The 115,343-nt window shown below is 31.5% G+C and carries 101 protein-coding genes, 14 tRNA genes and 3 rRNA genes (2 of these 118 only partly in view); 29 read left to right on the forward strand and 89 right to left on the reverse strand.

Annotation, left to right across the window (positions count from 1 at the left end):
• The 4 genes from FVE77_RS10565 to FVE77_RS10580 form a co-directional block, all read left to right on the forward strand.
• A protein-coding gene (locus tag FVE77_RS10565) for a tetratricopeptide repeat protein (RefSeq protein ID WP_006806048.1) crosses the window boundary here: on the forward strand, window positions 1-716 show its 3' portion. The gene continues 325 nt to the left of window position 1, outside the view; the window shows 716 of its 1,041 coding nt (coding positions 326-1,041); its start codon lies beyond the left edge, outside the window; its stop codon occupies window positions 714-716.
• Between the two features lie 38 nt (window positions 717-754).
• Window positions 755-1,687: a dihydroorotate oxidase gene (locus tag FVE77_RS10570; RefSeq protein ID WP_026746754.1), complete on the forward strand. Its 933-nt coding sequence runs from the start codon at window positions 755-757 to the stop codon at window positions 1,685-1,687.
• 87 nt (window positions 1,688-1,774) lie between these two features.
• The gene (locus FVE77_RS10575) at window positions 1,775-2,509 is read left to right on the forward strand and encodes an NAD-dependent protein deacylase (protein WP_026746753.1); all 735 of its coding nucleotides are present in this window, start codon (window positions 1,775-1,777) and stop codon (window positions 2,507-2,509) included.
• 32 nt (window positions 2,510-2,541) lie between these two features.
• On the forward strand, window positions 2,542-3,021 hold the full coding sequence (locus FVE77_RS10580) for a low molecular weight protein-tyrosine-phosphatase (protein WP_026746752.1): 480 nt from the start codon (window positions 2,542-2,544) through the stop codon (window positions 3,019-3,021).
• Window positions 3,022-3,366: 345 nt separating this feature from the next.
• Here FVE77_RS10580 and cobK read toward each other — a convergent pair whose 3' ends face one another.
• From cobK to recG, 18 genes are all read right to left on the reverse strand, one after another.
• Window positions 3,367-4,176, reverse strand: coding sequence for a precorrin-6A reductase (gene cobK, locus FVE77_RS10585; protein WP_026746751.1), 810 nt, complete (start codon window positions 4,174-4,176; stop codon window positions 3,367-3,369).
• 401 nt (window positions 4,177-4,577) lie between these two features.
• Window positions 4,578-5,204 carry a histidine phosphatase family protein gene (locus FVE77_RS10590; protein ID WP_026746750.1) on the reverse strand — a complete coding sequence of 209 codons (627 nt, stop codon included), beginning with the start codon at window positions 5,202-5,204 and terminating at the stop codon, window positions 4,578-4,580.
• Between the two features lie 703 nt (window positions 5,205-5,907).
• A tRNA-Asn gene (locus FVE77_RS10595) sits at window positions 5,908-5,984 on the reverse strand.
• A gap of 15 nt (window positions 5,985-5,999) precedes the next feature.
• Window positions 6,000-6,112: ribosomal RNA gene (gene rrf, locus FVE77_RS10600) — 5S ribosomal RNA — on the reverse strand.
• 61 nt (window positions 6,113-6,173) lie between these two features.
• Window positions 6,174-9,084: ribosomal RNA gene (locus tag FVE77_RS10605) — 23S ribosomal RNA — on the reverse strand.
• A 76-nt stretch (window positions 9,085-9,160) separates the two neighbouring features.
• Window positions 9,161-9,236, reverse strand: a tRNA-Ala gene (locus FVE77_RS10610).
• 11 nt (window positions 9,237-9,247) lie between these two features.
• Window positions 9,248-9,324, reverse strand: a tRNA-Ile gene (locus FVE77_RS10615).
• Window positions 9,325-9,366: 42 nt separating this feature from the next.
• Window positions 9,367-10,878, reverse strand: a 16S ribosomal RNA gene (locus FVE77_RS10620).
• The 16S, 23S and 5S rRNA genes sit together here with 3 tRNA genes alongside, the layout of an rRNA operon.
• Window positions 10,879-11,559: 681 nt before the next feature.
• The gene (locus FVE77_RS10625) at window positions 11,560-12,090 is read right to left on the reverse strand and encodes an adenine phosphoribosyltransferase (protein WP_026745778.1); all 531 of its coding nucleotides are present in this window, start codon (window positions 12,088-12,090) and stop codon (window positions 11,560-11,562) included.
• 176 nt (window positions 12,091-12,266) lie between these two features.
• Complete coding sequence (locus FVE77_RS10630) at window positions 12,267-12,719, reverse strand: NUDIX domain-containing protein (RefSeq protein WP_026745777.1); 453 nt, start codon at window positions 12,717-12,719, stop codon at window positions 12,267-12,269.
• Window positions 12,720-12,728: 9 nt separating this feature from the next.
• A complete protein-coding gene (locus FVE77_RS10635; protein ID WP_026745776.1) occupies window positions 12,729-14,018 on the reverse strand; it encodes a hemolysin family protein in 1,290 nt (429 codons plus the stop codon).
• A gap of 54 nt (window positions 14,019-14,072) precedes the next feature.
• Entirely contained in the window at window positions 14,073-14,546 is a 474-nt protein-coding gene (accB, locus tag FVE77_RS10640) for an acetyl-CoA carboxylase biotin carboxyl carrier protein (protein ID WP_026745775.1), read from the reverse strand.
• Window positions 14,547-14,582: 36 nt separating this feature from the next.
• Window positions 14,583-15,476, reverse strand: a complete 894-nt coding sequence (gene folD, locus FVE77_RS10645; protein ID WP_408610380.1) for a bifunctional methylenetetrahydrofolate dehydrogenase/methenyltetrahydrofolate cyclohydrolase FolD — start codon at window positions 15,474-15,476, stop codon at window positions 14,583-14,585.
• 11 nt (window positions 15,477-15,487) lie between these two features.
• Window positions 15,488-16,144 carry a redox-sensing transcriptional repressor Rex gene (locus tag FVE77_RS10650; RefSeq protein WP_026745773.1) on the reverse strand — a complete coding sequence of 219 codons (657 nt, stop codon included), beginning with the start codon at window positions 16,142-16,144 and terminating at the stop codon, window positions 15,488-15,490.
• A 40-nt stretch (window positions 16,145-16,184) separates the two neighbouring features.
• Window positions 16,185-17,150 carry a methionyl-tRNA formyltransferase gene (fmt, locus tag FVE77_RS10655; protein WP_026745772.1) on the reverse strand — a complete coding sequence of 322 codons (966 nt, stop codon included), beginning with the start codon at window positions 17,148-17,150 and terminating at the stop codon, window positions 16,185-16,187.
• A 25-nt stretch (window positions 17,151-17,175) separates the two neighbouring features.
• Window positions 17,176-17,691, reverse strand: a complete 516-nt coding sequence (gene def, locus FVE77_RS10660; protein ID WP_026745771.1) for a peptide deformylase — start codon at window positions 17,689-17,691, stop codon at window positions 17,176-17,178.
• 100 nt (window positions 17,692-17,791) lie between these two features.
• Window positions 17,792-18,676, reverse strand: a complete 885-nt coding sequence (locus tag FVE77_RS10665) for a DMT family transporter (RefSeq protein ID WP_026745770.1) — start codon at window positions 18,674-18,676, stop codon at window positions 17,792-17,794.
• A gap of 694 nt (window positions 18,677-19,370) precedes the next feature.
• A complete protein-coding gene (recG, locus tag FVE77_RS10670) occupies window positions 19,371-21,440 on the reverse strand; it encodes an ATP-dependent DNA helicase RecG (RefSeq protein ID WP_026745769.1) in 2,070 nt (689 codons plus the stop codon).
• 419 nt (window positions 21,441-21,859) lie between these two features.
• Between recG and FVE77_RS10675 the strand changes: the two genes are divergently transcribed.
• Window positions 21,860-22,732: a hypothetical protein gene (locus FVE77_RS10675; protein ID WP_026745768.1), complete on the forward strand. Its 873-nt coding sequence runs from the start codon at window positions 21,860-21,862 to the stop codon at window positions 22,730-22,732.
• 328 nt (window positions 22,733-23,060) lie between these two features.
• Here FVE77_RS10675 and FVE77_RS10680 read toward each other — a convergent pair whose 3' ends face one another.
• The 11 genes from FVE77_RS10680 to FVE77_RS10725 form a co-directional block, all read right to left on the reverse strand.
• A complete protein-coding gene (locus FVE77_RS10680; RefSeq protein WP_026745767.1) occupies window positions 23,061-23,858 on the reverse strand; it encodes an energy-coupling factor ABC transporter ATP-binding protein in 798 nt (265 codons plus the stop codon).
• Window positions 23,859-23,909: 51 nt separating this feature from the next.
• Entirely contained in the window at window positions 23,910-24,437 is a 528-nt protein-coding gene (locus FVE77_RS10685) for a hypothetical protein (RefSeq protein ID WP_026745766.1), read from the reverse strand.
• 39 nt (window positions 24,438-24,476) lie between these two features.
• Window positions 24,477-25,289 (reverse strand): hypothetical protein, encoded by an 813-nt coding sequence (locus FVE77_RS10690; protein ID WP_026745765.1) that lies wholly within the window; start codon window positions 25,287-25,289, stop codon window positions 24,477-24,479.
• On the reverse strand, window positions 25,286-25,849 hold the full coding sequence (locus tag FVE77_RS10695) for a macro domain-containing protein (RefSeq protein ID WP_036087724.1): 564 nt from the start codon (window positions 25,847-25,849) through the stop codon (window positions 25,286-25,288). Before FVE77_RS10695 ends, FVE77_RS10690 begins: the two co-directional genes overlap by 4 nt.
• A 61-nt stretch (window positions 25,850-25,910) precedes the next feature.
• Complete coding sequence (locus FVE77_RS10700; RefSeq protein WP_026745763.1) at window positions 25,911-26,750, reverse strand: energy-coupling factor ABC transporter ATP-binding protein; 840 nt, start codon at window positions 26,748-26,750, stop codon at window positions 25,911-25,913.
• Window positions 26,732-27,487: an energy-coupling factor transporter transmembrane component T gene (locus FVE77_RS10705; RefSeq protein WP_026745762.1), complete on the reverse strand. Its 756-nt coding sequence runs from the start codon at window positions 27,485-27,487 to the stop codon at window positions 26,732-26,734. The genes FVE77_RS10700 and FVE77_RS10705 overlap by 19 nt, the downstream gene beginning before the upstream one ends.
• A 6-nt stretch (window positions 27,488-27,493) precedes the next feature.
• The gene (locus FVE77_RS10710) at window positions 27,494-28,093 is read right to left on the reverse strand and encodes a hypothetical protein (protein ID WP_006804962.1); all 600 of its coding nucleotides are present in this window, start codon (window positions 28,091-28,093) and stop codon (window positions 27,494-27,496) included.
• 430 nt (window positions 28,094-28,523) lie between these two features.
• Window positions 28,524-28,832, reverse strand: coding sequence for a DUF898 family protein (locus FVE77_RS10715; protein WP_026745761.1), 309 nt, complete (start codon window positions 28,830-28,832; stop codon window positions 28,524-28,526).
• A 192-nt stretch (window positions 28,833-29,024) separates the two neighbouring features.
• Window positions 29,025-29,747, reverse strand: a complete 723-nt coding sequence (gene aphA, locus FVE77_RS10720; RefSeq protein ID WP_026745760.1) for an acid phosphatase AphA — start codon at window positions 29,745-29,747, stop codon at window positions 29,025-29,027.
• 206 nt (window positions 29,748-29,953) lie between these two features.
• Window positions 29,954-30,112 carry a hypothetical protein gene (locus FVE77_RS12710; protein WP_021744496.1) on the reverse strand — a complete coding sequence of 53 codons (159 nt, stop codon included), beginning with the start codon at window positions 30,110-30,112 and terminating at the stop codon, window positions 29,954-29,956.
• Between the two features lie 95 nt (window positions 30,113-30,207).
• Window positions 30,208-31,626 carry an NADP-dependent glyceraldehyde-3-phosphate dehydrogenase gene (locus FVE77_RS10725; RefSeq protein WP_026745759.1) on the reverse strand — a complete coding sequence of 473 codons (1,419 nt, stop codon included), beginning with the start codon at window positions 31,624-31,626 and terminating at the stop codon, window positions 30,208-30,210.
• A 599-nt stretch (window positions 31,627-32,225) separates the two neighbouring features.
• Between FVE77_RS10725 and FVE77_RS10730 the strand changes: the two genes are divergently transcribed.
• The 3 genes from FVE77_RS10730 (at window position 32,226) to FVE77_RS10740 (ending at window position 35,238) form a co-directional block, all read left to right on the forward strand.
• Window positions 32,226-33,116: an alpha/beta fold hydrolase gene (locus FVE77_RS10730; RefSeq protein WP_026745758.1), complete on the forward strand. Its 891-nt coding sequence runs from the start codon at window positions 32,226-32,228 to the stop codon at window positions 33,114-33,116.
• Between the two features lie 95 nt (window positions 33,117-33,211).
• Window positions 33,212-34,243, forward strand: a complete 1,032-nt coding sequence (gene mreB, locus FVE77_RS10735; protein ID WP_026745757.1) for a rod shape-determining protein — start codon at window positions 33,212-33,214, stop codon at window positions 34,241-34,243.
• 41 nt (window positions 34,244-34,284) lie between these two features.
• Window positions 34,285-35,238 (forward strand): ATPase, encoded by a 954-nt coding sequence (locus FVE77_RS10740; RefSeq protein WP_026745756.1) that lies wholly within the window; start codon window positions 34,285-34,287, stop codon window positions 35,236-35,238.
• Between the two features lie 139 nt (window positions 35,239-35,377).
• Here the strand turns inward: FVE77_RS10740 and FVE77_RS10745 are convergent, their stop codons facing one another.
• On the reverse strand, window positions 35,378-36,244 hold the full coding sequence (locus FVE77_RS10745) for an AraC family transcriptional regulator (protein ID WP_026745755.1): 867 nt from the start codon (window positions 36,242-36,244) through the stop codon (window positions 35,378-35,380).
• A 79-nt stretch (window positions 36,245-36,323) separates the two neighbouring features.
• Window positions 36,324-37,142: a Cof-type HAD-IIB family hydrolase gene (locus FVE77_RS10750; RefSeq protein ID WP_026745754.1), complete on the reverse strand. Its 819-nt coding sequence runs from the start codon at window positions 37,140-37,142 to the stop codon at window positions 36,324-36,326.
• 347 nt (window positions 37,143-37,489) lie between these two features.
• Between FVE77_RS10750 and FVE77_RS10755 the strand changes: the two genes are divergently transcribed.
• The 9 genes from FVE77_RS10755 to FVE77_RS10795 all read left to right on the forward strand — a co-directional run bounded on the left by FVE77_RS10755 (window position 37,490) and on the right by FVE77_RS10795 (window position 45,127).
• Window positions 37,490-38,125, forward strand: coding sequence for a hypothetical protein (locus tag FVE77_RS10755; protein ID WP_026745753.1), 636 nt, complete (start codon window positions 37,490-37,492; stop codon window positions 38,123-38,125).
• 250 nt (window positions 38,126-38,375) lie between these two features.
• Entirely contained in the window at window positions 38,376-39,074 is a 699-nt protein-coding gene (locus tag FVE77_RS10760) for a hypothetical protein (protein ID WP_026745752.1), read from the forward strand.
• A gap of 17 nt (window positions 39,075-39,091) precedes the next feature.
• On the forward strand, window positions 39,092-39,550 hold the full coding sequence (locus FVE77_RS10765) for a hypothetical protein (RefSeq protein ID WP_026745751.1): 459 nt from the start codon (window positions 39,092-39,094) through the stop codon (window positions 39,548-39,550).
• 42 nt (window positions 39,551-39,592) lie between these two features.
• Entirely contained in the window at window positions 39,593-40,213 is a 621-nt protein-coding gene (locus FVE77_RS10770; protein WP_026745750.1) for a J domain-containing protein, read from the forward strand.
• A gap of 81 nt (window positions 40,214-40,294) precedes the next feature.
• Entirely contained in the window at window positions 40,295-40,780 is a 486-nt protein-coding gene (locus FVE77_RS10775; RefSeq protein ID WP_006804977.1) for a B-box zinc finger protein, read from the forward strand.
• A 106-nt stretch (window positions 40,781-40,886) separates the two neighbouring features.
• Window positions 40,887-41,360 (forward strand): hypothetical protein, encoded by a 474-nt coding sequence (locus tag FVE77_RS10780; protein WP_026745749.1) that lies wholly within the window; start codon window positions 40,887-40,889, stop codon window positions 41,358-41,360.
• 420 nt (window positions 41,361-41,780) lie between these two features.
• Window positions 41,781-42,311: a hypothetical protein gene (locus tag FVE77_RS10785; RefSeq protein WP_026745748.1), complete on the forward strand. Its 531-nt coding sequence runs from the start codon at window positions 41,781-41,783 to the stop codon at window positions 42,309-42,311.
• Window positions 42,312-42,357: 46 nt separating this feature from the next.
• The gene (locus tag FVE77_RS10790; RefSeq protein ID WP_051254476.1) at window positions 42,358-43,503 is read left to right on the forward strand and encodes a YARHG domain-containing protein; all 1,146 of its coding nucleotides are present in this window, start codon (window positions 42,358-42,360) and stop codon (window positions 43,501-43,503) included.
• A gap of 136 nt (window positions 43,504-43,639) precedes the next feature.
• Window positions 43,640-45,127, forward strand: coding sequence for a hypothetical protein (locus tag FVE77_RS10795; RefSeq protein ID WP_026745747.1), 1,488 nt, complete (start codon window positions 43,640-43,642; stop codon window positions 45,125-45,127).
• 139 nt (window positions 45,128-45,266) lie between these two features.
• Here FVE77_RS10795 and FVE77_RS10800 read toward each other — a convergent pair whose 3' ends face one another.
• The 9 genes from FVE77_RS10800 to FVE77_RS10840 all read right to left on the reverse strand — a co-directional run bounded on the left by FVE77_RS10800 (window position 45,267) and on the right by FVE77_RS10840 (window position 55,349).
• Entirely contained in the window at window positions 45,267-45,980 is a 714-nt protein-coding gene (locus FVE77_RS10800; protein WP_026745746.1) for an ABC transporter ATP-binding protein, read from the reverse strand.
• A 43-nt stretch (window positions 45,981-46,023) separates the two neighbouring features.
• Window positions 46,024-46,782, reverse strand: a complete 759-nt coding sequence (locus FVE77_RS10805; RefSeq protein ID WP_026745745.1) for an ABC transporter ATP-binding protein — start codon at window positions 46,780-46,782, stop codon at window positions 46,024-46,026.
• Between the two features lie 66 nt (window positions 46,783-46,848).
• The gene (locus tag FVE77_RS10810) at window positions 46,849-47,955 is read right to left on the reverse strand and encodes a branched-chain amino acid ABC transporter permease (protein WP_051254477.1); all 1,107 of its coding nucleotides are present in this window, start codon (window positions 47,953-47,955) and stop codon (window positions 46,849-46,851) included.
• Window positions 47,956-47,979: 24 nt separating this feature from the next.
• Window positions 47,980-48,876, reverse strand: coding sequence for a branched-chain amino acid ABC transporter permease (locus FVE77_RS10815; protein ID WP_026745743.1), 897 nt, complete (start codon window positions 48,874-48,876; stop codon window positions 47,980-47,982).
• 251 nt (window positions 48,877-49,127) lie between these two features.
• Window positions 49,128-50,243 (reverse strand): ABC transporter substrate-binding protein, encoded by a 1,116-nt coding sequence (locus FVE77_RS10820; RefSeq protein WP_026745742.1) that lies wholly within the window; start codon window positions 50,241-50,243, stop codon window positions 49,128-49,130.
• 56 nt (window positions 50,244-50,299) lie between these two features.
• The gene (locus FVE77_RS10825) at window positions 50,300-51,412 is read right to left on the reverse strand and encodes an ABC transporter substrate-binding protein (RefSeq protein WP_026745741.1); all 1,113 of its coding nucleotides are present in this window, start codon (window positions 51,410-51,412) and stop codon (window positions 50,300-50,302) included.
• Window positions 51,413-51,950: 538 nt separating this feature from the next.
• Entirely contained in the window at window positions 51,951-52,547 is a 597-nt protein-coding gene (locus FVE77_RS10830; RefSeq protein ID WP_006804994.1) for an outer membrane beta-barrel protein, read from the reverse strand.
• Between the two features lie 405 nt (window positions 52,548-52,952).
• The gene (locus FVE77_RS10835; protein WP_026745740.1) at window positions 52,953-54,143 is read right to left on the reverse strand and encodes a tetratricopeptide repeat protein; all 1,191 of its coding nucleotides are present in this window, start codon (window positions 54,141-54,143) and stop codon (window positions 52,953-52,955) included.
• 12 nt (window positions 54,144-54,155) lie between these two features.
• Window positions 54,156-55,349: an SEL1-like repeat protein gene (locus FVE77_RS10840; RefSeq protein WP_051254475.1), complete on the reverse strand. Its 1,194-nt coding sequence runs from the start codon at window positions 55,347-55,349 to the stop codon at window positions 54,156-54,158.
• Window positions 55,350-55,720: 371 nt separating this feature from the next.
• Between FVE77_RS10840 and FVE77_RS10845 the strand changes: the two genes are divergently transcribed.
• Window positions 55,721-55,981 carry a hypothetical protein gene (locus FVE77_RS10845; RefSeq protein WP_026745739.1) on the forward strand — a complete coding sequence of 87 codons (261 nt, stop codon included), beginning with the start codon at window positions 55,721-55,723 and terminating at the stop codon, window positions 55,979-55,981.
• A gap of 160 nt (window positions 55,982-56,141) precedes the next feature.
• Here the strand turns inward: FVE77_RS10845 and FVE77_RS10850 are convergent.
• The 9 genes from FVE77_RS10850 to FVE77_RS10890 all read right to left on the reverse strand — a co-directional run bounded on the left by FVE77_RS10850 (window position 56,142) and on the right by FVE77_RS10890 (window position 59,747).
• Window positions 56,142-56,217: transfer RNA gene (locus FVE77_RS10850), tRNA-Phe, on the reverse strand.
• A 10-nt stretch (window positions 56,218-56,227) separates the two neighbouring features.
• Window positions 56,228-56,313, reverse strand: a tRNA-Ser gene (locus FVE77_RS10855).
• Window positions 56,314-56,395: 82 nt separating this feature from the next.
• A tRNA-Glu gene (locus FVE77_RS10860) sits at window positions 56,396-56,470 on the reverse strand.
• A gap of 13 nt (window positions 56,471-56,483) precedes the next feature.
• Window positions 56,484-56,560: transfer RNA gene (locus FVE77_RS10865), tRNA-Ile, on the reverse strand.
• 3 nt (window positions 56,561-56,563) lie between these two features.
• A tRNA-Arg gene (locus FVE77_RS10870) sits at window positions 56,564-56,640 on the reverse strand.
• 17 nt (window positions 56,641-56,657) lie between these two features.
• Window positions 56,658-56,733, reverse strand: a tRNA-Lys gene (locus tag FVE77_RS10875).
• Window positions 56,734-56,739: 6 nt separating this feature from the next.
• A tRNA-Gly gene (locus FVE77_RS10880) sits at window positions 56,740-56,815 on the reverse strand.
• A gap of 14 nt (window positions 56,816-56,829) precedes the next feature.
• Window positions 56,830-56,917 (reverse strand) — tRNA-Leu (locus tag FVE77_RS10885).
• Between the two features lie 349 nt (window positions 56,918-57,266).
• Complete coding sequence (locus FVE77_RS10890; RefSeq protein ID WP_026745738.1) at window positions 57,267-59,747, reverse strand: AMP-binding protein; 2,481 nt, start codon at window positions 59,745-59,747, stop codon at window positions 57,267-57,269.
• A gap of 243 nt (window positions 59,748-59,990) precedes the next feature.
• On the opposite strand from FVE77_RS10890, the gene FVE77_RS10895 reads away from it, so the two are divergent.
• Window positions 59,991-60,290 (forward strand): YciI family protein, encoded by a 300-nt coding sequence (locus FVE77_RS10895; protein ID WP_026745737.1) that lies wholly within the window; start codon window positions 59,991-59,993, stop codon window positions 60,288-60,290.
• Between the two features lie 137 nt (window positions 60,291-60,427).
• On the opposite strand, the gene FVE77_RS10900 is transcribed toward FVE77_RS10895, so the two are convergent.
• On the reverse strand, window positions 60,428-61,681 hold the full coding sequence (locus FVE77_RS10900; RefSeq protein ID WP_026745736.1) for a Glu/Leu/Phe/Val family dehydrogenase: 1,254 nt from the start codon (window positions 61,679-61,681) through the stop codon (window positions 60,428-60,430).
• Between the two features lie 345 nt (window positions 61,682-62,026).
• Here FVE77_RS10900 and FVE77_RS10905 point away from each other — a divergent pair, with 345 nt between their 5' ends.
• Entirely contained in the window at window positions 62,027-62,185 is a 159-nt protein-coding gene (locus FVE77_RS10905; RefSeq protein ID WP_408610381.1) for a hypothetical protein, read from the forward strand.
• Window positions 62,186-62,395: 210 nt separating this feature from the next.
• On the opposite strand, the gene FVE77_RS10910 is transcribed toward FVE77_RS10905, so the two are convergent.
• From FVE77_RS10910 to FVE77_RS10920, 3 genes are all read right to left on the reverse strand, one after another.
• Entirely contained in the window at window positions 62,396-63,985 is a 1,590-nt protein-coding gene (locus FVE77_RS10910) for a prolyl oligopeptidase family serine peptidase (RefSeq protein ID WP_026745734.1), read from the reverse strand.
• A gap of 211 nt (window positions 63,986-64,196) precedes the next feature.
• Window positions 64,197-65,258 carry an SIMPL domain-containing protein gene (locus FVE77_RS10915; RefSeq protein WP_026745733.1) on the reverse strand — a complete coding sequence of 354 codons (1,062 nt, stop codon included), beginning with the start codon at window positions 65,256-65,258 and terminating at the stop codon, window positions 64,197-64,199.
• A 77-nt stretch (window positions 65,259-65,335) separates the two neighbouring features.
• Entirely contained in the window at window positions 65,336-66,475 is a 1,140-nt protein-coding gene (locus tag FVE77_RS10920) for an SIMPL domain-containing protein (RefSeq protein WP_026745732.1), read from the reverse strand.
• A 441-nt stretch (window positions 66,476-66,916) separates the two neighbouring features.
• Between FVE77_RS10920 and FVE77_RS12715 the strand changes: the two genes are divergently transcribed.
• The 9 genes from FVE77_RS12715 (at window position 66,917) to FVE77_RS10965 (ending at window position 74,348) form a co-directional block, all read left to right on the forward strand.
• Window positions 66,917-67,093 carry a hypothetical protein gene (locus tag FVE77_RS12715; protein WP_026745731.1) on the forward strand — a complete coding sequence of 59 codons (177 nt, stop codon included), beginning with the start codon at window positions 66,917-66,919 and terminating at the stop codon, window positions 67,091-67,093.
• Between the two features lie 349 nt (window positions 67,094-67,442).
• On the forward strand, window positions 67,443-67,601 hold the full coding sequence (locus tag FVE77_RS10925; RefSeq protein ID WP_408610382.1) for a hypothetical protein: 159 nt from the start codon (window positions 67,443-67,445) through the stop codon (window positions 67,599-67,601).
• A 745-nt stretch (window positions 67,602-68,346) separates the two neighbouring features.
• On the forward strand, window positions 68,347-69,300 hold the full coding sequence (locus tag FVE77_RS10930) for a PASTA domain-containing protein (protein ID WP_006805010.1): 954 nt from the start codon (window positions 68,347-68,349) through the stop codon (window positions 69,298-69,300).
• Between the two features lie 99 nt (window positions 69,301-69,399).
• Complete coding sequence (gene rsgA / locus FVE77_RS10935) at window positions 69,400-70,269, forward strand: ribosome small subunit-dependent GTPase A (RefSeq protein ID WP_232052987.1); 870 nt, start codon at window positions 69,400-69,402, stop codon at window positions 70,267-70,269.
• A 33-nt stretch (window positions 70,270-70,302) separates the two neighbouring features.
• The gene (gene rpe / locus FVE77_RS10940) at window positions 70,303-70,941 is read left to right on the forward strand and encodes a ribulose-phosphate 3-epimerase (RefSeq protein WP_026745728.1); all 639 of its coding nucleotides are present in this window, start codon (window positions 70,303-70,305) and stop codon (window positions 70,939-70,941) included.
• Between the two features lie 64 nt (window positions 70,942-71,005).
• Window positions 71,006-71,668 (forward strand): MarR family winged helix-turn-helix transcriptional regulator, encoded by a 663-nt coding sequence (locus FVE77_RS10945; protein ID WP_026745727.1) that lies wholly within the window; start codon window positions 71,006-71,008, stop codon window positions 71,666-71,668.
• Window positions 71,669-71,916: 248 nt separating this feature from the next.
• A complete protein-coding gene (locus FVE77_RS13110) occupies window positions 71,917-72,054 on the forward strand; it encodes a hypothetical protein (RefSeq protein ID WP_408610402.1) in 138 nt (45 codons plus the stop codon).
• A 278-nt stretch (window positions 72,055-72,332) separates the two neighbouring features.
• The gene (locus FVE77_RS10960) at window positions 72,333-73,964 is read left to right on the forward strand and encodes an Rqc2 family fibronectin-binding protein (protein WP_026745726.1); all 1,632 of its coding nucleotides are present in this window, start codon (window positions 72,333-72,335) and stop codon (window positions 73,962-73,964) included.
• Between the two features lie 123 nt (window positions 73,965-74,087).
• Window positions 74,088-74,348 carry an HPr family phosphocarrier protein gene (locus tag FVE77_RS10965; protein WP_006805017.1) on the forward strand — a complete coding sequence of 87 codons (261 nt, stop codon included), beginning with the start codon at window positions 74,088-74,090 and terminating at the stop codon, window positions 74,346-74,348.
• An 829-nt stretch (window positions 74,349-75,177) separates the two neighbouring features.
• On the opposite strand, the gene FVE77_RS10970 is transcribed toward FVE77_RS10965, so the two are convergent.
• The 36 genes from FVE77_RS10970 to radC form a co-directional block, all read right to left on the reverse strand.
• Entirely contained in the window at window positions 75,178-76,791 is a 1,614-nt protein-coding gene (locus FVE77_RS10970) for a CTP synthase (RefSeq protein WP_026745725.1), read from the reverse strand.
• Between the two features lie 605 nt (window positions 76,792-77,396).
• Complete coding sequence (locus FVE77_RS10975; RefSeq protein WP_006805020.1) at window positions 77,397-78,380, reverse strand: class II fructose-bisphosphate aldolase; 984 nt, start codon at window positions 78,378-78,380, stop codon at window positions 77,397-77,399.
• Window positions 78,381-78,598: 218 nt separating this feature from the next.
• A complete protein-coding gene (locus FVE77_RS10980) occupies window positions 78,599-79,318 on the reverse strand; it encodes a glycoside hydrolase family 25 protein (protein WP_006805021.1) in 720 nt (239 codons plus the stop codon).
• Between the two features lie 149 nt (window positions 79,319-79,467).
• Window positions 79,468-80,739, reverse strand: a complete 1,272-nt coding sequence (gene serS / locus FVE77_RS10985) for a serine--tRNA ligase (RefSeq protein ID WP_006805022.1) — start codon at window positions 80,737-80,739, stop codon at window positions 79,468-79,470.
• Window positions 80,740-80,938: 199 nt separating this feature from the next.
• Entirely contained in the window at window positions 80,939-81,718 is a 780-nt protein-coding gene (locus FVE77_RS10990; RefSeq protein WP_026745724.1) for a hypothetical protein, read from the reverse strand.
• A gap of 148 nt (window positions 81,719-81,866) precedes the next feature.
• Window positions 81,867-82,880 carry a tetraacyldisaccharide 4'-kinase gene (gene lpxK / locus FVE77_RS10995; protein WP_026745723.1) on the reverse strand — a complete coding sequence of 338 codons (1,014 nt, stop codon included), beginning with the start codon at window positions 82,878-82,880 and terminating at the stop codon, window positions 81,867-81,869.
• Window positions 82,881-82,908: 28 nt separating this feature from the next.
• Window positions 82,909-83,811: a DNA-binding protein WhiA gene (gene whiA, locus FVE77_RS11000; protein WP_021744816.1), complete on the reverse strand. Its 903-nt coding sequence runs from the start codon at window positions 83,809-83,811 to the stop codon at window positions 82,909-82,911.
• A 32-nt stretch (window positions 83,812-83,843) separates the two neighbouring features.
• On the reverse strand, window positions 83,844-84,659 hold the full coding sequence (locus FVE77_RS11005; RefSeq protein ID WP_026745722.1) for a toxin-antitoxin system YwqK family antitoxin: 816 nt from the start codon (window positions 84,657-84,659) through the stop codon (window positions 83,844-83,846).
• Window positions 84,660-84,777: 118 nt separating this feature from the next.
• Window positions 84,778-86,067 (reverse strand): thioredoxin/cytochrome c biogenesis CcdA family protein, encoded by a 1,290-nt coding sequence (locus FVE77_RS11010; protein WP_026745721.1) that lies wholly within the window; start codon window positions 86,065-86,067, stop codon window positions 84,778-84,780.
• 21 nt (window positions 86,068-86,088) lie between these two features.
• Window positions 86,089-86,457, reverse strand: a complete 369-nt coding sequence (acpS, locus tag FVE77_RS11015; protein ID WP_026745720.1) for a holo-ACP synthase — start codon at window positions 86,455-86,457, stop codon at window positions 86,089-86,091.
• A 532-nt stretch (window positions 86,458-86,989) separates the two neighbouring features.
• Window positions 86,990-88,228: a tyrosine--tRNA ligase gene (gene tyrS / locus FVE77_RS11020; RefSeq protein ID WP_036087717.1), complete on the reverse strand. Its 1,239-nt coding sequence runs from the start codon at window positions 88,226-88,228 to the stop codon at window positions 86,990-86,992.
• A 220-nt stretch (window positions 88,229-88,448) separates the two neighbouring features.
• A complete protein-coding gene (locus FVE77_RS11025; protein ID WP_026745718.1) occupies window positions 88,449-89,375 on the reverse strand; it encodes a phosphatidate cytidylyltransferase in 927 nt (308 codons plus the stop codon).
• On the reverse strand, window positions 89,365-90,174 hold the full coding sequence (uppS, locus tag FVE77_RS11030; RefSeq protein ID WP_026745717.1) for a polyprenyl diphosphate synthase: 810 nt from the start codon (window positions 90,172-90,174) through the stop codon (window positions 89,365-89,367). Before uppS ends, FVE77_RS11025 begins: the two co-directional genes overlap by 11 nt.
• 449 nt (window positions 90,175-90,623) lie before the next feature.
• Complete coding sequence (locus FVE77_RS12720; RefSeq protein ID WP_026745716.1) at window positions 90,624-90,800, reverse strand: hypothetical protein; 177 nt, start codon at window positions 90,798-90,800, stop codon at window positions 90,624-90,626.
• Between the two features lie 478 nt (window positions 90,801-91,278).
• On the reverse strand, window positions 91,279-93,561 hold the full coding sequence (gene priA / locus FVE77_RS11035; RefSeq protein ID WP_026745715.1) for a replication restart helicase PriA: 2,283 nt from the start codon (window positions 93,559-93,561) through the stop codon (window positions 91,279-91,281).
• 49 nt (window positions 93,562-93,610) lie between these two features.
• The gene (locus FVE77_RS11040; RefSeq protein ID WP_026745714.1) at window positions 93,611-95,722 is read right to left on the reverse strand and encodes a penicillin-binding transpeptidase domain-containing protein; all 2,112 of its coding nucleotides are present in this window, start codon (window positions 95,720-95,722) and stop codon (window positions 93,611-93,613) included.
• Between the two features lie 17 nt (window positions 95,723-95,739).
• Complete coding sequence (gene gatB / locus FVE77_RS11045; protein WP_026745713.1) at window positions 95,740-97,176, reverse strand: Asp-tRNA(Asn)/Glu-tRNA(Gln) amidotransferase subunit GatB; 1,437 nt, start codon at window positions 97,174-97,176, stop codon at window positions 95,740-95,742.
• Window positions 97,177-97,232: 56 nt separating this feature from the next.
• Window positions 97,233-98,162: a DNA-methyltransferase gene (locus FVE77_RS11050; RefSeq protein ID WP_026745712.1), complete on the reverse strand. Its 930-nt coding sequence runs from the start codon at window positions 98,160-98,162 to the stop codon at window positions 97,233-97,235.
• A complete protein-coding gene (locus tag FVE77_RS11055) occupies window positions 98,147-98,902 on the reverse strand; it encodes a hypothetical protein (RefSeq protein ID WP_026745711.1) in 756 nt (251 codons plus the stop codon). Before FVE77_RS11055 ends, FVE77_RS11050 begins: the two co-directional genes overlap by 16 nt.
• 14 nt (window positions 98,903-98,916) lie before the next feature.
• Window positions 98,917-100,380: an Asp-tRNA(Asn)/Glu-tRNA(Gln) amidotransferase subunit GatA gene (gene gatA / locus FVE77_RS11060; RefSeq protein WP_026745710.1), complete on the reverse strand. Its 1,464-nt coding sequence runs from the start codon at window positions 100,378-100,380 to the stop codon at window positions 98,917-98,919.
• Window positions 100,381-100,401: 21 nt separating this feature from the next.
• Window positions 100,402-101,148 (reverse strand): DUF4253 domain-containing protein, encoded by a 747-nt coding sequence (locus tag FVE77_RS11065; protein ID WP_051254473.1) that lies wholly within the window; start codon window positions 101,146-101,148, stop codon window positions 100,402-100,404.
• Between the two features lie 20 nt (window positions 101,149-101,168).
• Window positions 101,169-101,468 (reverse strand): Asp-tRNA(Asn)/Glu-tRNA(Gln) amidotransferase subunit GatC, encoded by a 300-nt coding sequence (gene gatC, locus FVE77_RS11070; protein ID WP_026745709.1) that lies wholly within the window; start codon window positions 101,466-101,468, stop codon window positions 101,169-101,171.
• 24 nt (window positions 101,469-101,492) lie between these two features.
• A complete protein-coding gene (gene dcm, locus FVE77_RS11075; RefSeq protein ID WP_026745708.1) occupies window positions 101,493-102,725 on the reverse strand; it encodes a DNA (cytosine-5-)-methyltransferase in 1,233 nt (410 codons plus the stop codon).
• Window positions 102,725-104,191 carry a Sau3AI family type II restriction endonuclease gene (locus FVE77_RS11080; RefSeq protein WP_026745707.1) on the reverse strand — a complete coding sequence of 489 codons (1,467 nt, stop codon included), beginning with the start codon at window positions 104,189-104,191 and terminating at the stop codon, window positions 102,725-102,727. The genes dcm and FVE77_RS11080 overlap by 1 nt, the downstream gene beginning before the upstream one ends.
• Before the next feature lie 67 nt (window positions 104,192-104,258).
• Entirely contained in the window at window positions 104,259-104,921 is a 663-nt protein-coding gene (locus tag FVE77_RS11085) for an HAD-IB family phosphatase (protein ID WP_026745706.1), read from the reverse strand.
• Window positions 104,922-104,942: 21 nt separating this feature from the next.
• Window positions 104,943-105,629 carry a pseudouridine synthase gene (locus FVE77_RS11090; RefSeq protein ID WP_026745705.1) on the reverse strand — a complete coding sequence of 229 codons (687 nt, stop codon included), beginning with the start codon at window positions 105,627-105,629 and terminating at the stop codon, window positions 104,943-104,945.
• A 20-nt stretch (window positions 105,630-105,649) separates the two neighbouring features.
• The gene (gene scpB / locus FVE77_RS11095; RefSeq protein ID WP_051254472.1) at window positions 105,650-106,354 is read right to left on the reverse strand and encodes an SMC-Scp complex subunit ScpB; all 705 of its coding nucleotides are present in this window, start codon (window positions 106,352-106,354) and stop codon (window positions 105,650-105,652) included.
• 121 nt (window positions 106,355-106,475) lie between these two features.
• A complete protein-coding gene (mreB, locus tag FVE77_RS11100) occupies window positions 106,476-107,522 on the reverse strand; it encodes a rod shape-determining protein (protein WP_036087711.1) in 1,047 nt (348 codons plus the stop codon).
• Between the two features lie 246 nt (window positions 107,523-107,768).
• The gene (locus tag FVE77_RS11105) at window positions 107,769-110,309 is read right to left on the reverse strand and encodes a DNA translocase FtsK (RefSeq protein WP_026745703.1); all 2,541 of its coding nucleotides are present in this window, start codon (window positions 110,307-110,309) and stop codon (window positions 107,769-107,771) included.
• A 600-nt stretch (window positions 110,310-110,909) separates the two neighbouring features.
• On the reverse strand, window positions 110,910-112,130 hold the full coding sequence (gene agp / locus FVE77_RS11110; protein ID WP_026745702.1) for a bifunctional glucose-1-phosphatase/inositol phosphatase: 1,221 nt from the start codon (window positions 112,128-112,130) through the stop codon (window positions 110,910-110,912).
• A 307-nt stretch (window positions 112,131-112,437) separates the two neighbouring features.
• Window positions 112,438-113,661, reverse strand: a complete 1,224-nt coding sequence (locus FVE77_RS11115; RefSeq protein WP_026745701.1) for a hypothetical protein — start codon at window positions 113,659-113,661, stop codon at window positions 112,438-112,440.
• 179 nt (window positions 113,662-113,840) lie between these two features.
• Window positions 113,841-113,916: transfer RNA gene (locus tag FVE77_RS11120), tRNA-Phe, on the reverse strand.
• A 3-nt stretch (window positions 113,917-113,919) separates the two neighbouring features.
• A tRNA-Asp gene (locus FVE77_RS11125) sits at window positions 113,920-113,996 on the reverse strand.
• 7 nt (window positions 113,997-114,003) lie between these two features.
• Window positions 114,004-114,079 (reverse strand) — tRNA-Val (locus tag FVE77_RS11130).
• Window positions 114,080-114,170: 91 nt separating this feature from the next.
• The gene (gene ricT / locus FVE77_RS11135) at window positions 114,171-114,677 is read right to left on the reverse strand and encodes a PSP1 family protein (protein ID WP_026745700.1); all 507 of its coding nucleotides are present in this window, start codon (window positions 114,675-114,677) and stop codon (window positions 114,171-114,173) included.
• A protein-coding gene (radC, locus tag FVE77_RS11140) for a RadC family protein (RefSeq protein WP_051254471.1) crosses the window boundary here: on the reverse strand, window positions 114,674-115,343 show its 3' portion. 50 nt of this gene lie beyond the right edge of the window; the window shows 670 of its 720 coding nt (coding positions 51-720); the start codon falls outside the window, past its right edge; the stop codon is at window positions 114,674-114,676. Before radC ends, ricT begins: the two co-directional genes overlap by 4 nt.

The following is a 115,343-nucleotide window of genomic DNA, read 5'->3' on the forward strand; positions in this document are numbered from 1 at the left end:
GCAATGGAAATCAAAGAGCGCAGTATCACTTAGGAAAATTATATTATTTATTCAAAAAGAAAAATTTGGCAATAGATTACTTAAAACCTGTTGCTGATGAAAGAGACCAGGAAGCACAGGTACTGCTTTCCAAAATTTATTATGATAACGGTCAAATTGACCTAGCTGAAGAATATCTACATAAGGCCAAGGACAACGGGGAAGCATATTATCTCCTTGGAAAGCTTTATGGAGAGAAACAGGATATCGAAACTGCTGAAAGACATCTAAAAACAGCAGCAGATGACTATGACAACAAAAGAGCGCAGGAAGTACTTTCAAAACTTTATATTGATAAAAACAATCTCACTCTTGCAAAGCACTATTTAACATTGCTTGCTGATGAAAATCATCTGGAAGCCTTTGCCTCACTTGGAAATATATTTGCTGATGAAAAGAACTATAATCTTGCCTACACAAACTACGGACATTTTTTTGAAGGAAAAAAACGGGAAAATGCAAAAGTTGACATGAGAAAAATTGACGAAGCAAAACTTAAATTCAATTTTGGAAAATGCTGTATAAAACTTGGAAAATTCGATGTGGCTGAGCAAAACTTGAAAGGTAGCGAATATCTAAAAATTTCTGATAATGTAATTGAAGTTGCAAAACTTTACGAAGAAGCAGAACAGTTGAAATTGGCTATCCAATACTACAAATCAGCTTTACATCTGTAATTTAAATAAAAATAAAACAATTAATCTTAGGAGGAAAAATGGCAACTACAAAAACATCCATCGGTAATTTTGATTTTGAAAACTGCTTTATGAATGCAGCGGGAGTTTACTGCTACGACAGAAATGAATTGGAACAACTTATAAATTCACAGGCTGGAACATTTGTCACGAAAACTGCTACATTACAGCCCCGTCCTGGAAATCCAGAGCCTAGGTATCATGACACAGCTCTAGGAAGCATAAATTCAATGGGACTTCCAAATTTGGGATTTGATTACTATTTAGATTATTTACTGGAATTGCAGAAAACACATCCTCACAGAACTTTCTTTTTCTCGCTTGTAGGAATGTCGACAGAAGACACTCACGCATTACTAAAAAAAGTTCAGGAAAGTGATTTTAAGGGAATAACAGAACTTAACCTGTCTTGTCCAAATGTGCCAGGAAAACCTCAAATTGCCTATGATCTGGAAACTACTGAAAAGCTGCTGGCAGATATTTTTTCATATTTCAAAAAGCCGCTTGGAGTAAAATTGCCTCCCTACTTTGATATTGTCCACTTCGATCAGGCAGCTACAGTATTTAATAAATTTCCACTAACATTTATAAACTGTATAAACAGTATTGGAAATGGGCTTGTGATTGAAGACGAAAGCGTTGTAATAAAGCCTAAAAATGGATTTGGAGGAATTGGTGGAGAATATATAAAACCAACTGCCCTTGCTAATGTTCACGCCTTTTATCAAAGGTTGAACCCATCTATTAAAATTATTGGAACAGGCGGTGTTCTTACAGGACAAGATGCTTTTGAGCATATTTTATGTGGAGCGAGCATGGTTCAGATTGGTACAACTTTGCACAAGGAAGGTCCTGTCGCTTTTGAGAGAATAACTAACGAATTAAAAGATATTATGGATAAAAAAGGATACAAAACTATTGAAGATTTTAGAGGAAAATTGAAATATTTATAATTTTTTACAATAAATTTTTTTGATCCCTCTATTTCAATAGTGAATTTAATAATAGAAAAACAAAGTAAAAAAAGCAAGGTGATAAAAATGGATAAAATAAGTTTGCTTCAAAAAACAATTGATGAAAGTAAAAGAGTTGTCTTTTTTGGAGGTGCGGGAGTTTCTACGGAATCAGGCATTCCTGATTTTAGAAGTGCAAATGGAGTCTACAATTTAAAACTTGATAGGAATTTTTCTCCAGAAGAGCTTGTTTCTCACACAATGTACGAGAAATATCCAGAAGAATTTTACGATTTTTATAAAAAACATCTTGTTTATCCAAATGCAAAACCGAATTTTGCTCATAAATATTTGGCAAGGCTGGAACAAGATGGAAAATTGACGGCTGTTATTACTCAAAATATCGACTGCCTGCATGAAATGGCTGGAAGCAAAAACGTCTTGAAACTGCATGGAACTGTTGACAGCAATACTTGTGTTATTTGCGGTAAAAAATATAATATGGAAGAATTTTTAGAAATCTGTGAAACTGAAAACATCCCTCATTGTTCAAAATGTGGCGGAATTATAAAACCAGATGTTACTTTGTATGAAGAAGTTCCTAATCCAGATACTTTTAGAAAAGCAATAAACGAAATATCCAAAGCTGATACACTAATTATAGGCGGAACTTCACTTATCGTGTATCCAGCCGCTTCCCTTATACATTATTTTCAAGGAAAAAATCTCGTGTTAATAAATAAATCCAAGACCGAGCAGGACACTTTTGCAAATTTAGTTATACACGAAAGCATAGGAGAAGTTTTTAAAAAATTAAAATAATTAGATTAAAATAAAAAAATAAAGAGGTGAAAATGGTAAAAGTATTATTTGTCTGTCTAGGAAATATATGCCGTTCCCCAATGGCAGAAGCAGTCTTTCGGGAAATGGTAAAAAAAGAAAGCCTTTCTAATAAAATTATTATCGATTCAGCAGCAACAAGTTCATGGGAACACGGAAATCCAGTTCATCACGGTACTAAAACTAGGCTCGCCAAAGAAGGAATAAGTGTAAAAGGAATGTATTCCAGAATTTTAAATAACGATGATTTGGATGCCGATTATATTATTGGGATGGACGAAAGCAATATAGAAAATATCGAACTTTTTACAGATGGAAAAAATAAAGGCGAAATAAAAATGCTGTTAGAATATGCAGGAGAAAAACGGGAAATAAAAGATCCGTGGTTTACTGGCGATTTTGATACAACTTATGATGATGTGGTAAAAGGTTGTAAAGCGTTATTAGAATTTATTAAAAGGAATGATTTAAATAATAACAATTCCAGTAAATAAGAATAGAAGGTTAAGCTGTATCCATCTGTATCTAGAAAGCTATCTGCTTGTTAAATATTTTTACTCCTATTCTTAAGTGGATTGATTATAGTTATAAAAACATTTGGTGCTAAACATTTATCAATTTTTTTAATGAATAGCACCAATTTTATTATACAATCTATTTTATCAAAAAATCTTACTCTAAATTTCCTCCATTACCTACTTTCAAAGTATTACATAATTTTCCCATTTCTTAAAATTATCAAATCATTTAGAACAGTTTATTTTCTAGTTTTATTAATTTAATCCTTTCAACATGACATTGTTTATACTGAATATTGTAAAAGATTCAAGATGTTTCAATCAACATTTCTCAGATTCGAGTGGCTCTGCTATATACTTAATCAACTCCTCAATTGCATGAAAGGATACTCCATAATTCAACACTGGACGCTTTATTGCTAAAATTTTAACTCCACATTCCTGACATGCTTCAACTTTCTGAAGCTCTCCACCAGTCTCACCGCTTTCCTTCGTAATAAGATAATCAATCTTCAAGTCCTTTAACATTGCAATATTCATATTCTTAGAAAACGGTCCCTGCATTGCTATTATATTTTTAGGCAGATATCCAAGCTCTTCTGCTCTTTGTATGGAAGTTGTCGTCGGCAGTATTCTGACAAATAAATTATTTTTATTTCTTATTTCCTTTATTTCTGCTAAAGTGTTAGATCCCAACGTACTCAGAACATTCTTATTTTCAACCTTATTCAAAAATTTAATTAGTTCCTGTAAATTATTGAACTGAAATACATCTTCATTTCCATAGTCAATCATTTTTCTTTCAAATCGCACATATTTTATTTCTTTTCCCGCTGCAGCTTTTTCATTTAGATAGCTTACCATTGAAATAACAGTATTACTGATATTCTGTGCATACGGATGACTGGCATCAATAATCAAGTCAATTTTCTTTTCCAAAATCATGCTTTCAATCTGCAATACATTTAATCTTTCTGAAATTATATGCACTTGTTCATTTTTAGCCACATCTTCAAGCAGTTTCCCACCATATTCAGTAGCTGTGCTCACAATAATTTCATCTTCCCTGACTTTCAAAACTTCATCTAAAATACTTCTGGAATCCTTTGTTCCACCAATTATCCAAATCATTTAATTTCCCTCTCCTAATGTTCTAATTTTTAGCAGCTTCAAATACACTTGCAACTACTACCTTACTATTATACTAATAATTTAAACTTTTGCAAGTATTATTTACAATTTATTTATTATAATTTTCTATAAATTTATTTTAAAAAAAAGTCTATTAATAATTAAAAAAGAGAAATAAAAATCGATAGTTTAGAAATAAAAAACTGTTTCTATTTTTAATATTCCAGATTGTAGAATACATTACTATAAACTAAAAATATTAAAATTTATAATATCTTTTAATTCAATTTTTACATAAAAAATCTTTAATATTAAGTTTATTAAATAGTTTCAGATTATAATTTTTACTCTACAAAAAAATATTTTGAATATCCTTGCTAAACAGACTAAATAAAAATTATTTACAGTATAACATATTTTCCACTTTCAAAAGTAAAAATCTTGTATTGTCCATTGCCTATTAACTTCCGTTCATCCAAATCGTAGAATTTTTTATTTTGAATATGCTTTAAAAAAAGTTCTAGGACTGTTCCATGTGTTATAATTAAAATATTCCCAGATTTATATTTAGTCCTGATTTTTTCAATGCCTTTTAAAAAACGTTCCAATCCATCTTTCAGTTCTTCACCTTTTATATTTTTAGCGGTATAATTTTTCACATCGTAAAAGTAACTATGGGCTTCTTTTGGATATTTCAAAAAAATTTCCTTAAAATCCATCCCTTGCCACTCTCCAAAATGAATTTCATTTAATTCGGACAATTTTTGAAGTCTTAATTTTTCACTATTGTTTTTTCCTTTTTCAAAATTGTTATGTTGCAAAATTATATCAGCAGTAGAAATTGTTCTGCCTAGTTCACTAGTATAAACAGCTTCAAACTTTATATCTTCAAGTTCTGCTGAAGTTTCTTTAATTTTTTTTATTCCTTCTAGTGTAAGTGGTGAATTTAGCTGTCCTTGAAATTTTTCTAGCACATTCCACTCAGTCTGTCCATGCCTAACAATATATAGTTTTAATTTATTATTCATTCACACATATTCCTTTCTACTATTCTTATACATTTTAATACTCAAGAAAATACTACTTGTTATTTTAAATTTATTTCATTTTATTAATCTATATGTTAGAAAATATTTTCGTGTACTACTTAGAATATCAAATTTTTTCTCTGTTGTAAAGTTACTTTTTAAAATAATATTTACAGCTTTTTTCTCTTGTATTAAACCATTAAAAAAAAATAGAGATTAAATTCTACAATAATAATTTGACAGCCTTATTTAAAAAAATCAAACCTAATTTTTAAAAATTTTTATTTAGATTTTCAAGAACCGCTTACTTGTTTTTAATAATCTCTTTCTTATTATACGACAGGAGAAAACAATTGTCATTTTTTCTTTTCTCTTATTTCGCAATAACAGTTACATATTTAAATAATGACATAATAAAGACAATAGCAAAAAGCCTATACGCTATCTTGATTTGCTTGAGCATCTTTTCAAAATTTTATTTTGGAAAACAATATAAACTTCATTAATTTCATTAATTTCTAACCTTTAGCTTATACATAATGACAAAATTTAATAAAAAAAATTAATAGTTAGCAAACAAATATAATAACATAATCTTGAAAAAATGACTTTAATTCCATAAATTTTTTGATTTCTCTATTTAAACGGAAAATAATAATATAAATAATATTGAAAAGATGAATTGAAAATAACTACAAAAAAATGGCGTCCCCGGTTGGACTCGAACCAACGACCCTCTGATTAACAGTCAGATGCTCTAACCGGCTGAGCTACGGAGACACGCAAAAGAAAAAAGTTTGGCAACTGCCTATTTTCCCGGGACGAATCCAAGTATCGTAGGCGTAAGCAGACTTAACTGCCGGGTTCGAAATGTGACCGGGTGTATCCCTGCTGCTAGCATCACCAAACTTTAAAAACTAAATTGTCAAGTTAAGACAATGGGAAATAAATAGTAGCAGTAAAAGATTGACTAAAAAGCAGATGTAATATTAGTACCAGTCAGCTGAACGCATTGCTGCGCTTGCACCCCTGGCCTATCAACCATGTGTTCTCCATGGATACTGCGAGCACTCATCTCAAAGCCGGCTTCCCGCTTAGATGCTTTCAGCGGTTATCCGTCCCAGACGTGACTACCCAGCCATGCCACTGGCGTGACAACTGGTACATCAGAGGTCTGTCCAACCCGGTCCTCTCGTACTAAGGTCAGATCTTTTCAGTGCTCAGGCGCCTGCAGTGGATAGGGACCGAACTGTCTCACGACGTTCTGAACCCAGCTCGCGTGCCTCTTTAATGGGCGAACAGCCCAACCCTTGGGACCTTCTCCAGCCCCAGGATGAGACGAGCCGACATCGAGGTGCCAAACACTTCCGTCGATATGGACTCTTGGGAAGTATCAGCCTGTTATCCCCGGGGTAGCTTTTATCCGTTGAGCGACGATCCTTCCATACGGAACCGCCGGATCACTAACTCCCACTTTCGTGCCTGCTCGACCCGTCAGTCTTGCAGTCAAGCTCCCTTATGCGTTTGCACTCCTAGGCTGATTTCCATCCAGCCCTGAGGGAACCTTTGAACGCCTCCGTTACTCTTTGGGAGGCGACCGCCCCAGTCAAACTGCCCATCTAGCACTGTCTCCGTTACCAGATTAGAATTTCAACGGCATATGGTTGGTATTCCAACGGCGACTCGGCTGAAACTGACGCCTCAGCTTCACAGTCTCCCAACTATCCTATACACACACAGCCAAAACCCAATGCCAGACTGCAGTAAAGCTCCACGGGGTCTTTCCGTCCTACTGCAGGTAGCCGGTATCTTCACCGGCATTACAACTTCACCAGGTCTCCAGCCAAGACAGCTCCCAAATCATTTCACCATTCGTGCAGGTCGGAACTTACCCGACAAGGAATTTCGCTACCTTAGGACCGTTATAGTTACGGCCGCCGTTCACCGGGGCTTCAATTCGGACCTCTCAGTCCTCCTCTTAACCTTCCGGCACTGGGCAGGTGTCAGCCCATATACGTCGCCTTCCAGCTTAGCATAGACCTGTGTTTTTGGTAAACAGTTGCTTGGGACTCTTCACTGCGGCCTGTTTCCCCTTGAGGCGCTTCTCCTCTCAGGTATGTCAGGCACCCCTTCTCCCGAAGTTACGGGGCTATTTTGCAGAGTTCCTTAGCTAGAGTTATCCTGTCGGCCTTAAGTTTCTCACTCTGTCCACCTGTGTCGGTTTACAGTACGGGCGCTGGTTCTCATCGATAGAAGTTTTTCTCGGCAGTGTAGGATCTGCGGCTTATGCAAGATGCACTTACCCGTCAGGTCTCACATTTAGGCATGCGGATTTTCCTGCATGCCCATGCTACGCCCTTAGAAAGGCTATTCCGTCAGCCTTCCCGCATACCTTCCTGCGTCACTCCGTCTCTCGAGGGCGATAACAGCGGTACAGGAATATTAACCTGTTTTCCATTCGCCATCACATTTTTGCTTATGCTTAGGTCCCGACTTCCCCAGGGCGGACAAACCTTCCCCTGGAAACCTTGGACTTCCGGCCGGCGGGATTCTCGCCCGCCTTCTCGCTACTCATTCCTGCATTCTCACTTCTGATACCTCCAGAACGGCCTTGCGGCATTCCTTCAACGGCCTACAGAACGCTCTCCTACCAGGCGTGCAGACACGCCTCCGCGGCCTTCGGTTTATGTCTTAGCCCCGTTACATCTTCGGCGCAGATACTCTCGACCAGTGAGCTGTTACGCACTCTTTCAAGGCATGGCTGCTTCTAAGCCAACCTCCTGGTTGTCTGTGAATATCCACCTCCTTTCCCACTTAGACATAATTAGGGACCTTAGCTGGCGGTCTGGGCTGTTCCCCTCTCGTCCGCGGACCTTGTCATCCGCGGACTCACTCCTGACTATTAATATATGGTATTCGAAGTTTGCTTGATTTCGGTAAGCAGTACGCCCCCTAGACCATACAGAGCTCTACCCCCACATATCTTAACGTCAAGGCTACACCTAAATGCATTTCGGAGAGAACGAGCTATCTCCTAGTTCGATTGGCTTTTCACCCCTAGACCTGCCTCATCTCCCAACTTTTCAACGGCGGTGAGTTCGGCCCTCCACTGAGTCTTACCTCAGCTTCAGCCTGGACAGGCCTAGATCACTAGGTTTCGCGTCTATGACTAGCGACTTAACGCCCTGTTAAGACTCGGTTTCCCTTCGGCTCCACTTTATTAACCTTGCCACTAATCATAACTCGCAGGATGATTAACCAAAATCCACGCAGTCACGCACAAAGCGCTCCTACCGTTTGTAAGCACACGGTTTCAAATTCTATTTCACTCCCTTGCTCAGGGTTCTTTTCACCTTTCCCTCACGGTACTCTTCACTATCGGTCAACAACAGTATTTAGCCTTGCGTGATATGGTCCACGCTGATTCACGCCAGATTCCTCGTGCCTGACGCTACTCGGGTGCTTCCAGTCACTATATGTATTTTATGTTCTACAGGACTATCACCTTCTTTGGTTCAGCTTCCCAGCTGATTCTACTTACATACATACAGCTTAAACATTATGACAATCCGTTAATGGAAGTCCCACAACCCCGTGCCAGCAACGCTGTCCGCTTGGCACTGGCACGGTTTAGGCTTTTCCCCGTTCGCTCGCCACTACTCAGGGAATCGTTTTTACTTTCCTTTCCTCCCGCTACTTAGATGTTTCAGTTCGCGGGCTTACCGTTTTCACGCATGCCCTCCAGGCATGCAGGTTTTCCCATTCGGAAATCCGGGGATTAACGATTATGTGCATCTCCTCCCGGCTTATCGCAGCTTATCACGTCCTTCATCGGCTGCTGTTGCCTAGGCATCCTCCGTGTGCCCTTGTTAGCTTTTTATCCAGAATAACTTTTACTCCAGTTTCATTGTAATCTTTATACCTACTATTCATTTCCCATTGTCCTAAATATTAATTGGTGGAGATAAGCGGGTTCGAACCGCTGACCTCTGCCTTGCAAGGGCAGCGCTCTCCCAACTGAGCTATATCCCCAAGACATAATATGGTGGGCATGGCTGGACTCGAACCAGCGACCCCTGCGTTATCAGCACAGTGCTCTAACCACCTGAGCTACACGCCCATAAGATATGCGAAGAAGCAGTGCAGTGAATTAGCTCCTTAGAAAGGAGGTGATCCATCCGCACCTTCCGGTACGGATACCTTGTTACGACTTCACCCCAATCACTGTCCACACCTTAGATGCCTTCCTCCTTGCGGTTAGACCGGCAGCTTCAGGTGCAAACAACTCTCGTGGTGTGACGGGCGGTGTGTACAAGACCCGAGAACGTATTCACCGCAGCATTGCTGATCTGCGATTACTAGCGATTCCAGCTTCATGAAGTCGAGTTGCAGACTTCAATCCGAACTTGGACCGGCTTTGAAGATTCGCTGGGCGTTGCCACTTCGCAGCTCTCTGTACCGGCCATTGTAGCACGTGTGTAGCCCAGATCATAAGGGGCATGATGACTTGACGTCATCCCCACCTTCCTCCTGCTCTTCGCAGGCAGTCTCGCCAGAGTCCCCAACTTAATGATGGCAACTGGCGATAGGGGTTGCGCTCGTTGCGGGACTTAACCCAACATCTCACGACACGAGCTGTCGACAGCCATGCACCACCTGTCTCCACGTTCCCGAAGGCACTGCCCGCTCTCGCAGGCATACGTGGGATGTCAAGATCTGGTAAGGTTCCTCGCGTTGCGTCGAATTAAACCACATGCTCCACCGCTTGTGCGGGTCCCCGTCAATTCCTTTGAGTTTCAGCCTTGCGGCCGTACTCCCCAGGCGGATTACTTATCGCATTTGCTTCGGCACGGACACTCTTCATGCCCACACCCAGTAATCATCGTTTACGGCTGGGACTACCAGGGTATCTAATCCTGTTCGCTCCCCCAGCTTTCGCACTTCAGCGTCAGTTGCCGTCCAGTGAACTATCTTCATCATCGGCATTCCTGCACATATCTACGAATTTCACCTCTACTCGTGCAGTTCCGTCCACCTCTCCAGCACTCTAGCCAGGCAGTTTCCAGGGCAGGCTTGCGGTTGAGCCGCAAGTTTTCACCCCAGACTTGCCTGGCCGCCTAGATGCCCTTTATGCCCAATAATTCCGGATAACGCTTGCGACATACGTATTACCGCGGCTGCTGGCACGTATTTAGCCGTCGCTTCTTCTGCAGGTACCGTCACTTCCTTCTTCCCTGCTGAAAGCACTTTACAATCCGAAAACCTTCCTCGTGCACACAGAATTGCTGGATCAGGGTTGCCCCCATTGTCCAATATTCCCCACTGCTGCCTCCCGTAGGAGTAAGGGCCGTATCTCAGTCCCCTTGTGGCCGTCCACCCTCTCAGGCCGGCTACCTATCATCGCCTTGGTGGGCCGTTACCCCGCCAACAAGCTAATAGGACGCAAAGCTCTCCCGCAGCATCTCTTTTCATTGCCGGGCACATGCGTGCCGGCAACTGTATCAGGTGTTGTCAGTCGTTTCCGTCTGTTATCCCTGTCTGCAGGGCAAGTTCTTTACGCGTTACTCACCCGTCCGCCTTGGCTAGCCTGTGCAAGCACAGATTCGCCAAAGACTTGCATGTGTTAAGCATTCTGTCAGCGTTCATCCTGAGCCAGGATCAAACTCTTCATTCAATATATTTTACATATATTTAAGTTCCACCTTTGTCTTGACGAGAATCTTGTTTTACAACAAGAGCTCTTGACTGTTATCTATCTTTTACACATTATTGCTTCTTCTATTCTTATCTCAATTGTCCTGCGACACGATTTCGTATCGACAGGATATATATTATCATAACTGGATTTATTTGTCAACTACTTTTTTTCAAAAAATTTGGGTTTTTGAATATTTTTATTCGTAGTCTATTTTTTATTTCTTAGAAAGTGCTTTAAAATCTAATTTTGATTTGTATTATGTTAAATATTTTATTAGAAAAGTCTGAAAACTTAAAATTTCTATTATTATCTATATAGTAAAACTTCTTTAATTTTACACTAAAAAGTTATAGTTATTTTACTCATTCTCTAAATTTATATAATTTTAGTAGTTTAATTTAAAATAGATTTGAATATATTTTTTTTATTACTTAAAAAATGCGTAATAATTTTTATTTTCAATAAATTGTTGAAATTTCATTATTTTGATAATTGTCAAATAAACTTTTTAGATACATAGTAAATATGTTTTGAAATTGGATTCAGGTATTGTATCTTTTATTTTAATGTTTTTTTATTTCTTTATTTCAAAATTAAGTATACAATAAAAAGGAATTTTCCCAATTATTGTAACTTGAAAATAATTCCTTTTGCAAATTAATATTTTAATTGCGAGTAAACTTCATAACCTTTAAGAAAATCCCTGCCTCTTAAATCAGACAATTCTATCATAAAAGCTAATTCATATACTTCTGCTTCTAGTTTTTCTACCAGCTGAGCCATAGCTTTGGCTGTTCCTCCTGTGGCTAGCAAATCATCCACTATTAATATTTTTGAACCTTTTCCAAAGGCATCCTTGTGAATTTCAATGCTATTTTTTCCGTATTCTAATGAATATTCTACACTTTCCACTTCTGCTGGTAATTTCCCAGGTTTTCTTGCAGGAACAAAACCTGCTCCAATATTATAAGCTATTGCAGCTCCGAAAATAAAACCTCTTGCGTCAGCTCCTACCACGTAGTCTATTCCTTTATCTTTATATCTGTCTGTAAAATCTTTTATAACAATTTCTAATCCTTCTTTATCTTTTAATGCTGTTGTAATATCTCTAAAAATTACTCCTTTTTCAGGAAAATCCTTTACTGAACGGATTAATTTTTCTATTTTTTCTTTTTCTTCTATTTTCATTTTCTCTTTTTCCTCTTTTCTAAAATTAATAGCGATATATTTATTATTAGACAAATCTAAAAATATTATCACATTTTACCTGTTTAAAATTCAATTGTTTCACATTATCCTAATTTTTAGGATTCAAATGTTTGATTAAGCTTTTTTTGCAATAAACTAACTAATATTTACAATATTTAGTCATTCCATAAACTTCCTAAATAAGTTTCTATTTTTTCGCCATTCATTAATTTTAACAAATTTTCTTTGATGTCTGGATAAATTATCATTGTTTGCAACTCCTCTTTTGTTACAAATTTTAAATCTGTGAGAATAGCTTCTTCTCCTAATTTAACAGCATCATTGTTCTTATTAATTCGGTGTATTTTAAAAAATAAATTTAAAATGTGGCGTTCTTTATTAGGAAATATTGTTTCTGAAAGAAATAAAAATTCATCGACTTCTATGTCCATATTTGTTTCTTCCTTGTATTCTCGTATTAAAGCTTCTTTTGCAGTTTCACCCCAGTCGTTTCCTCCGCCAGGAATAAGCCAATATTTTTTATTATTTTTATAATGCTGAATTAATAGAATTTTATTATCTTCTATGAGAATGCCTGCCACACGTATTCGTGGTCTGATTTCTTCCATTTTCTCTCCTTATTTTTCTTTTTCTTCTTCCTGATCAATAATAATCGCCCTTACTCTTTCGACACGCTTATTATCCATATCTGTAACTTTTAATATAAAATTTTTATCCTTTACCTGATCAAAAACATCGGCAACTTTCCCTAATTTATCTTGGATATATCCTGAAATAGTGTCATATTCCTCAGACAAGGGAATTTCTATTTCCAATTTATCGTTTACTTCTTCAATAGGTGTATCTCCTTTTATATCAAATATTTTTTCACGAATTTGCTGAATATTTTCTTCTTCCTGATCAAATTCATCTCTTATTTCTCCCACAATTTCCTCCAGCAAGTCTTCAATCGTTACAATTCCCTGTGTTCCACCATATTCGTCAATAACTATTGCCATATGAAGCTGCTTTAACTTAAATTCTTCCAGCAGCTCAATCAAGGATTTTGTAATGGGAACAAAGTAGGCTTCTTTCATAAAATCCTTTATCGGAGGATTTTCTCCAGTTTGCTTATCATAACGGAGTAAATCTTTCATATGGACTGTTCCTACAATTTTGTCGATTGTTTCTGTGTAAATTGGGATACGTGTGAACCCTTGATCTAAAATTTCATCCCATACATCGTCTATTTTACTTTCTGCTTCCAATGCAAATACATCTCTTCGTGGAGTAAGTATTTCCTTGACTGTTGTTTCGGAAAATTCAAAAATACTTGTAATCATTTCCTCTTCCCCTTCTTCAAATACACCGCTTTCTGTTCCAGCCTTCAAAAATGTCAAAATTTCATCTTCTGTTATTTCAAACATTTGATCTTTCACTTTTATCTTAAATAATCCGACAATAAACCTTGAAATATATATAAATAGCCTTATTAATGGTTTTAGTGCAATTCGCACTGCATTTAATGGAATTATTAAAGTTTTGGAAACACCGTAAATATTATTTCTGGCTATTAACCTTGGAATCATTTCAGAAAATAAAAGAATAAAAATAATTAACATAAAAAACGAAATTCCGATATACAGATTGTCTTTATATAGCTTTTTTATTAAATAAGTTCCCGAAAAAACCATGGATGAATATGAGATTGTTTTTACAAATAACAATGTCGTAAGTAATTCGTTTGGATTTTCAAGCCAAAATTTTAGCAATTCACTTTCTCTAGTTTTCTCCTTTTCCTTTGAATCACTTTTCAAATGAATTTGCTTTAACGATGATAATGCTGATTCAGCCGCAGATAGAAACGATGTAAGAAACAACAAAACCAATAATAGAATAACATCTAACAAAATCCTCTTCTCTTCCAAATTTATCCCTTCTTTATTTTTCAAATTTATAAATTTAAACTTAAATATTTAATTTTATTCAATAATCATCAATGTTTGTCCTTTTTTTATACCGTCTTTATCTTTTACCAATATTTTTTTCACTTTTCCTGAAACTGTTGATTTTACTTCATTCATAAGTTTCATTGCTTCAACAATACAAAGTGTTTGTCCTTCTGTTACAGAATCCCCTTCCTTTACAAATGGACCAGCTGTGGGAGATGGCGAGGCATAAAAAGTTCCAACCATCGGGGAAGTAATTTTTGTTCCTGAAATTTCTTCTGGAGTGACTACTGTTTCGACTGATACATCCACTTCCTGCGTTTCTGCTTCTTGTTGAACATTTGCCGCTGCAGGTTGAGCCATTGGACTGCTAAAAATAACATTTCTTTCTTTTCTTTTTTTTGTTAATGAAACTTCAAAATTGTTATCTTCATACTTTACAGACTCAATTTTATTTTCATTTATACTTTCAGCTAATTTTTCAATAAATTTAATTTTATCTCTCATTAGTTTTTCTCTCTTTCCTTTTATTTAATAATTTTATTATTTATCTATTTTTTGTTTATAAGATTTGAATGTGTTTTTTATTAACATTGCTATTGTCATTGGACCAACACCGCCAGGAACTGGGGTTATAAATGAGGCTTTTTTAGAAACTTCCTCAAAGTCCACATCTCCACACAGTTTTCCGTCCACACGGTTTATTCCAACATCAATTACAACAACATCTTCTTTCACATCAGATGCTTTTACCAATTTTGGAGAACCTGCGGCTGCTACAACTACATCAGCTTTTCGCAGCTTTTCAGATAGATTTTTTGTTTTTGAATTACATACCTGAACTGTTGCACGTTTTTTTATAAGTAAAAGTGTCATTGGTTTTCCTACGATATTGCTTTGTCCAATTACAAGGACATCTTTTCCTTCCAGATTAATGTTGTATTCCTCAAACATGTGAACTACTCCAGCTGGTGTGCAAGGTAAAAATCCTGTTTCATCTCCAATCATCATTTTTCCAATATTTGTTGTGTGAAACCCGTCCACATCCTTTTCAGCTGAAATTGCATTTATAATTTTCAATCCGTCAATATGTTTTGGAATCGGCAATTGTACCAGAATTCCATCTATATTGCTATTGTTATTCAATTTTTCAATTTCCAAAAGTAAATTTTCTTCTGTAATGTTTTCATCAAGCCTAATTGTTTCAGAATGAAATCCTACTTTTTCACATGCTCTTATTTTATTTCTTACATAAATTTGTGAAGCGGGATTTTCTCCTACTATAATTACTGCAAGTCCAGCTTTTCTTCCAACTTTTTTTTCCAGCTCACTATGCTCCTTTTCAATTTCTTTCAAAACCTTTTCTGAAAGTGCCTTTCCGTCAATTATAGTCATAGCTTTTACCACTAAGTCAGTTCTAGCAGTATCTCCTTTCATTTTTATATTTTTTAATTTGTATTATTTAGTCTCCAAAAATTTAATTCCTGTAATTTTGCAGAAATATCCATGTCTACAACTCTCACTTTCTCATTCAGTTCCAATTTGTAAGTAGTCATATTAAGTATCGCACAAATTCCATTTTTTACAAGCCCTTCCGCCGCGATTTGCGCCTGTTCCTTTACAACTGCCAAAATAGCTGTGTCTATCTTTATATTAAACTCTTTTTTCATATTTTTTATAAATTCATCAACATTTTGTATATCCTGAACGATTAAATTATTAGCAGTCGTTTTTCCAATTTTATTCTTATCCTTATCAAATATTCCAACAATTTTAAATCCTTCACCTAGAACATCAAGATTTGAGGAAATCATTTCTCCCATTTTACCATGTCCTGCAATTATAACATGATTAATTTTATCAATTCCTAGAATTTTTGTAATAATTTCTATCAAATTATCAATATCATAGCCTTTTCCTCGGACACCAAACTCGCCAAATGTAGATAAATCCTTACGTACCTGAGCAGAAGTGGTGTTCATAATTTTAGCAAGCTCGATTGAATTTATTTCATTATCCTGTTTTCTGGCTTCTTTTAGAATAGATAAATATTCTGTCAACCTTTGTACAACTCTTTCAGAAATTTCCATTTTTTTTAACTTCATATTTCCTCCTATGAAAATTAGAAAATTACAACCTAGTCTTCTATTCTCCTTTTAAACTAGAATTGCTATACAATAATTTTTCTCCAATTACCATTTTACGTCCATTAATAATATCTACTCCCTTTTGAAGTTTTTTCCCTTCAAATTTTGCCTCCAAAATCAATATTCCCCCATTTGCAACTTTTACAACAGGCCCTTTTTTATTGATAATTTCGACAATTGTACCATTTTCTATTTCATCTTCATATTTTTTTTCAATTTTTTCACTTTTGTAAATTTTTATGTTTTCGCCTTTTTCATTGGAAGTATGTGCCGATGGAAATGGGTTTAATCCTCGAATCTGATTGTAAATAACTTCTTTTGTGTTATTCCAGTCGATTTTTGCCTGCTCCTTTGTAATCGGCTTTACTAAAGTGGCTTTGCTATCATCCTGCTTTTCTGCCTGAACTTCCCCATTTTCAATCAGTTTCAACGCCTTTTTAAGTCCAGCCGCTCCCAAATCCTTCAATTTATCGTGCAGAGTTCCAAGCGTATCATCTTCTGTAATTTCACAATATTCCTTTAAAATCACATCTCCAGAATCTAGCCCTTCCTCAATATACATTATGCTCACGCCTGTTTCAGTGTCCCCATTTAAAATAGCAGAATGAATAGGCGAAGCTCCCCTATATTTCGGCAAAAGTGAAGAATGCACGTTTATTATTCCATATTTTGGAATATCAATTATTTCTTTTGGCAAAATTTTCCCATAAGCCACAACCACGATTAAATCAGGATTTATTTCCTTAATTTTGTTTATAACCTCTTCATCCTTCATTTTTTTTGGCTGAACGATTTCAACATCATTGTCAATTCCAAACTGTTTTACGGGAGAAAATATAATTTTATTTCCTCTGGCATTTATTTTATCCTCTTTTGTAAAAATAAGCTGTAAATCCGTATTTTTAAATACAACTTCCAGACTTGGTATTGCAAATTCTGGCGTTCCCATAAATATTGTCTTCATTTAATTTCTCACTTTCCTGACTTTATTAGTCCAAGTCCCTGTAAATTCTGCCTTTTGCAAAATCTTTCTTTAGAACATCTAATTTTTTAGCAACTAATCTTTTATTCATAACCGAAAGTTTGTCTGTAAACAGGATTCCTTCTATGTGATCAAATTCGTGCTGAAATGCCCTAGCCCACATTTCATCCAGTTCTTCAACGACTTCTTCCCCATTTTCATTCAAATATTTCACTTTAATTTTCGCAGGACGGTTTACTTTTTTGTAAATTCCTGGAATGCTCAAGCATCCTTCCTCCATATCTGCAATTTCCTCAGAAAACTCCAAAATTTCTGGATTAATAACTTTTTTTACAACTCCTTCGTGTTCCAGCACAAAAAATCTTTTGGCAATATCCACCTGATTTGCAGCAAGTCCCACTCCATTGGCTTTTCTCATAAGAGCAACCATTTCATCTAAAATTTCTCTTATATTATCATCAACTACGTCAACTTTTTCTGATTTTTCACGTAAAGTTGGATGTCCATATAAAACTATTTTCATTTTTATTTTTTCTCTCCTTATTAAACTCATTATTATCCATTTTATTTTATCATATTATTTGATAAATTTTAATACAAAACATCAATTAATTTTTTATTTATTATTCCTCAATTTTCTTAAGTCCCAATTTCGTTTCTGACACAAGCACTGCAAAAAGTACCAGTCCAGCCCCAACTGCCACTCTTAGTGATAATCTTTCACTTAGTATAAAAAATGCAAAAAGTGGAGCAAAAAGCGATTCTGTTGACATTAGTATCGAAGCTCTTGTGGAAGTTGTATATTTTTGGCAGAATGTCTGTAATACTGTTGGTATCGCGGTTGAGAAGATTGTTAAATAAATTATTGCAATTAACATCATTCCAGCAGGCTTTTGAATTTTGCTCATATCTGAAAAAATAAAAACATTTACTACAAACAATATTCCTGCCACAAACATCTGCATAACAACAAGTTTTAAAGGCTCAACTTTTTTACTAAAATATCCATTCGTAGCAATTTGTCCTGCAAAAAATATCGCACTTATAATTGTCAAAATATCGCCAAAATTAAGATTTGCAAGATTCATCTTCCTGTCAAAACTTATCACAGCAACTCCCAGCACACAAATAACTGAAGCCAGAAATGCAAAAATATCAGGACGTTTTTTGTGCAAAAACCAAAAAATATAAGGAACAATTATAACGTTTATCGAAGTAAAAAAAGCATTTTTACTGGCAGTCGTAAGCATCGCCCCATAAGTTTGGAAAGCGTATCCAAAAAACTGAAAAATTCCAACTATTAATCCAGCAAGAACATCATTTTTTTTGAATTTTCCTACTTTTCTAAAGAAAATTCCATAAAGAATAATCCCTCCCACAAGAAATCTAACCGCTGACAAATAAAATGGATCAACTCCTGTATTCAGTCCAATCTTCACAAATACAAATCCAAGTCCCCAAAATATCCCTACAAAAAGCAGTCCAAAATCTGCTAAATACTGTTTCACAAAACTTCTCCTTATCATTTTGAAATTTTTCCAAAAATAAATTAGTAATATTAAATAAATCTAACTTATATTAAACACTATTTAAAAAATAAAATTTAATTCTTAAGTATCTATCTTAAAGACTTTTATAATTTTATTTATAAATATTATGATTAATAATAATTTTTTCTATTTTTTTACTCAATTTTTTGTAACGTAAGGGCATCAAACGCCATGCCCTTACAACCCCGCTTTACGCAAAACTTTCTTAATAAAGAAAAAATAAAACTCGCTTCGTAAAAACTACGCTCAGACAGTTATTTTTTCTTTAACGAAATTTTGCTTATTTAATATTTTCAAAATGTTAAAACCTAAAATTTAAATATAATAATTTTTAATAATTTAATATAGAATGTCGTGATTTTTTTGGAATGAAAACGACTGTCTGAGCGTCAGCGAGTTTCGTTTTTATTTCAAAAAATACATAGACGAGCCAGGGTTGCAAGGGAAATGGCGATTGATTTCCCTTGCTTTATAAAAAGAAAAAATATGAAATTATGAAAAAACATTTATTAATAATAAACAGTTTTTCAAAAGCTAAATAAAATCCCTTATATAGATACTTAATGATTAAATTTAATTAAAGAATATTTTACTAGTTACTAAATAAATATAGTAATAATCTTATTTAAAAATAATTTTACAATTCATTTCATTACTTTGTTTCATCGCTAAAAAACTTCTTATAAATATCCATTTTCAAAAATTCATTTTCTATTTTCCCATCATTCTTTTCCAAATATTCCATTACAAAATCACGTACAAATTTGATTTCTTTCACATTTTTTATAATGTCCGTAAAAAGCATGTCAGACACTCCGCTTTGTCTTGTTCCCAAGATTTCTCCTGAATTACGTAGCTTTAAATCTTCTTCGGCAATTTTGAATCCATCTGTTGTTTCTTCCATAACTTCCAGCCTTTTTACTGAAATTTCATTTGTTGTTTCGGATTCTAAAAAGCAGTAGGACTGGTATTTCCCACGGCCAACTCTTCCTCGAAGTTGATGAAGTGAAGAAAGTCCGAATCTTTGAGCATCACGGATTACCATAATTGATGCATTTGGAACGTTTACTCCAACTTCGATTACTGTTGTGGAAACAAGAATATCAAGTTCGTGATTTTTAAACTGTTCCATGACTTTCTGCTTTTCCTTGTAAGTTTGCCGTCCGTGCATAAGTCCGATTTTTCTATTTGGAAAAATTGAAACGTATTCTTCGTATGTTTCCTGTGCTGATTTTACATTCAGGCTCTCACTTTCCTCAATTAATGGCGACACTATGTACACTTGCCGTCCATCTTTCATTTTCTTTTCCATAAAGTTATACATTTTTTGTCTGTCAATTTCATTTTGTATCCACTTTGTCTTAATCGGACTTCTTCCAGCAGGCAGTTCGTCAATAATCGATACATCCAAATCTCCGTAAATTGTAAGCGCAAGTGAACGTGGAATCGGAGTGGCACTCATAACAATTAAATTGGCAAGATTTCCCTTGTCACGTAAAAGTTTCCGCTGTGTTACTCCAAACCGATGCTGTTCATCAATTACAATCAGCCCAAGATTTTTAAAAATCACATTATCCTCAATTAAGGAATGTGTTCCGATTACAATGTCAACAAGTCCTTCTTTTATCTCGTTCAGTAATTTTTCCTTTTTCTTTCCCTTCACACTTCCAGTCAAAAGTTCCACTCTTATGTCAAGATTCATAAATTCATCTACAATTCCTAGATAATGCTGTGTTGCAAGAATTTCTGTAGGTGCCATAATTACACCTTGATAATTGTTTTCAACCATATAAAGAAGCATTATAAATGAAACAATCGTCTTTCCAGAACCAACATCCCCCTGAATCAGCCTATTTACAATCTTTCCAGCCTTTAACTCAGAATATATCTCCTTTATTACACGCTTCTGTGCTTTTGTCAAATCATAATCCAGACCCTTTATAAATTTGCTCACAAGACTTTTGTTGTCCTCAAGTTTGTAAAGATTCTTATTTGCCTTGTCAACACTAAAACGATTTTGTAAAATTCCCATTTCCAGAAGCAAAATTTCCTCCAGCATAAATCTTTTCCGTGCTTTGCTTTGCTTTTCCTCATTTTCTGGAAAATGAATATTTAAGACCGCCTCTTTTCTTCCAAGCAGTTTCTCCTTTTGTAAAAACTCCTTTGGTAGATTTTCCTGCAACAAATATCCGTAATCCATCAAGGCATTTTCCATAACTTTTCTGATTGCCTGCTGTCTAAGTGACTCTGTAGATGGATAAATAGGTAATATCTGCTTTTGTTCCTGCATATCAAAACTATCTTGATTGATTTTTTTGTATTCAGGATTTACAAGCTGAAATTTTACAGTCTTTCTTACTTTCCCGTAAACTGTAATCTCATCGCCAATGTGAATACCATTTTTCACAAACCTGTTATTAAACCACACAAGCTCAATCATTCCGCTATCATCACTTAAAACCGCCCTAAACATAGTCCTTCCAGCCTTTATATACTGATTAACCACATTCACAACCGTCCCCTGTAAAATCACAAATTCATCCGCCAAAATTTCCGCAATTTTCTTATGATTACTTCTATTTTCATAAGCTCTTGGAAAGAAATAAAGCAAGTCATAAAGTGTAAAAACTCCTAATTTCCTAAATTTTGGAATGTTTGTTTTTGTAACTCCTTTTATTTTTACATTTTCTAAATTTTCATAAAGCAAGTTATATGTTTTCATATCTATTTCCGCCTTATTTTAATATCTCCAAACAAAAAACAATTAATAAATAAAATAATTTTTATATTTGAATTTTAATAATATTTTTCAATATTTATATTTTTTATTATTATTTCTTCCATATCATTACTAATAATGATACCACAATTTATCGAAATTTTCCATATTTTGAAAAATAAAAACTGCCCTAAGTTTTAAGACAGTTTAACTAATTTTTTCATTTATAAGCATCTTTTTTTACCATAGATTGTATAATATATTGCGACAAACTAAAAAAATTTATTAATTAATTTGAAAAAATTTTCTCAATAATGTAAAATATAGTAAAAATTCTTAAAAATTAAGAAATGTATTTTTAACTTCAAGAGGAAAAATATACATGTTTATAATAAACAAAAAATTGAAAGGAAATAGACAAGATGAAAAAATTAATGACTATTTTATTATTTTTAGCATTTGGAATTTTTGGAAATGCAGAAAGCATAAGCGATATTATTTATAAAAAACTGAGTACAAAAGGGATTAAACGTGAAATTATTGAAGAAACTATTAAACTTGATGAAGAAATTGGCGATGGACTGCTTTTTGAAACTTCGGATATTGATGGAGCGGAATATTTGGAAAAACTGGAAAAATTGCTTGAAAAGGATAGAAATAATTATATTGTGGCAGGGAAAATCGCTGAAACTTATTTGGCAAGCCTTTACTTGAAAAATATAAGAAATGGAAAAAAATATATGGATATTTTTGAAAAGGCTAATCCAGCAGATTATGAAATTTGGAGCATGAAAGTCAGTTATTATGGTAATATTGAAGATATAGACGAGAAAAGCAAAATTATTAATCAAATAAATAAAAAATATCCAAATTCTTTATTTTTAAAACTTATAAAATTACAGGAAGAAGCCAATGACAATGGCATAAAAAACTTAACTGAAATAGATGAAACTCTAAAACTTTTGAGCAATAAAAGTGAAACTGATAAATTTACAATGTCAGATGAAGAAATCTATTCCTACAAGTTAAGTTTACATTTTTTAAATATTCGAAATTTTGTTGAAAAAAATGAATTTCAAAAAGGAATCGATTATTATTTAAATAATATTGCAACACTTTCTGCAAGTAATGAGGTAAAAAACTATAATTTTGGACAGGAAAAATTTTTGTTTATGATGATAACTACAATAAATAATAATATTGAAAACAAAAGCCAAAAGAAAAGAAATGTAGAAAAGCTCAAAAATACAGATATTTTTAGAAAAATTGATAGAAACAGGGAAATTGAATTATAAAAATTTTAATCAGTATCTTATAAAGTAATAAAGCTTTTAAATTGATAAAATAAACATTTAGGAGCAACTCAAATTTCTTATAGATTATGTTATACTAAATCCCATTTAAATAACAAATTCATTAAAAATTTTTTCAATAAGAAATACAAAATTCAATATTTCTAAATAATCAAATTTCGTTATTTAAATGGATAATTGTGTTAATACAAGAAATTTGAGATTGTTTTCTGCTTAATCCTATTTTTTTACTCTATCTATTTTTAAAATCAAAATCTTAATTATTTTAATTTGTATAATTTTTCATTTTACTAAAGACAACCTATATATTTTAATAATTTTCTACAAATTCCTTCACAGACAAAACCTTTCCATCCATTTCCATTTCCTTAGCCAAATCACTGATATACGGTTGTTTTACCATGCTTTGCTCCAATGTATCAAATTGCCAGAAAATATCACGTTTATCTCCATCAGCGATAACTTTTCCATTTGTCATTACAATAACTCTATCAAAATTTTTTACTACAAATTCCATATCATGAGTTATTGTAATTATAGTTTTCCCTTGTTTTTGAAGTTCGTCAATCAAGTTATGCAAGACTCTCATTCCTCTAAAATCCTGCCCTGCTGTTGGCTCATCCATTACAATAACGTCTGAACCCATTGCAATTACTGCGGCAATTGTAACAAATTTTCTCAAGGAATACGGTAAATTGTACGGATTTTCCTTTTGATATTTTTCAAGTTCCGTTAATTTTATGGCGTTTTCCACCATTGTTTTTGTTTCATCAGGAGAATATTTTAATTTTTTTGCTCCAAAGGCTATTTCATCGTAAACATTGTTATGAAATATCTGATCCATTGGATTTTGAAAGACATATCCGACTTTTCGGCTCATTTTGGCAACGGTATATTTCTTTGTATTCCAGTCATCTACAACAACATCTCCGCTTACTGGCTTTAAAAGTCCATTCAACATTTTTACCATCGTTGTTTTCCCAGCGCCATTTTGCCCAATAATTGCGACTTTTTCCCCTTTTTTAACTTCAAGAGAAACATCATTAAGCACATTTTCAGTTCCGCTTGGATATTTAAAACTCAAATTTTTTACAGTAATAAAACTCATAGTTTTGTCTCCTTTAAAAATTTTATTAAACAATTATCTTCAATAATTATTTTATTGTTCCAGCTCCTCTTTTTTCCTCTTCATGTATTCTGTGACTGTTCTAAAACTAAAAAAAGCCCCAAATATTATAAAAGTTACTGATACTATTAATAAATTTTTATAAAAAAATCGTTGATTAAAAACTTCATTTAACGAATAAAAAAACTCTGCTGTAAATTTTGTTTTCTCGTATGAACTTATAAAATATGCCAGTTCAGTCACATTTCCAAGATAAATTGTTATAATTGCTGGAATATATGCGAGAAAAAGGGCTGACAGTAATTCTTTATTTGAAGGCTCTTTCTTTTCTTTTGGTGCAAATCTGCTTCTACTATTATCTTTTTCTTTTTCAAAATTTTTTTTATCATATCTATTTAATCCATATGTCCAGCCACTACATATCCCTAAAAAAATCAGCGCTTCAAAAAAAGGTATGTATTTATTAACAAATATTTTAAAAAGACAGTATAGGCAATAAACAATTGTCATCACAAAAAATAACAAAATAATTCCTAATAAGCCTGACAAAAATCTTTTCATCAAAATTTCCCTTTCTCACTTTCCAAATTTTCTTATTTTCTAATAAAATTTAGGATATTTTTTATCAAAATTTTCTATCAAGTTTTTTAATAAAATTTCCTGACAAATTACTGTATTTTTAGCTTCAATTTCAAGAATCGTATTCTTTTTCAAATCACTTACTGTAATTGTGCCGATTTCAAATTCAATATTATAATTTTCCCAATCATAAATCTCATTATCAAATGTTACAGACTTATTCGATACTTGTATTTTAGGTGAACTTTCAAAAATCTGAGTCAATTCCTGCAATCCTTCTTCACTTGAAAATAAAAATTTGTTTTTCACAAAACCTTGATTTTGAAATGGAAAAATCTCAACTCCGCCATTTTCAATATTTTCTACTGCTTTTGGAAAATTTTTTTCTAAAAAATATTTCTGAAATACTGAAAATAAATCATAATCATATCCGCTTCCATCTATCTTTTTCCAATTACCGCCATCAGGTTTATACAAAATTTTAGAAAATTTCTTCATTTGAAATAATCTATTATCCTTAAAGAAAAAATATTTTAAATTTTCATAATACACTTTCTCTTTTTTGAAAATAAAATAATCATCATAAAATTCTATGTTAGGAAATTTATTTTTGTAATAAAAAATAAACAATCCATTTAATAAGACAAATAGTATAAATAAAACTATTGAAGTTGAAACAGAAGATACGTTAAAGCCTTTTTCCATTTCTTTTGTCACTGAGAAAAGCAATATTATATCCAAAAATATCAAAATTCCTAAAATTTGTATTCTTGGTTTGGAATAAAATATAGTCCAGTCTATTTTTATAATTTTTTTCAGTTTTCCTTCTTTCATAAAATCCCTTTCTCTTCCAGTAATTTTTGATAAATCTCAAAATTTTCATCTTCAAAACATACAAAATTTACTTTTTCTATAAAATCATTTTTCGCCAAATATTCTGTCACAGCATTAATAGCCGTTTTTGCTGCTAAATCTTTTGGAAATCTGTACACTCCTGTCGAGATATTTGGAAAGGAAATATTTTTCAGTTTATTTTTTTCAGCCAATTCTAAACTTGAAATATAGGCTTTTTTTAATAGTTTTTCTGCAAATAATTTTGCTTCATTATTTTTTCCTGACTGCCAGACAGGCCCAACTGTATGAATTACATTTTTAAATGGCATATTTCCTGCTCTTGTAATAACAGCTTCCCCAACGTTGCATTTTCCTTGAGAATCACGTATTTTCATACAATCTTCTGTTATTTCTTTTCCGCCTTTTCTATGAATTGCACCATCAACGCCGCTGCCTCCAAGCAAGGAAGAATTTGCGGCATTGACAATCACATCAGCAGGATATTCAGTAATATCGCTTTTTACAAGTATGATTCTATTTTTCAAATCTTTTGGTTTCATAATTTTTCCTTTTTAATAAATATTTTCAAGATTTGCTTAACAATTTTTATTTTTTATTACTTTATTTTTTCAATAATTCCACTGTCTTTTCCTTGGTTATAGGAATTTCTTCAAACTCAACTTTTCTCGCTTTTTCAAGTTCATAGGCAAGTATAGAATATTGTGTCATACCAATTTCCTTTTCCAGCAAAATTTTATTATTTAAAACTTCTTCCGCTTTTCCACTCAAAATTATTTCCCCTTCATCAAGGACAAGTATATTTTGAGCATATTCTGCTATTAATTCCAATTTATGCTCAACCAAAATAATTGTCTTTCCTTCATTTGCCATTAAATTTATAATTTTGAAAATATCTTCTGTCCCTTTTGGATCAAGCTGTGAGGTAGGTTCGTCAATAACTAGAATATCAGGATTCATTGCGATAATTGAAGCAAGTGCCACTCTTTGCTTTTGTCCCCCAGACAAATCGTAAGGGTTTCTTTCACGCAGCTTTTCAATTTCAAGCATTTTCAATATTTTTTCAACTTTGGAAATTATCTCTTCTTTTTCTAAACCCAGATTTTCAAGTCCATAAGCAATTTCTTCAAAAACGGTATCTTTAACTCCGCTAATCTGTGTAAATGGATTCTGAAATACAAACCCTATTTTCTGCACAAGTTCCTTTTGAGAATAATCTTTCAGTTCTTTATCTTCCAGCGTTATTTTTCCTGTCAGTTCCCCTTTATAAAAATCAGGCACAAACCGTCTTAACATATTACAAAACGTCGTTTTCCCGCTCCCATTTTTTCCAATTACAGCCCAAAATTCGCCTTTTTTTATCTCAATATTAATATTTTTCAGGGCTTGTTTTTCTTCAAGCGGATATTTGTAGTTTACATTTTCTATTTTGAAATAACCCATAAAACCCTCCACACAATACACAGCACTATAAAAATAGCCAGCATAATTTTCATAATTTTATCATTTTTTGTTTCTTCTATATCATGTAATATTGTCCGCTTTTCTCCAATTGAAAATCCTCTCGACTCAAGTGTAATCGCACGCTCTTCGGTACTTATTATGGATGACAGCACCATTGGAATAAATATTGGAATAAGTGCCTTAAATCTTACGAATACATTTCCTTCCATTTCTACTCCCCTTGCCTTTTGTGAATCCATAATTATATCTGACTGTTTTTTCATTTCAGGAATCATTTGAAGCGATAAAAGCAAGATAAATGCCGCTTTAGGATTAACTCCTTTTTTTTCAAGAGCCACTGTGAACTCTTTAGCTTTTGATATTAGTGTCAACATTGTTATAGTAGAAACTAGAGCTGCAATTTTGGAAGTCAATCTTACTGCAGTTATTATCCCAGTCTTATATACTGTAATAAAACCAAATTTTGCCATAATATCATTAGAAGGAATCATCAGCCCCTGTACAGCAAATATAATCAAAGTTAGAAAAAACAGGCTAAAAAACACTCTTTTCAAGTATATTCCCAACTTTTCATAAAAATAGGCAGCAATTCCACAAATTGCTATCAATAAATATCCATAAGTATGATTTGGCAATATAAATGCTGATATTAACAATACTGCGGCTAAATAGAACTTCGTAAGAGGATACAAGTTTCTAAAAAAATTTTTAATCATAACTTCCTATTCTCCATTTTTCTTATAGATATAATTTTCTCCATATTTAAATTTTATTAAATATCTATCTGACATGCTTTTTATAATTAATATAGAAATTACTGTTGTTACAATTTTATCAGCCGCTTCTGTAAGCATAGTGGCTATCGCAACTGCTTGTTCCAAACTAAATCCTATACTTTTAAATAATACTACCACTGCAGATGAAGCATTTCCTGTAAATCCTCCATAAACTTTAATAATTATAGGAATAGATACAATTATTGAAGCCGAAGCCAGTGCCAAACTTACTATAATTGTTTTTATTACTAAATTTTTAGTTCTCATTTTTGCAAGAATTCCTACAACCAAGGCATTACATATTGCTACAGGTATAAATGCAAAATATTCTGGAGAAAAACTTCCTGTAATCAGACTCGTAATAACTGCTGTTACTGTCCCCACCCAAGGCCCTGCAATAAGACTAATAAACACCGATCCAATTGAATCAAGAAATATAGGCAACTGTAAAAATTTCGCAATCCCAAAACCTGTAAAATTAATAGCCACCGCTACTGGTATCAACAAACTTGACATTAAAGAAAAATCCTCTTTTAAACTTTTCATTTTTCTGCCTCCTTAAAATTTTATTTACTATATTTTAAAACATATTTTTCAATATTTCAACCTTTGGAGGAAAGTTTTGTTATTTTTTTAACAATCTATATTGAATTTTCCTTTTAAATATTTATCTGGATTTCATTTTCATCATTTTTTATTTCGATTAATAAATATTTCTCTATTTACACTCTTAGTTTCTTTTCATGTAAAGGCATCAAACACCATGCCTTATTTCGCAATAACAGTTATTTTAATATATTTAATTGATTATTACTTAATAATGGCGAAAAGTTCTATGAACTACTCCCTAAAAACTTTCTTATAGAATAAAATTTCCTTAATAAAGTTTATACTTTCTAATAGGATTCAGTATTAAGTGAAGTTTAGTATAAAATCAACAAAAAAAGACTGAAACAATCAGCCTTGCATTAATAAATTAATTTAAAAAAGTTGTGTTTTTTACTCTCCACTGTTCTAATTTAATGTGTACCCAAAATCCGTATATTCCTAATGTTACTATTATCAGCAATAACCATTTTATCCAATTACCAAACAAACCTACTGCACTGCCATTAAATTTTAATCTTCTGCCTTCAACAACAGTATGATTTATTTTCCAACCATAAATCATGCACAATGCCCACGGATAACAAATCCCAAACGTACAAGATGTTATAAGGGAGCCTAAAATAATCCATCCAATGTAACTAAGCAGCCCACCGTCAAAATAACTTTTATTTTCCATAATTCCTCCTTATAATTTTAAATTAATTATAACACAAAATATTAATTTATCAAATTTTTCATTTAAATAAAAAACAGCAGGAAAGATATAGTATTCGTATATTTTCTTTATACTGTACTGTACTTTTTCCAAAATAAAAATCAGAAGTATCTTTTTATACTTCTGAAAATATATGTTATAATTTTTTTATTTTTACCATGCAGAGTTTATTAGAACTTCTTCTCCATAGCCACCGTTCATTTTTTGTGGATTTGTAGAGTTGTAAGCTCTTTGAACTCTTATTCCTCTTATTCCTAATTCTCTTGCGGCTAGGATATCATCATCACTGTCGCCATAGTGGATTGAGACATTGTGTTTTTTGATGTAGAATGATTTGTCATATTTGTAGCCACCTGTTGGCGTGTCAGCTGTATATTCCACATAAACTTCTTTTGGCAGTTCAAAGTATCTTTGCAATGTTTTAGAAAGTTTTGTAGAAGTGTAGTTTTTATCTTTTGAATGTTTTGTTCTTCCTGTGATGAAGAATACGTTATCTCCTCTTTGCAAGTGCATTTTAATCAGATCTTTTGCAGATTGTTTTGGAATTGAATGTTCATCTCCGTTTTCAGCTACATAATCCCAGAATTTCTGATTGTACAGGTAACTTACAGCACCTCTCTTGTCTCCCGAAATTTGAAAATAATGCTGTCCATAAATAAAATATCCGCTTGAGTGAAGCAATGTATCGTCAATGTCAAAACTTACATTAATCGGCCCTTTTCCCTCCAGACTTTTCTTAATGTCGTCAACAGACACAAAATGAACAGCCTTCTGAACTTTATCTGTTGAATAAAATCCCTCATGAGTATAAGGAACCTTTGGTCCTGCCGCAAATACTACAGACGTGGCAAACAAAAATAATAATGCTTTTTTCATAACATTTCCTCCTATATATTTTTTATTTTTTTAAATATAATTTTATTCCATTTTTCAAACCATTCTCTTTTTTTTCTCTAAAAATTTTTCCAAATATACTTCTAAATTTTTTACTTTATCTCTTGGAGAAAGTACATCCTTTAGTCTAATGTACACTAAAGATTAAGCCTTTTCTTTGAATTGTTATATTCTTAAAAAAATTTTTGCTATTTTATAGGTTTACAACCTATAAATTCTCCCTTTGCTGTATAAGTGCATATATTCCCTGATTTATCTTCCATTTTTTTGGGAATTTTAAAATAGGAGCAACTTGCAGCCATTAATGTAAATAAAGCTAATATTATAAATATTTTTAACTTTTTCATAGGAAAACCTCCTGAAAAATAGTTTGTTATTTAAAATTTTAAAATTAAAAGTCAAAAAAAAGATGTTCTCCCAAAAGAAAACATCTCTCAAATTCCTATATATCAAATACAATAGATTTAACTCTTGTCATGCTTTCTATGCTGTATTTTATTCCTTGAACTCCTGCTCCTGAACCTTTGATTCCTAAGAATGGGAAACTGTCAGGCCCTCTTTGAGTCTTGTTATTTATGTGAACTGTTCCCACTTCGAGTTTTTCAGCGATTTCAAATGCCAATGGGAAATTTTTTGTGAATACTGCTGATTGAAGTCCGTATTCTGATTTGTTTGCAATTTCTACTGCTTCATCTACAGATTTTATTCTGATAATTGGCAATACTGGTCCAAATGGCTCTTCCCATGCAATTCTCATATCAGTTGTTACATTGTCAAAAACTACGGGCCATATTAAGTTTTTTTCTCTTTTTACTGTTGTCAATGCTTTTGCCCCTTTTTCTTGTGCATCTTTTATCAATCCTTCAATAAAGTCTGCTGATGGAGTATCAATTACTGTTGTAATATCAGCATTGTCAAAAGGATCTCCCACAGTTAGTTTTTCAACTTCTGCTTTTATCAAGCTAGCCAATTTATCTGCAACAGAATCCATTACAAGCACTCTTTTAATTGCAGTACATCTTTGTCCAGAATAGCTGAACGCTCCTGCCACTATATCTTTTGCAGCTTTTTCCAAATCAGCATCTTCCAGCACGATTCCAGCGTCTTTTCCACCTAATTCAAGCATAATTGGACGCATTCCAGCAAGTTTTCCAATTTTTTCCCCAATTGGCGTACTTCCTGTAAAGTTTATAAAGTTCACTTCTTTATGTTCAATCAAATAATCTCCAATTTCAGAACCTTTTCCAGTTACAGAGTTGAATACTCCCGCTGGAATTCCAGCTTCTGCAAATACTTGAGTTAACAGCAATCCACTAATCGAACCTTGTGTAGGCGGCTTGAAAATCACTACATTTCCTCCAATTAACGCTGGCGCGATTTTAGATGCTGACAAGTTTACTGGATAGTTAAATGGCGCGATTGCAAGCACAACACCAACTGGCTCTCTTTTTACTGCTCCGTATTTTCTCTTGCTTCCAGCTTCAAATCCTCCACCGTTTACAAATTCACCTGTGATTCTAAGTCCTTCTTCTGCAGCATATCTAATCAAATCCGCCGTTCTTACTACTTCTGAAATAGCCGCCTTAATTCCTTTTGCCACTTCTTTTGCCAAGTTTTCCCCAATTTTATCTTTATCTCTTTCAAGAATATCCGCAGCCTTATTCAAATAAGCCGCTCTTTCCACAGCCGACAACGCTCTCCATGCAGGCAAAGCCTTTCTGGCAGATTCCATAGCAAAATCAACTTCTTCTCTTGACATAGCTGGTACAGTTCCAAGTTCTTCCCCATTTATTGGCGAATAAATAGTTATTGTATTTTTAGAGTCTTTCCATTCCCCATTCACTAAATTTTTATAATTCATTAAAAATTCCTCCTTATTTTTGTTTTTCTATATTTTATATTTTAGCATATATTTTTCATAATTAATATAGTTTTTTTCATATATTTTTCATATTTTCCATTTTCTGAAAAAGTAATAGAAATTTGATTGACTGATAAATATAGAATGTGATATAATAAACGTGTATAAAAAACGGATTTAAAGTCTGTATTTGGTTAAAAAATAGTGAAAAAAATACCTCTTCTTTTTAGAAAGGGGTGTTTTTTTTATTGCATTATGATATAATAATTTTTGGAGTTCACTACTCCATAAACCAAATACGGATGGAGATAAGATTGTGATAAGCGGAGATTTCATCTTTGTTGCTATTATAGCCATAATTTTCTATTTCTATTTTAGCAAATAATAATTTTAGCCTCCAATCTCCGTTTGCCCACAGATATAGTAATCTGTGGGTTTTTACTTATTGACACCTAAAGACGTTTTCACTTTCTGCTTATCTGCAAGAAAAAAATTTGTAATTGCAAAAAAAATAATATTATATTATAATGAGTATAAGTACTTGTTTAAAATTATTGAAAGATTGAGTATTTGATAATATTTTTTCAGAAAGGAAAATAATGGAAAAACAATATTTTGAAGGTTTTGATAATAAAAAAATTCCTTATTTATTTTTTGAATCAAAAAGAGAAAAATATAAAAACAATGTTGTGATATTTCACGGAATGATGGAGCCTGTAGATAGATATGCTGATTTTGGGGAGTTTTTAGCTTCAAATGGATACAATGTGTTTGTTATGGAAATTCGAGGACATGGCGAGCTGAAAGAGGATGAAGCTGGAGATTTTGGAAAAAACGGAATAAAAGCTGTCTTTAAAGATATTGACAACTTTTTTTCAAAGATTTTGAGTAAAGCTGGAGCAACTCCAAGTAATACAACAATTTTGGGACATAGCATGGGCGCCCTTATTGGAATGCAGTGGGGAATAAAAAATAAATACAAATACTTTATTTTATCAGCTTTCCCTTTAAAAAATCAATTATCAGCCGTCGGTGGAAGCCTTGCCACTCTTTTGGAAAGAATTACTTTCAGAAAAATTTCTGCATTTAACAAGATTTTTGAAAAATGGAATTCAGCATTTGAGCCAAATACAACTAAATTTGACTGGTTAACAAGAGATGAGGGTGAAAATAAAAAATATGAAGATGACGAACTTTGCGGCTATCCTGTCACACCAAAGTTTTTTTCTGGAATTTTTTCTATGATGGGATTTATCAACAGAAATTACAAAAAATTAGACGAGCATGCAAAAATACTAGCCATTTATGGAACTGATGACAAAGTGGTCGATATTTCATATATTAGTAAAATTTTTAATGTATTAAGAAAGAAAAAAAGAAGAATAAATATTCTTGAAAATAAAAACGGACGGCATGAATCACTTAACGAAACAAATAAGCACGAAATTTATGACGAAATTTTAAAGTGGCTAAATGCAAAAGATTTTTAATTTATAACAAAAAATTTAAAAAATTTACAAAAAATAATAAATTTTTATCGAAAAGTATGATATAATTAAGAAAGTTAATTTTAATAGGAGGAAAAATGGGAGCATTTGATTTTGTAAAAATATTTAGAGTAAATAAAAGTATCTCAATAGATTTGGGAACTGCAAACATATTGATTTATGATAAACAAAGAAAAAAAATAGTGTTGAACGAGCCATCTGTGGTTGCAAGAGATAGAAAAACTGGAAAATTAATTGCAGTTGGAAGAGAAGCTAGGGAAATGTTAGGAAAAACTCCTGACAGCATTCAAGCTATCAAGCCTTTACAAGATGGAGTTATTGCCGACATCGACTCAACAAAGGAAATGATTACATACTTTATCCATAAAATTTATGGAAATTCATTATTCAAGCCAGAAGTAATGATCTGTGTGCCAATCGAAGTAACAAGCGTGGAAAGAAAAGCCTTGTTTGATGCAGTAAAAGGTGCTAAAAAAACGTATATTATTGAGGAAGGAAGAGCTGCCATCATCGGTTCAGGCGTAAATATTTCACAACCTGAAGGAAGCATGGTAATCGATATAGGTGGAGGTTCTACCGACATTGCAATTCTTTCACTTGATGAAATTATCGCAAGCAAGTCAATCAGAATCGCTGGAAACAGATTTGACGAAGATATTGTAAGATATGTAAAAAGAAAATACAACTTGTTAATTGGAGACAGAACTGCCGAAAAAATTAAAAAGGAAATGGCTACAGCATTAAAAGTTCAGTCGCCTGAAGTTATGGAAATAAAAGGTAGAGATTTGGAATCTGGTATTCCTAACACAGTAGAAATCAACGCAAATGAAATTTATGAAGCAATTGAAGATTCTTTATTCCAAATTGTAAACTCTACAAAAGAAGTTCTTGAAAAATGTCCTCCTGAACTGGCGGCAGACATTTTGGATAATGGAATTGTAATGACTGGTGGAGGTTCATTAATCAAAAACTTTATTGATATGATGGAAAAAGAAGTTGGAATTAAAGTGTTCTTATCTCCAAATCCATTAGATTCAGTAGTTTTAGGTGGAGGAGCCGCATTTGACAACAAAAAATTATTAAGAACTCTTCAAATGAAAGAAAATTAATAATATCTGTTGTTAATCTAAAAAAGAGAAAATGGGAAAAAATGAAATTACAGGAAATAACTGAAAAATTTAAAAATGAAATAAATCAAGATAAAATAAGTGCAAGTTACCTCTTTTACGGCGATAAGAGAGTTGACTTGCTTTCTTATGCACTAATGTTTTCAAAGATGATTATGACAAAGGATATGCCGAATGACGCTGAAAAAGAGAAAATAGAGCATCTTATTAACAATTTTCAGCATCCCGACATTGAAATAATAAATAAAAATAATGAAAACATAAAAATTGATGAAGTGCGAGAAATCATCTATTCATCAATAGAATCTTCATTCAATTCACCCAAAAAAATATTTATCCTGTGCGGAATCGAAAATTTGCGAAAAGAATCTTCAAACGCACTTTTAAAAATTTTGGAAGAGCCGCCACAAAACGTATATTTCATACTTCTATCAAGAACATTAAACATCATTTCCACAATAAAATCCCGTACAATCAAATTTCATCTATCTGGAATGAATAATGATGAACTGGGAGTCAGCAAGGAAATCTACTATTTCTTTGATGGAAATGAAAACGATATTTTAGAATTTAAAAAACAAAATCTCTCACTTGATGATATTCAGTTTCAAATTAATACTGTGGAAGATATTTTACAAATTATTTTTGAAATGAAAAATTACACAACTGGAGAACTGGTTATAAAAAATAATCTAGATTTAACGATAAAATATAATAAAAGTATCGAATTGTTATCACAGCGAATACGTTTCTGGGATATTGAAAACGTATATTTTTTTATAAATGAAATCGAAAGTGAACTAAAAAAGGAAAAGGAATTTCTGATAAATTTCCTTTCAAAAATTATTATAAATGTAAAACATTCTGTGGAAGCAGACGAATTGAAAAAATTGATAAATTTGAAAAACAGTATTAGAAACAATGTAAATGTAAAAAGTGTTATTTTTAATTTTTTTGATATTTTACAAAGTTCTTAAAACTAATTGAATAAAATTAATAAAAATAAAACGGGAAATAAACTGTGTAGTCAGAATATCTCCCATTTTTTTATAACATTTAAATAGCAGAAATCAGTTAAAATAATTTTTTAAAAGATTTAGAAAAAATATTATAAATTTAATTTTTATCTTTTACTATCGGAACCCAAAGTTCCATTTCATAGTCAGGATTATACATATCTCCTTCACTATAAACTTCAAAATCAGGCGTTCCAGCGTGTCTATAACCTTGTTCTGGAAAAAATGTTCCTGTCACATATTTCCAGCCTTCGTGAATACAATTTGGAACAATTCCTTTCAATTTTACTACAGCATATTCAGCTTCAGGGACTTCAAGAATACTTAGTCCTAAATCTGCTGCCTTGTCAATATTTTGAGCATCATATCCAGCCATATAGCTTACTGTATACTTGCTTTCAGAATTTTCTTTTTCATTTTTTTCGATTTCGTAGCATGCTCCATAACTTTGTCCCTTTCCTAAGCTTTCCAATTTTTCTTCAGATACTTTTTTAAAAAGTTTGTCCCAGACATTAGGAAAATCGCCACCTTCTTCAATTCTTTCTGTCAAGCCTGCAACTTTAAAAGCCGATTTTTTCATAATTTTGATGTCCATGTTTTTTCCTCCTTCAACACTTAAAGATAATCTTATAGGAGAAAAAATTTGAAACGCACTTCCTTTTCTGACTTCCTTTGGCGTATGCCCATGAAATTTTTTGAATGCCAAGGAAAATGAATCTTGAGATTCATAACCGTATTTAAAGGCTATTTCTATTATCTTTTCATCGCTTTCACGTAAATCTATCGCAGCACAGCTCAACTTTCTAAAGCGAATATACTCGCTTAACGGATAATCCACCATAATTGAGAACATTCTGCTAAACAGCGGATATGAATATCCAGAAAGCAATGCAAACTTTCTCTCGTCAATTCTGTCAGTCAAGGTCTCTTCGATATATTTCATCGTTTCATTAAATGCCTTAATCATATATTTTTCCTCCTTACATTAAAAGTATATATGATTTTTCGACTTTTTTCCCAATAATTCCTGTACAAATTTTATAGTTTTAAAATTCAAAAAACTCTTCAATCGTAGTTTTCAATCCATGCTCCACATTTGATGTTGAAATAAATTTAGCTATTTCCTTAATTTCAGGAATAGCATTTTCCACAGCCACAGGCATTCCTACGTACTCCAGCAATGGCTTATCGTTGGCACTGTCACCAACTGCAATCATTTCCTCGGGCTTTATATTTTCAATTTCTCCCAATTTTTTCAATGTTTTCCCTTTATCCACATTTTTATTGGCAATTTCTAGAAAGATTGGTTTTGAAATGGCAATAAAATAATCGTTTCCATGAACTTTATTCATGTGTTCCTGAGCAATCAATACTTCTTCAGGCTTTCCAATAATCATACATTTTGTAGTTTTATCAATTCCTTTTTTCTCCAAGTCTTCAAGTGTATCGAATTTTTGAAATTTCATCTTGCATTGATCGGCTTCATACATTACTCCATCTGTCGCTTCAGTTCCATAAATTGTATCTCCAACGTATAAAATCATCGGAACATTTATTTCCTTTGAAACTTTATAAACGTTTTCAATATCCTTTTTTTCAAGCCCTTCGTGAAAAATTACTTCATTTGTCTTCATATCAATTAATTCTCCACCGTTAAATGCCAAGACATAACCTTCATACTTATCCATTTGAAGCTCTTTTGCATACTCAAGCATCGCATAACTTGGTCTTCCGCTCGCAAGTACAAATTTAACTCCTTTTTCCCTCTGAACTTTAATAATTGCCTCAACATTTTCCTTTGTTATCCCATGCTCCTCATCAAGCAATGTTCCATCCATATCAGTCGCAATCAATTTATAATCCATAAAATCCTCTCACTTTCTTTATTTATAATAATTTTACTAATTTATTCAAATCTTTTTCTGTAGTTGCCCAGTTCGTCGATAGTCTTATCGCTGTGTAATTTCATCCACATAAAATATCCGTAAATATTCCTTCAGCTCATTAACATAGATTTTTCTTCCTGTAAAACTGGTGCTTTATATTGATATTATACAGGAAATATGGGGAAAAGTCCACTTAATAACCTTTTTATTAAATATTAATCTGCCTAAAAATTTTTTCTAAGCAAAAAAAAAAACTAAGGGTTTTAAGGTATAATATAATTAAATTGACTCAATAAATTAAATTTCAAAAAATTAAGGAGAAAAACATGAAAAAACTACTTTTAATTGCAATGCTATGCCTAACATTCACAATTCCAGCAAAGGCAGACTTCTGGAAAAAATTGAAAAATGCAGTAACTGGAACAGGCAGTTCATCATCTTCGTCAAACAGTTCTGGGAAAACTGGAGGAACTAGGGGGTATTTAATAACAGATGAATATGGATCTAAAATAATTGTAAATCCTTTTGATAAAAATGATTATCAATATGAAAAGGATATATATTCGAGAGAAAGAAATGCTATATATAAACATAGAGATTTGCAAGGAACAGCAACTAAAGTAAATTATATAGAGTGCAGAATAATACCAGGAGGATTTTTATATGCAATAGGACGTAGGTCATTTTATGGATATGTCGAATTTCCAGTATATGAAATTATAGATTTTATCGATAAGGAATATGTACTTGGATGTTTTTCAAGAGATAAATCAGGTAAAGAAAAGGAAATTAGTAGTGACGTATATTTGGATCACAAGTTAGCTATGTATATTTGGGATAATCAACTGACAGTAACTACGTTGGCAATGAAAAATGGAAAGGCAGAAAATGGAAACTTTGCATGGTTTGATTCAACAAATCCTGAAGCTGAGATTTATATTAATGGGAAAAAGTTTAATTAATTTATAAAAATTTATCAGAATTTTAGATTGTCTGATTATTTTGGAACAACAGAAACTGGGAGAAATCCCAGTTTTCTTGAAAATAGTTATTAATAAAAAAATAAATTTATAAAAAAGGAAAGAAGGAAAATTTATGAAAAAGTTCGAGAGGAATATTTTAGAAAAAATCCTAATAAAATTCCTCCAAGTATGCGAGACAAGTATGCGAAATAAAATAAAACAGAATATTTAAAGAAAGGAAGAAAAGTCAATGTCACAAATTATTCAAATTTTTAACGATTCTTCATCATTAACATTGAAACTCATATTTTTGGCTTCTGTTATACTGCATATTTTCATTATAGTCCTATCTATAAGACGTAAGCCTCTCGAAGGAGTAACAAAAGGAAAAGTATGGATTACATATCTTGTATCATACTGGCTATTAGGATCTGTGGCAGGAACAATTGTAGGAGCTGTTTTATTCCTTATACTAAAAGGTATATTTTACATTCTTAGCCTGTTTAATTATAGTCATCCAACTGAAACTACGATTTCTACAATTGCAACAGCTGTACAATTTATAACTGGAGCAATTATTTTTGCTGTATTGAACAAAAAATATCTAACTTCCAAAGATAATATTGCCAGAGAAGAAAATACTACTACAAAGCAATACATCTTACTAATTTTAAAACTAATCGGAATAGGGATACTTGTATTATTTGCAATACCGTTAATTGCTCTATTTATAGCAGGCTATTTAGTATTTAAAGTGCTAGGAATCGGAAACTTCATTGGAAATGTTGCAGTAAACAGAGTTAGAGAAGTACACGATGATATCGATATCCATACTTACGAAAGACAACGATATAGTGGAAATGTTCAGCCACATGAACGAATTATTTCAGATTCAGAAGCAGAAGAAATTAAGGAAAGAATTAAAAAAAGAAATCAAATTTTTAAATAAAAAAGGAAGTGAAAATAATGAAAAAATTATTATTAGCAGGACTGTTAATTGGAAGTTTTGCATTTGGACAACAAATTACTGTGAAAAAAGGGAGCTACTGTACTGGATTTTCTAGTATAGGTGGAGATTTTGGAAATGGTACAGGAGATTATTTTAGATTTTACGATACTTGCAATATTAACGGAACAGAATACAAAGACGTTGCTTTGGCGTATAATTGGGTAAGAGGCTACAATTTGGATGCATCTAAATTTTTTAACAAAAAGTTGAAATCATCTCATAAAACATATATTAATCAAGGTGCAAAACTAGAATTTTATAAAAATCGGGAACTAGACTTAAGAGGATGGGGAGTCTCCAAAAGAGCTGATTTTGAGTTTGAGAATACTGGATACAATAATAAAACTGTAAAAAATTATTTTGAATTTGAAAATATAAACTATAAAAAACTTCCGTTTACTGATGAAATAAAATAAGGATAAATTTATAGCAAAAAATTTGAAGAAAGGAAATAAAATATGAATAAGCAAGCTGTCAGAATTACACAATTTGTAATAAATTCTATTCTAACTTTTGTATCATTTACCAGTGCAATTTTAGTATTTCTTCTTTTAGTTCCTCTTGCAATAACAGCTCTTATAAGTTTTTTGGTTCATAACTGGAGCTTCTTTTGGAATTTTCTGGTTATAGTAGCTATTTTGCTGGGAGTTGCATTTTTCATAGAGACATTAAGCTTTAAACTTCCAGAAATGTTTGGAAAATTTTTTGAAGAAGAAAAAGAAGATGAAAAAATATATCAGGAGTATGAAAACTGGTTCAACGAATGGTATCAAAAAGAATACGAAAAATACCAGCAGAAATGGCAAGAACAGCAGAATCAGCAAGGGTACAGCACCCATTATTCAGCTGAAGATATAATTGGAAAATTTGAAGAAAATCTGAAAGTCCTTGGGCTTGATTCAAGTGGCGAACTGACTCTTCAAACTATAAAAAAGGCACACAGAACAAAAGCAAAAGAATTCCATCCAGACAAAAACCCTGGAAAGGACACCACTGCCGATATGCAACGTGTAAATGCGGCAAAAGAATACTTAGATGCCAATCTGGAATACTATCTATCTAAAATATCTAAAAACTAAAAAAGCAAAATTTTAAAAGTTAAAATTTTTGTAAAATACATGATAATATTTAGAAAATCATTATCAAAAGGAGGAAAAATAGTGAAATGTTTTTATCATCATGATAAAGATGCCCATGTTATATGTAAAAACTGTAACAAGGCAATCTGTACCGACTGTACAGTAGATATAAGAGGAGAAATGTACTGTCCTGACTGCTTTAGTAATTTAATTGCCTATCAGGAAAAATATTTATCAAAATTAAAAATGGTTTACATTGTAGGTGGAATCATAGCAGCTGTCGTATTTTTCTCATTTGTTGGGAAGAATTTTGAAGGGGCATTGCTTCTGGCTATATGGTTTGGAAGTGCTCCAATAGGCTTATTTGCTTCAAAAAATGCACCAAGTCCATACGTACCAGTTTCTATGGAAGGATTAGGAAAACTATTGCTAATGAAATTAGGAATAGCCCTTATTTTTGGACCAATTTTTGCAATAATTTCAATCTTTAATTATTTAAATACATCAAAGACTGTTCAAGAAAATAAGGCTTTACTTGAACAAATAATGAGTCATCAAGCAAGATAATCACGAAAATTTAGTTTTTATAGTATTCTATATTATCGTGTATTTCATAAAAATTTTAACTTTTAATATTTTTATGTCAAAAAAATCAATAATGAAGGAGATTAATATGAAATCTAACGAATACAGTTACATAAAACTATGTTATTTAGTAAAATATGTCTTTATTGCTATTTTTGTTATAAGGGCATTAATTCTGAGTATGTTTTTTGGAAAAGCAATGAATGAACTGATGATAATGGTTGGTATTTATTCTGTTATTATTTTTTTCATTTTTAAAGGATGGTTTGAAATTGAAGGTTTAATAATAATGAGAGAGTTGAAAAGAAGAACAGATAAATTACCCATTCCAAAGGAAAATATCTTTAACTGGAATAACAAAGGCGAAGTTGGAATATTTTTTACCGATCCTGAAAAAGGGACATTCTGGTTTTGCAGCAACCAGACAGACTACAACTTATACGTTTATCCAATAATGGAATTTAACATATACGAAAACAATACTCTAATCTTTTTTGAAAAAATAGCAGGAGACTGTGATTTACAAAAATTCAAAGTTTTTAAGCCAGTACAAACATATTAAAAGTTTTGAATTTAACACAGCAAATAACCTGAAAAATTAAATAGTAAGCTGGGAGAAATCCCAGTTTCTTTCTATACTGTATCTTTATAAATATCTTTGATTTCAAGGATTTTAATAAAAATTCATCTTTATAAGCAATTATTTTAAACCCTTATTTTATGGTATTAAATCATTTTTGTTTAACTATAATTTTATGTTTATAACAAAATAATAAGCAATATTAATATTTTATGTGATATAATATAAAAAATTTTATAATTCAAGGAAGAGTTATAAAATAAAGAGTTTTAAGTATAATATAAAAAGGAAATGACCTAATTCCTTGTACTTTATAATATAAAATTATTTATTAAATAACAAAAAAAACTAAATACCAGGACAAAGTTATTTAAAAAATTAAAAAATGAAGGAGAATGAATCATGAAAAAACTTATTTTAATGTTAATACTTATTTTAGGAACTTTTGCTTTTGCAGAAATAACGGAACAGGAAAGAAATAGTTTTTTCTCACCTGAAACACAAATTTATATTTCTAATCAGAAAGACTGGTTCTATCAAGAAACTCCGGAAGGAGATGACGGTGTGTGGGAAAAACAAAATTTTTTTATTAATATTTTGAAAGTAGGAAAAAAATACAAAATTTCATATACGCCTATTGAAATAACGGGAAATTATGATAAAGAAGGCTATCCTAATTTGGTTTATAAATCTCAAAAGAATAAAAAGATACCAACAACTAATTCTTACGGTATAACTCTTATTTCATATATGGGAATGTTTCCTGGAACTGAAATAAAAAATGGAAAAAAATATGAGAGAGACAGTTATCAAGTACTTTCAGAAAGTGAATTAAATGCTCTGTTAAAGTCTAAAAATGCGAAAAGACTTGATTCAACTACAGAAAAAAATACAAAATTATATTTAGACTGGTTATTCCATAACAATAATTAAATTGTTTTTCAATAAAAAATTTTAAAGAAAGGAAATATAAGAAAATATGAAAAAGTTATCAATAGCAATTCTTATCTTGGCATTTACGGTATCTTGTTCAAATAAAGAAAATGGTAACACGAAAAATGCAAATAATACTGCAAATCAAACGACTGTCTATGTAAAGCCTCAAAATCCACAAGGTCCTGCAGTTGCACTTAACTTAACAGACTTTAAGATTGACAATGATTTTATTTTGTATCAAGGTGCTCCATTCACAGGAAAAATTACGTTTGACACATTTTATGAAAGCGGGTATTTTTTTGTAAAAAATGGTAAACTGGAAGGAGAATCTGAAATAAATTACAAAATGAGCGGATTTAAAAGAAAGGATGTTTTCAAAAATAATATTATTTTAAGTTTTTCACAAATAAAAAATGGAATTACAACAGAATTTATATACGAAAAAAATGATACATCCTATGGAAAAAAAGTAGCTGAAGTTCGTACTTCGTATGGAAAAAATTCATACACCTTTAATATAGCTAACAGTACTGGAAAAATAGAAGTTAATGGTAAAAAAGCAGATAATATTACAGTTTTAAGCAACAGTGTGAGCGGAATTGTTAAGGAAAACGGCTCTTTTTATAAAATCATCTATTCATATTCAGAAGGGAAAGTTACGGAAGAAAAGTATAAACTAGATTCCAAAGCTGACAAATCTGAAGTCTTAGTTGAAAAAAGACTTCTAGAAGCACTTTACTTGAAACCTGCTGAGAAATCGGCTGGATTTATAAACGAAGAGGGAATTGAAAAATTAGATAGAATAATGTACCAGCTTGGAAAACCTGGAACTTCAACACCAACTTCAGGACAGCCAGCAGACCCTAATGCAACAGTTGTACCAAATACGGCACCTCAGCAAAATCAATCTGGAACAAATCAGAATGATGACGATTTAGCAACATTAGACCGAGTTTATGATGAAGTAATGCATAAAAATAATACGGCGATATTAAATACGTTTTCAAAAGAAAAATTAGGCTATATAAGGAATACACTTTTTGCCAAGAAAGGATATAAATTTAAAAATCCTAAATATTCAAGCTACTTTTCTCAAAAAAGCTGGTATAACGGGATATACGATTCCGATGAAATATTAAATCCAGAAGAAAAACGATTTGTTCTCATAATTAAGGAACGAGAAAAATAATATAGTAAAACTTATTTAAAACTAAACTCAAAAGCTATGACTATTTTACTCAAACCATAAATTTATATAATTTTAGCAGTTTAATTTAAAATAGGTTTGAGTATATAACCAAAAAACTGAAATACAAGGAGGAAAAATGGAAAATCAGAATAATATAAAAAATGAAGAAAATAATACAAACTCTAATAACAACCAGTCTCAGGGATTTCTCGACAATATTCTTTCAAAGGACAACAATCAAAATAAACTTTTTCTAAAAAGTATTTTTGGATTAAGTGCCGCAATCTTAGCTGGAATACTGTGGCTAGCATTCAAAGGGCTTATGTTCTATATGCAAATTAAAAAAGTGGAAAAAGCCTCTTCCAGTTCAGATTTGATGGGCGGACTAGGGGCTCTTGGAGATGCCGGAACATCCATACTGAATATTCTGCAAACTATTTCAAATGTTCATAACATCTTTAAATTTGGAACAATTCTATTAATAATTGTACTTGTTCTGTCGTATTTAAAAATGAAAAAGGAAAATTTAACAAGCAATTTTACAAAAATAAATTATTTATCAGCAGTTGGAGTCGCATTAATCGGAATTTTGGAAATTATAAAAGTGGATAAATATATGAATATAGTAAAAAATCCACTTGCAGCTGGAATGTCAATGATGAGCAATCAGCAGGAAATACCAAATCCAAATCCAAAACTATGGATATTTTTTTCAGTGCTGTTCCTAATCCTAGCAGTTATTTCCACAACAACAAACTATTTCAAGGCATTTAAAAGCAAGGACTTTGAAATGGCAGATGTGCAAGCGGGAATCCAAACTGCCAAAGAAAAATACAACAAGATGGATTCAGGACAAAAGAAAAAAATTGGAATTATAGTGGCTGTAATCGTAGGAGCATTGGTACTTTACAATATTGGCGTAAATTATATATTTTTAGATAATGTCGATTTTAGCAAAGCTTATGCTGTCAGAGTCACTGGAGATTCAGAAAATGCCTCAATATCATGGGAGACAAAATACGATTACTATTTCAAGTTGAAAGAGGAAGCAAATAATAATAAGAAAGCACAAAAAGAAATGGAATTCCTAGATAATGGAGAAATTAGCATTGACTATCCTAAAGACAAGCAGTTTAAAAATGGAGACACAGTAACAGTGAATTTTACATACAATAAGGATTTAGCCAAAAAATTAAAAATCCGCCCTAAAAATACAAAAGTAAAAATAAAAATAGAAAATCTTCCAAAAATCGCAAAAGAGATTAATGAAGTAAAAAATTTAAAGGCATTTGTAACAAAACTTTCTCAAGCCAGGCTCGAAAATACTTATGACAACATGGCTTTCTATAATGTCGTTGATTTGTCTACATACTCAGCATTGCCAAATATTTATTACAAAAAAGACGATAGCGGACACTTGACTTTAAAATATTTTTACGGCTCTGTTTCTACTGGAGAAGAAATTTTAGCGGTTACAGTAAAAAACATTATTCTAGATAAAAACGGCAATATCATTTCATATGATGATAATGACTTGAATGATAAAAATAACTATGAAAAATATTATAGTATTCCTGAAATAGAAGCTGCAATGAATTCGGAAGGATATATGCTGTTAAATTAAAACAACAATAAATTTTTTAACTGGGAAAAATCCCAGTTTTTTTCTTCTCTCAAAACTTCCCCAAAACAAAAAACCATCTCAAAAAGCAAAAAAACTTTTCAAGACAGTTTTCAAAAACAAATATTCTAATTTCTTAATTTTATCCTCCAAGATAAGCCTTCTTAATTTCAGGATTTGTAAGCAGTTCCTTCCCTGTTCCTTCCAGAATTATTTTTCCAGTTTCCAGAACGTAGCCTCTGTCTGCAATTGATAGTGCCATATTGGCATTTTGTTCTACTAACAGCACAGTTACGTTTTCTTCTTTATTAATTCTTACAATTATGTTGAAAATTTCCTGTACTAATAATGGTGCTAGCCCCATTGACGGCTCATCTAGCAATAGTAGTGAAGGATTTGACATTAAGGCTCTTGCCATTGCCAGCATTTGCTGTTCTCCTCCACTCATTGTTCCTGCCAGCTGTTTTTTACGTTCAGCAAGCCGTGGAAACAGCGTGAACATATGTTCCATATCTTTTTTTATTTGATCTGTATCGTTTCTTGTAAATGCTCCCATTTCTAAATTTTCCAGTACAGTCAATTCTGTAAAGATTCTACGTCCTTCTGGAACATGTGCCATTCCACGGCTGACAAGCTTGTAAGCATCAATGTTAGTTACATTTTCCCCGCTTAGGGAAATTTCTCCCGATTTTATTGGTACAAGCCCTGAAATAGCATGAAGTGTGGATGTTTTTCCCGCACCATTTGCACCAATTAGAGAAACAATTTCACCTTTTTTTATCTGAAATGAAATGTTTTTTATAGCGTGAATTCCGCCATAATATACATTTAAATCATTTACATTTAAAATATTCACTTTTCCTCCTTTTTGCTAATTTTATTAATTTTCATCTTAAATTTTATTCTCCTAAATAAGCTGCTATAACTTCCTTATTATTCTGAATCTCATCAGGAAGTCCTGAAGCAATAATTCTTCCAAAATTCAGCACATAAAGTCTTTCACAAATTCCCATTACCAAGTCCATATCATGCTCGATTAGCAGAATTGCAATTTTAAATTTATTTCTTATAAAGCTGATTGTATTCATCAGTTCCCTTGTTTCATTTGGATTCATTCCTGCTGCAGGCTCATCCAGTAGCAATAATTTTGGATTTGTCGCCAAAGCTCTTGCTATCTCCAATTTTCTTTGCTGTCCATAAGACAGGTTTCCAGCTGTAATATTTGCCATTTCAGCCATATCAAAAATATCCAACAAATCAAGTGCCTTATCTGTTATTTCCTTTTCTTCCTTCCAAAATCTAGGAAGCCTAAAAATCGCTTCAAAAGTGTTGTATTTCATACTGCTGTTAAGTGCCATCTTTACGTTGTCAAGCACTGTTAATTCCTTAAATAATCTTATATTCTGAAATGTTCTGGCAACTCCTAAAGCAACTATTTGTGGAGTAGTTTTTTTATTTATACTAATCTGATTTATAGAAATATCTCCGTCAGTAGGCTTGTAAACGCCTGTCAGCAAGTTAAATATTGTCGTTTTCCCAGCTCCGTTTGGACCAATCAATCCAACCAGTTCCCCTTGCTTAATCTCAATATTTACCTCATCAACAGCTCTTAGACCTCCAAAAGATATTCCCAAATCTGTCGTTTTTAATAATGACATATTTTATCTCCTATTTTACTTCATTTTTATATTTATCAAAAATATTTAATTCTAACTTTCACTTTTTTAATTCTTGTTATTTCTATAATTTCTAAGTTTATTAATTCTTCTCTTTGTTCCTGCGAATGTAAATTCCTTCGTACCAAAAATCCCTTTTGGACGGAAAATCATTAATGAAATCAAGATAATTGCATAGACTAAGTATCTAAACTGCGAAACATCTCTCAATCTTTCATTTAAAAGCGTCAAAATCGTTGCAGCTATAATCGCTCCCGTAATACTTCCAAGTCCACCTAGCACTACCATAACAAGAATTTCTATTGAGAATAAAAATCCAAATTTATCTGGCGTCAAAATTCCAATATTATGAGCAAATAACGATCCTCCAACTCCAGCAAAAAACGCTGAAAAAGCAAATCCATAAAGTTTTACACGATTTAATCCAATTCCTATATTCTCTGCTGCAATTTCATCTTCTCTAATTGACAGAATCTCTTTCCCTTTTCGAGAAGTCATCGCCATTGCAATTACAATAATTGAAATAACCACGATGAAATAAGTATTTGAAAAATCTAGAATTGTTGGAATATTGTTAAGTCCAGTTGCTCCACCTAAAAAGTCCAGATTTTGAATAATATATTTTACAATTTCTCCAAATGCTAAAGTAATAATCGCAAGATAATCCCCTCTTAACCTTAGCGTACTTCCACCAACAAGAAATCCAAATACAGCCGCAACCAGTCCTCCAAACAATGATACCAGTATTAACTGTAAAAATGTCGGTAAGTTATAATTTACGAGTATTTTTGAAATAAATGCCGCTGAATATCCACCAATTGCGATAAATCCAGCTTGCCCCAAATTAAGCTGTCCCATAAGCCCGACTGTTATGTTCAGGCTTACCGCAAATAAAACGAAAATTAATATATTTATGTAAATTCCTTTTGTATAACTGAAAGCATCATTTGGATCAAAAGTAAAACTTAGGACGATATAAAGTGCAATTATTGAAATAAATGTAACTACATAATTTTTTACATTTAATTTGTTAAAATAGTTCAAATTTTGCCATTTATATTCTTTTGTTTCTTTATCTTTTTTGTTCTGTTCATTATGTTTTTTTTCTGTATTATCTATATTTTTTGTTTTTACATCTTTATTGTTTTTTTCCATATTTTCCATTTTCCTCCCTTCCAATTACACTTTTTCTTTCATATTCTTACCAAACAGTCCATTTGGCCTAAAAATTAATATCAATATCAGCACACCAAATACTATAGGATTTGCCCAAGTTGTAAGTGATGAACCTTTTACATAAGCTTCAAGAAGTCCTAAGACGTATCCACCAACCATAGCTCCTGGAATACTTCCAATTCCTCCAAATACAGCCGCAATAAAAGCCTTCAGTCCTGGCAGCATTCCCATATATGGCTCAATTTGCGGATAAACAATCGCATACAATGCTCCACCTAACGCCCCAAGTCCAGAACCAATCGCAAATGTTATAGCAATAGTTTTGTTTACATTAATTCCCATAAGCTGTGCCGCTCCTGTATCCTGTGAAACTGCTCTTGTTGCTTTTCCTAATTTTGTATTTTTAATAAATAAATTTAAGGCAATCATACAAATTGAAGTAACTACAATTACAAATACTGTAAGCATGCTGATGCTTAAAAATCCTAAATTAATCTTGTTATTATTTGATAAAAATGCCGGTATATATTTCTGATCAATAACTTTTGGATTTGCTCCAAATATTATAAGTGCCAGGCTTTCCAGCAAAAAGCTCATTCCAATCGCTGTTATAAGTGCCGAAATTTTAGGTGCATTTCGAATTGGACGATATGCAAAAAAATCAATTACAACTCCCAAAACAGCACATACAACAATTGATAAAATAATAGCCACAATTAACGGCATTCCATGTGACACGGCAATTAAAGTAGCATAAGCTCCCACCATAAGTATATCACCATGCGCAAAATTTATAAGTTTAACGATACCGTAAACCATTGTATATCCTAACGCAATCAATGCGTAAATGCTTCCAGTCTGCAGTCCGTTAATAGTCTGTTCAATAAAACTCTTTAACATATTTAAAAACTCCTCATACTCTTTACTTAAAATACGCTTTATTTTTCATTCATATACTTAGGCAGCTTTAAAATCATACTCTTCCCCCGTAATTAAATATAATCTTAAAGCTGCTTACGTATATTTACCCAAATTAATTTTCTTCTTTTTAGATAAAAAAAGTTCCAGACTGTTAGAAGAAAGAAAATTTCTCCTAACAACCGAACTTTATAACAATTATTATTTTCTATATTTTTAGAATTTTTTCTTTCCTAGAATTTTTCCTTCAATGAAAGTTTTCCATCTTTCACTTCAATAAATGTAACTTTTTTCTCAGGATTTCTTTCTGCATCAAATTTTAGTGAACCTGTAACCAAAGTACCATCAAATTTTTTAATTGCTTCTTTTATTGCATCTTTAGAAGACAAGTCAGAAACATTTTTCAACGCTGTTTCTAAAATAGTTCCAGTATCATATCCTAAAGCGGCAAAAATAATTGGATCTATTTTATATTCATTTTTGTATGCTGCAATAAATTTTTGAACATTTTGATCAGGATCATCCGGTGCAAACTGGCTTGCAAAAACTGCTCCATTTGCAACTTTTCCAAAGTTAGTCTGGATTCCGTCCCATCCATCTCCACCCATGAATTGAGCGTTTATTCCAAGTTCTTTTGCCTGTGTCAAGATTAGTCCAATTGTATTGTAATAATCTGGTACGAAAATTACTTCAGAATTGTATCCTTTTACTTTTGTAAGCAATGCTCTAAAGTCCTTGTCATCAGCAGTGTATTGTTCTTCTTTTACTTGAATTCCTTCTTTTTTAGCCTGTTCCTTAAATGCGTTTGCAAGCCCTACAGAATAGTCACTTCCTGTATTAGTTAAAACAGTAATGTTTTTATACCCTTTTGCTTTTGCATATTTTGCAACAACGACACCTTGATAAGGATCTGTAAATGTAGTTCTATAAACAAAATCTTTTCCTTTTGTAATGTCAAATGCAGTTCCAGTTGCTGTAATCATAGGAATTTTAGCTTGTTGCGCAAGCGGCGCAATTGCAAGAGATGGTCCAGATGTAACTTCTCCTACAAAAATGTCAATTTTATCTTGTGAAACCATTTTTTTAAATGCATTAATTGCTTCCTGTACATCACCTTTACTATCTGCTTCTACAATTTCAATTTTTTTACCATTAATTCCGCCAGCAGCGTTTATTTCTTTTACTTTCAATTTAAATCCGTTTATTGTACTTGTTCCATATTGTGCCACATTTCCAGTCAATGCTCCTATAACACCAACTTTTATAACATTGCTGTCCTTAGACGACTTTGCTCCACAGCTCAGTACGAATAATGCCAACAATGAAACTAAGAATAATATTTTTTTCATCGTCGTTCTCCTTCACTATTATATTTTTTATGAGTAATTTATTTTGTTTCTTAATTTTAAAATTTTTCTTTTAATGTAAGTTTTCCACCTTTTACTTCAATAAATGTAACTGCTTTTTCAGGATTTCTATCTGCATCAAATTTTAATTTTCCAGTTATAAGATCAATTCCACTAACTCCATTCATAGCTTCTCTTATAGATGGCCCTGTCAAATCTTTTGCTGATTTCAATGCAGCTTCCACAATTTCCACTGTGTCATATCCAAGTGCGGCAAACATTATTGGTTCTTTATGAAACTTAGCTTGGTAATCTTTCATAAATTTCTGAACATTTTCAGCTTTATCTTCTGGAGAAAATTGGCTTGCAAAAATTGCTCCTTCTGCAACTGCTCCAAAGTTAGTCTGAATTCCGTCCCATCCATCTCCACCAAAATATTGAGCTGTTATTCCCAAATCTTTTGCTTGAGAAATAATTAATCCAATTGTATTGTAATAATCAGGTATGAAGATAGCTTGTGGATTTTGTCCTTTTACTTTTGTTAAAATCGCTTTAAAATCTTTATCATCATTTGTATACTTTTCTTCAGTAATAGTTATTCCATCTTTTTTAGCTTGTTCTTTAAATGCGTTCGCAATTCCTACAGAATAATCATTTGAAGAATTTGTTAAAATTGCGATTGATTTTACGCCTTTTGCTTTTGCGTATTTTGCAGTAGCAGTTCCTTGATAAGGATCTGTAAATGTAGTTCTAAACACAAAATCTTTTCCTTTTGTGACATCAAGACTTGTAGCAGTTGCTGAAATCAAAGGTACTTTTGCTTGCTGTGCAAGTCCTGAAATAGCCTGTGAAGTAGCTGAAACAACTTCTCCTATCACGACATTCACTTTATCCTGTGAAATCATCTTTTTGAAAGCATTTATTGATTCCTGCACATCGCCTTTGCTATCTGCGATTACAAGTTCAATTTTTTTTCCATTAATTCCACCTGCATTATTAATCGCATCAACTTTAAGCTCAACACCTTCTTTTACTGCAATTCCGTATTGCGCATAATTTCCAGTAAGCGGAGCAATAACTCCTATTTTTATAACATTGCCATCAGCTGTCTTTTTTCCGCAACTAATAATGAACGCCGTGGCTAGCAGCATCATTAAAAACATCTTTTTCATACTGTCATCGTCCTTTCTCTCTTAAATTCTTTGCATCATCAAAGCATAATCAGAAAAACATATAATAAATATCAAATAAAATATCACTATTATTAATCTGTCACATACTTTCACTTACTTATGTCTAATATTATATCATAAAAGAATAAAGAAATGAAATTATTTTTAAAAATTTATTGTATACTCAAATTCTTTCAAAACAGCACTGAAAATAAATAAACAAACCTAGTATTTACAGTATTTACTTATAATTCTTGATTTTTTTATTAAATTGGCTGTCTTGTAAAATTATTTTATACTATTTACCTTTTTAAAGAATAGAAGTCAAAAAATTCATGTAATTAAAGTCATTTTAATATGTTTAACTGACTGCTGCTTAGGAATAATGGCAAAATATTCTACGAACGCCCCCGCTTTATGCAAAACTTTTTTCTAAAGAAAAAAAAACTACCACGTAAATGTGATAGTTTTTTCGATTGCAAATATTCAATTTTTTAATTTTTTAAATTTTTAATGTACATTTTTTCTGTTACAAAAATTATTGTGATAAGTTAAAGTCATAACCTACACCAAGAGATACTCTTCTGTAATTAGCGTCATATTTAGATTTTGCACCTATTGGACCTTCGTATTCGTATTCTCCTTGATTTTCTTTATACATAAGTTCTACGTTAAAGTTATTGTAGTTTACTCCTCCACCAACTCCGTAGTACAATCCATTTTTAGCTTTGAATTTTCCTAATCTTCCGTAGTCATGATCTCCATTGTTGAATGAATATCCTAAATCACCTTTAACATAAGGTTTAACAGCTGTTTGTGTATCAAATTTATATTTAGCAGTTCCATAAACTGGGATAGAATTGTAGTTCTTTTCATTTTGTCCGTCAATTTTATCTTTCAAATCTTTATGGAATTGGAACGCTGTCCCTCCACCTACTTCTAATCCAGGAGCTACTTCATTTCTGTATTCAACTCCAACTTCTCCTGAACTATTTTTACTTTTTTGATTTCTATAGTTTTTTCCATAGTGGTATTTTCCACCTAAATCTAAAGCTCCTTTAGCTTCAATTTTTCCAGCATCTGCGAAAGAAGCTGCTCCTAAAATTAAAAATAAACCAATTAATGTCTTTTTCATAATTAATCACCTTTCTTTTCTAAAAAATCTCCTTTACAATCTTGCTTTCTAAAATTTCTAAATCAAATTGCTATATTTAACAATTGAAGATTATATATCCTCCCCAACTGTCAACAGTATTATACCCCATACAACTTATAAGTTAGTGTATCTATCTTTAGTTTTACCTTTGACTAAATCCTTTATTTACGCCTAATTATCGTATAAAATGCACCTTTCAGACATATTCTGATACTGCAAAAAATTTTTGATTCCAAGCTGAACATTATAATACTTTTATTTATGTTTTCATGATAAATTGCTCAACTTCCTTAAAGTGTTTTTCTTTACACAATCACTTTAATCCTATATCAAAACGTAAAGTGGCTAGTCATTAAACAAGGCTGAATATGTAAAAATATGAATTTATTTTAATTCTTTATATTCATGTGCAAATTTTTTATACTCCAAAGTATAATTTTTTAATCCCTTCGTTGTTTTTAACCTTCTTACCATTTCATTCGCTTTTTCAATATCACGTTTGTCCAAATAGTAGGAACATAACTCTATCAATGCTCTCGCTTCCTTTTGTTCAGCAGCCTTTTTATACCATTTAACCGCTTCCTCAATATTTTCTTCTTCCTTCAGCTTATCCGCATAGCCTATCTGTGCCTCAGCCCTGTTTTCCTTTATTGCCGACTCTTTAAAATATTCCCTCGCTTTTTCAATATTCCCTTCCTCAAATTCGATAACTCCCATGTAGTAAATAGAATCTTTCAATTCTTTCTCGTATGCTTCCTTAAACAATCTTTTTCCAGCAGATTTATCTCCAAACACATTATAGAATCCTGCCAAATTCACTAATTCATCTTGAGAATATTTTATCATTTCCTTTTGCTCATTTTCAGCTTCTGAAAGGTTTCTTATTATCATATTTTGTGCAGATTTTATATACAAGTCTGCTATTTTTCTTTCTTTTTTACTTCCATTCAAATAATTCAAATATTTTTCCATATCAGAGTCAAAATCAATAACTTCAGTATCATTCAATAATTTATCCTTCCAGTAATTTACATTTTTTATATCATTTTTTAAATAATATATCCTTACTAAAGAGTATATCGAATGTGCATCTTTCGATTTTGCTCCTTCTATATAAAGTTTTGTTGCTTCATCTATTTTCCCTTGTCTTTCAAACATATATCCTAAATTCTTATACCCTTCTAAATTTCCTAATTTAATGTATTCTCGGTAATATTGTTCTGCTTTTCCATATTCTCTTCTTTCAGAATAAATATCTCCCAGACTGCCTGCTACTTCTTTATTTCCTTTATCGTATGCTATTTTAAACCATTTTTCACTTTCATCTGTTTTTCCTGCTTCATAGTACATAGTCGCTATTCTTACATATGCCGCTTTATTATATTTGGCTATTTCCAGTAGCATTTCTTCAGCTTTTTTATAGTTTTTATTCTTAATTTCATTTTCTATTTCGGCAACTCTTTTTTCATATTCTTCTTTGTCTAATACTATTGTATAAGTTTTTTCTTGCGGTTCAGAATCACAACTTATTGTTGCTAATGATAATATTATCAGCAATAATATTTTTTTTATCATTTTTCTACCTCACTATAATTTTATATTATAATTTTTTATAAGTTTTTCTATATATTCCTTTTCCTCAATATTATAATCCTTTAATCCTGCTTCATTTTTTATTTTTAAAATCCATTTTTTTATTTCTTTCTTATTTTTTTCGTTATCATAAAACATTAATAAATTTTTTATTGCTATAAATGATTTTTGTTCGGCTGCTTTTATATACCATTTCTCTGCTTCTTTATAAGTACCTTCATTTTTTAATATTTGAGCTAAATTAGTCTGTCCTCTAGGATTTCCTTTATTACTGGATATTAAATAATATTTTTTAGCTTCTTCTGTTTTTCCTTCTTCCTCACTTATAGTTCCCATCTCAAAATTAACATCTATCCCATCTAAAAGTGCTTTTTTATACATTTTAACTGCTTTTTCTTTTTCGTTTTTAGTATAATAGTAAAACGAAGCTAAATATTTAATTCCTTCTTTTTTATATTTTTCTATTTCTTTTAAATTTTTTTCTGCTTCTTGAATTTTATTTATTTTTATATTGTCTAAAGATTTTAAATACAAATTTATAGCTTTTTTATCATTACTATTTCCATCCATGTAATTTATTATTTCATTTATATCGTATGTAAATCCAAATATTTCTTTAGTTTTTCGTATTTTATTTATATATAATTTCATATTTTGAATATCATTTTGAATGTAATATTTTTTTATTAAATTATACATAGAAACAGCATCTTTATTTTCAGCTCCCTTTTTGTAAATTTCAATTGCTTCAGAAGTTCTATCCATTTTTTCAAAAAAATTTCCTAAATATTTATAAGAATCTTTTTGATTATTATCTACTGCTTTTCTTAAATATTTTTCTTGAGCAACATAATCTTTTCTTTTTTCAGCATACAATCCTAATATAATGGCGACATCTTCGTTTCCTTTTTCATATGCAATCTTATACCACTTTTCTCCTTCTTCTTCACTAATTTGAGAATATATCCAAGCTATTTTCTTATAATCACTTTTATTATATTCGGCTGCTTTTAATAATAATTTTATAGCTTCTTTATATTCTCCTTTATCTAAATATTTATCAACCTTTTCAATAACATAATTGTATTCTTTTTTTGTCATAATCGGATTTTGGCTTATTTCTTTTTTTGAATCACAACTTATTAAAATAAATGATAATACTATTAAGATAATTAATTTTTTAAACATTCTATTTAACTCCTTCAAATCTTATCCACTTTCCATATTTTCTAACTTTTTCGTTGTAAGAACTGAATTCTTAGCGTATTCAATATGCACTGCAAACTGTATTCATCTGTCTTTATATTATCCGATGTTCTATTTAACAATACATTTTCTCCTTCTTTAAATATTTTATTCCATTTGGAATTTTTAAATCTGAAAATTTTGAGACATTTTCTCAATTTGTTCTGGGCTAAATTTTACTTTTAAATTTCCTAATTCTGTTGCTCGTGTCTTTATTGCGGAAATTAATTTCTTACAGTATTATAACTTTTATCTCCTACGTTTATTGTCTTATAACTAACAACAGAAGAAATTACTTCTCCTGAGATAGATTTATGAATGATGGCAAGTATTTATTTAAAGAACAATATGATTCTCTAAAATATCAATTTGACAAAATTCTTTCAGAATACAATATTTCAGGTAATTTACATTCAATTAGGCACACATTTATAACTAAAATGCGACGTTTAAAAAATGAATCAGCTTCAAAAATAAAAAAATGTTGGCACAGGGAAAAAGACATTACAGACGGTGTATACACTTATTGGACTATCAAAAAATTAAGAGATGTCATAAATAAATTAATCTATTAAAATAGTTGCCAGTAAGTTGCCAATAAATTTTTAATGTATTGAAATAAATAGAAACAGATTAAAACAGAATACAACCACAAAGTACCATAAACAAAAGAAAAAAGTGCAAGTCAGCATAAACACTGATTTGCACTATATATCACATTTTTAGCTATTCTAATGGTGCCCAGACGCGGAATCGAACCACGGACACAGGGATTTTCAGTCCCTTGCTCTACCGACTGAGCTATCTGGGCATATTATATATGGCGGGTGAACTGGGATTCGAACCCAGACATCTTGCGATTTCGCCGGTTTTCAAGACCGGTCCCTTACCGTTCGGACATCCACCCGCAACTTTAATAAAATAATTAAACACTGTAAATTATCTAAAAAAAATACCACAATTTTAAATTATGGTTCTAAAAAAATAAATGGTACGGCCTAGGGGGATCGAACCCCTGTTACCGGGATGAAAACCCGAGGTCCTAACCACTAGACGAAGGCCGCACAAGTTTTTCAATGGTGGATCCAGCTGGACTTGAACCAGCGACCGCTCGGTTATGAGCCGAGTGCTCTAACCAGCTGAGCTATGGATCCATATGGCGTGCCTGAAGAGATTCGAACTCCTGGCCCACGGCTTAGAAGGCCGTTGCTCTATCCAACTGAGCTACAGGCACATATGGTTAAATTTAGATGGTGAGCCATACTGGGATCGAACCAGTGACACCTTGATTAAAAGTCAAGTGCTCTACCGACTGAGCTAATGGCTCATATTTTGGAGCGGGAGACGAGGGTCGAACTCGCGACATTCAGCTTGGAAGGCTGACGCTCTACCAACTGAGCTACTCCCGCATAATATGATTTCGTGGTGCCTCGGGCCGGACTTGAACCGGCACGGGATAAATTCCCACAGGATTTTAAGTCCTGTGCGTCTACCGATTTCGCCACCAAGGCATTTATAATGCTTGTTGTTTTTTCAACTCACAAGTACTCAATTATTATATCATAATTAATTTTTATTGTCAACACCTTTTTTAAAATTTTTCTTATTTTCTCATTTGGGTTTACCGCATACTCAAATACAACGCTAAAATATATAACAAAAACTAAGGCTTGCCGTTCTTTCTCTTGTTTTTGCAATAAAAGAATGTCTCACACCTAGAAATAATTTTACTGACTAAATATCATATATTTTATAAAATTTAAAAAATATTATTTTTACTGATTTTATAAAACAGCAGATATATAAAATTTACAATTGGATTCTTCTATCTTGCAAGACATTCTCTTGTACTGACTTTTATTAGTTCTCAACATACTCTCTTATAATTTTTTCTGCTTTTTGTGTAATTTCATCATAGCTTCCTTCTGGCGAGAATTTTTCCAGCACTGCCACTTCGATTTTTTTCGGTTTTGGGAACTTCATGTATCTTGAATATGCTTCAAATGCACCTTTTATTCCAAGACATTGGACATCTACATTCAGTTCCTTTGCAATTATGGCAAATACCTTTTTAAATTGGGCAACTTTTCCATCTTTTGTCCTTGCTCCTTCTGGGAAAATTACAATACTTTTTCCACCTTTTAAATATCCAACTATTTCTTCTACACTTTTTCTGATATTTTTGTTAATATCAATCAGAACAACATTTCCATTTGAAACAAGAAGTTTCATTACACCTTTTTTAAAATACCAGTCAATTGCTAAAAATAATGTATTAAAAACAATTTTATTTGGAAATAGTGATCCTAGAATTAATGGATCTGCAAAACTTTGATGATTTGATACAAAAATTTGCGGATTGTCTGTTAATTTTTTCCTGTCAATTTTTTTTACTCTGAAATATAAATCGACAATTGGCTGAAATATTTTTAAAAATTTTGTTACCCAACGGTTTTTATTGTCCTCTATAGGTTTTGTTTCGCTGATAATCTGTTTCCAGTCAATATCGTTGTCTTCAAATTTTGTAGCTTTTTGGTTGATGTATTCAGATAATAATTTTAAATTTGACATTCCAGCAAACTTTTCTTCATCCAGCTGAATTCCAAAACTGTTTTCTATAAACGCAAAAAATTCCACAATATCAAGTGAATCCATTCCGATTTCAAGTTCCAGATTTTCTTCTGGATGTGGCTCAATTCCTTTATTTTTCTTGACATATTCCTTTAATATTTTATATGCTTCATCGGTTGGTTCAGGTGTTTTCTCCTTTTTTACAACCTCATTTTTTTCGTATAAGTCCGGCAGCATAAATCTACGTGTCTTTCCAACTCTAGTTTTTGGCAATTCTTCCTCAAACAGCTTATAATCAAGCACTTTTTCATAGTTATGCGCCTTTAGGTTGTAATCTTCCACTATATTTTTTATATAAGCCTTTGTATTTGTAATTCCACGTTTTCTAAACTCTAACAGATCTGGAACGATTATTGCAGCTAACTTATTTTTGTAATTAAAAATACCAATTTCCTTGATTAATCCGTTACTTTGTGCAATTACCCTATTTTCAAGCGTTTCAGGGTCAATATTTTTACCATTTGAAAGGACAATCATTGTATTTTTTCTTCCACGAATTGTAACATAGCCTTCTTCATCAATTGCCGCCAAGTCTCCTGTCTTGAACCATCCGTCTTCAGTAATTACTTCCGCCGTCTTATCAGGCTTATTGTAATAACCTTTCATAACAATCGGACCTTTTACCCACAGTTCTTCATCCACAATCTTTATTTCGATGTTATTAAGTTTTTTCCCAACTGTTCCGATTTTTCTTTCTTTTTTTGAATTTACGGCGATAACTGGTGCAGTTTCGGTAAGCCCATAACCTTCAAGGGCGTAAAATCCTAATGTTTCATAAAACTTTGAAATTTCAGGATCCATTTTTGCTCCACCGACAACGATAAAGTCAAGATGCCCACCAAATTTTTTATGAACTTTTGCAAAGACTTTTCTTTTTATCTTCAATGATTTGACATTGCTCATCATTTTGTAAATAAATCGTGTAATGAATTTTGCGTCAATTTGCTGCTTTATTCCATCATAAAATAGCTTGAATACTCTTGGCACTCCTATTATTGCAGTTACTCTATTTTTTTCAAGCGCGTCAAATATTTCCTTGCTTGCAATTTTTTGTACAAATACAATTGAAGTCTGATATTTTAACATCAAAAGAACGCTTGCCGTCAAAGGCAGAACATGGTGAAATGGCAATATTGCCAAAATCTGATCCCTGTAATCAAATATCCCTTTTTCGTAAAGTCCTTCCATTTCAGTATTTAAATTATTGAAAGACAGCATTACACCTTTTGGGCTTCCAGTTGTACCTGAAGTATAAAGCATAGCCGCTGTTTCATCTCCAGATGGATTTTCAAGTTCAAACTGCATATTTTTTATAGCATTCATTTTTTCCTGTTCAACTGTAATTTTATCCACATTTATTATTTTTACAGTATTTTTTGAACTATATTTTTCAACTGCTTCAAAAACAGTTTTTTCTGTTTCATTTGAGCAGAAAATTACGTTTGGATGTGAATCTTCCAGCACGTATAAAATTTCGCCTGAATTGCTGTTTGCATCAAGGGCGATCCCAGCTGATTTTTTATCCCATACTGCAAAAAAGCTGTAAATCCATTCTGGACGATTTTCCATAACAATCAGTCCAAACTTCTCCTTTTCCAATTCAACTACATACTCAGAAAAATATTTTATATTATCTATCAAATCAATATAATTAATGTGCTTATTGTCAAAATCAACTAATGCCAGCCGCTCTGTTCTCTCTAAAAACATAATTTTGCCTCCTCTTTTTATTGGCATATCCAAAATTCAATTTAGTATACCATAATCATAAATAAAATTCAATTTCACATTACTTTGTATATAAAAAATTTTGTTCATAAAATATAATTTTGGAAGCCATTTTTACTATAGTTTTATTAACAAATTAAATATTTTTATTGATTATTTTGAAATATACTGTAAAATATAACTATAAAAGTGTGAAAAAAATAATTTGAGAAAGGAAAATAAACTATGAAACCAATTTTTGTTATATCTACAACTTATACAAAATCGCTTGAAGAAGTGGGAAAATTTAGACAGGAACATTTTAATTTTATTCAAAAAAATATTGATGCTGGAAAATTTATGGCTGGAGGGAGACAAAATCCACCAACTGGCGGACTTATTTTAGCATATAATGTAACAAAATCAGAACTTGAGGAAATATTAAAAGAAGATCCGTATTACAAGAATAATTTGATAGAAACTGTAATAACTGAATTTACACCTGCGTTGCTTGATAAGGATTTTGAAAAATTACAAGAAAAATAATTATTAATTTAGATTATCAATCATAGAATTTAAATTATCTAACACCTTAATTAAAAAAAAGAACCTACTCTATAATCAAATAAAATAGAAATAGGTTCTTTATTTTTGTATTTAACTTAAATCAAGAACTTAAAAAATTAATACCATCCTCTTAATTTCATTGCTTTTGCAATTCTTTCAATACTCTTCATATAAGCGGCATTTCTTAAATCTACTTTGTATTCATCCGCTAAGTTCCATACATCTTCAAATGCTGTTGACAATAATGCATCTTCTTTTTGTTGAACTTCTTCAAATGGCCAGTAGTAGCTTTGTAAGTTTTGTACCCATTCAAAGTATGAAACTACAACTCCACCTGAATTTGCCAGAATGTCAGGAATAACTATAATTCCTTTTTTGAATAAGATTTCATCAGCTTCTGGAGTAGTTGGCCCGTTTGCTCCTTCTGCAACTACTTTTGCTTTAATTCTGTCAGCATTTTCAGAAGTAATTTGGTTTTCCAAGGCACATGGAGCCAGAACGTCAACTTCTAATTCCAATAATTCAGCATTTGTAATGTCTTTTCCATAACCTTTGTTTTCTGTAATACGTCCATTTTCTTCAAAGTCTTTTATTACAGCTTCCATGTCAATTCCGTTTTCATTGTAAATTGCAACATCTGTATTTGAGAAAGCTATAATTTTTGCTCCGTCTTTATGTGCATAATATGCTGTGTAAAATCCGACATTTCCAAATCCCTGTACAGCGTATGTTGCTCCTTTAACATCAATGTTTAATTTTTCCAATGCTTTTTTAGCTGTTAAATTAACTCCGTATCCAGTTGCTTCTGTTCTTGCAAGAGATCCACCAAATTCTAAAGGTTTTCCTGTAAATACACCTTTTGTTGATTTCCCTGCAACTTCTTCATAAGCGTCAACCATCCATGACATGATTTGTCCGTTTGTATTAACATCTGGAGCTGGTATATCTACTTTTTCTCCAATAATTGGCGAAATTGCTTTTGCAAAGCCTTTAGAAATTCTTTCTAACTCAGCTTTAGAATAATCTTTAGGATCAATTGCCATTCCACCTTTTCCACCACCATAAGGGATTCCTGCTACTGAACATTTGAACGTCATCCAAGTTGATAATGCTTTTACTTCATCTCTTGTTACGTTTGGATGGAATCTAAGTCCACCTTTGAAAGGTCCTACCGCATTGTTATGTTGAGATCTGTATCCTACAAATGTTTTAACTGTTCCGTCGTCTAGTTTTACTGGGAACGATACTTCTAACACTCTCATAGGATTTTTTAGAATTTCATAAACAGCTGGATCTGCATTCAATTTATCACAAGCTGATTTAATTTGTTTTTGTGCAATCTCAAACGGATTTAATGTTTCTTTTGCCATCTTTTTTACCTCTCTTTTCTCTAGTCTATTTTGATTTTTAAACTTCATGTTAAAAATCTTCTCTACTTTTACATCATACTACAATTTTACATAAAATTGCAAGTATTTTTTATAGAACTTAAAATTTGCCTTTTACCAAAATATTTTAAATTGCATTGTAATTTAGATATAACTTTATTTTTTATTAATTTTTTTTCAGAAACATAAAAACAATTTGTATTCCAACTTAAAATATTGTATAATTAAAATATAAAAAGAACATAAATATATAAAATAGAATAAATATTTGACATAGATATTTAAAATAAAAGGAGATGATATGCAATGTTTAAGAAATTTTTTCTCATGGTTATTCTTACTATGGCAGTTATGGGATGCAGTGCACATGATATGGCTCTCTGGAAAGAAGCAAGACAGGAAAGAAGGGAAAGAGGAGAAACATGTTATAGAAGGCCTAGCGGTGAGTATTACTGCAAGGATAGATACGGAAACAGGACATACTAACCTATATGTGACATGGAAAAGATAAGATGGATGACAATGGTTTAAAAGCTATGAAATATATACAGAGGGCAGGGGCTTCCATACAGGGGAATGCTTCCCCGCCTTTTTTGTTTTAAGTAAATATTCTATTTCTACTCTATCTAAATTCTATTTCTTCATTAATTTTCTGATGAAAATCAATTCTGTTTTTGACATTAATAATAACACTGACTAACGATTATTGCTTTTTTTCTGAAAATTCATCCACTCAAATACATTTTTAAATGCCTTCCCATTTACATTGGCCTTTTCACTCCCACCTTTTCCAGCGTTACTTGGCTCAAATCCGAAAGTTTCGGTATCTTTGGAATTTTTTATTTTATCCCTGTTCTGCACACCTTCCACCTGATTATTCAAAAAATATATCCACGAAAAATGTCCGGGAAATCTTGAATTTGGCACATCTGTCCCAACTACATTTTCATAATACGAATACCACGCATTATCCGCTCCAGCCCTTAATAAATCTCTATATGTTGGAAGCGAGAATTTTTTCGGCGTAACAATTCCGTCATCTGCCGCCGCAATGAACCATACTGGCGTTTTTTTCATCTTCTGAATTTTTTCTTTTGTTACCCACAGTTTCTTAGTTTCTACAAATCTTGAAACTGCACTGTTTTTACCGCCTGCCGAAACTTCAATATTATTTGTCTTATAAGTTCCGTCGCTATTTCTTGCATATTCATGATAAGCATACGCCTCGCAAATCGGTACTGCCGCCGCAAAATAGTCTGGATAAGTAATTATCATATTTACAGTCATGTATCCTCCGTTTGAATCTCCAGCAAGGTAAATTCTGCTTGTGTCAACATACGGATTATGTTTTACGTATTCCTTGATTGTATCCATCAAAATTTGAGTGTATCTTGAATTTCCGCTTCCATTTCCATTAGTCCCATCACCCTCATCCATCCAGTAAGTTGGCGACTGTACAGCCAGAACAAATGCTCCTTTTGTATCAGTTCCTCCTGCAGTAAAATATTTCTGAATTTCCTCTTTCGCAAGTGCCGAAGTTTCTGTGCCCAGAATATCAATATCAGGATCTGTTCCACCTTCCCCTTGTCCATGAAGCCAAACAATTAAAGGCTTTTTTCCTCCTAATTTTAACTTTTCAGGCTCATAAGCCGCCATTTCCAGTTTTAGATTTTCTATTTTTTTAGTAATTGGATTTTTATAATTTCCACTAAATGAACTTCTATAATTAAACAATTCTGTATCAGCCGAAACTCTATTATTAATTACATCCTCTTTTTTACTGACTAAATAATCTTTCCCATCAACTGTAACTTTCCCCTCGATTTCCACAACATATTCTTTTACCCATTCATTAAAAAATTTCTGTCTGTTATAAGCAAAGGGCGAACCTTCATATTTCAACGTATTAGGATTAAACTTATTTTCTAATTCAAGTGTAACAATCCCAGTATCAAAGGCTTTCTCTCCTTTCTTATCTGAAACATGCACATTTGTTACTTTCCTCTCAAATCCATTTGTCCTTACTTTCCAATCATTTTTATCAAGATTCGTAATTCTATAATCACCCATTTCCAAAATAACTTTGCTCACAGCAGGCCCGCTCTCAAAACCTTGCACAAAAATGTTAATTTTCTTTATCCCGTCATAATTTGATAAATCCACAGTTTTTTCACTCACTTTCACATTTCCAATTTTTTTCCTGCTAACTCTTTTCTTATTCGCACTATTTCCAATTACTCCAGAAATTAGCATAATAAACAAAATTATTGCTAGATTTTTTTTCATAATCCGTCACTCTCCTTCACAATATTGTTTAAAATTACATTTGTTATACCCCATTTTCTTTTAAAGTCAATACCATTTTGAAAAAAACTATAACTTAATGATAAAATTTAATTAAAAGATATTTTAATAGTTACGCAGGTTATGTAACAATCTTGTAAAAAATAAAAACTGCCATATTATATAAATACAGCAGTTTTCTTAAATTATATTTTTAGTTCATTTCAAATTCGATGTAGACAGTTTTTGAAATATTTAATTTTTTTGGCGAAATTACGATGTTTCTTCTTGTGGATTCATCAAGAAGCTCCCTGTCGCTTTTTTTCACTTGCACTAGGTTAGTCGCATAATTGGCTTCATTGTAATAGTTGTAGTTGTAATCGTAATAAGGCTGGATAACTCCATATGATTTATCTGTGATTGTAACGGGATTTTTTAGGTTTAAATCTGTTTTTCCTAAGATAACTTGCGCTTTTTTCAAGGCTTCCTTGTAGGCATTTTCGTAAAGTTCATTTTCCAGCTGCTGCTTATTGTCAATATCGTATTCGATTTGCCCAGTCGTACCGATTCCCAATGTGCTTGCTACATTTATGATGTTTCCAAGATTTTTTAAATCTCTTGTTTCAACTTCTATCTGGTGTGAAACGACTTGGATATTTTTTTTATTGCTTGTTCTTTTTTCAAGGCTCACTTCCTTATTGTCGTATCCTGAGATTTTTACTGAACTTGCGGGAATTCCTGCTTTGCTCAATTTTTGCTGAATATCATTAAATTTTGACATTGCATTCTGGTATGCCTGTTTATTTGTCGCATCCTGAGATTCAACAGTGAAAATATATGTCCCGTTTTTACTTCTGTTCAAGGAATAAATTTTTTCAGCTGCAAGAACACTCATAAAATTTTTCAATGTATCAAGAGAAATTCTGTCAACTTCTACTGAAAGTTTTGTTTTATATTCCTTTTTCCCTTTGTTTTCAATTACTGTATCCCAGTTATATGTTTCATAGGTAGAATATCCTGTCGAATTAATCTTGTTGTATTTTGTCCCGGTTTGAGCAAGCAATCTTTTATATCTTTCTAAAATTTTAGAATTTTCAGCACTTGCCTTATCCAGACTTTCGTTTTCAGTCTGAATTGTAAGGGCAATTTTTGCCGAATTTGGCATAATTTCCTTTTGTGAAACTCCTCTAACCTGTATTCTTTTTCCAGCAACTTCGCCATCTGCAAATGACAATACTGAAAAAATCATTATAAGTAACGCTATTATTTTTTTCATTTTAAAATTCCTTTCTAAAATTTAATTTTCATTCTTTAAACATAGTCTAGTATAAATATAAAGTTATACTATTTTTGTTATTTCATTTCATACATAACTGATATATTTTGTACAAGTTTTAATGGTTTTGGAGTATAGTCAACTCTAGGTTTACTAGCTCTCATTGGCACAGGTGCGGACGCTGCCACTGACTTAGTTATCATTCTATCATTTGAATACTCAAGTTCTGCCGTTGGCGCCGCATTATAAGCCACACTCCAGTCCTGATCAATCCTGTCAATCATCTTTTGCTGAAATTCCACATCTTCACTCACGATAATCGGTGTTCCCAATTTCATCTTACTGGAACGCAAAATGCTTTCTGCCTTCTGTTTTGTCTGATTATAGGCATCTTTGTACATTTCTGACTCAATTCTGTCTTTGTCTGACAAGTCAAAGTTAATTGAGCCGTTTATGTTTATTCCATTATCATCAGCAATTGAAATTATTGTATTAAGCTCCTTTATATTTTTTGTCGTAAGTACAAATTCATTTGTAACATAGTAGACATCTTTTCTTGAATTTTTGTTATCTGCTGTATAATTTTCTTTTATCGTATAATCACTCAAAATAATATCACTTTCAGGGATTCCAGCCGAAATCAGCTTTCTTCTTGAAGTATTAAGTTTGTTAAATACTTTATTTAAAGCTTGATCAACAGTTGTTCCGTTTTCATTTATGTTAAAAGCAAATGTATTTTCATCAAAATTTTTCTGAATGCTTTGCAAATTATCCCCGTCTTCCAAGTCAATCAATGCTGAAATTTTGTTAAAATCTGTATTTTTTACTAGCATTGACATTTTCACATCATAAGAAGTTGGCTTTTTATCAGTCTTTTTGACAGTCTTATTTGGAACAGTTTTCACATCCAGAATATCTTCATCATTTTGATATTCGCTTACTTTCCTATTGTAAAACGCCTTTGTTTCCAAATTTTCAAGCGATATTTTCCTAGCTCTCAATTCACTTTTAAACTTCTCAATCTTCTTATTAACCTCATTAGTCGTCTGGCTTAAATTACTCCCCTTTTCCTCAATCTTAAAATTAATCTTTGCCAAGTCTGGCATAACTTCCCTTTCTGCATTCCCAGTAACACTTATCTTTCTGACAATATTCTCATTCGCACTAAACGAAATTATGCTCATCAGTGAAAAAAGTGCAATTGCTATCTTTTTCATATTTCCCTCCATAATTTTTATTTATTATTTTTTTAAATTCCATATCTTTTATATAAGTATAACACACGTATATTAAAAGTAAATGAGGGTTTTTATTTTTATTTCAAAATAAAATTAATCAAAAGAATTAAAAATTTTTGTCCTTTGTTGGAAAAGTTTGTAATAAATTTGTTATTTAAATGGAGTTTAGTATTAAAGTACAAATCTCAAATAAAATATCTACTATGTTTTAAAAAAATTGCAATTCGTTTTTTATCAAAATATTTTAAATTACATTGTAATATTTAGATATAATTTTATTTTTTATTAAATTTTTTTCAGAAATAGAAAAAGCAATTTGTATTCCAGATTAAAATATTGTATAATAAAAATATAAAAAGAACACAAATAGTTAATACATAATATGAAATAAATATTTAAAATAAAAGGAGATGATATGCGATGTTTAAGAAAATTTTACTCATGATTATACTTGTTATGTCCGTCGTGGGATGTGAACTGCTTGATCCTAAAGGTTGGAAAGAAGCAGAACAGGATGCTGCTGAAAGAGAAGAAACATGTTATAGAAGGGCTGATGGAATTGTCTACTGCAAGGATAAATATGGAAATGTCTATTAGCTATATGTGACGTGGAAAAGATAAGATGGATAACAATGGTTTAAAAGCTATGAAATACATACAGAGGGCAGGGGCTTCCCATACAGGGGAATGTACTCCTGTCTTTTTTTGAGTAAATGTTCTATTTCTATTCTATCTGATACTATTTTCCATTTAATATAGTAGAAATCAGAAAATTTAATGAATTTTCCTCAGAAATAGAAAAAGCAATTTGTATTCTAACTTAAAATATTGTATAATAAAAATATAAAAAGAACACAAATAACTAATACATAAAACAGAATAAATATCTGACATAGATATTTAAAACAGAAGGAGATGATATGCAATGTTTAAGAAGATTTTGCTCATGGCTATACTTACTGTGGCAATTATTGGATGCAGTGCACGTGATATTGCCCTATGGAAAGAAGCGGAACAGGAAAGAAGAGAAGAAGGTAGAAGATGTTATAGAAGGGCTAACGGAGAAGCCTACTGCGTAGACAAGTACGGAAACAGGACATACTAGCTATATGTGATAAAAGCAGGAGCTTCTCATACAGGGAATGCCTTCCTGCTTTTTTTGAGTAAATATTCTATTTCTATTCTGTCTGATACTATTTCCCATTTAAATAACAAATTTATTACAAACTTTTCTAATTAATAAAGTATATAAACCTAATTTTTTCAAGTAATTTAAGATATAATTTTCACCTTTTAAATAGATTCTAGTATGAATTAATTTGTCGGAGCATTTTTCTGTGCTGGCAAAACTGTTTGAGCATAGTGAGTTTTTTGTCAGTGCAGAAAAATGTCGTAGACTAGCCATAGGTTGTAGGATTTGCGGCAATGAGCAATCCTACGAAAAGAAAAAGAAAAAACATAATAATATGAAAAAATATTTATTAATTAAAATATATAAAAAATAATTTAATTTAATAATTACGAATTAGCTATTAAACAACCCTATTATGAAAATCTCGCATGGATACTTAAAAATTAGATTTACAAAATACCACATTAATTTCATCTCTATTTTGCCTGTTACCTTTTTAACATCATTTAATTCTTCGTTATCTTGTATTAGATTAAATTCCATATTTGTATAAACTACGCTTTGTAATATGTCACATAAATCAATTTCTTCTAGGTAAGATTTTTCCAAAAATATAAAAGCCGAATTACAAGTTAAAAAAATAAATTTATATCATTTTTTCAATATTTATGATATTATATAGAGTAAAGAATTAACAATAAAAATAACGAGGTGAAAAATGGCCACAAAATATAAATTTAATTATGGAAAATTTTTTAGAACTATTATTGTACTGCTTTGTTTAGTGGCATTAATAAGATTTGGCAAGGATGTTTTTGAACGTCATTTTTTTAACACTAGACTTACAGTTATTCCTGATGTCATAAATCTTGACAAAAAGGATGCAATAAAATATTTGAAAAAGGCTGGACTTAAGGTTAAAGTTATTAACTCAAAGACTGAAAAAGTTCCGCTAGATACGGTTTATAATCAGGATCCACGCCCAGGCAAGGAAGTCAAAGTAAACAGAGTTATAAGAATATGGGTAAATAACGGAGAAGATGTAAAAGTTCCTAATATTATTGGACTGGAACTGCTTGAAGCAAGATCTCGGTTAAAAGGGCAAAATATTCAGATTGAAACGATTGATTATTACCCATCTAATCAGAAATATAATACAATTTTGGGAGTTTATCCAAAACCAGGTACAAAACTTGAGATTAACCAAAAAATTTCGATACTGGTTTCTTCACAGCAAATGGTAGATCCGTCAGTTATGCCAAATATAACAGGACTTGACTTAAATGATGCGAGAGAATTGTTAAAACAAATTGGGCTTGATATTGGAAATATTTCACGTACAAGTGACCCAACATTGCCTGTAAATACAATTATTTCAACAAATCCTGCGGCTGGAACGAAGATTCAGAGAGGACAGAAGGTATCGATTGTATTGAATACTGGAGCCGCTCCGAAAAAACGTGAAAGATCGACAGAGGAAATTATCAATCAGTCTCAGGAAGAAATAGATAATCAGGAAATTGAGAAAATCATTGACAACACAATCAACAAAATGGATCAGCAAGGCACTGAACAGAAGAATAACGGAAACACACAATCTCCTCCACGTAACAACACACAAGGCGGCGGAAATAATAATGATTCTGGTGGCGATGAAGATAGCGACGAATAGTTAAAAGGATTAAAAATTTAGAAAGGAGATGGGAGTTATTTTGAATGTTATTTTGAAATTTCTCCCAAATATTTTATCAAAGGAAAAGTTATTAGAAAAATAAAAGGATTTTACTATGTTTTAGACGAAAATTCCAAAAATTTGAATGAAGAAAATATTTATGAATGTAAACTACGTGGAACATTAAAAGTAAAAAATGATAAAATGAACTGTATTATCGGAGATCTTGTAGAATTTGACGAAAAGGAAAAAGTTATTGAAAAAATTGAAAAAAGAGAAAATTTTTTATATCGTCCACTAATTGCAAATATTGATTTTATCGGTATTCTATTTGCAATAAAAAGTCCGAATTTTGATTTTACAAATTTTCAGAAAATGCTGTTAAACGCAAATTCTCAAAATATTCCAGTTGTGCTAATATTGTCAAAAATTGACTTAGTTTCAAAAGAAGAACTGGGGGAATTTTTTAATAAATTTAAACAAATTTTTAAAGAAACAATTTCTATTTTCCCAATTTCAACTGAAACGAATACTGGAATTACCGAATTAAAGCAATATATAAACAAAAAATCAGTTGTAATTTCAGGACCATCGGGTGCCGGAAAATCCACGCTTATAAACACTCTAATTGGTAAAGAAGTACTAGCTACAAATGATGTCAGCCAGAAAACCAAAAAAGGGCGGCATACAACAATAGAAAGCCGATTTTTTATGTCAGCACCACATTCATACATAATAGACACTCCAGGATTTTCCACATTAGACTTTCCAAAACTGGAAGAAAAAAAGGAACTGGAAAAATTATTTCCAGAATTTTTAGAATTTATTCCTAACTGCAAATTTCGAGACTGTATTCACGTAAACGAGCCAAACTGTGCAATAAAGGAAAATGTGGAAAATGGTAATATTTCGCAAGAACGATACGATTTTTATCTACATTCATTACAAAATATAAGATTTAATAAATAATTTAAAAATAAAAAATGGAAAGAGTTGATTTTTATGATTAAAGAAAAAAGGACAATAATTGCACCTTCACTGCTTGCTGCAGATTTTAGCAAATTAAAAGAAGAAATTACGCAAGTGGAAAAACTGGGAGCAGAATATCTCCATTTGGATGTTATGGACGGAAATTTTGTACCAAATATCAGCTTTGGAGCTCCTGTTATTTCATCTTTACGAAAACATAGCAATCTTGTATTTGACGTTCATTTGATGGTAAACGAACCAGATTACCTAATAGAAGATTTTGCACAATTCTCAGACATAATCACAGTCCATGCTGAAGCTGCAAAGCACTTGAACAGAACAATCCAGCTAATAAAATCTTTTGGAAAAAAAGTAGGAGTTGCATTAAATCCTTCTACTCCACTGGATGTTATAAAATATGATCTGGATAACATTGATATGGTGTTAATTATGACTGTAAATCCCGGTTTTGGCGGACAAAAATTCATTCCTGAAATGATTCAAAAAATAAAAAATTTGCGAAAAATTAACCAAAAGATTGATATTGAAGTGGATGGAGGAATCAACGCTGAAACTGGAAAACTGGTAAAGGAAGCTGGAGCAAATGTGTTAGTTGCAGGTTCATATATTTTTAGCGGAAATTATAAAGAAAAAATTGAATCTTTAAAATAATAATTTTAAAAAATAAATAAAGTTATGAAAAAGTCAGAAATAAAGTAAGAAAGGAACAATTAAAATGTATGAAAAAATAGAAACTCTATTAGACAAATTCTATAAAACATATTATAAAATTGAAGAAATAAATTTGAATCAGGTAATTAAATGCTTGACTACATCTGAACTTCATATTATTGAAGCGATCGGGGAAAATGAAATTACAATGAATGAACTGTCTGACAAACTGGGCATTACAATGGGAACAGCCTCAGTCGCCGTAAACAAGCTGACTGACAAGCAATTTCTGGAACGCTCCCGGTCGGACGTTGACAGGCGTAAAGTTTTTGTAAAGCTTACTTCAAAAGGAAAAGTCGCATTAAACTATCATGGAGATTTCCACTCAAATATTCTTGAAAAAATTACAGATGATATTCCATCAAAGAAATTAGAAACATTTATCGAGGTTTTTGAAACAATTGTACAAAATCTGGATAAAGTCAAAAAGGATATTCAGCCTGAATCAATACTAAATTTTGAAAAAGACGATCTGGTTCAAGTTTCATCAATAAAAGGAAGTGTTGCAATCAGAAAATATTTAAACGAAAAAGGTGTTATGATAAAATCACTAATAAAAATCATAAATATTGATAAATATTTGATAACTTTGCTCGTAGATGGGGATGAGAAGATACTAAATATTGAAGATGCAGAAAATATTATGGTTAGAAAAAATGCTTTTTAAGAAAGTCCACTATTACAAAATCATTGAATAAGATAATAATAAAACAACATAAGAACAATGACAATTAAATACAGTAACTGTGATAAATTTTTTGATTTTTTATTGACAATTTTATAAAAATAGAGTAGAATTAATTATATCAAACCCCCTGCAGTATTTTAAATAATACAAGGTTAGCATACCTACGCAGGGCTTTTTTTTAGGAGAATTTAAGAATCAATTTATTAAGATTAACCGAAAAAGTCGAAATTTCATTAAAAACTAAATTTTCTTATTTAATAGGTGAAAAATTTGGAGCTTATGGATACCTAGATTTCTATAAGTGGGGCGATAAAACAGAATATTGTAGATATAAAATTTTCCACAAAGCCCAAAATATTAGATGAATTTAAAAACAAATTATATTTTGTTAATGGTAAAATATCCGATAGGATAGCAGTATCAATTTTAATATTAGAATATTTAGCTTTTGTAATTAATTTAAAATACCCAGATGGGGCTATTAGAAAAAGTTTAAAAAAATTATGCCGTAACAAAATAGATGAAGAAGCTCAAAAATTAGGTTTTAAAGATTTTGAAATAATTAAAAATTTAAAGATATAATCACAGTTATTAATCTAATTGTGATTTTTTTTATAAAAATAAAATATATCAAGGAGGGAATATGCTTTATTTAGATGGAATTGGGATTTCATTTTTGATAAAAGAAATAAAAGAAAAAATATTACGATATAAACTGACAAAGATTTTCCAATATGACAGAGTTTCATTTTCACTCTTTTTTGGAAAGAATAACTTGATTTTTCAAGTAAAGGACAATTCAACAATTTTTTACTTAAAAGACGAAAAAGATCCAAATACTGATTTTCAATCAAAATTTTTGTTATCACTAAAAAAACATTTACAAAATTCAATTTTAATAAATATTCGTCAGGAAGGTTTTGATAGAATTGTATATTTTGACTTTGAGAAGTTAAATCAATTTGGAGATGTGGAAAAATATACATTAATTATTGAAATTATGGGAAAAGCAAGCAATATTTTCTTAACTAGCAAAGATAAAATTCTCTCTGCTCTCTATTTTACTTCAATTGATGTTGGAAACCGTGTTATTATGACAGGTGCAAGATATACTTTGCCATTTGAGGAAAAAAAGATTTCGCCACTTTATCTGGAAGACGAAAATTTTCCATTTAAAACTGAAACTTTTATGGAAAAAATCGAAGGTGTCGGACGGGCCTTTGCACTAGAATGTTCACAAAACTACGACACTTTCAAAAAATATTTATCTAGCTATAAACCAGTAATGTATGAAATCATAAATCGTGGGAAAATCCAGAAAGTGCTAACTTACAACGAATTTTCTGAATTTAATCAAAAGGAAAATACAACTTTAGAAAATGAAAGAAAATATTTTGAAACTTTAAACGAAGGTTTAAATGCTTATTTTAAAACAACTATTACTTCCAACGTTATTAGTGAAAAAAAGAAAAATCTACTAAAATACGTTGATTCACAAATAAAAAAATTCAAAAAAATTGAAAAAAATATAAAAGTTGACTTGAAAAAAAATGAAAACTTTGAAAAATATAAAAATATTGGAGATATTTTGGCGGCAAATATGCACCAGATAAAATATGGAATGAAAAAAATCACGGTTTTTGATTTTTATAATAATGAGGAAGTTACAATAAATCTGGATCCACTTTTATCTCCAAATGATAATTTAAACTTTTATTACAATAAGTATAATAAAGGAAAACGTACAATTTCAGCCTTAGATTCCAGATTTTTAGACATTCAGAATGAAATAAGATATTTTGAGGAAATAAAAATGTTTATCGAAAAGGAAAATGATTTTATTGGAATCGAAGAAATTGAAAACGAGCTGAACCTTTCAAATAGTGGAAATAAAATAAAAAACAAAATCAAGCTGAACAAGTCGAAAAAACGTGAATTATTATCGTTTGATTACAAAAGCTTTCAAATCTTCGTTGGAAGAAACAACAAGGAAAATGAAGAAATATCCTTTTCAAAAGGACAGCCTAACGACATCTGGATGCACGCAAAAGATATTCCTGGCAGCCATGTCCTTATTTTACGAAACAATCAGAAAGTTCCAGATGATGTTCTTCTGCATGCGGCAACTCTTGCTTGCGACTATTCCAAGGCTAAAAAAGGTGACAAAGTTACAGTTGACTACTGCGAAAGAAAATTTGTAAAAAAAATAAAAAATAGTAAACCCGGAAATGTGATTTATACAAACTTTCACTCTTTATTAATTGAAGTTCAATAACTTTTTTCTAAATAAACTGTATTGTTTGACTAACTAACAGAAAAAATGTTTTTCAAACTTATTGACAAATACCAAAAACTGTTGTAAAATTAAGGTAGAGATATAATTAAGGAGGATAAATAAATGGCAAGTAAAACAGTTACTATGACAAATCCTACAGGATTACATACAAGACCAGGTGGAGTATTTGTTGCTAAAGCAAAAGAATTTGAAAGTTCAGTAGAAGTGGAAAACGAAGGAAAAAAAGTAAATGGAAAATCTTTATTGAAATTATTATCAATTGGAATTAAAAACGGTTCAGAAGTTACAGTTCATGCTGAAGGACCTGATGCTGATGAAGCAGTTGAAGTATTAGGAGAATTATTAGCAACTATCAGAGACTAATAAATTGTAGTAATTAAGTAAAATAAAAATATTGTTTTTTATAGATTTGTTATAGAAAATATGTTTTATTGAACTAGAAAAAAAGACTTTCTTATTTTTAAGATTGTCTTTTTTTATTTGTTATTTATTTTCATACTAACTATTCTGTGAATTTATATTTTGGATTGTTTTGTTTAATAATTGTTTTTTCTTATACTATACTCAAACCTATTTAAAATTAAACTACTAAAAATTATATAGATTTAGGGTTTGATTAAAATAGTCATAACTTTTGAGTTTATTTTTAAAGCAGTTTTACTATAAATCCTATTTAAATAACGAATTTATTACAAACTTCTCCAATAAAGGATAAAAACCTAGTATTTCAAAATAATTAAAATATAATTTAATAAACCGACGGAGCTTTTATTTGTTCAACTGCGACTGTTTGACGACTGTAAGGAGGAGTTTCGGAGTTGGGCAAATAAAAGTCGTAGTCTAGCCATAGGTTGTAGGATTTGCGGCAATGAGCAATCCTACGAAAAGAAAAAATTAAAAAGTTGAATAATTATGAACCAGCTATTGAACAACCCTATTATAAAAAATTTATTCTCATTTTTAAACGGAAGATAATATAATAATTGTTTTTTCTTAATTTTATACTCAAATCTATTTAAAATTAAACTACTAAAAATTATACAAATTTAAGGTCTGAGTAAAATAGTCATAACTTTTGAATTCAGTTTTAAAGGAGTTTTATATCGAATTATTTTAAAATTTATAAAAAAAGCAGAAAAACTCCTAATTAATAAAAATTTTCCTGCTTAATTTGTTTTTCAATTAATTACTATTATTTTTCGCTTCGTTTCTTTAATGCCGCTTTTATCCAGCCTGTAAACAATGGATGTGGACGATTTGGACGGCTTTTGAATTCTGGATGGTATTGTGTGGCTATGAAGTATGGGTGATTTTTTATTTCGATTACTTCCACGTAATTTCCGTCTGGAGATAATCCTACGATATCCATTCCAGCTTTTTCAAATTCTTCTCTGAAAGCGTTATTAAATTCGTATCTATGTCTGTGTCTTTCAGCAATCTGAGTTCTTCCATAAACTCTTGCAGCTAAACTGTCGTCTTTTAATATACATGGATATGCCCCAAGACGCATTGTTCCTCCCATATCTTTCAGACCTTTTTGCTCTTCCATAAGGCTTATAATTGGATATGAAGTGTCCTTTTCAAATTCTGTTGAAGTAGCACCTTTATAGCCAAGCACGTTTCTTGCAAACTCTACACACGCCATTTGCATTCCAAGACAGATTCCAAAAAATGGAATGTTATTTTCCCTTGCAAATTTAATCGCTTCAACTTTTCCATCTATTCCTCTGTCGCCAAATCCACCTGGCACTAAAATTCCGTCATAATCAGCCAGTTTTTTCACGTCAAATTCTCCGGCCTTAAAATAGTCAATTTCAACTTTTGTATCAAGATTAAACCCAGCATGCTCTATTGATTCATGAATACTTATGTAAGCATCCTTTAATTCGATATATTTTCCAACAACTGCTACTTTTACAAGCTTTTTAGGATTTTTGAATTTTTCCACCATTTTAGTCCATTCAGTCAGTAATGGCTTTTCATTTTTTATTTTAAAATGCTTGCAAATTACATCGGCAAGTCCTAATTTTTCCATGGTTAATGGTATTTCATAAAGGCTTTTTGCATCAAGCGATTCAATAACCGCCTCTTCATCAATATCGCAGAAAAGCGAGATTTTTTTCTTAATATTTTCATCAACAGGATGTTCACTTCTCACTACAATCACATCTGGCGAGATTCCAAGTCCTTGAAGCATTTTTACGCTGTGCTGTGTAGGTTTAGTCTTAAGCTCTCCAGCTGCTTTCAAATATGGCAATAATGTTACGTGAATGTAAGCAATATTCTCTCTTCCAACTTCTCTTTTCAACTGACGAATCGCTTCAATAAACGGATCACTTTCAATATCTCCAATTGTCCCGCCAATCTCAGTAATTACAATATCCGAATTATTTTCTTCAGCCGCTTTTATAACATTGTACTTAATTTCATCTGTCATGTGAGGCACAGTTTGTACAGTTCCTCCTAAAAACTCCCCACGACGCTCTTTCGCAATAATTTTTGACATAATTTTCCCGGTTGTCAAATTATTATACTTTGTCAGATTCTCATTGATAAATCTTTCATAATGCCCCAAATCCAAGTCAGTTTCTGCTCCATCCTCTGTAACAAAAACTTCCCCATGCTGATAAGGGCTCATAGTTCCTGGATCCACATTTATATATGGATCAAACTTTTGAATTGTAACCTTATAGCCTCTTTCTTTTAGTAATCTTCCCAACGAAGAAGCCACAATTCCTTTTCCAAGCGATGAAACAACTCCACCTGTAACAAATATATATTTTGTTGAATCATTATGTGTATTCATTTTTCCTCCTATTTTCTATTCCTATTTATTCAATTTTAAATATTTTTGGCATTTTTATAAAATATCACTTAATTTAGTAAGTTATTATTTTTTAAACTATTCTATTAAATCTCTTTTTTCAATTTTGATATATTATGATTAATAAGTATTTTTTTTATTTTTATTTATATTCAAGTTTATTTTAAGCAGGGAGATCAATCGCCATCTCCCTGCACCCACGCTTTACGCAAAACTTTCTTATAAAAGAAAAATAGAACTCACTTTTGAATATAGATTATTTCAATTTATATAACTTTATCTTATGTAAAGTCTATTCCAAAAGTTCAGACAGCTATTTTTCTTCTAACGAAATTTTGCTTATTTTTTGTTTTAATTAAATTAATTGTTTTAATTAAACTAAAAATGTCGTGATTTTTTAAAATAAAATTATCATGAGTTTTTACATTTTTTCAGTTTGTTGCAATATATTTGCCACAAAAAAAGAGGAAAAAAAAAATTTTCACCTCTTTTAAACAAATTTTATTTATGTAAAACTCAAAAGGAATATCCCAAGTTTGAGAATAAACTTGAGATAGTCCAAATTAATTTTCATTTTTTATTTGTTATTATCTTGCAGCTCCAGCTTTGTAAGCTCCATTTGATCCAAATACGTTTCTGATTTTATCTTTGTAGTATTCTTTCATGTAATCTTTTGCAGGTCCTACATATTTTCTAGGATCAAATTCTCCAGGATTTTTAGCGAATACTTCTCTGATTCCTGCTGTGAAAGCTAATCTTCCATCAGTATCTACGTTAATTTTAGCTACTGCTGATTTAGCGGCTTTTCTTAATTCTGAATCAGGGATACCAATTGCGTCTGCAATTTTTCCACCATATTGATTAATCATTTCAACAAATTGGTGTGGTACTGCTGATGAACCATGTAATACGATTGGGAATCCAGGTATTCTTTTTTCGATTTCTTCCAAGATATCCAATCTTAATTTAGGATCGTCTCCTGGTTTGAATTTGTGAGCTCCGTGAGAAGTTCCAATTGCGATTGCTAATGAATCAACTCCTGTTTTTGTTACGAAGTCTTCAACTTCATCAGGTTGAGTATAAACGTGTTCTGCTGCTACTACATCGTCTTCGATTCCAGCTAAAACTCCTAATTCAGCTTCAACTGTAACATCGTGTTGGTGAGCGAAATCAGCAACTTGTTTTGCTTCTGCAACGTTTTCATCGTAAGGGTGGTGAGATCCGTCATACATTACTGAAGAGAATCCGTATTCGATACAGTCTTTTGCTTCAGCGAAGTTTGGACCATGATCCAAGTGCAATGCTACTGGAATGTCTGATCCTGATGCTTCTACATAAGCTGTTGCAGCTTTTGCAAGCCAAGGTAACATTTCTTTACCAATATATTTTCTTGCACCTGTTGATACTTGAAGAATTACTGGTGATCCTTCTTCAACACACGCTTCGATAATTCCTTGTAATTGTTCCATGTTGTTAAAGTTAAAAGCAGGTACTGCGTAACCTTCTTTATTTGCTTTAGCAAACATTTCCTTAGTGTTGCTTAATCCTAAATCTTTAAAATGATATTTCATTTTACGCCTCCTAATATTTATTAATTAGATTAACTTCTTTAATTATATGTTACCAAATTTTCGTATAAAAATCAATAGAAAACAAAAAATAATAGTTAAAAATAAAATATTTTTTTAAATATATGCTTAAATACTACCAAAATAAAATTTAAAATTAAATTTTGGTATTGGTAACTCATACTTCCTATTAATTTTAAAATTTTTTATAACAATGGTTGTCAATTTATTTTATTTTGATTTATCAATTCTTCCACTGTCATTCCTTTTCTAAGTACATTTTTATCTGTAAATCCTGGAATTCCTTCAATTCTTCCACGTCTTGAAACTTGCCAGATTATCCACCTGCTATCTTCTTCTATTTTTGGAAAATATTTATAATCTGTAATCCAAATTTTATTTTCAGGAAATTCACCTTTTATATATGCATTATAAGTGTTATAGTTTACATAAAAAATTACTCTCTTTTGATAATGTTTTTCAAGTTTTTCAACCATATCTTTTAAATGCTTAATTACATCTGGTTTTTTATATTTTTTTGTAGATATTTCCAAATCAATCATTGGTGGTAAAGTTTTGTCAGAAGCTGGCACTTTGCTTATGTAAAAATCAGCTTGTGCTTCTCCACTGCTCGTCATTGTGAAAAAATGATATGCTCCCACTATAAAGCCATTCAATCTCGCATTATTCCAGTTATATAAAAAATCTGTATCAAGAAAATTTTGTCCTTCAGTTGCTTTCAAAATAATAAATTTGTATTTCTTATCTACACGAGTCCAGTTCACTTTTTCCTGATGATGTGAAATATCCAGCCCCTGAACTTTATATCCAGCTAATTCCGCCAAAATATCATTATGATACAAATATCCGCTAAATTCCAAAAACCCCGCTATACCTCCAAAAATTATCATAATTGTCAAAAATTTTATAAATTTCGCCATATTTTCTCCATTCAGTCGTTTTTAATAACAAAATTGTTTTCAAAATTTTAATAATTTATTTTTATTATTGAACTTGATTTTAAAGTGGTTTTTTAACAGTTTATGAAAAAATCAGATTAATCTTATAGCTGGTTGTTATAGCGATTTTATTATTTTATAACTGTCATTCCACCCATATAAGGCACTAATACTTCTGGAACTTTTATAGTTCCGTCATCCTGCTGGTAATTTTCCATAATTGCAAGCAATGTTCTTCCCACTGCAAGCCCCGATCCATTCAGAGTATGGACAAAATGGCTCTTTCCAGTTTCTTTTTCCCTGTATTTAATCATTGCACGTCTAGCTTGAAAGTCCTCTGTATTTGAGCAAGAAGAAATTTCCCTGTATTTTCCTTGGCTTGGCACCCAAACTTCCAAATCATAAGTTTTTGCCGCACTAAATCCTATATCTCCGCTGCAAAGTGCCAGCACTCTATATGGCAATTCGAGTTTTTGCAATATTTTTTCTGCACAGTTTACCATTTTTTCAAGTTCATCGTAAGAAGTTTCAGGTTTTACAATTTTTACCATTTCCACTTTGTTAAACTGATGCTGTCTTATAAGACCTTTTAAATCACGCCCTCCAGAACCGGCTTCTTTTCTGAAGCAAGCTGTGTATCCACAGTAATATTTAGGCAATTCCTCTTCATCCAGAATTTCGCTGTTATGTAAATTTGTAAGTGTAACTTCTGCCGTTGGAATCAAGTACATTTCATCGCCTTCAATTTTATAGGCATCATCAGCAAATTTTGGAAGCTGTCCTGTTCCCACCATCATTTCCCGTCTAACTAATTGTGGCGTAAAAATCTCCTCAAACCCATGTTCCCCAGTATGAACATCAATCATAAACGCAATCAAAGCTCTTTCCAGTCTTGCCGCCGCATTTTTATAAACTGTAAATCTTGAACCGCCAAGTTTTGCCCCTCTTTCAAAATCCAAAATCCCTAGTTCTACTCCTAGTTCATCATGCGATTTTATTTCAAAGTCAAATTCTCGTGGAGTTCCCCATTTTCTAACTTCCACATTATCATCTTCATCTTTTCCAACTGGAGTCGTATCACTTAATTTGTTTGGAATCGTATAAGCAAGTTCCAGCTGCTTTTCATCAATTTCTGCCACCTTTTGGTCAAGTTCCTTAATTTTTGCACTGACAGTCTGCATTCTCGCAAGTAATTCGGCAGGATCTTTTCCTTCCTGTTTATATTTTCCTATCAATGCACTTGATTCATTTCTTTCTTTCTTCAGCATTTCCACTTCCTGAAGCAAATTTCTTCTGTCTTCATCAAATTTCAGCAATGAATCTAAATCAAAGTCACTATTTCTATTTTTTAAATATTCTCTGACTTTATCAGCATTTTCCCTTATATATCTCATCTCTAGCATAACTCTATTTAATTCCTTTCTTAATTAATATGTCTATTTAATTTGTTTTTTACTATTAACAATTTAGTAAATCTTTGTCTTAATATTACTTTGATTAATAATTATTTTTTCATTTATATTTCTAAACTTCCTTTTAACGTAAAGGCATCATACGCCACGCCTTCTTTCACAATAATTAATCTTATAAAAACTAAAAACTTTAAAGATATTCATACAACACTTTTTTACTTTCACTTAAATTTTCAAAATCATAATTTTTACTAAATTCTATTTTTTTTACATTTTGAATATTATATTTTTCCACAATTTTATCATAATTTTCCACATAAATTTTTTTGTAAAGTTCATCAGCTTGATTTTCCACAAAATAGTTTAAGTTTTCCACATTTTCAAAATTTAGAAAAGCTGAATCAGATTTTATGAAATAATTTATGACATTTTTTATTATCTCATCTATTTTATCACGAATTTCGTTAAATTTTGAATCATTTTCAATTTCAACTTTTTCTATCATTTTTTCTGCAAAAAAGGTTTTTACAAGTTTATTTGTATCTGTTGAAATTAATGAAAAGTTGTATAAAATTTCAAAAAATTTATTTTTATCCCGATACAGCAGTTCATTTCCTAATTTTACAGCATAAATTGATTCTTTATTAAAAATACTTCTTCTAAATCCATCTATCAATTTTGGAAGTTCAACTTTGCTTAACCGTTCTATTTTTTTGTTTTTTTCTTTAAATGTTTCCAAAAATTGTTCACTTATGATTTGTTTTATATCTTCATTTTTTTCATTTTCACTAAAATAAATATATCCCAATTCTAGTATAAATGATGGTTCTTTAGATGTTATCTTAAAATTTTTGTCAAGCTGAAAATATTTTCGTTTTTCAAAATTATTTTTATATTTTAGAATAAATTCTGAAAAATTTTCTGTATTTAAAAAGACATTTTCACTTTTCAGCTTTTTATTTTCAGTCAAAATTTAATTCCTCCCTTCTGCTTCATTTTCTAATCTTTGTAAAAATTTTAATTTTTTTAATAACTACAATATTTTTTATATTTGATTTTATAACTTTTATTTTTAAAATTTTGTAAAATTTTAATTTTTCCAAAACCTTAAATCCACTTTATTTTTCAGCAATTTTAAATTCCATTTTTAAAATCATTAAATTTTCTATATTTTCATCAATTTTCACAATATCCTTTTCCGTTGTCAAGACATAATCATAATTTTGGGCTTTTTCCTTTATTTCCAAAATTTCTTCACTTGTGTAAATGTGATGATCTGGAAATTTTATTTCATCAATATTACTTGGATTTAATTTTTTTATTGTCTGATAAAATACAACTGGATTTGCTATTGAAGAAAAAATTAGAACATTTTTATTTTTAATAATTTCTAATGGAAATTTTTCATTTCTTATATTGTTTTCATTATTTATTTTACCCAATTTTTTCCTATTTTCAAAATTTAATTTGTAAAAATAACTTTCTTCAAAAGTAGCAACAGAAATCGGTTTTTGATATTTTGCCAATCTTTCCCTAATTTTCGCAATTTCTTCTCTCGAAACATAATTGCTTTTTGTAATAATAATTTCATCAGCTCTTTTTAAAGAGTCAAGCGATTCCCGCAATCGGCCTTTTGGCAAATAATCATTCATTCCAAAAGGATTTGTTGCATCAATTAGAATTATATTTTTATCCTTTTTCAATTTTCTATGCTGAAAGCCGTCATCCATAATAATTGTTTCCACACCGCATTTTTCTTTTAAAAAAATTGCACCTTCGTAGCGATTTTTACAGACTACGACAGGAATTTGAAAATTTAAGGCGTGCAAATAGGCTTCATCTCCTGATTCCTTTGAAGTGGCATAAATCTTCTTTTCATCCCGTACAAGCAGTAAATCAGTTTCCCGTTTTCCCTTGTAGCCTCGACTCAGAATTCCAACTTTTTTATTCTTTTCTAAATATTTCTGCACAAAATACTGCACAGCTGGTGTTTTCCCAGTCCCACCTGCCACAATATTTCCAATGCAAATTATCTCCACTCCATCAACCTTTTTTTCTTTAAAAATATTCAAATCATAAAGTTTATTTCGTAAAAAAACGATAAATCCGTATATAATCGACAATAATTTCATTAATTCTTCCTCAGCTTAACTTTCTTAATTAGTTTTCTAACAGTCCTTTATAAATTGTTTCCAGCCGTCTAAATCTATTTTTTATTCCAGATTTAGAAATTTCCATTAAATCTGCTAGTTCCTGTAGAGACATTTCCTGATTCTCTAGCCGAATTCTTGCTGTTTCGCTTAATACGTCTGTCAATTCTGAAAGTCCCATTTTTTCATCAATTACCTTTATCATATTAATCTGCTTTTCAGAAGCCGATAATTTTTTGGTTTCATTTGCAATTTCCCAATTCATATTTCTATTAATTTTATTTCGAATTTCCTTATTTATCGTAACTTCCTCAAATTCAAAAAATGAATTTATTCCCCCAATTAAAAAAATTATATCCAAAATGTCTTCTGAATTTCGCAAATAAACAAGGCTTTTATTTTTTTTCTCTGTCTGAAAAACTTTTTTTCCCATCTGTTTAAACAAGTAATACAAATAAGTGGCAGAATCTTCAGTATCCACAAAAAAATCCATCGCATAAGCCTTTTCTGGAGACTTTATATATCCACAGCTAAGAAAAAAACCTCTGATTATGCCAGCTAGCTGTTTTTCATTCTCCACAACTGAAAAATTTTTGTGAAAATAGATTTTTTTTAAAAATGATTTGTATTCCTGCTGGTTGTGCTGAGTAGGAAAAAGTATCACTTCATACATTTTGTGTGTTCCAAGGCGTTTACTAATAACGTATTTTAATTGAATTGGGATATTTGTTACTGCCCGTAAATTTGAATAAATTCTTTTAGCAAGCGAGACATTTTCAGTGCTGAAATAAATTCCGTGTTCTGTAATTACATTCTTTGCAATAAAAATTCCAAAAAGCTCTGCATAAATAGTATCCTTATCTGTATTTTCTAAATTAAAGATTTCTCTTTTTACATTTGCTGAATATGACATTTTTCCCCCTCCTTTTTCACTACAATAAACTTCTAATAATTTACTTTTCTAGGATTCCCTGATTTATCATAATAAGTCCAAGTTCCTGTTCTTCTTCTGCCTTTAATGTTTCCCTCAAATCCAAGGCTTCCATCTGTATAATATCCTCTTACAGTTCCAGTTTCCCCATTCATATTTGCTTCATATAAAGGTCTTCCACTTTCGTAGTAGACATTCATTTTCCCATTTATTTCATCATTTACATAATTGATTTCAGATTTTTTACCTCCGTTAGTGTTCCATTCACTAAATAATCCATTTTTCTGTCCATTTGAATAGTTTCCTTGTGATTTTCTTGAACCATTTTCATAATATTCAGTCCAAGTTCCTGTCATTTTTCCATTCTCATAGTTCCCAACTGTTTCTTGAGACCCTGTTTTTCCATAATATGAAGAATAACGTCCATTTAATTGGTCATCTTTATATTGATATTTTTTCCAGACTTTTCCATTTTCAGTATAAACTGTCCATTCTCCTTCTTTTTTCCCATTTTTATAATTTCCTATCGTAAATCTATTTCCGTTTGCATAAAATTCATCATATTTCCCATTCAGTATTCCATTGCTTAAATTAACAACAAGTCTTCTTCCGCCTTCTTCCATAATTCTATATTCTCCGCTTCCTGTCAATTCATAAGTACTAGAATCTATTCTTTTTACATCTTCCATATTTGATGAGCTAAGTTTCGATAATCTAACTTTCCCAAAATTTGTCCCATAATTTGCAAATACATCTTTTCCGTATGCAACTGCTGATAAAATCATCATTCCAGCGATAAAAAATATTTTTTTGCTATTATTTCTTTTCATTTTCTCATCTCCTATTATTTTATAAAATTTGTTTTTTTATTTTATCAATTCACCTTTTTACATTATAACAAATTTTTTCCATTTTTTAAACTAAATTATTGATTTTTCTGGTTCTAGTTTACATTATAAGCAAACTTGGCTTAATTAGCATTATGAGTCCCAAAATTATCATAAGAATTCCACCAAACAGATTTACCCATTTAGAATATTTTGTAGTTAATTGCAATTTATTTACACTCATTAAGGCAAATCCAAAAACTATTATATCATCTATCATATAGCCAATTATGTAGATAAATGTGTAAAATTGTCTAGTCCAGAAAGGAACTTCGTTTATTTGAAGTATTTTTGTGTATGTTTGAGGAATTCCAACTGAACAGGCAAATTCTATTACATTTACCGAAAGTGCTAAGCCAATAATTGCAAGTGCTGTCAGTAATGTAAATGGCTTATTGGCAATATCCTTTATCTTTTTAGAAATCTTTGCCCTCTGTTCAAAATCTGTCACTTCACATTCCAGCGTATCCCCTTTTTTCAAGTAATTTCTAATAAAGAAAATTCCACCAATAATTCCAACGATTCCAACAAGCGGAGTTACCCATTTGTCAAGTCCCACAAAATCCCAAGCATAAATCCAAGCATTTAAAATGAAAAAATACATTACAGCTTCAGCTAAAATAAACAGCCCTGCCACACGGAACATTTTTACCTTATTTCCAACGGCAATCAAAGCTGTCAAAAATAATACCAGAACCCACATTGCACAAGGATTAAATCCATCAATTGTTCCCAAAATTATTGACATTGTAAGCAGTGAATAATTTGTCAAGTCAACAGTCTTATTAATAATCGGAATATTTACAAGTACCTGATTTTCAGCACCTTTCGTAAGTCCTGGCACCTCACATACCGTATCGCCTGTACAGACTGCACCATTACTACTCACATTTCCAGTCTGTCCACTTTCCACATATTCCTTCAAAGTCAAAATCTTATCCTTTGTTTTCCCAGAATTTATCAAATTTTCAATTTCTTTCCCAGTCGTATCAGCTGTATTAAACCCTTGAATAATATGTCCGTTAATGTAAATAATCGGAGTTCCCTTCACAAGTTTTAACTTCGATGTAGTTTCATCAAAAAACACTTTTTCTTCCTTGCTTTCATCAATTTTATGCTCCACATATTCAAAATCATCCCTTTTAGCCGATAATTCCTTCAAAAACTTCTCCAAATTTGCACAATTTTTACAGTCTTTTCTTCCAAAGTACTCAATTTTTACTTTCTTTGCCTGACTATTTCCAGCAGAATAACCAATCTGACTTATACAAAATATACCAAAAATCACGATTATCAACGCAAAAAATCTACTTTTCTCTATCCCAGCCTTAAAATCTTTTCTCCAAAACATCTTTTTTCACACCTTTCTTTTTTATTTTTTATAAATAATTACTGTACTAACCGCATATTCTCTGCTATGCGAAATACTAATCTGAACTGTAAGCCCCTGTGCCTTCTCCTTTATCGCATTATAAAGCGTTACATAAGGCTTTCCCAGCTCATCATTCAAAATCTCAATATCACTCAGCGAAAACCCATGCACCCCAGTCCCAAACGCCTTGGAAACCGCCTCTTTCGCTGCAAATCTCCCTGCATAGCTGGCATACGGATGCCTTTTTTTTTCGATATGCTCAATTTCTTTTTCCGTATAAACTTTCCTTTTAAAAAGGCTTGTCTGATTAATCGCTTTTTCAATTCGGGATATTTCAATAATATCTGTCCCAATACCGTATATTTCCATTTTTATCTCCTTTTTGAAACTTGCTATTGTTAGATTATACTACAAATTTTTAAAAATACAAAATTTATAATAAAACTCATTTAAAAATAGAAATTAATTCTTATAATAGTATTGTTTGATACCTTCAACTAAATTGTTTTTTATTATTTTTCGCTCATTTTGATTAATAAATATTTTTCCATATTACTATATTTTTTCTTTTTTATTTTCGTAGGATTGCTCATTGCCGCAAATCCTACAACCTATGGCTAGTCTACGACATTTTTCTGTACTGGCAAAAAACTCGCTATGCTCAGACAGTTTTGCCAGTACAGAAAAACGCTCCGACAGATTAATTTACATTAGAATCTGTTTAAAAGATGAAAATTATATCTTAAATTACTTGAAATATTAGGTTTTTATCCTTTACTATAAAAGTTTATAATAAATTCGTTATTTAAACAGAGTTTAGTATTAATATTTATTAAAAAAAAAACTCTACATAAGAAAAAATAATTCCTAATATAGAGATTTTTTTATTTGTTAAAATTTACTATTTCACTTTCACAATTTTCTTTTTCCCAGCTCTAATAACCATTCCGCTTTCGACATTTACACTTGTCTTAATATCTTTTATTGGCTCATCATTTATTTTGAATCCGCCTTGTGAAATTAGCCTTCTTGCTTCACTTGTTCCTCCAAGCAATTTTGCTTCTTTTACAAGCAAGTCAATTACATTGATTTCTCCGTAAGGAATTTCTACTTCTGGCAATTCTACATCAAGATTTCTTTTACTGAATACATTTTCAAACCAGTTTCTTGCTTCCTTAGCTGCTTCTTCACCGTAGTAAATTTTTACAACTTCTGCCCCCAACTGCTTTTTAGCTTCCATCGGATGTAAACTTCCATCTGCAATTTGTGCTTTAATTTCTTCAATTTTCTCAAAAGGAACATCTGTTATCATTGTGTAGTAATTTTCCATTAATTCATCTGAAATTGACATAACTTTACCAAACATATCATTTGGAGTGTCTTTTACACCAATGTAATTCCCTAATGATTTAGACATTTTTTCAACTCCATCAAGCCCTACCAGAATTGGCATTATCATACAGACTTGCTGCTCCTGTCCAAAGTTTTTCTGTAAATCTCTTCCTCTTAGCAAATTAAATTTTTGTTCTGTTGCTCCCAGTTCCACATCAGCCTTCAGTTCAACTGAATCGTATCCTTGTAAAATCGGATACATAAACTCGATTAACGAAACTGGTTTGTTTTCAGCCAGTCTTTTTGAAAAATCCTCTCTTGAAATCATTTGCGACACAGTAAACTGCGACAATAAATTCAAAGCATCTGAAAGTGATAATTTTTCCAGCCAGTCAGCATTATATACAACTTTTATCTTATCCAAGTCCAATATCAATTTTACTTGATCTAAATACGTTTTTATATTTTCATTTACTTGCTCTTCCGACAACATCTTCCTAGTTTCAGATTTTCCTGTTGGATCCCCAATTCTCCCAGTAAAAGTCCCAATCAAAAACAGCACTTCATGCCCTAAATCCTGAAACTGCTTCAATTTTCTCAAAGGTACAGCATGTCCCAAATGCAGCTCCGAACCTGTCGGATCTATACCCAATTTAACCCGTAGCGGAGTATTAGTTGAAATTGATTTTTCCAACTTTTTCTTAAATTCATTCTCATTAATTATTTCATCGCATCCACGGCTCAAAATATTAAATTGTCTTTCTACTTCATTTTTTACTTCTATTTCATTATTTCTATCTATACTCATTTTTATTTTTTCTCCTTCTTCTGTTTTATTTTTTTATCCATTCAATAACTTGATTTTATAACTTTACCCTTAAATATTCTAATTTTGATTAATACCTATTTCTTTAATTATTTTTATTATATTAGTTTTTTAACGCAAAGGTATTGTAATTAAACTAAAAATTGTCGTGATTTTTTGGAAATAAAAATTTCTGTAACGGTTTTAAAGTTACGCTTAACTTTTATAAATATGCCACATACTTCATAAAATAATACACAATTGGCAATACAAATAACGCACTGTCAAATCTATCTAAAAATCCACCATGTCCCAAAAGCAAATTCCCAGAATCCTTTACTTCAAGTTCTCTTTTTATCTTAGATTCCACTAAATCTCCCAATTCTGCAAAAATACCTATTGCAAGTGCTAAAATAAAGGCTTTTCCTCCACTAATCGCCACATAATCATAATTTACTGAACAGTTTTGTGACAAAAAGGAAATTCCACATACAAAATTTGCTATAAATAAATATATTTTGTCAAAAAATAAAATTACTAAAAATACTCCCAAAATTCCTGCTATTGCACCTTCAATTGATTTTTTCGGACTGATTTTTGGTGCAAGCCTATGCTTGAATATTTTTCCACCGATTGCCATTCCGACAAGGTAGGCGGAAATATCACATGCCCAGATTAACATAAATGTCATTACAACCAGAATATTACCATTCGGAAATTCATATTTTATAAGCAAAATATGTGAAAATAAATATGAAACATAGATTATTCCAAACAACGTGTAGGAAATTTCTGCCATTGCATTTTGAATTTTTACCTTTAAAACCTGCCTTAAAGACAGAAGAATTATTGCAAATACAATAAATCCACCCATATCAAAGTTTATCTGCTTGAAAAGAGCAAATCTGAAATATGAAAAAATATTTTTTGAATTTTCCTGAAAATATATTGCAACTGGTAAAAACAATCCAAGTCCCATTCCAATCCTGCTTGCTACCTCAAATCCCTTATCCTTTAACATTTTATAAAATTCAAACAGTGACATTCCCGTTATTACAAGTGTAAATACCAAAAACATCACATTTCCCTTTAAAAATATCCATAAAAGGAAAGGTACAAATAACAAAATAATAAATAATCTACTTAACATTCAGTCCTCCGTATCTTCTATCCCTTTTATTAAAGGATAAAATCGCTTTATCTAATTCATTTTCATCAAAATCAGGCCAGTAAACATCTGTTATGTAAAACTCTGAATAAGCAACTTCCCAAAGTAAAAAATTACTTATTCTAAATTCTCCACTTGTTCTGATTACAAGCTCTGGATCTGGAATTTCTGGACGGTACATAAATTTAGAAAATTCTTCTTCTGTAATCTTCAAAGTTTCTTTTTTATCCACAAATTCATTTACCACTTTTTCTGTAACATTCAGACTTTCATTTTCATTGTTGAACTGTTCTTTCCCTGTTACATTTGATTCAGATGAAAGTTTAGTATGTAAAACCTTATTTACAGCATCAATAATTTCACGCCGTCCACCATAATTAAACGCTATATTAAAAACAATCTTTTCACAATCTGCCAAATAATTTTCGGTTTCTTCAATTTTCTTTAATAATTTTTGTGAAATATTTTCCTTTGACCCTGTAACAAGCAATCTTACACCTTGTTTTTTCAAATTTTTCTTTTCTTTATCGAGATATTTTGCAAACAAGTCCATAAGTCCTTTTACTTCCTTTTCAGGCCTCTTCCAATTTTCAGTAGAAAATGCATACACAGTTAAATATTTTACACCAATATCTCCTGCATACTTCAATATTTTTTCAAGACTGTTAGCTCCTGCCCTATGACCTTCCAGCCGAATTTTTGCACGCTCCTTAGCCCAACGCCCATTTCCATCCATAATAATAGCAATATGCTTAGGAATCACCAATTCATCTCTATCCATACATCCCTCTCAAGATATTTTTTACATTTTTTCAAAAATATTATTGCTATAATTATAACAGCCAAATCATTATTTTTCAAGGTATTTGTAAAATTATTCCATAAAAATATTTGTCAGCAATCATTAAAAAATATTATAGTTTTCAAAAAATAAATATCCTGAATCAGATTAACAGTTCTCTTAATTTTAATATTTATTCAAACCTATTTAAAATTAAATTATTAAAAACTATATAAATTTAAGGTTAAAGTAAAATAGCCATAATTTAAAGCAGTTTTACTATAACAGAAAGGCTTAGACAAATTGTCTTTTACTAAAAAATTAAAATCTTGGAAATTCACAATATTTGATTTTATTCTGCATAAAATATTCTTTTTCAAAATAAAAAAAAGCAGAATCCTAAAAATTCCACTTCCACATTCATCAGTACATTCTTCCTAAATCACATATCAATAAGTTCGATTTCCATATTTGTCCTTGCAGTAATAATAACCATTCTCATTCTCATAACATCTTATACCTCTTTCAGCTGCTCGCCGATCTGAAGCTTTCCAGAGAGCAATATCATGTGCACTGCATCCTACAACTGTCATTCCAAGTAACACAATCAAAATCAATTTCTTCATAAAAATCAACTCCTATCCCATATTCTATTTATTATATTATAACAATTACTTATAATTTCCAAATTTTAATTTTTTACTCTACAAAAACCCGCCAGCAAAGTTCAACTGGCAGGCAAAAGGTAGGACAACAAGACAAGAATTCAACTGCTAATCTTAACTGCTAAAAATCAAAAACAATATGATTATAACAGCCAAAACAGTCAAATCCCAATTTGCCATTGCAACCACCTCCCTGCTTTTATAAATTGTAGTATCAAGGTTGCGACCCTTGACAAATAATTATAACATAAAAAAAAAGCCCCATTCAACAAGAACAGAGCTTTTTTTTCGCATTTTTACTACAACCTAAAAGCAGGTTTTTTATTCAAAAGTATTATATCATTTTTTCCAAAAAAATTCAATCATAAAATTTTCAAAATAAAAAAAAGAAGCAGAATCCAAAAAATCCCACTTCAAAATACATTAAGTTTCAAAAAAATCACATCATATTTACAGGATCTACATCAATCGTAACCCTAACTTTCTTTTCCCTTTCCCGAAATTTACCTACACATTTTTTTATGATTTTTTTAATTTTTAAGATATTTTCTCTTTCAAATTTAAAAAATATTTGGTATCTGTATCTGCCGTTTATTTTGTAAATTGGGGATTTAAAAGCGTCTGAAATAAAATCATTTGAAGTCAAGTTCATAGCTGCGTTTACATTTCTTATAATCTCTTCACGCAAAATTTTGGCTTTTTCCATTACCAAATTTTCTTCAGTTGCCGAAATTACCAAAATTATAATTCGTCCAAAAGGCGGATAATTTAACATTTTTCGCATAATCATTTCGTTTTTGTAATATCCTTCGTAATCACTTTCAATTGTTTTTTTTATTACATCATTTTCGCCATTAAAAGTCTGAATAATCACTTCCCCATCCTTTTCTCCACGTCCTGCACGCCCTGAAGCCTGTGTCAACAGCTGAAAAGTCTTTTCTGAGGCCCGAAAGTCTGGAAAATTTAGGATTATATCAGCATTAATTACTCCGACTAATGTTACGTTTGAAAAATGTAGTCCCTTTGCGATAATCTGTGTTCCGAGCATTATGTCATATTTGTGATTTTTAAAGTCGTTGTAGGCTTTTTCATAATTTTGCTTTGTCTTTATGCTTTCAGAGTCTATTCTCACAATTCTTGCCGATGGAAACACCGTCGCCAGTTCCTCTTCAATTTTTTCGGTTCCAGCCCCAATTTGTCTCATTTTATGTCCGCCACACTCATCACAAGTGTTGTCAAAGCGTTTTTCATAGCCACAGTAATGGCATTTCAGACGATTATCATATTTGTAGTAGTTTAAGGAAATGCTGCAATTAGGACAAGTCGGAATATTTCCACAATCCTTGCATTTCAGCAAGTTTGAAAATGCCTTCCTGTTCAAAATCAAGATAACCTGCTCATTTTTTTGTAAAGTCTGAGAAATCCTATCTAGCAATTCTTCTGAAAAATTTTCCGTTGTTTCATTCAAATCCACAATTTCAAATTTTGGCAGTTTAGCATTTTTATACCGTTTTGTCAGCTCAATTAATTCAATATCGCCCTGCTGTGCCTGATAATAAGTTTCAAAAGATGGAGTTGCTGAACCTAAAATCACTTTTATCTTTTCACTTTTTAAAATTTCAGCTTCTTCCAAATTATCATTTTTCTCTAATTCACTATTTTTTTCAAGTTTCTCATCTTTTTTCAAATTTTCATTTTGTAAAAATGCTCTTTTTATTGCCACATTTTTTACGTGATACCGTGGATTATTCTCCTGCTTATACGTATTTTCATGCTCCTCATCCACAATAATATATTTCAAGTTCTGAACAGGTGCAAAAACTGCCGACCTTGCCCCAATCACAATTTTCTTTTCGCCATTTCGTATAAAAGTCCATTCTTCCCGCTTTTCCTTGTCTGTAAGTTTACTGTGAAGAATAGCCACTTCATTGTGAAATTCCTCCTCAAGCCTTTGTATCATCTGAACTGTAAGTGAAATTTCAGGCACTAGAAAGATACTTCCAAACCCTTGTTTCAAGGCTTCCTTTATCAAATTAATATAAATTTCCGTCTTCCCTGAGCCAGTTATCCCCTTTAACAGGAAAACCTGATTTTCACTATTTTTTATTGTATCCACAGCCTTTTGCTGCTCATCATTCAAAATAATTTCCTTTTCTACAATTTCACTTTTTTCCTTTTCTCTTTTTGAAATTTTAGAATTTAAAATAACTTTCTTTTCAATGGAAATAATCTTTTCATTTACAGCTCTTTCCACAATTTCGCTGGAAAAATTCTTTTTCAAAGTTGCAACCGTAACTTCCTGACGTTTTTTCATATATTCGTTAAATTTTTTTATTTCCTCAATTTTTTCCACTTCCAAAGTTTCATTATTTTCAGAAAATTCCCTTTGGAAAATGGCTTTTTTGGAATAACTTAATTTCAACGCTCCTGGATAAACTGCCTTTATTACGCTATAATAATCACTTATATAATAATTTTTTATCCATCTTATAAGCTGCATAATATCGGATGGAATGGACAAGACTGGAGCAACATCCTTAATTTTTTTCACTTTTGAAATATCAAACTGAATCTGATTTTCATTAACAATCGCTACAATAAGCCCCATTTTATCCTTATTTATAAAATTGACAATGCACCATTGCCCAATTTCATACTTCTCTTCCGATTTATATGTGTATATTCCCTGATTATTTTCCACATAAATTTCATAATAATACATTTTTACCCCTTAACATTTCTTCCTCAATTAATTTTTATAAAAAACACTTTTACTCCAGCATTATCTGTATCTTCGTCTGTTTATCAAGTTTAGTCCCTTTTTCAGGAAATTGTGATACAACCACTCCGCTTCCAGTAATTTCATACTGAGCAAACTTCCCTTGCGGATAAATTGATAAAAACTCTCTCAGACTAATTCCAGTTAAATCAGGCATAATATTTTTATCAAAATCCTGCTTTATCTTTCCTAAGTCCTTTTTCTTTTCCTGCTGAACAAATTCCGCTTTTTTATCAGTTTCTTCTTCCTTCTTAGGCTTTCCGTCAGGCCCAATTCGCTTATATTCAATTAGTTTTGCAATAATATTTCTAACCGATGGCAATGCAACCTGTGCTCCGTAAATCTTCCCTTTTGGCTCATTAATCGTAATTATCAGAGCATACTTAGGATTTTCTACTGGAAAGAACGCAAAAAACGAACTGAAGTATTTTCCTTTTATATATCCTCCAACTCCTGATTTCTGAGCTGTCCCTGTTTTTCCTCCAATTCTATAACCTGGAATATACGCACCATTTCCCGTTCCATAACTTACAACAGCCTCCATATACTTTCTGTTCAGTCTTGAAACTTCATCACTAAATACTTTTTTTATTACAACTGGCTTATTTTGTTCCACTATTTTTCCATTACTGTCCTCAATTCTGTCAACTAGATATGGTTTCATAAGTTTTCCATTATTTACAACCGTATTTAGAGCTACCAGTATTTGAAGCTGTGTCATTGATATTCCTTGACCAAAAGATACGTTTGCCTGCTTGACTTCTGTAAGCTCACGTAATTTCAATAACTTCTTGGTAGACTCGGAATAAGTATCTACTCCAGTTTTTGCTCCAAGCCCAACATCCGTAAGATAATGATGAAAAACATCCCTATTTATCATCAGCCCAATTTTTACCATTATAACATTTGAAGAATATGCAACTGCATCCATAAGGCTCAGATTCCCCATTGCCTTGCCGTCATGATCTTTTATTATTCTATCCTGCACCTTAATAAATCCTGGCGAATATATTCTTGTACTTGGGTTAATTACTTTGGTCTCCAGTCCCGTCGCAACCGTTACTGGCTTAAATATTGATCCTGGCTCAAAGAAGTCTGTAATTGTCCTGTTTTTTATATTGGCTTTCTCTGTTGCCTTTGGATAGGATGACATTGCAAGTATCTTTCCTGTTTCCACTTCCATAACAACTCCCATTGAAGAGTCCGCATTATACTTTTCAAAAGTTGTTCTCAGCTCCTCATCCAACGCATACTGTATAAAGCTGTCAATCGTAAGCACAATATTATTCCCATCTTTAACTTTACGTGAATTTTCCTTGTTATTTAGCTTTACAAGACGTAAAAATGCCTCTGGTATTCTAAGCCCTTTTACTACTCCTCTTTCGCCTGAAAGCTCCTTGTCGTAATACTTTTCAATTCCGTAAACACCTCTGTTTTCATTATTCACATACCCAAGCGTTTCCTGAAAAGCGTCGTTCTGCACATAGTTTCTTGTAAATGCCGTTTCAAATGTTACACCCTTAAATCTTCTCTTGTATTTCCCCTTATTTTTTCTGGCTTCTTTCCTGTCATTATCAATTTCCGCTTCAATTGCCATTCTTGTCTGGTAGGAAATCTTGCTGTCTATTTTCAGATATTGTTTGGACTGTCTTTTCTTTTCAGCGTAATCCGCCCTATACTTATCAGTTTCAAACGGATCTATGTACCTTTTCAGCATATCCAGCACCGTGCCAATATTTTCCTCATCAATCAATGTCGGATCCAATATGACTATAAACTGCTCATTGTCATACGCCAGAACCTGTCCATCACTTGTTGATATTTTCCCTCTTTTAGGCTTTACATAGTATTCAGAAGAATATTTCTTTTCAGCATCTTCCCTGTATTTCTTTCCACCTTTTGTCTGAAGATGGTAAACTCTTCCAAGCAACATTGTAAATCCTGCAACGGTAAGGAGAAATAACAATATAAATCTCCCATTGAATGTATTTATATACTTTTTAAACTTTTTGAAAAAATTTTCAACTTTCTGCTCTTTTCTATTCTTTTCTACATTTGACTTTGCCCTGTCAATAATACTGCTTTTTTTATTACCCTTTTTCATTTTTCTCCTAATTTAACCTAACCTTCAAGTCTTGCTAAAATCATTTCATTAATCATTTGCGGATTAGCCTTTCCTTTAGACAATCTCATTGACTGTCCCACAAGATATTTTAACGCGTTGCTCTTTCCAGCCTTGTAATCTTCCACTGATTGAGGATTTTCAGCCAGTACCTGCTCTACGATCTTTTCAATTTCGCTGTTATCTGTAATTTGCACAAGCCCTTTTTCCTTTACGATAATTTCAGGATCTTTATTTTCTGAAAGTAATATTTCAAATACATCTTTTGCAATTTTTGAACTAATCGTATCAGCTTTTATCAATTTAATCAATTTTCCAATATTTTCAGGCTCAACAGAAAACTCCTCAATAGAAATATTTTTTTCTTTTAACACACGTAAAATTTCTGTCAATACCCAGTTTGCCGCAAGTCTTGCATCATCCGAAACTTTTACAACTTCCTCATAATACTCAGCCAGTTCCTGCTCCGATGAAAGAGTAGCCGCTTCCATTTCATTCAATTTATACTCATTAATAAATCTTTTAGCCTTCTCATCTGCAAATTCTGGCATTTCATCCTTCACATTTGAAAGTCTTGACTCAGTAATGATAATCGCTGGCAAGTCAGGCTCTGGAAAATATCTATAGTCCATCGCTTCCTCTTTGCTTCTCATCGGCTTTGTAACCGCATTTTCCTCATCCCAAAGTCTTGTTTCCTGAACTACACGCCCACCATTTTCAAGCACTTCAATTTGTCTGTTTGTTTCATACTCAATCGCCTTTACAACCGCCTTAAACGAGTTCAAGTTCTTAGTTTCCGTTCTAGTCCCAAGTTTTGTTTCGCCTTTTTTTCTAACAGAAACATTAGCATCGCATCTAAGCGATCCGAGTTCCATACTTACATCACTAACTTTTGTATATTTCAGCCTATCCTTCAATGTATTCAAATAGGCATACGCTTCCTCAGCATTTTTTATCTCAGGCTTTGAAATAATCTCGATTAACGGTACAGAGGCCCTGTTATAATTTAGCAAAGTTTCAGAAGCCGTATGAATACTTTTCGCCGTATCTTCCTCAATCTGTATTCTTTCAATCCCGACACTTGCTTCCTTCCCGCTATTCGTCGTAATTTTCAAAACTCCATTTTCAGCATAAGGCTTAAAAAACTGTGTAATTTGATAATTTTTTGGCGAATCAGGATAAAAATAATTTTTTCTATCAAAATAACTCTCCCTGTTTATCTCGCACCCAAGTGCAAGTGCCGCCTTTATCGCATAATCCAAAACTTTCTCATTCAACTTCGGCAAAGCCCCAGGCTGCCCTGTACAAATAGGACATACCGCAGCATTAGGCTCTTTATTATCATAATCCGCATCACAAGAACACCATACCTTCGTATTCGTTTTCAATTGACAATGCACTTCCAGTCCAATGACTGTTTCATATTCCATACTCATTTTTTATTTATTCCCTTTCATTTTTTTTTAATTATTAATTTTTTAAAGACATTCTATTATTCATTAAATAATTTTAGACGATTTTTAGATTTTATACTATTATCTTTGTATTTTTCTAAATAAAGTTTTTCAAACTCCTCAATTTCCAAATTATGATTTTTTAAAAACCATTTTTTATGATTTTCTATATATTCTTTTCTAAGTTTCTCATCATTCAAATCATTCGGAATTCTTTTCATTCTCTCATCTATACTGTCAAATCCATAAAAATGCTCATTTAATCTTTCTTCTGACATTTCTATGTATTCTTTATTAATTTCTATCCCTATTCCTCGCCTTTTTATCTGCTGACAAACTCGCATTGCTGTACCACTGCCTAAAAATGGATCTAATACAAGGTCTCCCTCATTTGATGAAGCAAGTATCATTCGTTCATATAATGCTTCCGGTTTTTGTGTAGGATGCTTTTTCCTATTTTTATTACTGTAATGAACATGTGAAACTTCCCATACATTTCCAGGATTAGCCCCTCTTATATTATTTACAGAGCGATAATATTTTTGTGGTATTCTTATGTCATCTAAATTAAACTTAAATTTTTTCTTATCCTTCGTAAACATCAAAATATCATCATGTCTAGGAGAAAAGCCTCTAGTTTTACCAATACCTTGGGTATAAAACCATGTTATCCATGAATTAAAATGTAAATTAAACTCTTTTTCCAGCATAACATAAACATACGATATATATTTCATTCCCATAAAAATATATAAAGTTCCATCATCTTTCAAAATTCTCACTGCTTCCTTTATCCAAAGCCGTGAAAACTCAAGATACTCGTCAAACTCCAGATTATCCTTTGTAAATCCGTAATCCTTGTTTAAATTATATGGTGGATCTGTTACTATTAAATCTATACTTTCTGTTGGAATTTTTTTTAATTCTTCTAATGCATCTCCCAAAATAATTTCTATATCCTTATCCATTTATTTTTCACCGCCAGATTATAAAAATCCTCTATTGTTCGTTTACTGCTATTCAAATATTTTTTATCTAGTAACTGACACATTTCCCATGTTGTTCTAAATTCATAATTCACATAATGAATATCTTTTATTTGTATTTGGCCAGTTCCTAGACTTGGATTATATGAAATATCTATTTCACTAATATATTTTAAATCATATGCATTAAAATCAACTATTTCCATTATACCGTCCATAAGAAATGTATTTCTATTTCTCTCAGTATATGCTTTATGTTTTATTGATAAAATTATAAATATAAAATTAGGATCCTCAACGTATGCTGTTCTTATTCTAGCAAATGAAGTAATATTAGGAGATTTCCCACTTTCTTCTATATCATTTGATGTTGCTTTCACATCTATATTTCCAGTTATTACATTTTTATTATTTTTAAATTGCAAAATAATATCTGCCATTCCTAATCTTTCTTGTGCTTCAACATTAATTAAGTTGTATTTATTATCAATTGAATCTCTTATATCAGAAAAGACTTCGTATGCCCATGCTTCTATCATTGGACTTGCTAATTTATTTATATTCTCTAATGGTAATCCCATTTTTAAATTTGTATTTATAATTATCTTATTTTCATTTTTTTCTAATAAAATTCTATTTATAGTTTCTATTACAAATTCTGATTCATTTTTGTAATTTTTTGATTCTTCTGGTTTTTTCAAAATAAGATCTTCATACTTCATTTATTCTCTCCTCATTATAATTCCGGATACTCTATTTTCCCCCTAACTTGCTCAAATTTATTCGCCACATTAAACAGCAAGTCTTCCCTAAAGTAATTTCCAATCAGCTGTATTCCTACAGGAAGTCTATTTACAAATCCTGCTGGAACTGAAATTGCAGGCAATCCAGCCATATTTATTGATACAGTAAAAATATCTCCCAAATACATTTGAACTGGATCAGTAACTTTTTCACCTTTTTTAAACGCTGTTGTTGGAGAAACTGGTGTCAAAATCAAGTCAACTTCTGAAAGAACTCGCGAAAAATCATCTCTTATTAATCTTCTAACTTGCGAAGCCTTTTTATAATAAGCATCATAAAATCCAGAACTTAACACATAATTTCCAATCATAATTCTACGCTTAACTTCATCTCCAAAACCTTCTGTTCGTGATTTTACATACATTTCCTCAATATTTTCATCACTTTTTCTAACCCCATATCTCACTCCGTCATATCTTGACAAGTTTGAAGCCGCCTCAGCCGATGAAATTATATAATAAGTGGAAATTGCGTATTTTGTGTAAGGCAACGATACTTCCTTCACTTCTGCTCCAAGTTTTTTCAATGTTTCCACAGTTTTATCCACAACTTCCTTTATCGACTTATCCAGTTCATCTGAAAAATATTCTTTTGGAAGCCCAATTTTTAATCCTTTAATATCTTTTTCAAGTAAAGATACATAATCAGGCACTTCTACATCTGCAGTTGTCGGATCATTTTCATCATATCCTGAAATTATCTGCATAACTCTTGCTAAATCTTCCGAACTTTTTGCCAAAGCCCCAATCTGATCCAGCGAAGAACCAAATGCCATAAGACCGTATCTCGAAACTCTTCCATAAGTTGGCTTTATTCCCACAGTTCCAGTCAAGCTCGCAGGCTGTCTAATACTTCCGCCAGTATCTGTTCCCAAAGCAACAGGTATTTCACTAGCCGCAACCGCAGCTGCCGATCCCCCACTGCTTCCTCCTGGCACTCTTTCCAAGTCCCAAGGGTTAGAAGCCGATTTTATCGAAGAATTTTCATTTGAAGACCCCATCGCAAACTCATCCATATTAGCCTTCCCAACAAGCACTGCTCCAGCTTCCTTTAACTTTTTCACAACAGTTGCATCATAAACTCCCACATAATTTTTCAAAATTTGCGAAGCCGCCGTTGTCAAATCTCCCTTTGAAACAATATTATCCTTCAACGCCACAGGCACTCCAAAAAGTCCTGTATTTTCATATTTTTTTCTTCCTTCTTCGTTATTTTCTTCATCAATTTTTCGAGCCTGTTCCAATGCCTTCTCCTCAAAAATATTAGAAAAAGCCCCAACCTTATCTTCAACTGCTTTTATTCTATCTAAAAAATTTCTTGTAACTTCTTCTGAAGTAGTCTCTTTATTCTTTATCATTTCCGCCAGTTCACTAGCCGTTTTTTTGTATAAATTCATTTTTTTCACCTTTCTTCTTTTCTAATCCCACCAAAAATACCAATTTTTAGCTTTGTATAACTCTTTTGAAAGTTCCTCCAGTTCATCATAAATTTGAAAAACTAAATCCTCGCTAACTAAAAACTGCTCTATTGCCAATTCTTCAGCTTCTTTTTGTGTTTCTGGAAATTTTTCCAAATAAAATTCCATTTCAGAATCAGTTATCGCAACAATTCGTGCATCATATTTTTCATACCAATATTTACTGATAGCTATGATTTCTTCTGGCAAAGGACATTCATTAAAACCACCAAATAAAAACCATCCTGGAATTTCATAAACTTTATCTGCCGGAACTTTAAATAATCCTACATTTTCCCTTATTTTTCCAGTTTCTATGTCAAATATTGAATTTAAATATAAAGTTTTATCTTCATTAAAATTTTTAAAATAATCTAAGTAATCGTTGTCATCAGAAAATTCATATTCCTCATCCAGATACTCATTTTCTATATACTCCTGTTTTCTTTCTTTAAACCACTGAGTACAGTCTACTTTTTTATAATTTTCTAAAATTTCATCTTTTATTCTTTTATATTCCTCGAATTCAGGAAATTCTTCATTGAAATAATCTTTTACCTCAACAAAAACAGGGATAAAGCCTTCTTTTTTACCTTCTTCCAATAGCTCAAAGTATCTTTCTACAACTTCTGTTATTCCACTATCTTTATTAATTTTTTCATAATCGCATTTTATTTTATCTGCAAATAAATCTACATTTCCCAACATTTTTCTCTCCTTAAAAGAATCTAATTATCCGCATTTTCTCCAACAACTTTTGGCACAATTATAAATTCCTCATCCTTATTAGGCGAATTTTCTAAAATTTCCTTCTTAATTCCAGCATCCCTAACTTTATCTTTTCTCAATTTATCTTTTAAGTCCAGCACATTAAAAAGTGGCTCCACATCAGTAGTATCAACCCCATTCAACTCTTCCATATGCTCAAATATTTTATTCAAATCCACCCTAAATTTTTCAATTTCACTTTCCGAAAATTCCAATTTAGAAAGTGCTGCTATTTTTAAAACATCTTCTTTGCTTAACATTTAATTTTTTCCTCCTTACACTTTTTATTCATTCTCAATTATTTTTTTTAAAGTCGGCTCCAATCGTGAAATTATACCTGTCACTAAAGCATTTCCCATCATAAAGTATCTATTTCTCTTTGGCATTGTATCTGTCCAGTTTGGTGGAAACATTTGTATTATTTCACATTCTATTTCAGTTAAAGTACGATATTTTTTTTGCTTATTATCATAAATAATATGTGAAGATCTATTTGTTGTTCCTTCACTTGTAAGCAGTGTCCTAGCCGGTTCTTCCATATTTTCTGGAAAAGCCATATTTCCTTCACTATAAATATACGAATGTCCTGCCTTTGTTTTCCTTTCTATTCTTTTTCCACCCTTTAAATATTTCCATTTTTCTAATTTTTCATTTGTTACTAAATATTCCTTCAAATCAAAATCATTGTAACTTTTTGCCTTTTCTATAACTTCCTTTAAAGAAAAAATTTCTTCTCTAATTGAATCTATATTATAATGAAAAACGGTTCCTTCCATCATTATTCCGCTTTCAAAAAATTTTCCTTCTGAATATTCATCACTTATTTTTAAAATATTTTCATATTTATTCAGATTTATTTCTTTTTCAGAATCTATCATTACTGGAAATACTTTATTAAAAATATTTTCCTTGTTTTTTCTAAATTCCTTACTATACTTCAAATTTTTCTTGAAAGCAAATATGAAGACTCTTCTTCTTTTTTGCGGCATTGAGTAATCTCCGGCATTTATAACTCTCCATTGCACATAATATCCTAATTCATCAAATGTCTTGAGCATTATTGCAAAATCTCTTCCTCTCCTGCTTGCTGGCGATTTTAGAAGTCTATCCACATTTTCCAGAAGTACAAAAGGAGATTTTTTTTCAATTAAGACATCTTTTATATCCCAGAATAAAACTCCCTTTTTTCCTTTAATTCCTTTTTCTCCATTAAGACTTCTTGCCACAGAATAATCCTGGCATGGAAAACCACCGACTAGCAGATTATGATCTGGTATCAGTTTTTTATCAACCTTATTTATATCTTCATTTGAGTTATTCTCTATCCCAAATCTTTTTGTATAGCAGTTATATGCATGCTGTGCTTTTGTTGAAGGCTCAAACTGATTTCCCCAGACAAAATTCCAAGTCTTATTTTCTTTCGCTAATCCTGTTTCCTCATCAAATCCCTTTACTTTATTCAAACCGACTCTAAAACCTCCAACACCTGCAAATAACTCTGCAACTGTTAACTCCATTATTTTTCCTCCACTTTTTTTATTGTATTTTCAATAATTTTAATAATGTAGCTATTATTTAGCCAAAAACTCTGTTTTGTCATTTTATCTCCATTTGGCAATTCATCAGCATCTTTGCAATTTCCATTTCCATATTCTCTGCCATTAATAACATATTTTGACTTTCTTGCATGTGGTCTCAAATGAAAAATTTTAGTTTCACTTTTTTTGGGTAAGTCGTTCCTTACTATTATTTTCCCATCTTTTTGTTTTTCTATTTTAAAATTTACACCTTTTTTAAATTTATTCCTGTATAAATTCCACTCCATCATTCCAACAGTTTCCAGTTCATCTATTGGCATATTCCAAAACTTAGCTCCTGTAAGTTGATATTCATCTGTCTCATTTTTTTTAAACACAACAAATAAAAATTTTTTTTCTGAAAAAAAATTATAAATTTCTGAATTTTCAAAATTCTCATTTACAAATTTTTTTATTTTTATTGCTGGAAATGACATGCTTTCTTTCGTACGATTATTCTTTTCAACTCTTATTGTTTTAATCTCTATATTTGCCTTTTCAAATTCCTCAGCATTTTCACTTTTTACTCCTAACATTCTGTAAATCAAGATACTATTTACATGTTTCGGCTTATTTTCTATATTATATTTTTTACATAATTCTTCTATTGTTAAACCTGTATTTTCATATATCTTTTTCAAAACTACATCTTCAAAATATGCAACTTCGTCTTCTTTAACAATAGAGTCATAAGTTGATACATTTCCAACAATATAAGTGTTTAAAACATAAGACATATATGACTGTTTCAGAGAAAAAGCTATTCTTTTTGCAAGCACTTCTCCGTAATATTGTTTCTGCAAGCTTTTTTCTGCCGTACTTCCCTTAGTACAGGCACCCAAATAATTAGTATCTCCTTCAGACAATTTATGAGCATTTCCAGAAATTATTTTTTCAACTATTATTTGATAATCTTTTTTTATTATTTCTAAATCTTTTTTACAACTTTCTCCCAAAATTGAAAATAATTTAACAAAATCAATGCTGTAATCCAGTTTATTCTTATTTTTATCATGAAAATACAGTATTAATAAAATTAATTGTAATTTTTCTAAGACATGAGATTTTTCAAAATCAGTTTCTATCGGCTTATCATTAGGAATCATACCTATTACAAGTCTTTCTTTTGCCTTCAATTCTCCATTTTTATTTTTTATATATGGGGTCACTTTCAATTCTGTATTAGCCTTTAGAAAATCTGGATTGGGATTGCTGTTAGGTTTATAATAAAAATAATACTCCTCTATTAAGTTTCCCAGTTTACCTTTATTTTTATTCAACGTTTTTTCTAATTCCAATTCATTGTCTTTAAAATATTCTCTTAATATATCATAAAAGGTTTTCCCTATCAATCTTTTTGCATAATTTTCAATATCTTGCGGGTCTGTTTCATCGTATGGCAACATATTTTCTCCTATCAAAATTCAAATTATTCTGCATTTTTCATATCAATTGTTCTTTCAGATATTAAATTTATAACTGCTTTATTTTTTTATATTCCAAAATCTCGTCAAAATCCCCAAACTCAAAAAATTCAATTCCATTTTCTTCACAAAACTTAACCGCCCTAGTCCCTTTTCTCACAAAAGCAAAATCAGCCACTTCCAATGCCTTGTAATCAGACGGACCATCGCCTACAAAATAAGTTGTGTAGCCCTGTTTCTTATAATTTTCTACAGCTTCCTTCTTGTCAACTCCATAATAGCCTTCCTTGTCCAAAAATGGATTTTCCACAGTAATTTGATTTTTATCAGTTCCACTAAATTTTAAATCGTTCGAGATGACTTCGCTATCTGGCAAGTTTATACCATATTTTGAAAGTGTTCCCTGTACGTTTAGCCTTGCACCTGCACTAACAATTTTAAATTCTGCTCCACTTTTTACAAAATCTATAAAAGTTTTATCAATTGTCACATTTTCCTGCAAAGTCTGGATATACTGCTCTTTTGTGATATTTAGAGAACCTAGTCCATATTTTATAAACTCTCTTATAGAATATTCTCCAGCTCTGTATCTTTTTCGCAGTTCCTGTTTAAATTCAGGCTGATGCGTTTCAAGCAAAACATCTGTCGAATCTTTGTTACTTATTGTTATATCAAAATCTATTAAAAAGATTGATTTTTTATTATTTCCCAATGTTTTCCTCCTGCCAGAAATTTATAAATTTTTCAGATATTTAATTTCATCTTCATTCAAAGCACGATATTCTCCCACTTGCAAATTACCAAGCGTAAGTTCTCCCACTTTAATACGTTTTAATGAATTAACATTATATCCCAATGTTTCCAGCATTTTTCTTATCTGTCTGTTTCTTCCTTCAAAAATTGCAATTCTAAGTTCCTTTTTGTCAATTTTCTTAACTTTTGCTGGTGCAGTTCTTTTCCCGTCAATTACAACTCCATGCTGCAGTGCCTCAATATCCTTGTCTTCAATTTCACGGCTAACTTTTGCAATGTAACTCTTATACAATTTTTTTCGTGGATGCATTACGTGATTATAAACTTCGCCATCATTACTGATTATAATTAACCCTTCTGTCATAAAGTCCAATCTTCCATAAGTGAAAAGTCTGGCACGTGATTTTATAAAGTCTACTGCAAGTCTACGCCCAAACTTGTCTTCATTTGAGCAAAGCACTCTTTTTGGCTTGTTTAAAATATAATATTCGTATCTTGTATTAAGTTTTACTCTTTCTCCATCAATTCTAACCACATCTTCAGGTTTCACATCCATCCCAATAATCGCCTCGTGCTTATTTACTGTAACTCTTCCTTCGTTTATCAGTTCATCAGCCTTCCTACGTGAACAAAATCCCGTTTCAGCTATAAATTTATTTAATCTCATTTTATTTACCTCTTTATTTTCTACTCTTTTATTTTTTCAATTTCTTCTTTTGCTTTTAGTTCCGAATCTTCTTCTGAATTTAATTTTTCTCCCTCTTTTGTGTCTTCATTTTCTTCCTTCTCATCTTCCTTATAAAGCAGCTCAATTTTTTGAAACTGCTCATTTCCTGGCAGTTCCTGTTTTCCACGGATATTCAGATAACTGTAAAAATCATCTGTTACTTCGTACAAATTTGGTGTCCCAGCCGTTTTTTTCCGTCCGGAAATATAAATTAGTTTTCTTTCCAATAGATTTGACATAGTCTTGTCTACACCGACACTTCTGATCTGCTCTATTTCTGCTTTAGTTATAGGCCCTTTATATGCGATAATTGCCAATGTTTCCATTGCTGAACGGGATAATTTTTTTAATTTCATTTCTGGATTAAAAAATCGTTTCACATCAGAGCCAAAAAGTGGATTTGATACAAGGCATACGATTCCATTTTCAATTTTTACATTTATTCCTGTATTTTTCCGCTTTTCCTTTAAATTACGCAATATTTCCTCTATTTCAAAAGATTCCATTCCATAAAACTGTGCAAGTTCTTTCACAGTAATCATTTCTTTTGATAAAAAAATTATTGCTTCAACTTTTTCTTCAATATCATTGATTTTATTTTTTATAGTTTCTTCTCTATCTTTATTTTCTTCTATTTCAATTTTTTTACTTTCAAAATTTTCCATATTCTACCATTTATCTTCATCATTTTATTTTTGCGAAATAAACTTGTTATTTTGCGTTAATAGGGGAATTCTCCTTTAACTGCAAGTTCAGAAAATTCCCCTAAATTTCTATATTATTCAATTAATATTCGTATGTTGGTGAAATAATGACATTCTTGTATTTATTAAAGTCTGTGAGCACTTCTGCAATCCCCAGCACAACAGCGTGAATCGCTTCTTCTCCAACCGTTACTTCTAATGACAGTTCCTCTTCTATTCTCTTTTTCAGAATTCTTATTCCTGCTCCTCCACCAGACAGATAGATTCCTGTTTCATAAATATCTGCCGCTATTTCAGGCTCTATTTCCTCTATCGTAAGCCTTACTTCATCAATAATTGCGTCAATATGTTTTCTAATCGCCTTGTCAATATCCAAAGCTTTTATTTTCATGCTTTTTGGCAATCCTACTCCCAATTCACGTCCTTTTATTTCGTATTCAGCTTCTGGATCGGCAAGGCTTATTGTATTTACTTTCAGTTCCTCAGCTGTTTTTTCACCAATCAGCAGATTATATTCATCTTTTACAAATTCCATAATATCTTCATTTAAGTGATCTCCAGCAATCTTTACTGATTTTGATAATGCCGCCCCGCCAGATACAATAAATGCAATTTCGGTAGTTCCTCCACCTATATCAACTATCAAATGTCCTTTTGGCTCAAACAGGTCAATTCCAACACCAATTGCAGCCGCTATTGGCTCTTCAATCAAGTAAACCTCTTTCGCTCCTGCATCTTTTACAACTTCAATTACAGCTCTTCTTTCTACTTGCGTGACTCCGCTTGGAACACATATTATAACTCTTGAACTTTGAAATCTGTCTTTTTTTATTCTATGCAAAAATTCTTCAAGCATTCTTTCTGTAACTTCGTAGTTTGAAATTACTCCGTTTTTTAATGGACGTATGATTTTTGTATGTTTAGCAGTTCTTCCGATTATTTCCTTAGCTTTTTCACCGATATGCTCCAGCTCCTCAGTCTTCTTGTTGATTGCAACATAAGTCGGCTCATCTACTAGAATACCTTCCCCCTTCACATACACGACAGTATTCGCCGTTCCTAGATCAATAGCTATATCACGTGTACCTCTTGGTGTTATATTTGTTTTAAAAATATCCAAAAATTTCATTTATTCTATCTCCTTTATTTTATTTTTTACTTTTTATTACAGCATCCTCTCAAACTTCCCTAAAGTCAGACAAATACTACAGTTTTAAGGATTTTGCTGTATAATAATTTAAACTTAGTTATTATGAAATAATTATTATATTTTTCATTCTTATATGTATTTTACCATTTTTTTTAAATATACTCAAGTCACTTTGACTGTGAATTTAAATAATATATAAATTATTATTACAAATTTTATTTATTATTAATTTATTTCATCAATATTGTCAACTAATATCTGATCGTCAAAACTTATGACACCATGTTCCTTAAGCTGTTCATAAATTCTTGAAGCCCTGTTAAATCCTACCTTCAATTTACGTTGCAGCAATGAAATTGATACCTTGTTCTCCTGTCTTATAATATTTATTGCATTTTCAAAGAAAGGATCTACATCTATCATTTCTTCCTGCGTCTCTTCCAGAATTTCATTTCTATATTTTACTTTTCTGGCAGATTTTAGCGTATCTGTCAAGTTTTTAACCTCATCATCTGAAATATACGCCCCTTGAATCCTTTCCAGCTTTGAAGACCCGTTGGCAAGAAGAAGCATATCTCCCTGTCCCAGCAGCTTTTCAGCGCCAGCTGTATCCAATATAGTTCTTGAATCAATTTGGGATCTTAATGCAAAGGAAATTCTGCTTGGCAGATTTGCCTTTATCATTCCAGTTATGACATCTGTAGACGGACGCTGTGTCGCTACAACCAAATGGATTCCTACCGCCCTTGCCTTCTGAGCAATTCTCGCAATCGACTCCTCAACGCTTCCAGCCGCAACCATCATAAGATCAGCCAGCTCATCAATAATTATGACAATATATGGCATTTTTTCCACATAGCTAAGATTATTGTATTTTTTTATGTTTCTTACACCATTTTCCATAAGCTTCCTATATCTGTTCTCCATTTCATTTACAGCCCATTTTAAGGCAATTGCCGCCTGCTGCGGATCTATGATTACTGGAACTAGCAAATGTGGAATATCATTATATGGCATAAGCTCTACCATCTTGGGATCTATCATTATAAATTTTACTTCATTTTCAGACTTCTTGGAAATTAATGTGGAAATCAATGTATTTACCGCTACAGATTTCCCAGAACCCGTCTGTCCAGCTATCAGCAAATGCGGCATCTTTACAATGTCTATCAGCTTATCTCTTCCAACTATATCTTTTCCCAGTATTACCTTTAATTCTCCGTTGTCAAGCTCTTTATTCTTTATAATATTAGAAAAATGCACTGGCTCCTTGATCTTATTTGGAGTTTCAATTCCAATAGTATTTTTTCCAGGAATTGGAGCTTCTATACGGATACTTTCCGCCGCAAGGTTCATTGCTATATCATCCGAAAGTCCTGTAACCTTGCTCACTTTTATACCTTTTGGAATAATAATTTCGTATCTCGTAATTGTAGGCCCGTATTCATAGTTCACAACTTTTGCTTCTACCCCGAATTCCTTTAAAACGTTTTCCAGATGCCTCACATTTTCCCTTATGCTCTTTTCAATTTTTTCCTTTTTCTTATAATCCATCGGCTTAGACTTGAATATTTCAGCAATAGACTTTTTCACTACATCATCATATCCCTGACTGCTGTCAAGCATTGCATTGGCTTCCTTTAGCTCCTCTTCCAGCCCCTTTTCCACAGCCACGCTGTTTTCAAATGCTTCAAGTTTTGGAAACTGCTGAAAATTGGGATCCATCTGTGCTGAATTAACAGCTGTTTCCCTTCTTAAAGGCGTTACAATTTCAAGTTTTGGCTCTTTTTCATACTGTTCCTCATTTTTTTCCGTTTTATCTTCCTCTTTTATTTCTTCAGGCTTTTTAGGCTCAGGCGCTTCCTGTTCCTCATTATTTATAGTATTTTTAGTTTCAGTTTCCTGTTCTTCCTTGTCATTTTTTTCTTTATTCTCAGTTTTCTTAGCATTTTCCAGAATCTTCTGCTTTTCATTTTCTTCAAAGATTTCAATCCATTCCTTCTCTTTTTCAGCCAGCTCTTCCTTAGAATAGACTTCCGTTTTCTGCAAAAAGTTATCCTTTGGCTTTTTAGCAATTTCAAAACTCAGCTTTTCACTTCTTGACTGAATAATTTTTGCCTTGAGCATTTCCCTCTGATAACGTTTGTAATCTGTCTTTTTCAAGTTTTCCGCATATTTTTTTGCTTTCAGTTTTCTCTTTTTTTCCTTATAGTCGTCGCTCTTGTAATATCTTGCAACTTCTCTTAGCAGTTCATAACCAAGCTCTATATAGTCCTTTAGCAAAAGGCAGACAAATAATGCCAGCACGGTAATCAGCCCAATAGTCATCCATTTCAGATGCAAAATCTTATAAAACGGCATCGACAGCAGGGCTCCCGGAACTCCTCCGCTTTCACGGTTAAACCCTATTTCCAGAAGTTTTCTTCCCGCTTCAGTAAATACATTCGGCAAAGGATTCTTCCCAACCGAACCTTTTACCAGAAACATGGATAGACTCAGAAATACTCCGATAAGTGCAACAACTTTCCCCTGCGTTATATCAACCCTTATTTTCTCGTAAAAAAACAGAACTATTCCGTATAGCATGGCGACAATCGCTATAAACCATGTCATTTTTCCAAAAAAGAGCATAATTCCACCCAGTATAAGTGAAAAAATATTTTCCCCAACATTATCACTCAGCATGCTTGATTTGTTTGCCAGAAGCATTATTAATATAAGTCCGGCAATAAACCATATTGCACCTTCGATTTTTCTTTTATTCATTTCGTCTTCCTTTCTAAAAAATTCCTATCTGCTAAATTGCTATACTATTTCCCATTTAAAGAGCATAAATCAAAAAAGTCATGTTTTTTAAGATTCTTCTATTATACAACCTATGTAACTATTAGAATATCCTTTAATTAAATTTTATCATTAAGTATCTGTCTTAAGAGTTAAATTTGATTTTTTTAACAAGGCCGGCAAATTAATTGTTATAGAATTTTACTTCTATTTTTTAAATGGGTTTAGTATTAATTTTAAAATGCAGTCAAATTTAACCAAAAATTAAATCAGCTGTGTAAAACGCCACCTGTTTTAAAATGGCTTTATTATAATATCATACATTATACTATATTTTTTCAAATTTGTCATTTTTTTTATAGCAATATCTCTTAAAATAAAACTTATAAATTCTAACTTTTTTACCCAATTTTTAAATTTGTTTTGTTTTTATTCCCCTATTTTCAAGCATTTCAAACATCTTATCCAATTCTTCTAATTCACTTAGAATTTTACTTGCTTTTACCTAAAATTTCTATTTTTAGAAAAAATAAAAAGAGCTATCCTGAACTGAAATAACTCTTTCTTTATAATTTCTAACTTTTAATTAAATTTTTTTAATTCTGCCATAAATTTAGAATACGGACAATATCCTCCTCTGTCAATTTTACAATTTTTCATTTCTAAAACTGTATGTTTTGGTGGATTTTCCTTTGTCAATTTTTGCGTTTCCCTTATTTGGCTCAATGTCTGATATATGTACTCAACTTTTACTTTTCTTTCTCCTGTTTTTTTATCTTTCCAAATTTCAAAGAATACTTTTCCGCCAATTGGAGTTTTTTCAACTTGCTCTTCCAGCTTATAATCTTTAAAGCCTAACGCGGCAAACATGGCAACTAGATTAGAATCATGCCCCACTAATACCGTTACTTTGTGATTTGAAGAGCTTACATCGTTATAAATGTATTTTATCAGCGGCGCAGCCACATTTTTAGCTACTTTTTCTGTTGCAAACAGCAAATCTTCATATCCGTTTTTTATATCTGTTATTTTTTGCCATTTTTCTCTTGTATTTATATTATTTCCAGCAATTTTATCCAGGGGATACCCTTCATAATACTGCAATAACAAGGCATCTCCAATCTGTGTCCCCAATTTTATCGGTCCGTCTACTCCTGGCTCCTTATCCTTTTCAATTTTCAACGTTCCTTCCTCATTAAAAAATTTACATTTTCCTTCCTTCAGGCATTCTTCAGATTTTGTATAGTTAATCACATCGCTTAATAAAGAGTACGAACCTTTTAATTCCTGATTCTGCTTCTTTAAATTCATCCCTTTTAACGCTTCTTCCTTAAATTTTGCATTATCAGTTGTAATTACTGGATTAAATACAGGATCCATTTTCCCTATTTCCATTTTATGCTCTGTTTTAATATCACATCCCGGAAATATCCCAGTTGTAAGTGATTGCCCAGTTGCAATTGTTCTTTGCAGGCTATTTGTATAAATTTGGGCATTATCAGGACTTAAGCACTCTCCTTTTTTTATAACTTCATTTTGTATTAACCAGTCATTTATATACTGTCCAAAATAAGTTTCCAGAATAGCGCCTTTTTTTGTCAAATGGCTTGCGGGAACATCCCAGTTCTCCCATTCATACGGAGTTACCTTCGACAATCTGCTCCCCGGCGATGTCAATGGTGAACGCAGCCCATGCCTGCTGAAAATCACAACCTTTTCCAGCTGCAAATTTTCACTTGAGAACGTCATCAAACTACAAAAAACAAACATCAAAAATACCGCAACTTTTCTTATTTTTGACATAGTACCATCTCCCTATAAAAAATTTTAATAATTAATTTTAATATTTGCTTAATCTCATTATTTATTATACCTTGAAATAGTATTTTGTCAATTTTATACTAAACCTCATTTAAAAACATGTATCACCGGCTACTGCTTAGAGATAATGGCGAAACATTCTACGAACTACCCCGCCTTACGCAAAACTTTCTTATAAAGAAAAATAAAACTCTCTTTCCTCCAAACGCTTTTTCTCTTTAGCTTAGCCAGCTCCATGTCTCACCAAATTTTTATCAGCTTCTTTTTTAGCAGTTTCCTCCTGTGTTAATTATAATTTTGCATCTTCAGTTAGTACAAATTTTTCTGCTTCTTCCTGTTCTAATATTCTTTCTTCCTGACTTCCAATAATTTTCATCTCTTCCAATTCTCCAGCAACATCCTCGTCATCAATTTTAATATCAATCATTTCTCCTATTTTCTCTTCCTCAACTTCAAGATTAGGATTAGTCTTACGCACTAAATCAACCATAAATTCATTGAATGTTTTTCCTGTATGTGTTAATTCCCGTGTTTTCATATTATAACAATGAACTCTATCTTTTTTAGTATAGCTCTCTAAAAATTCACTATTCTCTCGTGTTGTCACAAAATAGTACAAATTATCCTCTACAAAAAATATAAATGGATAGCAGTTAGCTTCAGTATAGTATTTATTTTTTACTAAGCATTCTCCATTAAAATCATCTTGAAAAATGCATCGTTTCCTAACTTCCCAATTTTTGTAAAAAAGCAAACCAATCTTGCCTAATAATCCGCCGTCACTTCTTCCTGCCATCCTAAAAAAGTCTTTTAAATCATCTTTTATAGTTATTTCATAAAATTTCTCAATTTCTTCGATTTCTTCATCATTATAACCCATTGCCTGCCTATTATTTTTTTCCAAATATTTTTTCAATAAATATATAAAACTATTGTTATTTTTCTTGTCATCTGATAAATAATTGTCTATCTTATATGATGTAACATTTTTATCTTTATTTATTATATTTTTAGGTAATAGTTCTCCACTGCAAATTATTGAAAGTGGAACCATTTTAGGATTAAAATAATATATTGAAGATAGCATATATGAGTCAAAGTCTTGCCCTGTATCTTCTATTATTTCGTCATCTAAGTTGTCATCATAAAGATATACATTTAAATTTACTGTGTCTATATAATAATATTGAGAATCTGGCTCAACTGCCAATAAAAATATTTTTGATTTATCGAAATTATTAAATTTTAAGTTTTTAAGTTTTTTCCTGCCATAATTTTGCTCTCTTATTTTATCTCCAACAGTCGTATGGGAATAATAAAAAGTTAATGTCGAAGTTAATAATCCATCACTACTTCTCCCTGCAATTCTCAAAAACTCCCTAAAATCCCCTTTCACTTCAATATCATACAATTTCTCTATTTTCTTAATTTCCTCTTCACTATATCCTATTGCTTTTCTGTCGTGAAATACTAAATAATTTTTTAGCAGCTTTATAAAACTTTTTTCCTGCATTATTTTTCCCTTTCTTTCTTTAATTATTGCTAATATCAATCATAAAATATCAATTATTTATTACTATCGTGACAAATTACTACATCATAATTAGGGTAACTTACCATAAACAAAAGAAAAAAGTGCAAGCCAGCGTAAATACTGATTTGCACTATATATTTTAAATTTAATTGTTTTAATGGTGCCCAGACGCGGAATCGAACCACGGACACAGGGATTTTCAGTCCCTTGCTCTACCGACTGAGCTATCTGGGCAAATGGCGGAAGTGACGAGACTCGAACTCGCGACATCTTGCGTGACAGGCAAGCACTCTAACCAACTGAGCTACACCTCCAAATAAATGGTGGTCACAACTGGGCTCGAACCAGTGACCCCCTGCTTGTAAGGCAGGTGCTCTCCCAACTGAGCTATGCGACCACACTTATATTACTTAATAAGTATAGCATATCTTTTTCTATTTTTCAACTACTTTTTTTCCCAAAAAAAATTTTTTTCATAACAATATATTCTACCAGTAAATTTCCCTTCCATATTTTCCAAAGGCAGACAGTATTCTCCCTTCATCATTTGTCTTAATCTGATAAAATTCCACCCTTTTTTTAAATGTTCTGTTCACTTCCTTTACAAGTTCCCTAAAATCTAGCCTGTTGCTAGCCGTAAAGTAAAATATAAGCTTGCTTTCATCAAATGTGTACTCTCCGATAACAAGATTCATCTCAGGAAGCAGCTCCTTTACAATCTTTTTGCATTTAAAATAGGCCTCATCCGCTTTTTTATCCAGTTCCAGCAGTTTCTGAACTTCCTTGCTTGACAGCTTTCTTTTAACTTCCCTGATTTTGAGTTCATCCTGTTCGCCATTTTCTTTATTCAAGGCAATTCCCAAGACTATTCCAATCTGCTCTCCACGGATTGTGTCAACTAGCACATGATCCCCTTTTTTATAATTTTCAGCATCGTTTATCATAAATGGATAAACTTTTTTTGTCTTTCTGAATTTAATATTTATTATCTTCACAATATTCCACCTTCTAAAAAACTAAAATATCCCTTCTCACTTATTATAAGATGATCCAAAAGCCGTATTTCCAGACTTTCAAAAACCTCTTTCACTTTTTTTGTCAATCTAATATCAGAATCTGACGGCCTTAACGAGCCTGCTGGATGATTATGCACCAGAATTACAGATTTTGCATTGTATTCTAAAATTTTCTTTATCAGTTCACGAATGTAGACTGTACTTCTGTCAATTGTTCCGCGAAACAGCTCCTCTTCCTTCAGAAGTTCATTCTGAGTATTTAAAAACAGCACCTTAAATACTTCAATATCCCTTTTTAGCAACGAATATTCCAAGTAGTTCATAAGCTTTACATTACTGGATAGTGTAATTTTCTTATTATGCACTTTTTTATAAAGCCCATTTTCAATTATCTCAAACAGAAGTTTTAAAAACACTATCGTTCTTTCAGTAATATACTTATTTTTTCGTAATTCTTCCTCAGGCTGCTTCAAAAGTGTATACAAATCTCCATATTTTTTTAACAAATTCTTAGCAATTCCCCTGCAATTCTTTCTAATGACAGTATATGTGAGCAACAGTTCCAGAAGTTCATAGTCAAGAAAACCTTTTGCTCCTGTCGAAAGAAATCTCTGCCTGAGCCGTTCTCTATGTCCTTTTTCCTGC

The sequence above is a fragment of the Leptotrichia hofstadii genome (assembly GCF_007990525.1).
Lineage (GTDB): Bacteria > Fusobacteriota > Fusobacteriia > Fusobacteriales > Leptotrichiaceae > Leptotrichia > Leptotrichia hofstadii.

Excerpts from the sequence above, each read along its gene's own strand:
- FVE77_RS11025 (WP_026745718.1), bottom strand. The coding sequence starts at position 89,375 with ATGTTAAGTAGATTATTTATTATTTTGTTATTTGTACCTTTCCTTTTA.
- FVE77_RS10840 (WP_051254475.1), bottom strand. The coding sequence starts at position 55,349 with ATGTTTAAAAAATTAATTATCTTAATAGTATTATCATTTATTTTAATA.
- FVE77_RS10725 (WP_026745759.1), bottom strand. The coding sequence starts at position 31,626 with ATGAATTATAAAAATTTAGTGAATGGGGAATGGAAAGACTCTAAAAAT.
- FVE77_RS10740 (WP_026745756.1), top strand. The coding sequence starts at position 34,285 with ATGAAATTACAGGAAATAACTGAAAAATTTAAAAATGAAATAAATCAA.
- FVE77_RS10960 (WP_026745726.1), top strand. The coding sequence starts at position 72,333 with ATGCTTTATTTAGATGGAATTGGGATTTCATTTTTGATAAAAGAAATA.
- FVE77_RS10780 (WP_026745749.1), top strand. The coding sequence starts at position 40,887 with ATGAAATCTAACGAATACAGTTACATAAAACTATGTTATTTAGTAAAA.
- FVE77_RS10575 (WP_026746753.1), top strand. The coding sequence starts at position 1,775 with ATGGATAAAATAAGTTTGCTTCAAAAAACAATTGATGAAAGTAAAAGA.
- gatA (WP_026745710.1), bottom strand. The coding sequence starts at position 100,380 with ATGAATTTATACAAAAAAACGGCTAGTGAACTGGCGGAAATGATAAAG.
- lpxK (WP_026745723.1), bottom strand. The coding sequence starts at position 82,880 with ATGAAATTATTGTCGATTATATACGGATTTATCGTTTTTTTACGAAAT.
- gatC (WP_026745709.1), bottom strand. The coding sequence starts at position 101,468 with ATGTTAAGCAAAGAAGATGTTTTAAAAATAGCAGCACTTTCTAAATTG.
- def (WP_026745771.1), bottom strand. The coding sequence starts at position 17,691 with ATGAAAATAGTTTTATATGGACATCCAACTTTACGTGAAAAATCAGAA.
- FVE77_RS10830 (WP_006804994.1), bottom strand. The coding sequence starts at position 52,547 with ATGAAAAAGACATTAATTGGTTTATTTTTAATTTTAGGAGCAGCTTCT.
- FVE77_RS10915 (WP_026745733.1), bottom strand. The coding sequence starts at position 65,258 with ATGAAAAAAATAATAGCGTTACTTATAATGATTTTTTCAGTATTGTCA.
- FVE77_RS10675 (WP_026745768.1), top strand. The coding sequence starts at position 21,860 with ATGAAAAAATTAATGACTATTTTATTATTTTTAGCATTTGGAATTTTT.
- FVE77_RS10900 (WP_026745736.1), bottom strand. The coding sequence starts at position 61,681 with ATGGCAAAAGAAACATTAAATCCGTTTGAGATTGCACAAAAACAAATT.
- accB (WP_026745775.1), bottom strand. The coding sequence starts at position 14,546 with ATGAGAGATAAAATTAAATTTATTGAAAAATTAGCTGAAAGTATAAAT.
- FVE77_RS10650 (WP_026745773.1), bottom strand. The coding sequence starts at position 16,144 with ATGAAGTTAAAAAAAATGGAAATTTCTGAAAGAGTTGTACAAAGGTTG.
- FVE77_RS11065 (WP_051254473.1), bottom strand. The coding sequence starts at position 101,148 with ATGTTGGGAAATGTAGATTTATTTGCAGATAAAATAAAATGCGATTAT.
- uppS (WP_026745717.1), bottom strand. The coding sequence starts at position 90,174 with ATGGATAGAGATGAATTGGTGATTCCTAAGCATATTGCTATTATTATG.
- FVE77_RS10715 (WP_026745761.1), bottom strand. The coding sequence starts at position 28,832 with ATGGAAAATAAAAGTTATTTTGACGGTGGGCTGCTTAGTTACATTGGA.
- FVE77_RS11055 (WP_026745711.1), bottom strand. The coding sequence starts at position 98,902 with ATGAAGTATGAAGATCTTATTTTGAAAAAACCAGAAGAATCAAAAAAT.
- FVE77_RS10690 (WP_026745765.1), bottom strand. The coding sequence starts at position 25,289 with ATGAAAGAAGGAAAACTGAAAAAAATTATAAAAATAGACTGGACTATA.
- FVE77_RS10810 (WP_051254477.1), bottom strand. The coding sequence starts at position 47,955 with ATGGAAAAAAACAATAAAGATGTAAAAACAAAAAATATAGATAATACA.
- FVE77_RS10825 (WP_026745741.1), bottom strand. The coding sequence starts at position 51,412 with ATGAAAAAGATGTTTTTAATGATGCTGCTAGCCACGGCGTTCATTATT.
- FVE77_RS10970 (WP_026745725.1), bottom strand. The coding sequence starts at position 76,791 with ATGAATACACATAATGATTCAACAAAATATATATTTGTTACAGGTGGA.
- FVE77_RS12710 (WP_021744496.1), bottom strand. The coding sequence starts at position 30,112 with ATGAAAAAGTTAAAAATATTTATAATATTAGCTTTATTTACATTAATG.
- FVE77_RS10835 (WP_026745740.1), bottom strand. The coding sequence starts at position 54,143 with ATGATAAAAAAAATATTATTGCTGATAATATTATCATTAGCAACAATA.
- priA (WP_026745715.1), bottom strand. The coding sequence starts at position 93,561 with ATGTATTATTATGAAATTTATGTGGAAAATAATCAGGGAATATACACA.
- FVE77_RS10795 (WP_026745747.1), top strand. The coding sequence starts at position 43,640 with ATGGAAAATCAGAATAATATAAAAAATGAAGAAAATAATACAAACTCT.
- FVE77_RS10700 (WP_026745763.1), bottom strand. The coding sequence starts at position 26,750 with ATGGGTTATTTCAAAATAGAAAATGTAAACTACAAATATCCGCTTGAA.
- FVE77_RS10680 (WP_026745767.1), bottom strand. The coding sequence starts at position 23,858 with ATGAGTTTTATTACTGTAAAAAATTTGAGTTTTAAATATCCAAGCGGA.
- FVE77_RS10685 (WP_026745766.1), bottom strand. The coding sequence starts at position 24,437 with ATGAAAAGATTTTTGTCAGGCTTATTAGGAATTATTTTGTTATTTTTT.
- FVE77_RS10790 (WP_051254476.1), top strand. The coding sequence starts at position 42,358 with ATGAAAAAGTTATCAATAGCAATTCTTATCTTGGCATTTACGGTATCT.
- FVE77_RS10815 (WP_026745743.1), bottom strand. The coding sequence starts at position 48,876 with ATGTTAAAGAGTTTTATTGAACAGACTATTAACGGACTGCAGACTGGA.
- FVE77_RS10845 (WP_026745739.1), top strand. The coding sequence starts at position 55,721 with ATGAATGATGGCAAGTATTTATTTAAAGAACAATATGATTCTCTAAAA.
- FVE77_RS10590 (WP_026746750.1), bottom strand. The coding sequence starts at position 5,204 with ATGAATAATAAATTAAAACTATATATTGTTAGGCATGGACAGACTGAG.
- FVE77_RS10930 (WP_006805010.1), top strand. The coding sequence starts at position 68,347 with ATGGCCACAAAATATAAATTTAATTATGGAAAATTTTTTAGAACTATT.
- FVE77_RS11050 (WP_026745712.1), bottom strand. The coding sequence starts at position 98,162 with ATGGATAAGGATATAGAAATTATTTTGGGAGATGCATTAGAAGAATTA.
- dcm (WP_026745708.1), bottom strand. The coding sequence starts at position 102,725 with ATGGAGTTAACAGTTGCAGAGTTATTTGCAGGTGTTGGAGGTTTTAGA.
- FVE77_RS10925 (WP_408610382.1), top strand. The coding sequence starts at position 67,443 with ATGGCTATACTTACTGTGGCAATTATTGGATGCAGTGCACGTGATATT.
- FVE77_RS10580 (WP_026746752.1), top strand. The coding sequence starts at position 2,542 with ATGGTAAAAGTATTATTTGTCTGTCTAGGAAATATATGCCGTTCCCCA.
- FVE77_RS10805 (WP_026745745.1), bottom strand. The coding sequence starts at position 46,782 with ATGTCATTATTAAAAACGACAGATTTGGGAATATCTTTTGGAGGTCTA.
- serS (WP_006805022.1), bottom strand. The coding sequence starts at position 80,739 with ATGCTAGAGATGAGATATATAAGGGAAAATGCTGATAAAGTCAGAGAA.
- FVE77_RS10975 (WP_006805020.1), bottom strand. The coding sequence starts at position 78,380 with ATGAAATATCATTTTAAAGATTTAGGATTAAGCAACACTAAGGAAATG.
- tyrS (WP_036087717.1), bottom strand. The coding sequence starts at position 88,228 with ATGAGTATAGATAGAAATAATGAAATAGAAGTAAAAAATGAAGTAGAA.
- FVE77_RS10695 (WP_036087724.1), bottom strand. The coding sequence starts at position 25,849 with ATGAAACCAAAAGATTTGAAAAATAGAATCATACTTGTAAAAAGCGAT.
- gatB (WP_026745713.1), bottom strand. The coding sequence starts at position 97,176 with ATGAGTATGGAATATGAAACAGTCATTGGACTGGAAGTGCATTGTCAA.
- rpe (WP_026745728.1), top strand. The coding sequence starts at position 70,303 with ATGATTAAAGAAAAAAGGACAATAATTGCACCTTCACTGCTTGCTGCA.
- FVE77_RS12715 (WP_026745731.1), top strand. The coding sequence starts at position 66,917 with ATGTTTAAGAAAATTTTACTCATGATTATACTTGTTATGTCCGTCGTG.
- agp (WP_026745702.1), bottom strand. The coding sequence starts at position 112,130 with ATGTCAAAAATAAGAAAAGTTGCGGTATTTTTGATGTTTGTTTTTTGT.
- FVE77_RS10910 (WP_026745734.1), bottom strand. The coding sequence starts at position 63,985 with ATGAAAAAAAATCTAGCAATAATTTTGTTTATTATGCTAATTTCTGGA.
- scpB (WP_051254472.1), bottom strand. The coding sequence starts at position 106,354 with ATGGAAAATTTTGAAAGTAAAAAAATTGAAATAGAAGAAAATAAAGAT.
- FVE77_RS10895 (WP_026745737.1), top strand. The coding sequence starts at position 59,991 with ATGAAACCAATTTTTGTTATATCTACAACTTATACAAAATCGCTTGAA.
- FVE77_RS10750 (WP_026745754.1), bottom strand. The coding sequence starts at position 37,142 with ATGGATTATAAATTGATTGCGACTGATATGGATGGAACATTGCTTGAT.
- fmt (WP_026745772.1), bottom strand. The coding sequence starts at position 17,150 with ATGAAGACAATATTTATGGGAACGCCAGAATTTGCAATACCAAGTCTG.
- FVE77_RS11005 (WP_026745722.1), bottom strand. The coding sequence starts at position 84,659 with ATGAAAAGAAATAATAGCAAAAAAATATTTTTTATCGCTGGAATGATG.
- FVE77_RS10625 (WP_026745778.1), bottom strand. The coding sequence starts at position 12,090 with ATGAAAATAGAAGAAAAAGAAAAAATAGAAAAATTAATCCGTTCAGTA.
- aphA (WP_026745760.1), bottom strand. The coding sequence starts at position 29,747 with ATGAAAAAAGCATTATTATTTTTGTTTGCCACGTCTGTAGTATTTGCG.
- recG (WP_026745769.1), bottom strand. The coding sequence starts at position 21,440 with ATGAAAACATATAACTTGCTTTATGAAAATTTAGAAAATGTAAAAATA.
- FVE77_RS10770 (WP_026745750.1), top strand. The coding sequence starts at position 39,593 with ATGAATAAGCAAGCTGTCAGAATTACACAATTTGTAATAAATTCTATT.
- FVE77_RS10905 (WP_408610381.1), top strand. The coding sequence starts at position 62,027 with ATGGTTATTCTTACTATGGCAGTTATGGGATGCAGTGCACATGATATG.
- FVE77_RS10710 (WP_006804962.1), bottom strand. The coding sequence starts at position 28,093 with ATGAAAAGTTTAAAAGAGGATTTTTCTTTAATGTCAAGTTTGTTGATA.
- FVE77_RS10945 (WP_026745727.1), top strand. The coding sequence starts at position 71,006 with ATGTATGAAAAAATAGAAACTCTATTAGACAAATTCTATAAAACATAT.
- FVE77_RS10755 (WP_026745753.1), top strand. The coding sequence starts at position 37,490 with ATGAAAAAACTACTTTTAATTGCAATGCTATGCCTAACATTCACAATT.
- FVE77_RS10765 (WP_026745751.1), top strand. The coding sequence starts at position 39,092 with ATGAAAAAATTATTATTAGCAGGACTGTTAATTGGAAGTTTTGCATTT.
- folD (WP_408610380.1), bottom strand. The coding sequence starts at position 15,476 with ATGAAAGGAGATACTGCTAGAACTGACTTAGTGGTAAAAGCTATGACT.
- FVE77_RS10785 (WP_026745748.1), top strand. The coding sequence starts at position 41,781 with ATGAAAAAACTTATTTTAATGTTAATACTTATTTTAGGAACTTTTGCT.
- mreB (WP_026745757.1), top strand. The coding sequence starts at position 33,212 with ATGGGAGCATTTGATTTTGTAAAAATATTTAGAGTAAATAAAAGTATC.
- whiA (WP_021744816.1), bottom strand. The coding sequence starts at position 83,811 with ATGTCATATTCAGCAAATGTAAAAAGAGAAATCTTTAATTTAGAAAAT.
- FVE77_RS11040 (WP_026745714.1), bottom strand. The coding sequence starts at position 95,722 with ATGAAAAAGGGTAATAAAAAAAGCAGTATTATTGACAGGGCAAAGTCA.
- FVE77_RS11090 (WP_026745705.1), bottom strand. The coding sequence starts at position 105,629 with ATGAGATTAAATAAATTTATAGCTGAAACGGGATTTTGTTCACGTAGG.
- FVE77_RS10965 (WP_006805017.1), top strand. The coding sequence starts at position 74,088 with ATGGCAAGTAAAACAGTTACTATGACAAATCCTACAGGATTACATACA.
- FVE77_RS10705 (WP_026745762.1), bottom strand. The coding sequence starts at position 27,487 with ATGATTAAAAATTTTTTTAGAAACTTGTATCCTCTTACGAAGTTCTAT.
- FVE77_RS11105 (WP_026745703.1), bottom strand. The coding sequence starts at position 110,309 with ATGAATAAAAGAAAAATCGAAGGTGCAATATGGTTTATTGCCGGACTT.
- FVE77_RS10570 (WP_026746754.1), top strand. The coding sequence starts at position 755 with ATGGCAACTACAAAAACATCCATCGGTAATTTTGATTTTGAAAACTGC.
- FVE77_RS10980 (WP_006805021.1), bottom strand. The coding sequence starts at position 79,318 with ATGGCGAAATTTATAAAATTTTTGACAATTATGATAATTTTTGGAGGT.
- FVE77_RS10820 (WP_026745742.1), bottom strand. The coding sequence starts at position 50,243 with ATGAAAAAAATATTATTCTTAGTTTCATTGTTGGCATTATTCGTACTG.
- FVE77_RS11115 (WP_026745701.1), bottom strand. The coding sequence starts at position 113,661 with ATGCAGGAAAAAAGTTTTATAAAGCTGCTAAAAAATTATTTAGTATTT.
- FVE77_RS10730 (WP_026745758.1), top strand. The coding sequence starts at position 32,226 with ATGGAAAAACAATATTTTGAAGGTTTTGATAATAAAAAAATTCCTTAT.
- acpS (WP_026745720.1), bottom strand. The coding sequence starts at position 86,457 with ATGGAAATATACGGTATTGGGACAGATATTATTGAAATATCCCGAATT.
- FVE77_RS10760 (WP_026745752.1), top strand. The coding sequence starts at position 38,376 with ATGTCACAAATTATTCAAATTTTTAACGATTCTTCATCATTAACATTG.
- mreB (WP_036087711.1), bottom strand. The coding sequence starts at position 107,522 with ATGAAATTTTTGGATATTTTTAAAACAAATATAACACCAAGAGGTACA.
- FVE77_RS10920 (WP_026745732.1), bottom strand. The coding sequence starts at position 66,475 with ATGAAAAAGATAGCAATTGCACTTTTTTCACTGATGAGCATAATTTCG.
- FVE77_RS11010 (WP_026745721.1), bottom strand. The coding sequence starts at position 86,067 with ATGTTTTGGAGAAAAGATTTTAAGGCTGGGATAGAGAAAAGTAGATTT.
- FVE77_RS10890 (WP_026745738.1), bottom strand. The coding sequence starts at position 59,747 with ATGTTTTTAGAGAGAACAGAGCGGCTGGCATTAGTTGATTTTGACAAT.
- cobK (WP_026746751.1), bottom strand. The coding sequence starts at position 4,176 with ATGATTTGGATAATTGGTGGAACAAAGGATTCCAGAAGTATTTTAGAT.
- FVE77_RS12720 (WP_026745716.1), bottom strand. The coding sequence starts at position 90,800 with ATGAAGAAATTGATTTTGATTGTGTTACTTGGAATGACAGTTGTAGGA.
- FVE77_RS11080 (WP_026745707.1), bottom strand. The coding sequence starts at position 104,191 with ATGTTGCCATACGATGAAACAGACCCGCAAGATATTGAAAATTATGCA.
- FVE77_RS10745 (WP_026745755.1), bottom strand. The coding sequence starts at position 36,244 with ATGATTAAGGCATTTAATGAAACGATGAAATATATCGAAGAGACCTTG.
- FVE77_RS10630 (WP_026745777.1), bottom strand. The coding sequence starts at position 12,719 with ATGGAAGAAATCAGACCACGAATACGTGTGGCAGGCATTCTCATAGAA.